Origin of the sequence: Kitasatospora sp. NPDC051170 (assembly GCF_044455705.1) — a bacterium.
In the GTDB taxonomy this organism is placed as follows: domain Bacteria; phylum Actinomycetota; class Actinomycetes; order Streptomycetales; family Streptomycetaceae; genus Kitasatospora.
Genome location: NZ_JBITFA010000001.1, coordinates 110374 through 224591, shown reverse-complemented (window position 1 = coordinate 224591; position 114218 = coordinate 110374). Strand labels below are relative to the sequence as shown.

Here is a 114218-nt window from a genome sequence, read left to right as displayed (position 1 = left end):
TCGACGGTGCCGTGGCTGGCGCGGTACCAGCAGTAGAGGGAGAGGCCGCTGCAGTCGAAGCCGACGGTGCTCTGGCCCATGCAGACGCCGTTGAGGTAGCCGTTCTCCTCGTCGCAGAAGCCGAGGCCCGCGCCCAGGCGGTCGCCGCCGCCCCAGGCGTACGGGACGCCGAGCTGGGAGGCGGCCACGGCGGCGACGCGGCGGCCGAGGGCGGCGGCGGGCGTGGTGTCCTCGGTGCGGGCGCCGGCCGGTCGGGCGGGTTGGGCCGGTTCGGCTTGGGCAGGGGCGGTGGCGGCGAGGGCCGGGGCGAGGGCCGGGGCGAGTCCGGCGCCGAGGGCGAGGCCCAGCATGCGGCGGCGGCCGACTCCTGAGGTCCGGTTGTCGTCGGACTGCGGGGATTCCATCGGTGACTCCATGGGCTCCATCGCTCGACTCCCCGAAGTGTGGTGCGGTGCGGTGCGGAAGGGACCAGGATTCCGGGTCGGCGGGTCCGGCCGCCATCACCCGTGCAGGTGAATCGCGAACGCACGGGCCCTACGGGGAACGGGAGTTCGTGCGAAAACCGATTGACCGTCGGCCCGGTCAGGCCAACCATGGGCGCGAACGTTCGGTCCTGTCGTCCCGCTGTCCTTCTGCCCTTCTGTCTTTCTGTCCCTCGAGTGTTGGAGGTCCCATGAGCTCGCACGTGAAGCTGATCCGCAATTCCCGGCTGACCCCTGCCGTCGACTACGCCTATGCGGCGCTGGTCGAGGCTCCGGTCCGCTCGCTCTGGATGGCCGGTGCCTGTCCGCTGGACGAGGAGGGGAAGACGGTGGGGGTCGGGGATTTCGAGGCCCAGGCCCACCAGGTGATGCGCAATCTGATAACCGCGCTGGAGGGTGCCGGTGCGGGGCTCACCGACATCGCCAGGACCACCGTGTACGTGGCCTCCTCGAACCAGGCCGACCTGGTGAAGGTGTGGAACGTGTATCGCGCGTACATGGGCGAGCACGACGCGCCGAGCACCCTGCTCGGGGTGGCCGTACTCGGTTACCACGACCAGTTGGTGGAGGTGGAGGCCATGGCGGTGCTGGGCTGAGAAGCAGGTGGGGCTGCCTGAATCCGAGAAATAAAACCGATCGTTCGGTTTTAGGGCTGGCTCCAGGTGGTCGATGAAGGGGCGCGCACGTCGCCGAACGGTGCGCGCCCCTCGATTTCCTCACAGGTGGGCGACTGTGAGGTTCCTGAGAACCCTCTGAGAAAGGGGCGGGTGGGGGCAGAGATACGGATGTGGCGATCGTGAGGGTTGATCGTGTCGCCTTCGGGTGACCCGTCGCTAAGATACGGGGTGTTTGGTTTGGTTTTGTTTGAGGGACGGCTCAGGGCGGGGTGGTTGCGGTGGTGCGGCAGGAGCGGGCGGTTCGTACGCGTCGGCTGATCCTGGAGGCCGCGGCGTCGGTCTTCGACGAGCACGGGTACGAGGGCGCCACCATCGGCGAGGTGGTCGCCCGGGCCGGGGTGACGCGGGGCGCGGTGTACTTCCACTTCGCCTCCAAGCGGGATCTCGCCCAGGGCGTGGTGGAGGAGCAGTTCACCCAGGACGGCGTCCCCGAACGAACCTGCAAGCTACAGGAGTTCGTGGACACCGGTATGGTGGTGGCCCATCTGATGCCGCGCGACCCGCTGCTCAGTGCGGGGGCCCGTCTCTCGCTCGGTCAGGACGTGCTGGACGACCTCGGCGGCGCGATCCCCGGCTGGATCGGGCGGATGGAGGACCTGCTGGTCGCGGCCGGCGAGCGCGGGGAACTGCTGCCGCACGTCGTCGCGGCGGACACGGCCTGGCTGCTGGTCGCGGCCTGGACGGGTGTGCAGATCCAGTCGCAGAAGCTGTCCGCCCGGGCGGACCTGGAGGAACGGGTGTCGGGGCTCTACCAGCACCTGATGCCCAGCATCGCGGTGCCGGGCGTGCTGGCCGCCCTGCGGATGGGGCCGGAGCGCGGCGCCCAGGTGGTGGCCGAGGTGGAGGCTTCCCGCGAGACGAGCCTGGGCAGCTGACCGCAGCTGACTGCTGCTGTCCGCGCCGGACTGCGCCTGACCCTCCCTCATAAACAAACAGTACGTTCGGTTTTCTGTTGACAAACCACATGACCTGTTTTTGACTGGTCGCAGTTGCCCCAGGGGTGTCGACCCGGGTGCCGGCCGCAGCGTACGCGCCTGCGGTGTTCCGTGTGATGTGGGGGATGGTCAACGTGGAAATTCGGGTGCTCGGGGAGCTGGACGTCCGGGTGGGCGGGATCTCGGTGGTGCCGTCGGCGCCGAAGCCCCGGCAGGTGCTGGCACTGCTGGCGCTGCGGGTGGGCGAGGTGGTCCCGGCCTGCCTGCTGGCGGAGGAGCTGTGGTCCGGCCGTCCGCCGCGCAGCGCCCGCACCACCGTGCAGACGTACGTCCTGCAACTGCGCGAACTGATCGACCGGGCACTCGCGTCGGGCGCGGCGGATGGAGCGGCGGAGCGGGCGAGCGCCAAGGACGTCCTGGCGACCTCGCCCGGCGGCTACCGGCTCAACGGGGGCGGGGGAGCGGCGGACGTCGCGGAGTTCGAGCGGCTCGCCGGACTCGGCTACTGCGCCATGGACGCCGAGGACCACGCGCTCGCCGCGAGCCGGCTGGCCGAAGCCCTGGCCGTGTGGCGCGGCCCGGCCTTCGCCGACGTGCCGACCGGCGGCCAACTCGCCGTCGAGGCCAAGCGGTTGGAGGAGTCCCGGCTCTACGTCCTGGACCAGCGGATCGAGGCCGACCTCAGGCTCGGCCGCCACCGCGCCCTGATCGCCGAACTCACCGTCCTCGTCGACCGCTACCGCACCCACGAGGGCCTGCACGGCCAGTACATGATCGCCCTGCACCGCTCCGGCCGACGCGGCGAGGCACTGGAGGCGTACCAGCGCCTGCGCACCACCCTGGTACGGGAGTTGGGCATGGAACCGGGCCCCGGGCTGCGCCGCCTTCAGCGCGCCATCCTGCTCGCCGGCCCCGAGCGGGAGCCCACCGAACCCACCGAACCCGCCGAGCCCGCCGCCCCCGGTGAGGCGGGTAGCCGGGCGGCGAGGCTGAGCCGCGTCGGCTGACGGCACCGGGGGCCTGCGAGGGCCGGGGCCGGGACACGCCCGGCGGCGAGGTCGAGCGGAGCCCGAGTCCGGATGTCAGTGCGACTCGCGATGATGTCCGTATGAACGACGACGCCTCCCTGGCCACCCCGCAGCAGTACGCCGACGCCGTCTCCACCGCCGTACGCGCGGCCGGGGCCTACTACGGCGACGGCTCCACGCCGCTCGGGGACGACGAGTACGACGCCCTGGTGAGGGCCATCGAGGCGTACGAGCAGGCGCACCCCGAGGAGGTGCTGCCCGAGTCGCCCACCGGCAAGGTGGCCGGCGGCGCGGCCGTCGGCGACGTGCCGCACAGCACCCCGATGCTCTCGCTCGACAACGTCTTCTCCGCCGAGGAGCTGGAGTCCTGGGCCGCCGGCCTGGAGCGCCGCCTCGGCCGGCCCGTCGCCGCCTGGTGCGTCGAGCCGAAGCTGGACGGCCTCGCCGTCGCCGCCCGCTACCGGGCCGGCCGCCTCACCCAGGTCCTCACCCGCGGCGACGGCCTGGCCGGCGAGGACATCACCGCCGCCGCCGAGGCGGTGCTCGGCCTGCCCGCCCAGCTCACCGAGCCGGTCGACGTCGAACTGCGCGGCGAGGTGCTGCTCACCCACGAGCAGTTCGAGGCGGCCAACGCCGCCCGCACCGCCCACGGCGCCACCCCCTTCGCCCACCCGCGCAGCGGCGCCGCCGGCACCCTGCGCGCCAAGGACCGCGCCTACCGCGTCGAGCTCACCTTCTTCGGCTACGACGCCCACGGCCTGCCCGGCCTCGACCACGCCGCCCTGCTCGCCCGGATCGCCGAACTCGGCGCCAACACCGCCGCCACCACCGAGGCCGCACCCCTGCGCTGCGCCACCCTCGAGGAGGTGCAGCGGCGCATCGACGAGATCGCCGCCCTGCGCGCCGCCCTGCCCTTCGGTATCGACGGCGTCGTCATCAAGGCGGACGCGGTCGCCGACCAGGAGGCCGCCGGCTCCGGCTCCCGGGCACCGCGCTGGGCCGTGGCCCGCAAGCTCCAGGCCCAGCACAAGGTCACCAGGCTGCTCGGCGTGGAGTGGAACGTCGGCCGCACCGGCATCATCGCGCCCCGCGCCGTCCTCGAACCGGTGGTCATCGACGGCGTCACCGTCACCTACGCGACGCTGCACAACCCCGCCGACATCGAGCGGCGCGGCCTGATGATCGGCGACCAGGTCTTCGTCTACCGCGCGGGCGACGTGATCCCGCGCGTGGAGGCGCCACTGGTCGAGGAGCGCACCGGCGCCGAGCAGCCCATCGTCTTCCCCGAGGTCTGCCCCCGCTGCGGAGACTCCATCGACACCTCCGAGCAGCGCTGGCGCTGCGTGCGCGGCCGCGCCTGCCAGGCCGTCGCCTCCGTGATCTACGCCGCCGGGCGCGACCAGCTCGACATCGAGGGCCTCGGCGGCACCCGCGCCGTCCAGCTGGTCGAGTCGGGCCTCGTCGCCGACCTCGCCGACCTGTTCACCCTCACCAGGGAGCAGCTGCTCACCCTCGACCGCATGGGCGAGACCAGCGCCGTCAAGCTCCTCGCCGCCATCGAGACCGCCCGCACCCGGCCGCTCAACCGCGTCTTCTGCGCCCTGGGCATCCGCGGCACCGGCCGCACCATGTCCCGCCGGATCGCCGCCCACTTCGGCAGCATGACCGCCATCCGCGCCGCCGACGCCGAGGCACTCGCCGGCGTCGACGGCATCGGCACCGAGAAGGCGGCCATGGTCCTGTCCGAACTCGCCGAGGTGGCCCCGCTGCTGGACCGCCTCGCAGCCCAGGGCGTCGGCACCCAGGTCACCGAGCCGACAGCAGCCGCAGCCACACCCGCCCAGGACCAGGCGGGCGAGACCACCACGACCGACGCGGGCCCGCTGGCCGGGCAGAGCGTCGTCGTCACCGGCAGCATGACCGGCGCCCTCGCCGAACTCTCCCGCAACGCGATGAACGAACTCATCGAACGCGCGGGCGGCAAGGCATCCTCCTCCGTCTCCAAGAAGACCAGCCTGCTCGTCGCAGGCGAGAAGGCCGGCTCCAAGCGCGCCAAGGCCGAGGAGCTCGGCGTGCCGATCATGCCCCCGGAGGAGTTCGCCGCCCTGGTCGCCGACCACCTGGCCTGAGGGGCAGGGCCCAGTTCGCCGTGCCGCGCAGCGCCGTCCTGGCAGGATGGGCGGTATGGAACGTGTGCTGGGGATCGGTGGGTACTTCCTGCGGGCGGCCGACCCGGAGGGTCTGAACGCCTGGTACCGCGACTGTCTGGGGCTTGACGCCGATGAGCACGGTTTGTGGCGTCAGGCGGACGGGCCGACGGTGTTCGCGACGTTCGAGTCCGGGACGGAGTACTTCGGCTCCGGCTCGCAGCAGACCATGCTCAACTTCCGGGTCCGCGACCTGGACGCGATGCTGGCCCAGCTGCGAGCCAGGGGAGCCGAGGTGGCCGAGGAGATCCAGGAGATGGAGGGCGTCGGTCGATTCGGCTGGGTCACCGATCCCGAGGGCAACCGGATCGAGCTGTGGCAGTCGGCCTGACGGCCTCCTCGTACGCGTAGTCGTTCAGCGGACCCAGGCGCGGGTGAGGGCCTGGACGGCGGAGCCGTCGAGGTCGGCGAGCTTGGTTCCGCTGAACTCCCGGGCCCACTGGGAGGTCTGGACCCGGAAGGCCGGCCGCTCGTCGGTCAGGGCCGTGACGATCGGGGCGGCGGCCTCGGCCGGGGTCTGGGCGTTGGCGAAGGAGGTCTGGGTGCGGGAGAGGTACGCCTGGAGGGCGGGGGCATAGGGCCCGGCCTCGCTGAGCAGGGCGGGGATGTCCAGACCGAGGTTGGCGACGAACTCGCTGGCCACCGCGCCCGGCTCCACCACGGTCACGGAGACGCCCACGGTGGCGGCGACGGGGGCGAGGGACTCCATGAAGCCTTCGACGGCGAACTTGGCCGCGCAGTACGCCTCGTTGAAGGGCTGGCCGACGACGCCGCCGACGCTGGTCACGGTGATGACCCGGCCTCCGGAGGCCCGCAGGTGGGGGAGGGCGGCCCGCGTGGTGGTCACCACGCCGAAGAAGTTGACCTCCATGACGGCGCGGACGTCGTCCAGGCTGCTCTGCTCGATGGTTCCGACCCCGGCGGCGCCGGCGTTGTTGACCAGTGCGTCGAGGTGGCCGTGCTCGGCGATGACCTCGTCCAGGCAGGCGGCGACGCTCTCGGGGTCGACCACGTCCAGGCGCTTGACCTGGACGCGATCGGCGACGCCGTCCTCGTCGGCGGCCTTGAGCAGGGCCTCGGCCTTGCCGGTGTCCCGCATGGTGGCGATGACGGTCCAGCCGGCGCGGGCGGCGCCGACCGCGGCGGCCAGGCCGATACCGGAGGACGTGCCGGTGATCAGGACGGTCTTCTCGCTGGTCATCAAGGGTTCTCCCTCAGACGTAGTCGTCGTAGCTGAGCCGTAGCTAACCGGAGAGCTCCCCGGTTAGCTACGACGGTAACCGGGGAGCTCCCCGTTTGTCCAAGTAGACTGGTGACCCGACGAAAGGAACAGCCAGTGACGAGCAGCCCGGGTCCGCTGCGAGCCGACGCCCGCCGCAATCGGGAGCGCATCCTCGAAACGGCCGTCCGCGCCTTCGCCGAGCAGGGACCGGACGTTCCCTTCGACGCGATAGCCAAGGCCGCGGGCGTCGGCTCGGCCACCCTCTACCGCCACTTCCCCACGCGTGGCGCACTGGTCGAGGCGGCCTACCGCAACGAACTGGCCCGCGTCTGCGACGGCGCCGCGGAACTCCTGGCCGAACTGCCTCCGGACCGCGCGCTGCGGCTGTGGATGGACCGGTTCATCGACTATCTGGCCGCCAAGCAGGGCATGGCGGACGCCCTGCGCGCCGCAGTCGCGTCCGGCGCGGACCCCTTCGCCGAGACCCTCGAGAAGCTCGGCACCGCGATCGACTCCCTGCTGTCCGCCGGTGCGGAAGCCGGCCTCCTGCGGTCGGACGTCGACGCCTTCGACGTCGGCCTCAGCCTCACGGGTATCGCCCAGGTCACCAGCGCCCCCGCCCAGCGGGACAGGGCTGGCCGGCTCCTCGACCTGCTCCTCGACGGACTCCGCTACGGGACGGGCCGGTAGCAGCTCGCCCGGAAGGTTTGATCATCGGTGCCGGGCATGCGGTAAGGTGTCCGGCGCCGAGTACGACCGCGACCGAGGGAGGTGAGCCCCATCAACGGAACGTCCGAGCGGGTGCTCCCGGAGCGCGGCCGCGTGGGCGACGTACACGCCTAGCGTGCACGTGCCGACGCGTCGACGGCCCTGACGGGAGCCCTGGCGGATTCCACATCGCCTCCTCCCGATCTCCTCAAGGGGTCCTCTGTGCCGGTCTTCTCCTCCTCCGCCCTCCGATCCTCCGTGGTGGCCCGCCTGCGCGCCGCCGGCTGCGTCTTCGCCGAGGACGAGGCGCGCATCCTGCTCTCCTCCGCCGCCACACCCGCCGAACTGGCCGCCATGGTCCGCGCCCGCGCCGAAGGGCAGCCGCTCGAACACGTCGTCGGCTGGGCCGAGTTCGCCGGGCTGCGGATCGCCGTCGACCCGGGTGTCTTCGTCCCGCGCCGTCGCAGCGAGTTCCTGGCCGCCACCGCCACGGCGCTCACCGCTCCGGGCGCCGTCGTCGTCGACCTTTGCTGTGGCAGTGGCGCCCTGGGTGCGGCCGTCGCGCACGGCGCCGCGCACCCCGTGCGGCTGTACGCGGCCGACGTGGACCCGGCCGCCGTCCGCTGCGCCCGCCGCAACCTCGGGCCCGCCGGAGCCCGGGCGTACGAGGGCGACCTGTTCGACGCCCTGCCCGCCGCCGAACTGCGCGGGCACGTGGATGTGCTGCTCGCCAACGTCCCGTACGTCCCGACCGGGGACATCGAGCTGCTGCCGCCCGAGGCCCGGCTGTACGAGGCCCGGCCGGCGCTGGACGGCGGGGCGGACGGGCTGGACGTGCTGCGCCGGGTGGCGGCCGCCGCGCCGCAGTGGCTCGCGCCGGGTGGGGCGCTGCTGTTCGAGACCAGCGAGCGGCAGCTGCCGGGCGCGCTGGTGGTGGCCCGGGAGGCCGGGCTGGTGGCGGAGGCCGTGCACGAGGAGGAGCTGGACGCCACGGTGGTCGTGGCCCGGAAGCCGTGAGTTCGGGGGCGGGCGGGGTGGATGTTTGACAGGCTCAACCTTTGAGCCCTAGCGTCGCGGTTGCTTCACGTGATGAACCTTCCATGCGTGCAAGCGCACACCCCGCCCGCCCAGGGAGCACCCTCACATGAACCAGAACGACCACGTCGCCGCCGTACAGGCCGAAACCGCCCGGCTCGTCACCGCCGTGCGGTCCGCCGACCCCGCCACCCCCATCCCCACCTGCCCCGACTGGACCCTCGCCGACCTCCTCCGGCACACGGGCAGCGTCCAGCGCTGGTTCACCGCCCTGCTGCTCCAGCGCATCCAGCAGCCGCCCACCGAACGCCGCGTCGACCTCAAGCTCCCCGACCGCACCGAGGACTACCCCGCCTGGCTCGCCGAGTCCGCGGCGGAAGCCGACACGGCGATCGCCTCGCTCGACCTCGACGCACCGATGTGGGCCTGGGGCATCGACCAGCACGCCCGCTTCTGGGTGCGCCGGATGCTCTTCGAGACCCTCGTCCACCGCGTCGACGCCGAACTCGCGCTCGGCCTGACCGCCGACATCGCTCCCGCCCTCGCGGCGGACGGCGTCGACGAGTTCCTGACCAACCTCCCCAACGCGGTCTTCTTCGCCCCGCGCACGGCCGAACTGCGCGCCGAACACCGCGCGATCCGCTTCACCCGCACGGATGGGGACGGCGACTGGCTGGTCCGCCTGCGCCCCGACGGCTTCGGTCTGGAGGCGGGCGAAGGGGCCGCCGACGCCACGGTCTCGGCCTCGGCCGCCGACCTGCTGCTCGTTCTCTACGGCCGCCTCGACCGCTCGGCGCCGGGGGTCACCGTGGCCGGTGACGGCGAACTGCTGGACCTCTGGTTCGCCAACTCCGCCTTCTAGGAGTTGCCCGAGTCGGCCTCCCCGGTGAGGCCGACTCGGCACGACCGTCAACGCCCGGGGACGGAGAGGACCATGGTGTCGGAATCCGGCCCCGAGGCGACGGTGACGAACCCTTCGCCCAGGTAGAGGAGCCGCGCCCGGTTCGCGCGCTCCACGCTCAGACAGATGCGGGCGAAGCCGCCGTCGGCGGCCCGCCGGACGGCCTCGCGCAGCAGCGCCCGCCCGACCCCCTTGCCCCGCCAGGCCAGGACGACGCCCAGCGAGAGCTCGGGGACATCCTCGGCCACGAACCCGTAGCCCGGGTCGTCGGCGCCGAACGACCGCAGCCAGGCCGCGCCGATCGGCCGCCCGCCCGGCGCGACGGCAGTCACCCCGAGATCGCCCCGCCGGGGCCAGCCCTCCACGTAGTGCGCCGTTCGGGGGTCCGCGAGGACCTGGTCACGGCTGACGGCCTCACGGGCCGGGTCCCAGTTCACGGCGGCCGTGAGCATGTCCGCGAGGAACTCCGCATCATCGGCCGTCGCCGGCCGCAGCGCGTAGTCTTCGGTGCTCGTTTCGGTGCCCATTTCGATGCTCATGGGGTTGGCCTACTCCGGCTGCCGGTGCGCTGCGCCCGCCGCGCGGAGGCGTTGGGTGAGGAAGAGGGCCGCGCGGTCCAGGGCCTCGTCCGCCTCGTCCAGGAGGCCGGCGAACGCCTGGTACACGTGCGGCACGTCGGCGGTGACGTCGAGGATGACGTCCACCCCGGCCGATCGGGCGCGTGCGGCGAGGCGGGTGGAGTCGTCCAGGAGGATCTCGTTGGTGCCCACCTGGATCAGCATCGGGGGAAAGCCGGTCAGGTCGGCGTGGACGGCCGGGCTGAGCAGGGGCTGGTGGGGGTCGGCGCCGGCGAGGTACATGGCCCCGGTGCGTTCGACGGCCTTGCGGGTGAAGATCGGGTCGGCGGCCTCCCTGGTGTCCATGCTCTCGCCGGTGCGGGTCGCGTCGAGGCCGGGGGAGAACGCCACGACGGCGGCGGGGAGCGGCAGACCCGCGTCCCGGGCGGCCAAGCAGGTGGTGACGGCGAGGCCCCCGCCGGCGGAGTCGCCGGCGAAGGCGATGGCCGAGGGGTCCTCTCCGCGGTCGAGGAGGGCGCGGTAGGCGCTGAGGGTGTCGTCGATCGCGGCCGGGAAGGGGTGCTCGGGGGCGAGCCGGTAGTCCACCGAGTGCGCTTCGAAGCCGGTCCGGGCCACCAGATGGCCCGTCAGCGACAGGGCGGTCTCGGGGGAGCCGAACACGAAGCCGCCGCCGTGGAAGTACAGGATCGTCCCGGCCCGGGGGGTGTCCGCCGGTGCGACGTGCAGGGCGGGTCGGTCGCCGAGTGTCGTGTGCGTGGTGCGGATGCCGTCGGGAACGATCATCCGGGCCATCAGCGCCCTGAAGTCGGCGCGGATCTCCTCGACCGACCGCAGTGCCTGGGGCTGCGGCCGGCGCAGCATCGCGTCGATCGCGGCGCGCTGTGCCTCGCTCATGGCTGTACTCCCATCGCTCGTGGCTGTACTTCCATCGAAGTCCATTCCCGTACACTATATGCCATGGCATATACATCGAATGGTGCGGTCGACCTGCCGGCCTTCTTCGCGGACCTCGTGCGGTGCGAGACGCGTCTGTACAACGCGCTGAACGACCGCCTCCGCGCGCGGCACGGGATCGTCACCTCGCAGTTCGAGTTCCTGCGCTTCCTGCGGGACCACCCCGGCGCGCGTGTGGCCGATCTCGCGGCCGAGTTCGCCGTCGGCATCGGCGCGACCAGCAAGGGCGTCGACCGCCTGGAGAAGCAGGGCTGGGCCGTCCGGCAGCCGAACCCGGCCGACCGCCGCTCCTCGCTGCTGGTCCTGACCGACGACGGCACCCGCCTGGCCGACGCGGCGGAGGAGACCTTCGCCGAGGCGCTGGCCGAGCTGTTCGGCGGCATCCTCGACAGCGCCTCCGTGTCGGCCGCGGCCCGGGCCTTCGCCGAACTGCGCGCCGCCCTCGAACACCTTCAGATCGGCACACCCACGGGGTGAAGGGGCACTGACCCGTGATCAGGGTGCCGCCCGGTTCACTCCGGCACGGGAAGGCACTCGGCGAGCAGGCCGACGATGTCGCGCCAGGCTCGCCGCGCGTGCTGCGGGTGGTGGCCGACTCCGGGGACCGTGGGGTGATCGACCGGCGGGTGGTGGAAGGCGTGCAGGGCGCCGCCGTAGACCGTGAGGCGCCAGTCGACACCGGCGGCCTGCATCTCGGCGGTGAACGCTTCGCGTTGCGCGGGCGGCATGATCGGGTCCTCCGACCCGACCCCGGCCCAGACCGGGCATCGGATGCGCGCGGCCTCGCCAGGCCGGCTCGTGGCCAGCCCGTTGACCGTCCCGATCGCGCGCAGGCCGACGCCGTCGCGCCCGAGTTCCAGCGCGATGATGCCCCCGGTGCCGTAGCCGACGGCGGCGATCCGATCGGGGTCGGTGCGCGGTTCGGTGCGCAGCACGTCGAGCGCCGCGTGGCCGATGCCCCGCATCCGGCCGGGGTCGGCGAGGAGCGGCAGGCAGCGGGCCAGCATCTCCTCGGGGGCACCCAGGTAGCGCCCGCCGTGAAGGTCGAAGGCCAGTGCCACGTATCCCAGCTCGGCGAGGGCATCGGCCCGGCGGCGCTCGACGTCGCTGAGCCCCATGCCCTCCGGCCCGATCAGCACCGCGGGCCGGCGGCCGGCCCCGGCCGGGAGGGCGAGGTGCCCGGTCATCGTCAGACCGTCGGCCGGGTACTCGACCGTGCGTGTGGTGATCGTCGTCATGCGGCTGGACTGTACCGACGGCCGAGCCCGGTCGGGCGGCTGATCTGCTGCCGGCAGAACAGCGCGCGTGCGCCTCTGCGCCTCTGCCGGCGGGGTTGGCGGGCTGCGGGGTGGGGGACGGGATTCCCTGGGCCCGCGGGTGGTGCGAGGAGGGGAACGGCCGTGCAGAATCCGGGACTTCGGCGACTACTGGGTGGGGACTACGACCGGGGGACGTTCGATGCCGCGCGCCGGGAGTCGGCGCGCGCCGCGGCCTCCTACCAGGAGGCGTACGCGCGGACCGTTCTCGAGGCCGTGGCGGCGCTTCCGAGCGTTCCGGGTGTGCCGGCGATCCGCCGGAGTGTGTTGGAGCGGAAGGGGATCTGGTTCGGGTACAACCGCCCGCTGGACGGGTGGAGTGCGCCGGGGGAGAGTGGCGTCGAGCCGATGCTCGGCGTCGTGATGGGTGGCAGGACCCTCGAACTCGACTACGACGTCCACCTGCCGGCGTCCTGGGTGGGGCGCAGTCCGCTGCTGCGGACCTCGCGGATCTTCTGGTTCGGCGACCACATCTTCATGGCCGCCACCCTCCCCGTCACCCTCCCGCACTGGAGGGACCTCACCTGGGTGATGGGTTCGGCGTACCAGCCCGGGGTGACGCTGGAGTACTGGGAGAAGCTGAGGTTCGGCCAGGACGTCATCGACCGGGCCTGGCGGGACGCGCAGGACAGCGTGGCCGTCGCCGGGCGGATCGGCCGGCTGGACGTGTTCTCGCACTGCCTGCTCGACGGCCTGCTGTCCTATCCCAACCACTGCGGTGACTTCGAGAGCGGCAGCATCCTCGAGCTGCGCACCTACGAGGTGGGCGGCTACCCGTTCGGCCGGGCGATCCGGGCGGAGCACGGGGCCGCCATGCTGCTGGGCCTGGTGATCGGTCTGGGCCATGACCTGCTGGAGTCGGGGACGGACATCGCCAACCGGGAGGAGCACAACCTCTGGGTGTCCCTGACGGACGGGTGCTGCTGCCCGGTCTGCCTGGGGGCCCTGGAGGAATGGCTCCTGACGTGGCTGGACGCCGCGCCGGACACCGCCGGGTACCTGACGGCCTGGAGCTTCCTGGGCTACTTCGCGGGAACGTGGCTGAACGAACGGCACGGGGTCTCCGAGGCGGCCCCTCCCACGGGACTGGTCGGCGGGCGTTGCCGGAACGCCTCCGTGCTGCGGCGGTTGCTCTCCGGGGCGGACGAGGTCGCCGCACAGCGCGTCGACATCGTCGAGCGGCCCGGCTGCGGCCTGCACGTGGAGGGGGCGCTGCCCGTCACGGCCGAGGAGCGGCGGGCCGTCCACGACCGGTTCACCCGCCACATGTTCGGACGGGACGGGATCTACTGCGGCTGCCTGCACCGCACGATCGAGCGGCAGCTCCGGACGGGTGGTCTCCGGTCGGTCCTCGGCCCCTGGATCCGCACGGTCGTCCCCTCGGCGGGGCGCAACCGGGATCGGTAGCGTCCGCCCGTCACTCGGCCGGGGCCGGCCGGCGGCGGGGGAGTTCGGCGCGGCGGAGGGTGGGGGAGCCGAGGAGGACGAGGAGGGCGAGGGTGGCGGAGGCGCCGCAGGCGGTGAAGACGGGGGTGACGCCCCAGATGGCGATGGCGGCGCCGACGAGGGGGTAGGCGAGGGGGGAGAGGCCGAGCATGGTCACCATGACGACGGAGGTGACGCGGCCGAGGTAGGCGGGGTCGGAGGCGGTCTGGATCAGGGTGTTGTCCAGGCTGCCGAAGACGCCTGCGGAGAGGCCCGCCAGGGCGGCGAGGGCGACGGCCGCCCAGAGGTCCGGGACCAGGCCGAGCCCGACGGCGGCCGCGCTGGTGACCAGGAGGGAGCCGGAGAGCATCAGCCCGGCGCGGGGGAGCCAGCCGACTATGGCGAGCAGGGCGGCGCTCGCGGCGGCGCCGGCGCCGAAGGCGGAGACGATCCAGCCGTACCCGGACGCGCCCCAGCCGCGTTCGGCGTTGAGCAGCACCATGCCGACGTTGAGGACGCTGTTGAGGCAGAGTTCGGCGACGGCCCCGGCCAGGACGAGCGGGCTGATGAGGCGGTGGCGGCGGAGGTAGCGGAGCCCGTCTAGGAGGTCCTCGCGGGGTGTGCGCCTGGCGGGTGCGTCCTCGGTGGGGGCGGGGAGCGGGCGGACCCGGACGGTCAGGAGGAGGGGCAGGGAGAGGGCGAAGAGGACGCCGGCGGTGGTGAAGGCGGCGGCCGGGCCGCCGAGGCCCATGGCGAGGCCGCCGAGGGGCGGGCCGGCGATCTGGCCGACGCGCATGGCGAGGGAGCGCAGGCCGGTGACGCGGGCGAGCTGGTCGGGGCCGGTGATGCGGGGCGGCAGGGCGCCGACGGCCGGGACGAACAGGGCGTCGACGGCGCCGAAGACCAGGGCGACGGCGACGAGCAGCCAGATCGTGGGCGTGGTGAGGGCGACGGCGGCGGCCACGGCGAGGATCAGCAGGCAGCGGAGGGTGTCGCTGCCGAGGATGACCCGGCGGGGGTCGAGGCGGTCGGCGAGGACGCCGCCGCCGAGCATGAGGACGGCCCGGGGGACGCCTCCGGCGGCCATGACCAGGCCGACCTCGGTGGGGCCGGCGGCGCGTTGGGCGGACCAGCCGAGGGCGAGGAAGTAGACGCTGTCGCCGACGAGGGAGGCGGTGTAGGCGCCGAGCCAGCGTAGGACGTTGCCGTCGCGGTGGGCGGGCGGGGTGAGGGGTGCTGCGATCGCTGTGGTCGTGGGCATGACAGGCTCCGGCGTGTGGTGGAGGGCGGGGTGGGCGTGCGGGGGCAGGCGGGAGTGCGACCCGGCGGGCCGTGCGGGGTCTTACGGTGCGGGTCTTACGGCGCGGGGTTTTAGAGTGCGGGGCTCTGCGCTGCGAGGTCGGTCAGGGGCGGAACGGGAAGCCGTAGAGGTAGGTGGAGACGTGCGCGCGGTCCTCGGTGTCGCCGGCTGCCTTGGCGGCTTCGCCGTGCTCGCGCCAGCGGCGCGCGACCGCGTTCAACTCATCGTTCAGTTCGGCCAGTTCGGCCGGAGTGAGGTCGAGGATCCACTCCGAGGCGAACGCCGCGTCCGTCCAGGCGGCGCCCCAGGTGGATGCCTGGGTGAGGTACTTGCGGTACTGGGCGACCCGGGCTTCGAGCAGGCCCCGGCCGACCGCCTCGATGGTGGCGGCGCCCTCGGGAGTGTCCGCGAAGTCCGACTCCCGGAAGCTCCAGCCGCCCTCGGAGGGCAGCTGCCACCAGCGCTCGCGGCCGTCGCCGCTGCGGCCCGGCGCCTCGACGACGAAGCCGAGTTCGGCGAGTTTGCGCAGGTGGTAGCTGACCAGGGAGGGCGCCAGCTCGGCCTGATCGGCGAGCTGGGAGGCGGTCGCGGAACCGGCGGCGAAGAGTAGCCGGTAGAGCTGGACGCGCAGCGGGTTGGTGAACGCCTTCAGCTGGGAGAGCTCAGTGATCCGGTCGGCGTGCGGCTGGGGCTGGGGCTGTGGCTGCTGCTGGGGCTTCGGCTCGGCGGGCATGGAACCACCGTAGGTCCGAAGGAAAAGTTGCGCAAGATAATTTTCAGAGTTTCGGGACGGGGTTCAGGTGAGCGTGGGCACCGACCCTCCGGGGGCGTGGGTGACCTCGACGCCCGGCATGCCCGCCGACCAGGCGGCCGCGACCGGCGCGAGCTGCGCCTCCGTCAGCGGCTCGGGCCCGAGGCCGATGGCGAAGCGAGTCCGCCCGTCGGAGTGGAAGGGGTGGGGCCAGGCGTGCAGGTGGCGCCCGCCCGCCTCCTCCAGCGCGGTGAGCAGAGCACGCAGTCGGCCCCGGGCGAGGCCCACCGACTCCGGCTCGGCGCTCACCACGGCCCAGGCGGCGTGGCGCCGGTGCAGTGGCGGGGGTGCCGGCAACTCCTCCCAAGGGGAGGGGAGTTCGGTGGCCAGCTGCCAGGCGCGGAAGAGTTCCTCGGCGAGCAGCTCCTGGGTGTCGGCGCCGACCTGGGTGGTGCAGCTGCGGACCGGCGCCGAAGGGGTGAGGACGGTCAGGCCGTGGGCGGTGCCTGGGGAGTCTCCCTCCAGGCTCACCGGGCGGCGCCAGTCGTACGCGGCCCAGGTCCCGGCGAAGCTTGCGAACAGGTCGCCCTCGGGGGAGTCCGCGTCGAGTACCGTCCGTGCGGCCAGCACCGACCAGGCCAGCGAGGGGAGTTGGCCGAACGGCGCCGAGTCCAGGCCGCGCGCCCGTGCCCACGCCTTCACCTGGCGGGCCAGTCGGACGAAGGCCGCGTGCCGCTCGCCGACCGCCGTCAGGATCGCCTCCGCGTCCGTGACGGCGCTCAGCGCGACGGCCGCCGCCTCGCCCAGCTCCGCCCGCCGCTCGACGGCGGTGGCGGGGTCGAGCGCGCCGGTGAAGACCACCGCGAGGTCCACCGTCAGGCCGTCCGCCTCCAGCCGCAGCCCCGGCACCCGCGCGCCGCGCACCTCGTGCAGCCCCTTGGCCTGCGGCAGCGCCGCCGCGACCCGGGCGCGCACATCGGCCAGGCGGGCCGCGCCGGGCAGAGCGGCGACCAGGTCGAGGTCGCCGCCGTCCAGCTGGCAGCCCATCCGGCGCGAGCCGACCGTACGGACCACGCCCTCCGGCAGCGCCGCCGTGATCAGCGAGGCCAACTCATGGGCAGCCAGGGATCGTTGGGGAGCCTCCCGGCGCAGCGAGACGCCGGACACCTCCGCCACGGACCGGACCTCGCCCGTGCCCAGGCTGATCACGGCGCGCGGACGCATCGGCTCCTCGCCCCGGCGCGAGAGCACCACCAGCTCACCCACCCGGGCGGTGACCGCCGTGAGCGCGGCCGCGCACTCGGCGGCCGCGCGCTGCGGGTCGGTGCTGCGCCCGAGGGTCAGGTGCGGGGTGAAGCCCTCGGCGCGGCCCCGGCAGCGGGGGAAGCGCCGCTCCAGCGCGTGCCGCAGCGCCGCCCAGGGTGCGGCCTCGAAGGCATCCTCGGTGACGTCCTCGGTGACATCCTCGGAGACGTCCTCGGTGGCGGCCGGGTCCAGCCAGAGGGTGGCGTCCTCGCGGTGGCCGAAGGTGTGCACCCCCTCCAGCCGGGCGGTGAACGGCGCGACCTCGGCGGCGGCCTTCGCGAGCAACGGCAGGGCGCGCTCGAACTCCGACTCGGGGACGAAGCCGAACAGCAGGTTCACGTGCGGCGGCCAGCGGCGCACCTGGGGGTCGTGGACCTCGCGCAGGCGCTGGATCGGCGGCCACAGCTCCTCCGGCGGCAGCCAGGCCACGGCCGTCCGCGCGGTCGGCGCGACATCGAGCACCCCGTCCGAGGAGTCCGAACCGCCGCCGATCTCGAGGTCCACGACGAGACCGTAGTGGTCGGAGGCGTACAGCCCGTCCGCCGCCGGGCGGTCGCCGAGCAGCCCGGCCGAGGTGACCAGGGCGTCGCGGTGCAGCACCCGGTCCAGGCGGCCCGGGCGCCCGCTGAGCGAGGAGACGGCGGCCAGCGGATTGCGCGTCGGGTCGAAGGTGGGGGTGTCGTCCGAGGGGCCGTGCGCCTGCGTCCAGGCGTCGCGCAGGCCGAGCGCGGCGGCGGGGCCCTGCGGGCCGGAGCGGCCGTCGTTGAAGTCCCCGAGCAGAAGGAGTTCGCCCTCCACGCCCGCGAACCCCTCGGCGAGGCGGGCGAGTTCGGCCTGCCGCCGGGCCGCACCGTCCGCCGAGTGGTCGCTGCTGAGGTGGACGGCGGCGACGGTCAGCGGCGCCAACCCGGCCCGGACGGTGACGGCGGACACCGCCTTGTACGGGCCCAGCGCGTGCTGCCCGGCGGCCAGGACGGGCAGGCGGCTGAGCAGCAGCAGCCCGTACCGGTCCAGGTCCGGCGCCAGCGGGTCGAGGTGGAGGGCGTAGCGCTCCCGCACCCAGGGCGCGGCCGACAGGGCGGCGGCCAGCGCCGGTTCGACCTCCTGGAGGGCGATCAGATCGGCGTCGGCCGCCTCCAGCGCGGCGATCAGCAGGGGACGGCGGCGGTCGGTGGCGATCAGTTCGGCGTCGTAGCGGTCCCACAGGGTGTTCCAGGTGACCACCCGCAGCCGCTGTGCGGGAGGGGCCTCCTCAGCCCACGCAGCCGGACACCACCCGGAACCGGCCCGCCAGCCGTACGGGACGGTCGCGGTGAAGAAGGGCGTGGGCAGCAGGCTCGGATCGGTGCGGCGCCCGGCCTCGGTGCGGTCGAGCACGTCCAGGCCCGTGTCGCGGTCCCACACCAGGACGCCGTCCGCCTCGACGAAGCGCACCCGGTGCCAGGGGACGTCCCCGGCGGCGGTGAACGCCTCCAGCGGGACGCGCTTGACGCGGTCGTCGCGCTGGCGCACGCCGAGGGTGAAGCGCGCGGGGTCGAAGCGGGCGTCCCAGCGGACGCGCTGGCAGATCTGCTCGATCGGACGCATCGGTCCTCAGTCCTCCTCGACGTCGAGAGAGCCCGCCCTGTCCTCCACGGTGCCACGCGCGCCGACGTACCAGGTGCGGTGGGCCTCCCCGGGGTACGGCGGCTGGTAGCGGTGCAGCTGCGCGGTGAGCACCTGCTCGGGCACCGGATGGGGGCGGACGGCGTTGCGGCGCTGGAGCTCGGCCTCGTCGACGATCATGACGGCCTGGGTGACCAGGGCGTCGCGGCGCTGCGCGACGCCCTGGACGAGGGAGCGCTGGTGACGGTTGAGCGAGGTGGCGTCCCAGACGACGGTGGCGCCGGGGACGAGGGCGGCGGAGAGGCGGTCCAGGCCCTCGCGCAGCACGTCGGCGTTGTCCCGCTGGTCGGCGCGTGAGCCCCGGGCGGTGCGCAGCCCGTCCAGGGAGACCACCGTGTCCACCCCGGGCAGGGTGGCGGTGAAGGTGCTCTTGCCGCTGCCGGCGGGGCCGGTGAGCTGGATCAGCCGGGGGAAGGCGCCGTCGCGCCAGCGCCAGGTGGCGGCCACGGCCTCGTCGGTGCGTTCGAGGCGGCCGAGCGCGTACGCCTCGCGGGCCTGGGCGAAGCAGCGGTCGGCGGCCTCAAGGGCGAGGCCGGCGAGGCTCTCGCGCAGGCCCCGGCGCAGCCCGTCCAGCGGGTCCGGGTCGAGCAGGGCTCCGGCCTCGGCGTGCAGCTCGGACCAGGCGACCTGCTGCTCCTCCTCGAGGCCGGGCGCGGTCAGCGCGGCGAGGGCGTGCAGGACCTCGAGGTCGGCGGCCACGGACATCCGCACCAGCCCGGCGTGCCGGTCCTCGTCGGGGTGGGGGCGGTGCAGCCGGGGGTGCAGGCCGACGAGGTCGGCGACCCTGCGGGCCAGCGGCAGGCCGAGGGTGCCGGCCAGCCGGGGCGCCAGCTCCTCCCGGCGGGTGCCGCGCAGCACGGTGGCGAGGACGCCGGTCAGCCGGCGGTCCCCGGTGCGGCCGAGGGCGTCGAGGCGGTCCGAGATCTCGGCCAACTCGTGCTCGGGGCCCGGGAGTTCCTCGAGACCGAGCGCGGCGGCCAGGGCGCCGGGGGTGGGCCGGGCGCCGCAGCGCACCGCCCACAGCGCGGCGGAGGGGCCGAGCCCGTTGGGCACCACGGCGGCGTGCATCCAGTGGGTGTCGGTCCGTACGTGACGAGGGCGCACCCACTTGGCGATCCGCTCGCCGAACTCGGCCCGGGGGAAGCCCTGGACGGTGCGGACGACGTAGCCCTCCTGCCGGTCCAGGTCGAGAGTCGTGGCGAGGGCCCGCAGCGCGCGCTCGTCGTACCGGCCGCGCCAGAGCACCCGGGGCGCCGGGAGGCCCGCGCGGCGCAGGAAGCGGACGGTGGTGTCCCAGTCCAGGCAGGTGTCCCGGTCGTTCCAGACCGAGAAACCGTAGAACCAGCTCTCCAGATCCTCGTACGGGATCGAGTGCCGGGCGTACATGTTCTCCCCGCTGACGCGCCAGCCGGGAGGGATCAGGCGGCCGATGCGGCCGTGCAGCTCCTTCACCCAGGCGCGGGAGGGGTGGTGCGCGGAGTCGAGGGAGCGGGCGTGCAGGCCGTCCCGGTAGAGGGTGGTGTTCTCGCCGTCGAGCTTCTCGGTGACGACGACCTCGGCCCCGGCGAGCCCGGAGAGGTCCCCGGTCCGTACGTCGTCCGCCGAGGCGCCCGGCGACCAGGGCAGGTGCGGTGTCCTCGGGTACTGCACGCGCATGTCCTGCCCCCCGGGTCGGTCCTTGATCCGCCGACACTGTAGGAGGCGTTCGACCCGCCCGACCAGCGAATTAACCGGGACGGGGCCCCGGGCGAGGCCCCGTCCCGGCGCGTCGGTCGGATCAGAGGATCGGTGGATCAGAGGATCAGTGGATCAGGTGGAGGGAGAAGCCGTGGTCGGTGGACACCTTCGCCGTCTTGACCTCGGTGAGGCCCGTGGCCTCGTCGTGGTACCAGCCGGAGTCGGCGGCATCGAGCTCGGCCGCCGAGTCGAGCTGCGGCAGCGGGCCGTCGTCGGTGGCGACGAAGCTGGGCGCGCCCTGGCCGTGGACCGTGAACCGGTAGCTGCGCGCCTGCGGTTTGCCGGTGTAACTCCCCTCGCTGGCCCCGACCTTGACGGTGGTGACGACCGGGTTCGCATGGACGTCGACGCGCTGGGTGGCCGAGGCTCCGCCCGCGTACTGCCGGCTCACGCCGTCGTCCTCGTACAGGGTGTAGGTGGAGGAGCCCCGCTCCGACGGGTAGAGGTCGTAGTCGAGTTCGCCCCGGTCCCGGCTCTCCCAGGACAGCGTGCCCTTGGGCCACATCGGCACGATCGCGCCGCCCCGGACGAACAGCGGCAGGGTGTCGAGCGGCGCAGCGTAGTCGTTGATCGTGGTCGGGCCCTGGTAGGTGCGCCCCGTCCAGTAGTCCGTCCAGGTGCCGGGCGGGAGGTGGATGCCGTTGCGCACCGAGGTGTCGGAGTAGACCGGCGCGACCAGGAAGTCCGGCCCGGCCAGGAACTCGTACTTCGCGTCCGGGCCGAGCGCCGCCGGGTCGTCCGGGTACTCCAGGGCGAGCGGGCGCACCGCGCCGATGCCCGTGCGGGTGGCCTCCGCCGAGAGGGTGTACATGTACGGCAGCAGCCGCTCCTTGAGCTGGAGGTACTTGCGGTTGATCGAGGTGTACGGCTCGCCGTCCAGCCAGGGCTGCTGGTCGCGCTGCTGCTTGCCGCTCATGTCCCGGGCCCAGCCGTCCATGGTCATGATGGCCGGCAGGAACGCCTTCCACTGGAGGTCGCGGGTGTACATCTTCGGGTCGCGGCGGAAGATCGAGCCCACGTCGCCGGTGTCGTACGCGATGCCCGACATCGTGGCGCCCGCGTAGGTGGGGATCTGCCAGCGGATGTAGTCCCAGGACAGGCTCTGGTCGCCGCTCCACAGCACGCCGCAGCGCTGGGCGCCGGCCCAGGAGACGGGCAGCCAGACGAAGCCGCGGGCGTCGCTGTTGTCCTCGATGCCGGCCTTCGCCTGGTCGCAGGCATTGAGCGCGAAGTCGTAGCCGTTGCCGACCCAGGCCACGTCGAGCTTGCGCACCCGCACGCCGGCCTTGACCTCCTCGGCCTGGTTGGGCAGGCCGTTCTGCGTCCACAGGCCCAGCTGGGCGTGGTCCTTTCGAAGGCCCGTGCCGGTCTGCGGGAGGTTCTCGTAGCCGCAGCCGTAGCCGTCGTTGACGAGCATCCAGCCGAGCGGCATCTGCTGCTGCACGTACCCGTCGGCGATCTTGACGGCGTCGAGGGTGTGGCGCTCGCCGCGGTTGGCGTTGTGGAGGTAGCAGTCGGAGTCGCCGGGCTCCAGGCCGTAGACGGGCGGCATGAACGGCTTGCCGACCAGGGCGGTGTACTGGCCGATGACCTTCTTGACGTCGCCGGTGAAGTAGTAGGCGTCCAGGCGGCGTTCCTGCTGGCCGGTGCGCACCGGCGAGCCGAAGTCGTAGGTGCCCGGGGCGAAGGTGTTGCGGAAGACGCCGTAGCCGGCGGTGGAGACGTAGAAGGGCTGGGAGTTGTTGTAGCCGCCCTCGTTCCAGTCGGTGCTGTTGGCGACGTGGACGGTCTGGTCGCGGTGCGAGAAGGAGCCGTTCTGCTCGCCGCCGCCGAAGAACTGCTCCTCGGCGCCGCGCCGGAGGCTCTGGCGCAGTCCGCCCGTGCTCCAGCGCAGCGGGGCGTCCTCCTGCCAGATCGCGGTGCGGTCGTCGGCGCGGTAGAGGCCGAAGCGCAGCGGGTGCTTGTAGACGCGCAGCACCAGGTCGTGGGCGTGGACGGCGTAGTACGCGCCGGTGTCCACCGACCAGGTGCGGGGCTGGAGTTCGGGCTGCTTGCGGATGATGGTGCTGCCGGCCGGGTCGGTGAGCACGCCGTCGGGGGCGGCGCGCAGGCGGAGCTGGTCGTCGGCGAGGAAGTCGACCTTGGCCTTGAGGGAGCCGGCGCCGATGTCGTAGCTGCCCTGGCCGCCGGAGAAGGAGGTGAGGTCCCCGGCGTCGGCGGTCTGCGGGAGGTAGGCGCGGCCGGTGAAGGAGCCGCCGTGCACGTCGTACGGGACGACGAGGACGTGGTAGGTGCCGGACGCCTTGGGGATGACGGTGGCCTCCGGGTCGGCGGTGCCCGCGCTGGAGGCGACCTGCTTCCCGGCGGCGTCGAAGACGTAGAGGTCGAAGTCGTCGGTGGGGTTCTGCCACTGGACGGAGAGCGGGACTCCGCCCTCCGGATTGTCGTTCCAGTAGCCGGCGGGGACGTTCACGGTCAGGTCGAAGCGGGCGCAGACCGCGCCGTCCGGGTCCTGGGCGGCGGGCGGGCAGGAGTTGGCGCCGCCGAGGGTGCCCTTGGCGTACTGCGGGCTCTGCCAGGTGACGTTCTGGTGGTCCCGGTCGAGGACGGCGGAGGGGGTGCCGGCGGCCCGGGCCGGGAGGACGGGCCCGGCGAGGGCGGTGATGCTGCTCAGGGCCGCTGCGAGAGCGGCCCGGCGCAGGCGAAGTGGTCGCACAGTGGTGTCTCCTGTTCTCCTGTCAACGCATGGCGGGTGGTGGCGAGGAGGCCAGCAGACGCAGCAGCCGGGTGACTTCGGCGGCCACGGCGTCCCGGGCGGGGGAGAGGTAGCGGCGGGTGTCCACCGTCTTCGGTTGCGCGCCGAGCTGCGCGCGGACGGTGTCGGTGAACACCCGGTTGAGGTGGGTGGAGATGTTGACCTTGGTCATGCCCGCCCGGACCGCGGCCGCCAGGCCCGCGTCGCCGACGCCGGAGGAGCCGTGCAGCACCAGCGGGACGGGCACGGCGGCGCGCAGCCGGCCGATCAGTTCGAGGTCGAGGACGGCGTCCCGGGTGAGCATCGCGTGGGTGCTGCCCACCGCCACGGCGAGGGCCTCGACCCCGGTGGCCGCGACGAACGCGCGGGCCTGGTCCGGGTCGGTGCGCACTCCGGGGGCGTGGGCGCCGTCCTTGCCGCCGATCTCGCCGAGCTCGGCCTCGACCTGGACGCCCCGGGCCCGGCAGTACGCGACGACCTCCCGGGTGGTGGCGAGGTTCTCCTCGTACGGCAGGGCGGAGCCGTCGAACATCACCGAGCCGAGGCCCAGCCGGACGGCCTCGCGCACCAGCCCGGCGGACTCGGCGTGGTCGAGGTGGACGGCCACCGGCACGCGGGCCGAGCGGGCGATCGCCAGGGTGGCGAGGGCGATCGGTTCGAGGGCGCCGTGGTAGCGGGCGGTGTTCTGGCTGATCTGCAGGATCACCGGCAGGCCGGCGGCCTCGGCACCGGCGGTGATCGCCTGGGCGTGCTCCAGCTGGACGACGTTGAACGCCCCGGCCCCGACGCCCCTGGCGGCGGCCTCCCGGACGATCTCAGCGGTCGGGGTGAGCACGGTCGGTCTCCTTCGGCTCGTCCCTCTTCAGCTCCTCCACGAGGACGGTCGCCCGGAACCGCGGGTGCGCGGCGAGGTCGACCTCGCCCGCCACCGGGCGCAGCACGGCCGCAGCGGACAGCGCCGTCGCCTCCCGCAGCAGTTCGGGCCAGCCGGCGCCGTCCGCGAGCCCGGCGGCCAGCGCCGCCACGCAGGCGTCCCCGGCGCCGGTGGGGTTGCCGGCCAGTCGGCGCGGGGGCGCCGACCGCCAGCGGCCCTCGGGCGTGACGGCGTGCAGGCCGTCGGGGCCCCGGGAGAGCACGACGGCCCGCGCGCCGAGCAGGCGCAGGGTGTCGACGCCGTCCTCGATCCCCGGCCGGCCGGTGGCCTCGGCGAGTTCGGCCGCATTGGGCTTGACCACGTCCGGTCCGGCCGCCAGCGCCGCCAGCAGCGCCGCACCGGAGGCGTCCACCACGGTGGTGGCCCCGGCCCGCGCCGCCGCCGTGACGAGCTGCGCGTACGCGTCCTGCGGCAGACCGGGCGGAAGGCTGCCGGCCAGCACCACGACCTCGGCCTCCTCGACCAGCCGGGCGTAGTGCGCGCGGAAGGCTGCCCACTCGGAGGGCTGCGACCGGGGCCCGGGCTGGTTGAAGACGGTCGCCTCGCCGTCCGCCCGGGAGACGACGGTGACGGTGCGCCGCGAGTCCCCGGCGACGGCGACGAGGTCGTCCCGCAGCCCGGCGGCGTGCAGCTCCTGACGCAGCAGGCTGCCGGTCGCCCCGCCCGCCAGGCCGGTGACGGCGGCCGGCCGGCCGAGGGCCGCCAGGACGCGCGCGACGTTGATGCCCTTGCCGCCGGCCCGCTCGTGCACCCGCTCCACCCGGTGCGAGGCGCCGGGGAGGAGGCGGTCGACCTCGTAGGTGACGTCCAGCGCGGCGTTGAGCGTGACGGTGAGGATCACCGGGCCACCGCCGTCGGTTGCGTCTGCCCGCCCGTCCGCCCGTCAGCTGGCCCGTCCGCCTGCCCGCCCGCCGGCCCGTCAACCGGCCCGTCCGCCTCGCCGCTCGCCCGCCAGGCGTAGAGCCCGGCGCCCAGGCAGCCCGCCAGGTCCCCGAGCCCGGCGCGCACCAGCCTCGGCCTGCGCAGGAGCGCGGTTCGCGCGGCGAGGTGTTCGCGGACCGGGTCGAGCAGCACGGCCCCGGCCCCGGCCAGGCCGCCGCCGAGCACGATCAGCTCGGGCGCGAGGAGCGCCGAGGCGGCGGCGAGCGCCACGGCGAGGCCCTCCACCGCGCGGGCCCAGACCGCCCGGGCCTCCGCGTCCCCCCGCCGCAGCAGGGCCGCGACCTCCTCGGCGCCGCCGACCGTACGGCCCGAGCGGGCGGTGTACGCGGCGGCCACGGCGCTCGCGGAGGCGACGGCCTCCAGGCAGCCGCGCCCGCCGCAGGCACAGGGCGCGCCGTCCGGCTCCACCTCGAGGTGGCCCAGCTCGCCCGCGTAGCCGCCGGCGAGGACGGGGCGGCCGTCGCAGAACACGGCGGCCGCGATGCCCGTCCCGATCGGCACGAACAGCATGTCCCCGGCCCCGCGCGCCGCGCCGAGGACGGACTCGGCCAGCCCTCCCGCCCGGACGTCGTGGCCGAGCGTCACCGGGAGGCCGGTGCGGTCGTGCAGCAGGTCGGCGAGGCGGAGGTCCCGCCAGCCGAGGTTGACGGAGCGGACGGCCCGGCCGGTGCTCTCCTCCACGATGCCGGGGACGACCACGCTGACCTGACGAACCGTCAACTCCCGTTCGGCGGCGAGTCGAGCGAGTGACAGGAGTGCCCCGGCGATTCCGTCCAGGACCGCTCGCCGGTCGGTCGGGAACCGCAGCACCGACAGTGGCCGACACGAGCGGTCCAGCACCGCGCCCTTCATGCCCGTGCCACCGACGTCCAGGGCGAGGACGCAGTCACTGCTAGGCATCCTGGCTCCGCAGGACGACGGAGCGGGTGAGGTGGCGCGGCCGGTCCGGGTCGCAGCCGCGCGCCTCGGCGACGGCGACGGCGAGACGCTGCGCCCGGACGAGGTCGGCCAGGGGGTCCACGTCGCCTTCGGCGTCGCCGGACCGGGCGACGAGCAGCCCGCCGGTCCGGTCGATGTCGGCGGCGAGTCCGTCCGGCAGCGCGCCGAACATCCAGGCGACCCGGCCCGGGCCGGTGACGCTGATCGGCCCGTGCCGGTACTCCATCGCCGGGTACGCCTCCGTCCAGGCCCGGGCGGCCTCGCGCAGCTTCAGGCCGGCCTCCAGCGCGAGCCCGTACGTCCAGCCGCGCCCGAGGAAGGTGAACTGCTCGGCCTCGACCACCCCGGCGGGCAGCGGCTCGGTCACGGCGCGCCCGACGTCGCGTACGGCCCGGGCGAGCGGGCGGACGCCGTCCGGCAGTGCGCCCTCGGCCTCCAGGTGGGCGCGCAGCAGGGCGAGGGCGGTGGTGGCGAAGCGGGTCTGCACCACCGAGCGCTCGTCGGCGAAGTCCAGCACCGCGACCTGGTCGGCCAGCGACATCACCGGGGTGACCGGGTCGGCGGTGAGGGCGGAGGTGGCCACCCCGGCGGCGCGGGCACGCGTCAGCAGGTCCAGCACCTCGGTGGTGGTGCCGGAGCGGGAGACGGCCAGGACGCGGTCGTAGCCGCGCCCGTCCGGGAACTCGGAGGCCGCGAAGGCGTCCGTCTCCCCGTGGCCGCCGCCCTCGCGCAGCGCCGCGTACGCCTGGGCCATGAACCAGGAGGTGCCGCAGCCGACCACGGCGACGCGCTCGCCCCGGCGCGGCAGCGCGGTCACGTGCAGGGGGAGTGACTCGGCGGCCCGGCTCCAGCAGGCGGGCTGCGAGGCGATCTCGGCGGCGGTGTGGGTGGCTGTGTGGGTGGCGGTGTGGGTGCGTGCGTGGCTGGGCGTGTCGGCGGACATCCGGGCTCCTTCGATGGGGGTGAACTGGCGTGACGGGGGCGCTACTTGACCGACCCGGCGGTGAGCCCGGAGACCACCTGCCGCTCGATCAGGGCGAACAGCACCACCACCGGCAGGATGGCGACGACCGATCCGGCGAACAGGTAGTTCCACTGCACGGTGTAGTCGCCGATGAAGCTGTTGAGGCCCACGGTGAGCGGCTGGCTCTGCGGCGCGGTCGACAGGGTCAGGCCCATCACGAACTCGTTCCAGGCGGCGATGAAGGTGAAGATCAGCGCGGTCACCACGCCCGGCATCGCCAGTGGCAGCACGACCCGGCGCAGCACGCCGATCCGGCCGAGGCCGTCGATCATGGCGGCCTCCTCCAGCTCCGCCGGGATCGAGCCGATGTAGGCGGTGAGGATCCAGACGGCGAAGGCCAGGTTGAAGGCCGCGTTGCAGAGGATCAGCGTCCAGACCGAGTTGAGCATGTCCAGCTGGTAGAACTCGCGGTAGAGGCCCACCAGCAGTGAGGTCGGCTGGAACATCTGGGTGACGAGGACGAGCAGCAGGAAGAGCCGCCGCCCCCGGTAGCGGATGCGGGCGGTGTGGTACGCGGCGGGCAGGGCGACCAGCAGCGCGAGCAGGGTGGAGCCGCCGGCGACCAGCAGGCTGACGCGCAGGTTGGCGCCGAGGGTCGAGTCGCGCCAGACCTTGACGAAGTTGGACCAGGCGAACTGCCGTGGCAGGTAGGTCGCGTCGCGCAGCTCGTCGGCCGGGCGCAGCGCGGTGACGACCATCTCCAGGTAGGGGAGCAGGAAGACGGCGGCCAGCAGCCAGGCGGTGGCGGCGAGCAGCAGGGTGCGCGGGCTGAGGCGTATTCGACGGTTCGTCAACTCTCCTCCCCGGTGTCCCTGTTCCAGCGGCTCACCCTCAGGAAGGCCAGCACCATCAGCACCACCAGCGCGAAGTTGACCACCGACATGGCGGCGGACTCCCCGAGGTCGGTGCTCTTCAGCTGGTACATGAACACCGTGGTGGTGGCCGTGTCGCTGCTCGGACCGCCCTGGGTCATGCCCCAGATGACGGGGAAGGAGTTGAAGACGTTGATCAGGTTGATCACCAGGCCGACCAGGAAGGCCGGGCGCAGCAGCGGCAGCGTGATCCGCCGGTACGACTGCCACGGAGAGGCGCCGTCCACCCGGGCCGCCTCATAGATCTCGGCGGGGATCGTCTGGAGGCCGGCCAGCAGGGTGTAGGTGGTGAACGGCAGTGAGACGAAGACGGCGACGGCCACCATCCACGGCCAGGCGGTGGAGGGATCGCCGAGCCAGTCGCGCGGCCCGTCGATGAGGCCGAGATCGGTCATCGCCGTGTTGAGCACGCCCGCGGTGCGGTCGAGCATCCAGCGGAAGCCGATGGAGGTCATCAGGACGGAGGCGGCCCAGGGGGCGATCAGCGCCCAGCGGGCGAACCTGCGGCCGGGGAAGCGCTGGTCGAACAGCTGGGCCAGGCCGAGGGAGAGCAGCATGGTGAGGCCGACCACGGCGAGGGTCCAGACCACCGTGGAGAGCAGCACGTGGCCGAGGTCGGTCTCGCCGAGGAGCTTGCGGTACTTGTCCAGTCCGGCGGAGCCGCGGACGAAGCCGCTGGTGCTGATGCGCAGGAAGGAGGTGCGCACCATCTCGTACACGGGCCACAGGACGACGAGGAGGATCAGCAGGACGGCCGGGCCGATCCACGGCAGCGGGCCCAGCGTGCGGTGAAGCGGCCTTCGGCGGGCGGCGGGGTCGACGGACAACGGGGTGCCTTTCGCGGGGCGCGGGCGGCTACGTGGTCGCTAGTTCGCTAGTGGTCGCTACGTGTGCGCTGGGTGGTCGCTACTGGTTCGCGACGGCGTCCTGGGCCTTCTTCTGGAGGTCGCCGAGCACTTTGGCCGGGTCGGAGGAGACGGCGCCGCCGACGGACTTCTTCATCTCGGCGGAGACCGCATCCCAACTGGTGTCGCCCAGCGGGTAGAAGGAGGCGTTCGGCAGGAGGGCGAAGAACGGTTCGAGGTCCTTGTGCTTGCCGCTGGAGGTCATCTCGCGCAGCGTGTCCTGGGTGACCGGCATCAGGTTGTAGGTCTCGTCGAAGGTGAGGGTGTTCTCCTTCGTGTAGACGAAGTCGAGGAACTTCCTGATCTGGTCGCGGTGGCCGTTCTTCTTGAAGGCCATCGTCCAGTCGGCCACGCCGAGGGTGGATTTGAGCGGGCCCGACTTGCCGGGGATCGGCGCGACGCCGTAGTCGACCTTGCCGTCCTTGGCCATCTGGATCAGCGAGGGGTGGCCGTTGAGCATGCCCGCCTTGCCGGCGGCGAAGTCGGCGAAGGCGGTCTTGCGGTCGGTGGTCGCCGGGTTGGCGTAGGTGAGGCCGGGGTCGACGAGGTTGGCCCTGAGCCAGGCGAAGGTGTCGATGTCGGCCTGGCTGTTGAGGGCGTACGTGCCGTCCTTGGCGGTGGGCCCGCCGCCGTTGCCCAGCTCCCAGATCATGCTCTCGCCCTGCGCCTCCTCCGGGCCGAGCGGCAGGGCGTACGGGGTGACGCCGGGCGCCTTGGCCTTGAGCAGCTCGGCGTCCTTGCGGACCTCCTCCCAGGTGGTGGGCGGCTGGGGGATGCCGGCCTGCTGGAAGAGCGCCTTGTTGTAGAAGAAGGCGCGGGCGGAGGAGACGAACGGGATGCCGTACTGGACGCCCTTGACCTTCCCCGCCTCGGTGAAGCTGTCGAGGAAGTCGGCCCTGGTGCCGCTGGAGAGCACGTCCTCGGCCTTGTAGAGCAGGTCGTCGGCGACCTTGTCGGCGTAGCCGCCGGTCTGGAGGACGTCCGGCACGTTGCCGCTCTGGATCATCGTGCGGACCTGCTTGTCGATGTCGTTCCAGTTCACCACCTGGACGTCGACCTTGATGCCGGGGTTGGCGGTGGTGAACGCCGTGGCCAGGGAGTTCCAGTACGCCTTGGAGCTGTTGGACTCCTTGTCGCCGTAGTCGGCGGCGACCAGCTTGAGCGTCACTTTGCCGTCGGCGTCTTTCCCGCCGCCTTCGCTGCTGCCGCTGCCGCAGGCGGTGAGGACGAGCGCGCCGAGGGCACAGGCCGCCGAGAAGGCAAGGACACGATTCTTCAACGCAGTTACCGCCTTCGCATGCCGCATGGTTCGATCTTGAGCTGAGGGTGATCCAAGTTGCTTGAAGAGTGCTTCTTTCGAGCAGGTTCGATCGAGCTTGCTGCGTCGGACAGTTCATGTCAATGGTGCGTGCAGCGAAAAGCCCGACCGGGTGGTCCCGGTCGGGCACGGTGGTGGGTGACGCGCGATCAGGCCCGCAGGACCCGCACCCCGCAGTCGGCGATCGCCTTCTCCTGCGCCGCGTCGGCCTCCTGGTCGGTGACCAGGTCGTCGACCTCGGACAGCGGGCAGATCTTCGCGAAGGTGACCCGGCCGATCTTCGTACTGTCGGCCAGCACCACCGAGCGCGTGCTGCTGCGGAGGAAGGCCAGATCGGTCTGGGCCTCCATCTCGTCGTGCGTGGTGCAGCCCTCCTGGGCGGTCAGGCCGTCCACGCCGATGAAGGCCAGGTCCAGGTGGTACTGCGCGAGCATCCGGTCGGCGGCCGGCCCCACCAGTTCGTAGCTCGTCGTACGGGCGATCCCGCCCACCACCACCAGGCGGATGTCCGGCCGCACGATGAGGTCGGCCGCGATGTTGACCGCGTTGGTGACGATGGTGATCCCGCCGCGCTCGGCCAGCACCCGGGCCAGCTCGCTCGTGGTCGTCCCACCCGTCAGGCCCACCACCGCGCCGTCCGGCACCAGCCGGTCGGCCGCCAGCGCGATCCGCCGCTTCTCCGCCTGGCGCTGGCCCCGCTTGTGCCGCAGCGGCAGCTCCAGGTTGACGGCACCGGTGACGGCCCCGCCCCGGGTGCGGTGCAACAGCCCCTGGTCGTGCAGTTCCTGAAGGTCGCGCCGGACGGTGGCCGGCGACACCCCCAGGAGATCGGCCAGCTCGTGCACATCGGCGCTGCCGGCCTCGGCCATGCGTGACAGGATGCGGGCGGTTCGATCAGCTTTGAGCATGCCGGAAGTGTAGTGGCGTCGACTGAGGTGTCGGTTGAGGTGCCGACTGAGGCGCCGGCTCCCCGGCGGCCGCCGACCGGCGGTCTCAGTCGGTGGTGGCCAGGCGGTCCATCAGGCCGGCCGCGAGGATCAGGACCTGGCGCTCGGTGTGGTTGAGACCGCCGAGGGCCGAGCCCAGCCAGACGTCCCGCTGGGCCATGTCCTCGGTGAAGGCGCGGCGGCCCTCCTCGGTGATCGCGAGAAGCACCTGGCGGCGGTCGGCCGCACTGCGGGTCCGGGACACCAGGCCCGCGCCCTCGAGGTCGGCGAAGACCCGGGTGAGCGACTGCGGCTGCTGGCGTTCGGCCGCCGCGAGATCGCCCGGAGTGGTCGGGCCGTGGTGCAGCAGATGGGCCAGCACGCTGGTCTTGTTGGTGCTCAGGGCCCCTTCCGGCCGCTCGGTCCGCAGTCGCCGGGCCAGTCGCAGGACCCCGCGCCGGATCGCTGCCGCTTCCTTCTCGTCCTCCATGGTTCTAAGGTACCACTTACAAATAACCGGGATTGGTCTCAAAAAAGTCGGGCGGAGACCGGACAAGTGATACGTAATGCTTAGGAATCAGCAGGTCCGCAGTGCGGTGGTCACCAGCGCCGCGATGATGGTCGCCTTCCTGCTGGCCTGGCTGCTGGAGACGCTGGCAGGGCTGAACCCGGACGTGGTCGTCCTCGCCGTCGTCCTCACACTGAGCCTGGGGCGGGCGCTGCGCCCGGGGCGCGGCCCCGTTCAGGGCGTCGTGCCGCTGGTGCTCGCCGTGGTCGCCGTCGGCGCGGGCGGCGTCGGCCGGCTGCTCCAGGAGCACCCGAACGCCGGGGGTACGGTCTTCACGCTCGCCCTGGGCCTGTCGGTGTGGGTCCGCCGCTTCGGTCCGCAGGCGGCGCGGCTCGGGACGCTGATCGCGCTCCCGTTCATCGGGCTCCTCGTGGCCCCGATGCCACTGCCGCCCGGCGCGGCCCAGCCGCTGTGGGGAGCCGTGGCCGCGGTCATCGCCTACGCATCGGTGGTGCTGGCGCGATCCGTCGCCGACCGCACCGGGTTCACCGCCCCGGCGCCGTCCGACGAACCGGTTCGGCCGGCGCCGCAGCCGCGCGGGCGGGTGGCGGTCAGCACGAGGATGGCACTCCAGATGACCGTCGCCGTGGGCGCGAGCTTCGCGCTCGGCCGCTGGGCCTACCCGGACCACTGGCCGTGGCTGGTCCTCACGGCCTTCATCGTGTGCAGCGGCAACCGCGGGCGGGGCGACGTGCTGCACAAGGCCGGCCTGCGCGTGGTCGGCGCCGGCCTGGGCACGCTCGCGGCGACCCCGCTGGCCGGCCTCTTCGGGCCCGGCGACCGGCGCTCGATCGTGGTCATCCTGGCCGTGCTGGCGGTCGCGACCTGCCTACGGGCCGTCAACTACGCCTACTGGGCCGGTGCGGTGACGGCCGCGCTCTCCCTGCTGTACGGCTACTTCGGGCAGACGGGACAGGCCCTGCTGGTGCAACGGCTGGCGGCCATCGTCCTGGGCGCGGCGCTGGCCGTCGCCGCCAGCTGGCTGCTGCTGCCGGTGCGCAGCAGGCAGGTGCTGCGCGGTCGTGCGGCCGCGCTCCTCACCGCACTGGGCGAGCTGGCCGACGCGGTGCGCCACCGGCCCGAAGGCGTCGGGCACCACCGGGCCCGCTGCCAGGAGGCGCTGCGACGCGTCGAAGAGGTCGCCCGCCCGCCGCAGCTGCACCGGCTGCTCACCCGCCGGCTGTCGGCCCGGCGGCGGCCCGCGGCGCACGCGGCCGACGCCCTGGAGGCGGCCCGGCGCTGCGCGTCCGCCGTCGCCCGCCTCGGGGACACGGCCGATAGCACCGTCCCCGCCGCCGCACTGGCGGAACTGGACGCGGCACGTGCCGAGTTGGGCCGCGTCCTGCGGGCGACCCGGCCGGCGGCCGCCACGTGAAAGCCCCTCCGGCGCCGCCGCGAACCGCCGTACGGCGTGATCCGAGAAGCACGTCCTACCGGCCGCCGTCCTCCGGCGGCAGCCAGCGGTCGGTGTCGGCCTTGCCCGGGGCGAGGCGGTTCACGACCTCGGCCAGTTCGACCGTCGCCTGCTCGATCCGCCGGTAGGTGTCCCGCTGCTCGGCCACGATCGCGGCCAGCAGCAGGCCGGTGAGCGCCGCGCACCCGTTGAGGGCCTGCAACGTCACCATGGCGGCGACCAGCCCGTGACCGGCGAACGGGCCGGCCTGGTGGGTGGCCGCCGTGACGGTGAGCACCGAGACCAGCAGGACGCAGGACGCCGCTCCGAGCTGCTGGAACCGGAGCGCCGCCCAGATCAGGAACGGGAAGACCAGGAAGAGCACGCTGAGCGTGGTGGAGGTGGCGACCACGGAGGCGCCGACGGTGCCGGCCAGCAGCAGGACGGGCTCCACCCAGTCGAACCGGCGCCGGTCGGTCGTCAGCCGGTCAGCCGTCAGCCGGTCCGTGCTCAGCCAGTCGGTGGTCAGCCGGTCATCGGTCGGCCGGTCATCGGTCGGCCGGTCCGCGCGCAGCCGGGCCGTGCGCAGCGCCAGCAGCACCGGGGTCACCACCAGCACCCCCATCGCGTCGCCCGTCCACCAGGCCGACCAGGTGGACCAGAACCCGTCGGCCGGCAGGTCGCCGTTCAGGATCAGGACGGCGGTGCCGATGAGGGAGCTGACCAGCATCCCGGCGAACGCCCCCAGGAACACCAGCGCCATCCCGTCCCGCAGCCGGTCCAGCTCGATCCGGAACCGGGCCCGGCGCAGCATCAGGTACGCGGCGACCGGGGCCAGGGTGTTCCCGGCCACGATGCCGGCAGCGCCCCAGGTCGGCGGCCCGGAGGAGGCGATCACCAGGAAGGCGCCCAGGGCCACCGCCGGCCAGACGCGCAGGCCGAACAGCAGCAGACAGGTGAGCGCGATCCCGGTCGGCGGCCAGAGCGGGGTGACCTTGGCCCCGCCGATCACCACCTGCTCCAGCAGGCCGATCCGCCCGGCCCCGAGGTAGACCGCGGTGACCGCGAGCTGGAACGCGGCGGCCCGGGCGAGGCGGCGGGCATCGTGGGCGCGGGGCGTGGTGGTGGGCGGCACAGGAGCCATCTGACTACGGACGGGCACGCGGTACCGGCGTGACACGCACGCGCCCGTGCGCAGCGGGAGTCCTCAGGGGTCGTGGCGGTCGTCGTGGCGCAGCACCAGCACGGCGGCGTCGTCGGTGTGCCCGGTCAGGTCGGCGACCTCCAGGAGTTCGGCGGCCAGCACCTCCGGCTCGTCCGCGACCCGCTCCCGGAGCACGGCCGCCACCCGCTCCAGCCCGGCCTCGATCGGGAACTCGGGCCCCTCGACCACCCCGTCCGTGACCAGGGCGACGACCCCGGTCCCGGTCAGCCGGTGGTGGCCGACCGGGTACCGCTGGCCGGGCAGCACCCCGAGCGGCGGGCCGCCCTCGTCGTCGGCGGTGCACTGGCCCCAGCGGCCCTCGCCGTCCGCCCAGATGGACGGGACGTGCCCGGCCCGGGCGTGCGACAGGTCCCCGGTGGCCGGGTCGTAGCGCAGGAAGGTGCAGGTGGCGAAGCGGCGGCTGTCCATGGAGATCAGCAGGTCGTTGGCCCGGCTCAGGACCTCGCCGGGGTCGGCGTCCGTGGTCGCCACCGCGCGCAGCCCGACCCGCACCTGGCCCATGATCGCCGCCGCCTCCACGTCGTGGCCCTGGACGTCCCCGAGGGAGAAGGCCACCGAGCCGTCCGCCAGCCGGAAGCCGTCGTACCAGTCCCCGCCGACGCTGAGACCGTGCCGGGCGGGCGCGTACCGGGCCGCCGCCCGCAGACCGGGCAGCTGCGGCAGCGCGGACGGCAGCAGCTCGCGCTGGAGGGCCTCGGCCAGCTCGACCCGGGCCCGCTGCGCCTCGGTCTGTTCCAGGGCGGACGCGGTCAGCCGGCCGAGTTCGGTCAGCAGGTCGTCGGCGCTGGGGCGGCCGGCGGGGCGGCGGCGGATCATCGGCCCTCCGGCGGGCTGTGGGGTGGGTGACCAGAGCCAGCGTATGTCGGCCGAACGGGCGACGGCCGCTCGAGCGGCCCGAGGGCGGGGTGATCGCCCCGAGGCGTACGAACCCAGGGTGATGTGGCGTGCGCGGAAGGTGATCGAGGCCGGCCGGGTTGCCGAGCAGGACGGCCCGGGCCTGGTGGCAGGCGAAGGCGCCGCCGGTCAGGCCCACTCGGCGGGCAGGCCGAAGCGCTGGACGTGCTCCGTCCCGAGGAACGAAGTGAGCGCCTCGATCAGCTCGCCGCGCAGCGTCAGCACCGTGACCGACCACGCGATGTGCGGGGCCGAAGGGCTCGCGCCCACGTAGAAGGCGACCGCCGGCTGGCCGTTCGCCGAGGTGAGGCGGTGGCGCCAGCTCGGGCAGCGGGTGAGCGGGACCTCGACGGCGAAGTCCATGACGGCCTCGCGTCCCTGGTACCACTGGGCGAGCGGCGGCATGGACCAGGTGACGTCCTCGGTGAGCAGGGCGACCAGGGCGTCGGCGTCCCCGCGCTCCAGGGCGGCGGCGAAGGCGGTGACCGTCTCGCGGACCCGGGCGTCGCCGAGCTTGCGCAGGGCCTGCTGCTGCGAGGGCGCCGGGACGCGTTCGGCGAGCCGGCGGCGGGCCCGGGCGAGGGCGGAGTTCACCGAGGTGGTCGAGGTGTCCATCATGGCGGCGATCTCGGCGGCGGAGAAGCCGAGCACGTCGAACAGCAGCAGCGCGGCCCGCTGGTTGCCCGGCAGGTGCTGCACGGCGGCGACGAAGGCGAGCTCGACGGCCTCGCGCTGCTCGTACCGCGCGGCGGGACCGGCCGGGCCGGCGGGCAGGCCCGCGTCGGGGTAGGGGCCCAGCCAGGCGACCTCGGTCAGCGCGGTGGCGTCGAGGACGGCGTGGTCGCTTGCCGGGCCGAGGTCCACCGGCAGAGCGCGCCTTCCGCGGCGGGTGATGGCGCTCAGGCAGGTGTGGGTGGCCACCGTGTACAGCCAGGCGCGCAGTGAGCTGCGGCCCTCGAAGCCGGCCAGACCCTGCCAGGCCCGCAGCAGCGTCTCCTGCAACGCGTCGTCCGCGTCGTGGGCCGAGCCGAGCATGCGGTAGCAGTGGACGTGCAGTTCCCCGCGCAGTGGTGCCACCAGCCGGGTGAACGCCGCGTCGTCCCCCTCGCGTGCCCCGGCCAGGTCGTCCGATGCGGAGGCCGCGGAAATTTCCTCGCTCACGGGCGACGATTCTGCCCCATCCCGTGGGTCATAACGTCGACCGCTCGTTCAGCCACCCCGAGGAGGACCCGTGTCCACCGCCGAATTCCCGCACACCACCGACCTGTCCACCACCGACCTGTCCACCGCCGACCTCAAGTCGGACCTGCGCCGCTACCTGCAGGACGCCCGCGAGACCGTGCTCTGGAAGCTGGACGGCCTCTCGGAGCGCGACGTCCGCCGTCCGCTCACCCCGACCGGCACCAACCTGCTCGGCCTGGTCAAGCACCTGGCCGGCGTCGAACTGCTCTACCTGGGCTGGGTGTTCGGCCGCCACTACACCGAGCCGGTGGCCTGGTTCCGCCCCGACCTGGGCCCGTTCGGCCTCGCCCCCGACACCGACAAGTGGGCCACCGCCAACGAGTCCCGCGCGTACATCACCGACACCTACCGCCGGGCCTGGCAGCACGCCGACGCCACCATCGACGCCCTCCCGCTGACCGCCACCGGCTTTGTCCCCTGGTTCCCCGAGCCCCGTCGTGCGGCCACTCTCCATCAGATCCTGATCCACCTGGTCGCCGAGACCGAGCGCCACACCGGCCATGCGGACGTCGTCCGCGAGCTGATCGACGGTACGGTCGGCTACCGGCCCGGCGCCGCAGGGCAGTTGCCGCCGATGGACGAGCAGGGGTGGGCGGAGTACCGCGCCAGGCTCGAGGAGGTGGCCGCCGCCGCCCGGGACTGAGGCCGGCCCACTCATGGACGGGCCGCACCGGCTCCCCGGGGCGGCCGGGCGGCCCGTCCGGCCGGTTCGGGGCCGTTGAGGGCGAGCCGCAGGGACGGTCCGACGTGGCGGACGATTTCATCAGCGGTCATCGAGGCCACGGGTTCCAGCCGGACCAGGTAGCGCGTGGTGATCACCCCGGCGACCACCACGCCGAACGCCGCCGCCCGTCGCTGCGCGCCGGGGCCGTCGAGCCGGGCCGCCACCCGCTCCACGATCTCGCGTTGCAGGACCTCCCGCACCAGAGCCCCGTGCCCCTCGTCCTGCACCGCGTTGCGCAGCATGGCCAGCAGCGGGGGGCCGGACGCGGGGTTGTCCCAGACGGCGATCAGAGTGCGCAGCAGGCGCTGCGGCAGGGTGGCCGGATCGCCCGCCAGCACCTGCTCGATCACCTCGGCCGGGTTGACCGCCAGTGCCATCGCGGCGCCGAACAGGCCCCGCTTGGAACCGAAGTAGTAGCTGATCAGCGCCATGTCGACGCCCGCCTCCGCCGCGATCGAGCGCAGCGTCACGGCCTGGTACCCCTCGGCCAGGAAACGGCGGCGGGCGACCTCCAGGACGGCGGCCTTGGTGTCCGGGCTGCCGGGGCGACGACCTCGTGGCACGCCTCGCTCCTTCCGTCGTGGCCGATTAATTCATCAGCGTTGAAATGGTAGCCCGCGCGGCGCCACCGTGGTGCTCGTCCCACTCACCCGAATCCAGGGGAGGCCGAGCACCGTGCACGCCGTCCAGTCACCGCTCGCCACCGCGTCACCCGCCGCCGGCGCCGCTGCGCCCGCCCGCCACACCGCCGTCCTGGCGATCACCTGCCTCGCGCTGGCCACCGTGGTCGCCGCGATGTCCTCACTGAACGTGGCCCTCCCGGCGATCGCCCGCGAGACCCACGCCGACCAGTCCCAGCTGTCCTGGATCATCGACGCCTACAGCCTGGTCTTCGCCGCCCTGCTGCTCCCCGCCGGTGCGCTCGGCGACCGGTTCGGCCGCCGTCGCGCGCTGCTCGCGGGGCTGACGGTCTTCGGCGCCGGGTCCGCGCTGGCGATGACCACCACCTCGCCGGACGCGCTGATCGCCGTCCGGGCCCTGCTCGGGGTCGGCGCGGCGCTGGTCATGCCCGCCACCCTCGCCACCATCACCAGCACCTTCCCGCGAGAGCGGCGGGCCGGCGCGGTCAGCGTCTGGGCGGCCGTGGCGGGGGCGTCCGCCGTGGTCGGGGTGCTGATCTCGGGTTCCCTTCTGCAGGAGTGGAGTTGGCGCTCGGTCTTCCTGCTGAACGTGGTGCTCGCGGGGCTGGCCGTGGCCGGGGTGGTGGCCCGGGTGCCGGAGTCGGCCGAGCCGCAGCAGCCGCCGCTGGACGTACTCGGTGCGCTGCTGGTCGCCACCGGTCTCGGGGTGCTCGTCTACAGCATCATCGAGGCGCCGCAGCACGGTTGGACCAGCCCGGCCACCCTGGGCGGCGCGGGCCTCGGGCTGCTGGTCCTGATCGGCTTCGTCGCCTGGGAGTTGAGGACCGGCCACCCGCTGCTCGACCCTCGGCTGTTCCGCAACCGCAGGTTCGCGGCCGGCACGGCGTCGATCGCGCTGCAGTTCTTCGCCTTCTTCGGCTTCCTCTTCGTCCTGATGCAGTACCTGCAACTGGTGCGCGGCGACAGCGCGTTGACGGCCGCGGTCAGCATGCTGCCGATGGCGGCGACCCTGGTGCCCGGCTCCCGGCTGAGCCCGCTGCTCGGCGCCCGGCTCGGCGTCCGGCGCCCGTGGGTGGCCGGTCTGGTGCTGGCGGCCACCGGTCTCGGCCTCTTCTCCCGGGTCGACGGCGACACCCCGTACTGGCAGCTCGCGGGAATCCTGGTGGTGCTCGGGGCCGGTCTCGGACTGGCGATGCCGCCCGCCACCACCGCCATCACCGACGCCCTGCCCGCCACCCAGCAGGCCGTGGGCTCGGCGATGAACGACCTGGCCCGGGAACTCGGCGGCGCCCTGGGCATCGCGGTCCTCGGCAGCATCCTGACCGCCGGCTACCGGAGCCACCTCACCCTCCCGGACCTGCCGGCGCAGGCCGCCGACGCCGCCCGCTCCTCCCTCGGCGCGGCGGCCGCGATGGGCGGCCCGGTGCTCGACCACGCCCGTACGGCCTTCGTCGCCGGACTCCAGGAGGCGCTGCTCGGCGGCGCGGCGACGCTCCTGCTGGCGGCGGTCGCGGTGGCCCTGCTCCTGCGGCGGCGCAGCTCGGAGCGGTGAGACCGTCCGTGAAACGGCGAGGGCGCGCACCACGCGGTGCGCGCCCTCGCCGTCATGGGGTTGCCGGTAAGGCGTCAGTCCGCTATGCCGTACCTGAGTCCGTCGAGGATGAGGTCGAGGAGGCGTTCGGCCTGTTCGCGCTGTTCGGGCTTTCCCGAGGCGAGGGCGACGCCGGTGAGGGCGGCGAACATGTCGGCCGGGCTGATGTCCGATCGGATGCCGCCGGTGGCGGTCGCGGCGTCCAGGAGCGAGGTGAGGGCGGTCATCATCAACTCCCGGCTGTGGGCGTAGGGGTTGACGCCGGAGTCGACGACGGCGCGGAGGGCATCGGCCATCCCCAGTTTCGCGGTGGCGTAGTCGATGAAGCGCCCCATCCAGGCGCGAAGCGCCTCGAGTGGCGGCACGGCCGCGAGGAGTTCGGGGGCCGCCTCGCACAGCCGGCTCAGTTCGTTGCGGTAGGCGGCCTCGATCAGGAGTTCCCGGGTCGGGAAGTTGCGGTAGAGCGTGCCGGTGCCGACGCCCGCCTCCTTGGCGATGTGCTCCAGGTGTGCGTCGAGTCCCTGCTCCGCGAAGACGCGCGCCGCGGTGGAGAGGATCTTCTCCCGGTTGCGCCGCGCATCGGCGCGCAGCGGCCGGCCGGTCTCTGGGGTCATCGGAGCGCTCTTTCCTCGAGTGTTGCTAAGTGGAGGCTCCTCCGCTTAGTGTCCTCGAAACGGCGGCGCCTCCACTTACGAGTGTAGGACACGCGCCGTCGTCGTCCGCACGGTGCGGGCCAGCACATCAGAGGAGAAGACGATGAGCCTCCCGCTCGAAGGCAAGGTCGCCGTGGTCACCGGTGGCGCGTCCGGTGTCGGCCTGGGGATCGCCCAGGAGTTCGTGGACCAAGGCGCCCGCGTGGTCATCACCGACTTGCAGCAGGAGCGGCTGGACGAGGCGGTCGCCAGGATCGGCCCGAACTCCTCGGGCATCGTGGCCGACGTCACGAAGCTCGCCGACATGGAGGCGGCGTACCGGGAGGTCATCGCACGCCACGGACACCTCGACGCGGTCGTGGCCAACGCCGGCATCGGCGCGCACGCCCCGCTCGGCGCGATCACCGAGGAGCAGTTCGACCGGACGTTCGACGTCAACGCCAAGGGCGTCCTGTTCACCGTCCAGCCGGCGATCGCGCTGCTGCCGCCCGGCGGCACGGTCGTCGTCATCGGGTCGACCGGGTCCATCCAGCCGCCGGCGGGCATGGGCCTGTACGGCGGTTCCAAGGCCGCGGTGCGCGCCTTCATCCGGTCCTGGATCCAGGACATCAAGGGCACCGGCATCCGCATGAACGTCCTCAGCCCCGGCGCCGTGGACACCGAGTCCCTGCGCAGCGCCCTGGGCATGGCGCAGGGCGCCGACGCCGTCGCCGCCGCGGTCCGGAGGATGGGCGAAGGCAACCCGACCGGGCGGATCGCCGACCCGCGCGAGATCGGCAAGGCCGTGGCGTTCCTCTCCAGCGACGCCTCCAGCTTCATCACCGGCGTCGAGCTCTTCGCCGACGGCGGCATGGCGCAGGTCTGAGCGGCCCCCGTCATCGTGGTCACCAGCTGAGCGCGGCCGTCACCGGCCGGTGGTCGCTGCCGTTGGCCGCGAGCACCCGGGAACTTTCCGGTCGTATGCCGCGGACCATGATCTGGTCGATCCGCACCATCGGGAACGCGGCCGGCCAGGTGAAGCCGAAGCCGTCCCCGGCCGCGTCCTGGGCCGAGTGCAGCTGGGTGGTCAGGCCGGCGAGCGCGCGGTCGTCCAGGGTGCCGTTCAGGTCGCCGAGCAGCAGCACCCGAGGGCTCGGATCGGCGGCGAGGGCCCTGCCGAGGGCCTGCGCGCCGAGGTTGCGCGACTCCGTCCAGAAGCCCTTCGCGGGGAGCACCCGGACAGAGCCGAGGTGGGCCACGTACACGGTCAGCGGGCCCCGGTCGGTGGTCACCGTGGTGCGCAGCGCCCGGTTGACGGCCAGCTTGGCGTCGGACGGTTTGGTGGCTCCCAGCGGCCCGTAGTCGACGACGTCGATCGGCCGGGTGTCGGAGAGCGGGAACCTGCTCCACAGCCCGACCGTGCCCTGCACCGTGTGGAACGGGTACCTGCTCGCCAGGGCCTGCACGTACAGCGGTGTGGCCTCGGGGGTCAGTGCCACCAGGGCCAGGACGTCCGCGCCGTGGGCGGCCAGGTCGCGCGCGGTACCGGCCGGGTCGGTGTTCTCGGCGTAGACGTTCTGCTCGGCCACGGTGAGGTCCCCGCCCGACTGCGACCGGTCACCGAGCAGCCCGCCGAAGAGGTACACCCAGGCCACGACGGGCAGCAGCAGCGCGGCCGTCGCGGAGGCGGAGCGGCGCCACAGCGCGGCGGCCAGCAGCAGCGGGACGAACACGCCGAACCAGGGCAGGAGGCTCTCCACCAGGCTGCCGAGGTTGCCGAGCCCCCGGTTCGGAATCCACGCGTGCAGCAGCATGGTCAGCCCGAGCAGCAGCGCCAGGGCGGCGAGGACGAGGCCGCGCTTCCAGGACTCCGGTCGGGAGGCGGCGTGTACGGCCCGGCGGATGCGCGCGTGCCAGGCCGCGACGCCGGTCTTCCGGTCGTCCGAGGTCTGCGCCGGGGACAGGGTCTGGGTCATGTGCGGCAGTCAAGGCGGCGCGGTGTCGCCGGCGCGTATGCGGATTTCGATACGCGGACGATATGCGGCCGCTCGTAGCATGGCGGGCATGCGTGTGCTGATCGTCGAGGACGAACGACTTCTGGCGGAAGCCATCCGCGACGGGCTACGACTGGAGGCCATCGCGGCCGACATCGCCGGTGACGGCCACACCGCACTGGAACTGCTGGGCGTCAACGCCTACGACATCGCCGTCCTGGACCGCGACGTCCCCGGGCCGTCCGGGGACGAGATCGCCAGGCGCATCGTGGCCTCCGGCAGCGGCATGCCGATCCTCATGCTCACCGCGGCCGACCGGCTCGACGACAAGGCGTCCGGGTTCGAACTCGGCGCCGACGACTACCTCACCAAGCCCTTCGAGCTCCGCGAGCTCGCGCTCCGGCTCCGGGCGCTCGACCGCCGGCGCGCCCGCAGCCGGCCGCCCGTACGGGAGATCGCGGGCCTGCGGCTGGACCCGTTCCGGCGCGAGGTCTACCGGGACGGGCGCTACGTCGCGCTCACCCGCAAGCAGTTCGCCGTGCTCGAGGTCCTCGTCGAGGCCGAGGGCGGCGTGGTCAGCGCCGAGGAACTCCTGGAACGCGCCTGGGACGCGAACGCCGACCCGTTCACCAACGCCGTGCGCATCACCGTGTCCGCGCTGCGCAAGCGCCTCGGCGAACCCTGGGTCATCGCCACCGTGCCGGGCGCCGGCTACCGCATCGACGCGCAACCGGGGGCCGGGCAGGAGGGCGGCGGCGAGCGTGGACAGAGCACCTGACCGGGCACCGGGGCTGAGCGTCCGCCTCAAACTCACCCTCAGCTACGCCGGCTTCCTCATGGTGGCCGGCACCCTGCTGCTCGCGGCGGTGTGGTGGTTCCTCCTGAAGTACGTCCCCGGCCGTGCGCTCATCATCCCCGGCTCCACCGACCTCACCGAGGGTGTCTTCCCCATCCGCGACAACCTCCTGCGCGTCTTCGCCCCGAGGGCGGCCGCGGTGATGGCGTTCCTGCTGCTGTTCGGCCTCGCGGGAGGGTGGTTCCTCGCCGGCCGGATGCTGGCCCCGCTGACCCGCATCTCCGACGCCACCCGGCTGGTCTCCGGCGGATCGCTCGCGCACCGGATCGAACTCCCGGGCCGCAAGGACGAGTTCCGTGAACTCGCCGACGCCTTCGACACCATGCTGGCCCGGCTCGAAGCGCAGGTCGGCGAGCAGCGGAGGTTCGCGGCCAACGCCTCGCACGAGCTGCGCACCCCGCTGGCGGTCTCCAAGGCGCTCCTCGACGTCGCCCGCAGCGATCCGGACCACGACGCCGATGCACTCGTCGACCGCCTCCACACCGTCAACACCCGGGCGATCGCCCTCACCGAGGCCCTGCTCCTGCTCAGCCGCGCCGAGCAGCGGGCCTTCACCCGGGAGCGCGTCGACCTGTCGTTCATCGCGGAGGAGGCCGCCGAGACGCTGCTGCCCCTCGCGGAGCAGCACGGCGTCACCGTCGAGACCCGCGGCGACGTCACCCCCGCGACCGGATCGCCCGCACTGCTGCTGCAACTGGCCGTGAACCTGGTGCAGAACGCGATCGTCCACAACCTGCCCGACCGGGGCACGGTGTGGGTGACCACCGGCCTCCGCCCCGACGGCGGCGCCGTGCTCACCGTCGAGAACACCGGCGAGCCGGTCACCCCGGGGCTGGCCGCCACCCTCACCGAACCCTTCCGGCGCGGCACCGAGCGCATCCGCACCGACCACGCGGGCGTCGGCCTCGGCCTGGCCATCGTCAGGACCATCACCCACGCGCACGACGGAACGCTCACCCTCACCCCGCGCCCCGGGGGCGGTCTGCGCATCACCGTGGAACTGCCCGCGACCGGCGGCTACTGAAAGCGAATCGGGAGAGGTGTGAGGGGGCGGCCCGGCTGTTCTAGCCGGTCGCGCGTCAGCGGCGGGCGTTGCGGAGGTGGGCGAGGCCCTCGGCGACGGCGGCCTTGATCTGCGGGTCCTTGTGGCGTTGCGCGATCCGCAGGTGGCGCTCGCCGTTCGCGAAGTCGCCGGCGTCGATCGCGAGCAGGCCGAGGTGGCAGTGGGCGCGGGCCGCGCCGGGTTCGTAGCGGGAGTTCGAGGCGAAGGTGAAGACCTCGAGGGCGTCGGCGCTCTCGCCCGCCTCCATGAGCAGGATGCCGAGGGCCAGGGCGCCCTTGGCGGAGAACTCGGGGTCGCTGGAGCGGGCGGCGACGGCGAGGTGGGTGCGGGCTTCCTGCGTGTCGCCGCGGCTCCGGAGGAGGTCGCCGAGGTGGAAGGAGGCCTGGGCGGCGGTGTGGGGGACGGTGGTGTGGGCCGCCTCGCGGTAGAGGGAGGCCGCGACGTCGTGGTCGCCGACGCGGTCGGCCATCAGGGCCTGCATCAGCCGGGCGGGGCCGACGACCTCCTCGAAGCCGGTGGCGACGGCGGTGGAGAGGGTGTCGAAGGCGTCCTGGTCCCAGTCCTGGGTCTCGCGGGCGAGCATGCCGCCCATGGCGAGCGCGGCGCGGGCGAAGGTGCGGGGGCGGCCGGAGTCGGCGACCAGCGCGTACTGGCGGCTCGCGTCCCGGTGGTTGCCCTTGCCCTCCAGGACGAGGCCCCGGACGTAGGCGACCTCGGCGGCCACGTCCGGGTCGGGGACCTTCACGGTCTTCGCGGCCTTTCCGGCGGCGGACCAGGCCCGGCGGAACCGGCCCCGGCTCATGTGCACCACGGCGGTCAGCAGGTGGCCCGCCGCCTGGAGCCTGGCCCCGGGCGAGGCCAGCGCGGTGGCGGCGACGGCCTCGGTCGCCGCGATCTCGTCGCGGTTGGCGTAGCCGAGGCCGAGTTCGAAGGCGAGGTCGAAGTCGAACCACGGGATGCCGGGCTTCAGGCCCAGCGGCACGGTGTGCGGCGCGGCCAGCATGCCTGCGAGGTCCTTGGCGAACTGCTCGTCCGAGGTGGTGCGGTCCGGCACGGTCTTCCCTCCCGAAGTGCGACGACAGCGCTCGCCGAACGCGCTGGGGCGCGAGGGTAGTTGGCGAAGCCACCCGTTCGGCGAGGTCGTAGCCTAACCCGCCCCGCCGACCGTGGGCCGGTGCTTGATTCGCGAAGGCGGTGCCGATAGGCACGTTCCCGACACTGTCGGTGAGATCCGGAGGTTTCGGCTGTGGGCGTGACGAATCGGTACAGGGATGCCTGGGAGGGCTTCTGGCGCGATGCGCCCGAGGAGCCGGGGTCGGTGATCTGGGACGCCGAGGCGGGGCTCAGCGCGCAGCGCCATCTCGCCCTGCTGGAACCGTATCTGATGGATGGTCGGCTGCCGATCGTCGACCTGGGATGCGGGAACGGCACCCAGACCCGCTTCCTCGCCGACCGGTTCCCGCGCGCCGTCGGCGTGGACCTGTCCGCCCGGGCCGTGGAGCTGGCCCGGCGCGGGGACGGCGCGCACCGGGCCGAGTTCGCGCAGCTGGACGCGACGGACGCCGAGGCCGTCCGGGCCCTGCACGAGGAACTGGGCGACGCCAACGTGTACGTGCGCGGGCTGATCCACCAGAGCGAGCCGGCCGACCGCCGTCCGGTGGCCGAGGCCGTCGCCACGCTGCTCGGCGCGCGCGGCCGGGCCTTCGTCTTCGAGCTGGCCGAGTCCGCCAAGGGCGTCCTGGCCGGGCTGGCGCAGGGCCCGTCCGGGCCGCCCCCGAAGCTGCGCCCGGTGCTCTCCCACGGCCTCGCCCCTGCGGAGGTCGCCGACGCGGCCTTCGCCGAGCTGTTCCGCGCGGCCGGCCTCGAGGTCCTCGCCGCCGGTGAACTCCCACTGGCCACGACCGAGTTCACCCCGGACGGCGGGCGGATCGAGCTGCCGGCCCACTGGGCGGTGCTCGGGCCCGCCGACACCGGGCAGAAGGGGTAGGCGGGGCCAGCGGATGCACCACGGGCCCGGGCGGGTGATCCTGGGGTTACCACCCGGCAACCGGACTCCGAGGAGTGTCACGATGTCGATGTTGGACAAGCTCAAGCAGATGCTGAAGGGCCACGAGGACCAGGCCGAGAAGGGCATCGACAAGGCCGGGGACTTCGCCGACGAGAAGACCCAGGGCAAGTACAGCAGCCAGGTCGACACCGCTCAGGACAAGCTCAAGGAGCAGTTCGGCCGCGACCAGGACCAGCCGCCCCAGTAGTGGCGGGCGGGCTCCGCGGTGGGCGTCAGGAGCTGACGCCCACCGCGTGGCCGTAGGTGGCCCGGTCGGGGAGCAGGTCGACCATGGCCCGGGCGACGTCGGCCCGGGGGATGGTGGCGCCGGCCGGGCCGGCCTCGACGGCGTGGCGGTAGCGGCCCAGCCCGGGGCGGTCGGTCAGGCGCGGGGGCCGGACGGCCGTCCAGTCCGTGTCGCTGGCCCGCAGGGCGCGCTCCATCGCCTCGAGGTCGGTGTAGAGCTCGTTGAGGATCGCCCACAGCAGCGGGCCGAACACCTTGGTCGAGACGAAGTTCTGGCCCGTCCCGGCCCGGTTGAGAGGGCCCGCGCTGACCGTGAGCAGACGGCGCACGCCGGTGGCCCGCATGGCCTCCAGGGCCGCGCGGGCGGAGGTGGAGGCGGGCTTGAGGGCGTCGTGGCGGCCGGCCTGGCCGATGCCGGAGAGGACGGCGTCCGCGCCCTCGAGCAGCGGCTTCAGCGAGGCCGCGTCGAGGGCGTCCGCCCGGGCGACGGTGAGGCGGTCGTGGCGGACGGCCAGCCGGGCCGGGTCGCGGACGGCGGCGGTGACCAGGTGGCCGTCGGCGAGCGCGTGGGTGACCAGGTGGCGGCCGACGCCGCCGGTGGCACCGAGGACGACGAGTTTCATGACCCCTCCCAGGGGCGGGCAGGTGCGTGGACGAGGGGGTGGGTGAGCACTCACCCACCTCTTCTTCGATGGTGAGTGAGTGCTCACCCACCTGTCAAGGTAGGCTGGCGCCCATGACGCACGAGCCGATGACGCACGAGCCCACGACGCACCAGGAGGCTGAGCCGCTGACCGGTGGGGCGCGCACCCGGGCGCGAGTGCTGGACGCCGCCGCCCGCTTGATCGGCACCGTGGGGATCGTCCGGGCCACGACCAAGGAGATCGCCCGGGAGGCCGGCTGCTCCGAGGCGGCGCTGTACAAGCACTTCCGCGACAAGGAGGAGATCTTCGTCCGCGTCCTGCGCGAGCGCGCGCCGCGCCTGGCCGCCGCCGTCGCGGAACTGCCCGGCCGCGCGGGGGAGGACACCGTCCGTGAGCAGCTGGAGGCGGTGGTCCGGATCGCCGTGCCGTTCTACCGGCGGTCCTTCCCGATGGCCGGCTCGCTGTTCGCCAGCCCCGACCTGCTCGCCGCCCACCGCAGGAAGCTCGGCGACGCCGGGCCGCACCACGTCTCCTCCCACCTCGCCGACTACCTGCGCGCCGAGCAGCGGCTCGGCCGGGTCTCCGGCGCGATCGACCCGGACGCCGCCGCGATGCTGCTGATCGGGGCCTGCTTCCACCGGGCGTTCCTGGAGCTCTTCTACGCGGACGAGGTGCCGGACGGCGCGCTGCGCCCGGCGGGGGCCGAGGAGTTCGCGGTCGAGACGGTCCGGGCGCTGCTCGACGGGGTCCTGGCGCCGGGGGCCTGAGGGCGCGCCGCCCCGGCGAAAAAGCGGGTGACCGGAGCGGGGTCGGGGAGGCAGACTCGGCGGCGATGCCTCAGTTGACTGCTGAGCGGCTGCTCGCCGCCGTCGAACCACTGTCCCACCCCCATCGGCTGCGCGAGGTGGCCCGGATTGCCGCCGGGCTCGCCCCCGCCGAACTCTCCGCCCTGATCGCCGAGTTGGACGGCCGGGGCCCGTACGAGCGCCGGCTGGCCGCGCTCGCGGCGTTCGCCGGACGGCAGACGGGCCATCTGGCCGAGCGGATCGAGGACCCCGATCCGGTGGTGCGCCGGTACGCCCACCGGGCGGTCCGGAAGCTGCCCGTGCCGGACGGCGCGCTCGAATCGGCGCTGCTGACCGCCGCCAAGGCGGTCCGCGACGAGGTGGCCCGGGCCGTCCTGCGGTCCGGGCGCACGCCGCTGGCCGACCGGCTGGTGCCGATGCTCCGCGAACGCCGGGGCGCCGCCGAGGCGGCGCGGCTGCTGCCGCTCTGCTCGGCCGGGGTCGTCGCCGCCGAACTGCCGCTGCTGGCCCACGCGATCACCTTCTCCACCTCACTCGGGCACCGCCACCCCGGCGCCGTCCTGGACCAGGCGGAACGCCGACTCGCCGACCTGCCCTACGGGTTGCGGCCGGCGTTCTGGGTTCGGCACGCGTACGGCCTGGCGGCCGCCGCCCACCACGAACCGGCCCGCGCCCTGGACCTGCTGGAGCGCCACCCCGTGCGGGAGGCCTTCCCCGGCCCGCTGCGGGACCGGCTGGCCGACTTCGCCGCCGTCTCCGTGGAGGCCGCCGAACGGACCGTGCGCCTGCTGCTCGCGAGGGACCGCAGCCGCCACGACCCGCCGCTGCGGGCCGACCTGGCACGACGGCTGGTCGCCGCGCGCCCGGACGGAGACGGCCTGGCCGCCCTCGCGCACCGCTACCACGGGGACCACCTGACGCTGATCCGGCAGCTGCCCCCGCAGCGGCGGGCCGCCTTCTACGACGAGGTGGCCGCCCGGCCAGGCCTCTACCCGCAGTGGTACTCCGTCGAGGTGCTCGCCGAACTGCCCGCCGAGGAGCGGTGGGCACGGGCGCGGGCCCGGCTGGCGGAGCACGAGGACCACCTCGACCCGCTGACCGTGCTGCCCGTCGCCGAGGCCCGGCCCAGGCTGCTCGCCGAGATCCGCACGGCCGACGCGCTCGACCGCGGCTGGGCCTGGGGCCAGCTGGTCGTCCAGGCCCGCCGCTCCCGGGAGCCGGGCGCCCTGCCCGAGGCGCTGGAGCTGCTCGGGCAGCTGCGCAACGAACAGGACCCGGTCCGCCGGGACGCCCTGGACGAGGTCGCGGCCGTCCCGCCGGGGCACTTCGACGAGTCGGCCGCCGCGCCGCTGGAACGGCTCACCGAGGACGCCCTGACGGCCCGGGACTGCTCCCCGGGCACCCGCGCCGCCCTGGTCCGCCTCGCCGGGGCCGTCCTCGGCGAACACGCGGGCGGACCGGCCCGCGCCCTGGTCGCCTGGGCCGTACGGACCGTCGAACGGGCCGTCGACCAGCCCGGCGGCACGGGCCTCGCCCTCCCCGGCGGCAGCGAGGCCGCGGCGGCGGAGGAGTTGCGGACCGCCCTCGAACGCTCGGCCCGGTCCGTGGACGCCGCGCTGCTGCTCACCGTCGCCGAGGCGTTCGGCGCCCGGGCACGGAGGGCTCCGCTCCTCGCCGACCTGCTGGAGCGCGTCGTCCGCACGGGGAACGAACGGGCCGTCGAACGGGCCTTCGCCCTGCTGGCCGCCGACCGGGTGGCCCCGCTGCTCGCGCTGCGGCCCTCGGCCGTCGCCCTGGCCCCCGTCCGGGCCGTCCTGACCCGGATCCGCACCGACCTGCTCGGCCCGCTGTTCGCCGCGCCCCTGACGGCGGCCGAGCTGGCCCAAGCCGACCGCTGGACCCACGCCGACCGCTGGACCCCCGCCCAGCAGCGGGCCGCCGCCGAGCAGCTCGCCCGTACCGCCGACGGCCCCGACCGGGCCCCGCAGGAGCGCGCCGCCGCTCTGTCGGCCGCCGCCCGGATCCCCGTCCACGGCGCGGAACTGCTGCGCCGGTACGCGGACTCGGCCGAGACCCTCCTCGCCGAGGCCGCGCTCGCCGCGCTGCCCTGGACCGAGCAGCCGGCCTCCACCCTGCCCGTGCTGCTCTCCCACGCGGGCGACGACCGGGCCAGGGTCGCCCTGTACGCGGCGGGCCGCGCCGCCCGGTACGCGCGCGACGGTGAACTCCGCCCGGAGCTGCGCCGGATCGCGCTCGCACCGGGGGTGAAGGTCACCAGCCGCAAGCAGGCCGTCCGGCTCGCCGCCGAACACCTCGGGCCGGCCGAGGCACGGGCCCTGCTGCGCGAGGCGTACACCGCGCCCGGGCAGCACCACGACGTCCGCGCCGCCGTGGTGGCGGCGGTCGGCGAGCGGATCGCCGACCTGCCGCTGTGGGACGTCCTCACCGACGCGGCCCAGGGACCGCCCGGGTTGCGGGAGACGCTCGTCCGGCACCTGCGCGTGCAGGAGGTGCCCGCCGGGCAGCGCCCCGAGCTCGCCGGGCTGATGGCCCGGCTGGCGACCGACGAGTCCCTCCTCGTCGCCTCCACGGCGCGGACGCAGCTCGTCGCATGGGCCCGGCACGTGCCGGAGGCCGTACGGGCGCTCGTCCCGCTGGCGACCGACCTGGCCGAACGGAGGACCGGGGACCGGGTGGTGCAGGTGATCAACGGGATCGCGCTCTCGGACGCCCCGCATCCGCTCGGCGGCTGGGCGCCGGGCAGTGTCCTGGCCGAGACCCTGACCACGCTGATCGGCATCCTCCGGGCCGGGGAGCCGGACCTGCCCGGCCGCGACCAGCCGGCCCGGCAGCGGATCGCCGCGGTCACCGGCTGGCTGTGGAGCTCGGACGTCCCGGAGGAGACCGTCCGGGCGGCCCAGCGCGGGGTGGCCGCGATCCTGCTCACCGAACCCCTGCTGCTCGCCGAGGCCACCCGCCGACTGGTCGCGGCGCTCGACTTCGACGCCCCCGAGCTGGGCGATCACCTCGCCGAACTGGCCGCGCTGGTCGCCCGCCGTCCGGCGCTGGCGGCGGCCACCGCCGACGCGCTGCGCAACTACGCCTGGCAGGAGCGCAAGGCCCCCGAACACGCCCTGGCCGCCGCGCGCCGTCTGGCCGCCACCGACGGGCTCGCCCCCGGCCTCTTCGCCGTCGCCCTCACCACCTGCGGCCCGCGCCTCGACTGGCCCCCCGCCTGGCGCGACCTCCTCCACACCCTGCGCCGCCACCCCGACCCCGACGTCCGCGACGCCGCCCTGGCCGTCTCCATCGAATCCGCCTGAGCCCGGCCGGGCGCCTCGACCTCCTTCCCCGACACACCTGATACCCCCAAGGGGTAGTCCGACGTGAGGCCATGTCAGCCATGGCCTTGTGTCAGATACCCCTTGGGGGTATGTTTTTGCCCGTCAAGCAGATACCCCTCCCAGGTATTGGAGCCGGCCGTGTCGGACCTCAGTGCACCCCCCTCGCCCCGCCGCTGGACGGCGCTCGGCCTGATCGCGCTCGCCCAGTTCATGGTGATCATGGACACCTCGATCATCGGCGTGGCGCTGCCGAAGATGCAGACCGCGCTCGGCTTCTCGCCGGAGAACCTGTCCTGGGTCTTCAACGCCTACGTCGTCGCCTTCGGCGGACTGCTGCTCCTGGGCGGCCGTCTCTCCGACCTCCTCGGGGCGAAGCGGCTGTTCGCGGCCGGCTGGACCGTCCTCGGGATCGGCTCGCTGGTGGCCGGGCTCGCCGGCGCGGCGTGGGTCGAACTCGCCGGGCGCGCCCTCCAGGGCGCCGGCTCCGCGCTGATCGCGCCCTCCGCGCTCACCCTGCTGATGACGCTCTTCGGCGGCAGGCCGCAGGAGCTGGGCAAGGCGCTCGCCCTGTACGGGGCCGCGGCCCCCGCGGGCGGCACGGCCGGGGTGTTCCTCGGCGGCGTCATCACCCAGTACCTCAGCTGGGAGTGGGTGTTCCTCGTCAACATCCCGGTCGCGCTGGCGGTGCTGGCCGTGGCGCCCGGCGTCATGCCCGCGGCCGCCGCCCGCCGGGGCTCGGTCGACTGGCTCGGCGCGATCACCGTCACCGCGGGCCTGGCCACCTCCGTCTACGCCATCGTCCGCGCTCCGGAGACCGGGTGGGGCTCGGCGAGCACCTGGCTCGTCCTCGCGGTGGGCGTCCTGCTGATCGCCGCGTTCGTCGCGATCCAGGCCGGGCGCCGCGAGCCGCTGATGCGCCTGGGCATCTGGCGCAGCCCCAACCTGGCCGGTGCCAACCTCGCGCAGTTCCTGATGGCCGCCGCGTGGATCCCGATGTGGTTCTTCCTCAACCTCTATCTCCAGCAGGTGCTCGGCCTCAAGGCGTTCGCCTCCGGGGCGGCGCTGCTGCCGATGACCGCCGCCATCATGGTGATGATGATCGTGCTGGCCCCGAGGCTCATCGCCCGCTTCGGCCCCAAGGCGCTCATCGTCGCCGGACTGGCCGCCCTCGCCGGCGGGATGCTCTGGCTCTCCTTCGCCCGCCCGGACGGCAGCTTCCTCGTCGACGTCCTGCCCGCCTCCCTGCTGGCGGCCGTGGGCATGTCGCTGGCCTTCATCCCCTCGCTCGGCACCGCGCTCTCCAGCGCCCGCCCCGAGGAGGGCGGCCTCGCCTCCGGCATCGTCAATACCGGCTACCAGGTCGGCTCCGCGCTCGGCCTCGCGGCGATGACCGCCGTCGCCGCCGCCCATGGCTCCCGCCGGACCGGCGACGCGACCGCCCTCACCCACGGCTTCTCCGCCGCCTTCGTCGGAGCCGCCGCCATCGCCCTCGTCGGAGCCCTCGCCGCCGTGGTCACCATCCGCTCGGCCGAGCCCACCGAGGCGGCATCCGAGCCCTCGGCCCAGCAGCCCGCCGGCGTCTGAGCGTCGGACGGCCGCCGGAACTACGGAAGTAGTGCCACTACGCGAGTAGTGGCACTACTTCCGTAGTGGCCGTCGGGCCCCTTCCACCCCCGAGATCCCGCCGGATTTCGGTTGACCTGGGCGATGAGGAGATCGGCGTGCTCCCGTCCCCGGGGCAGCTCCTTCGGCTCCCTGACGCATGAACGGCCCGGCGCCCATGGGGGTGGGCACCGGGCCGGGTGGTGCGGGTGGTGCGGGTGGTGCGGATGGTTCGGGTGGGGCTCAGCGGGCGGCGGTCTTGCGGGTGCGGCGGGAGACGGAGTCCAGGACGACGGCGGCGAGGAGGACGGCGCCGGTGATCATGTACTGGATGGCCTGGCTGACGTGGACCATGTCCAGGCCCGTGGTGATGCTCTGGATCACCAGGATGCCCAGCAGGGCGGACCAGGTCTTGCCGCGGCCGCCGAAGAGGCTGGTGCCGCCGATGACGGCCGCCGCAATGGAGTTCATCAGGACGTTGCCGCCGCCGAGGATCTTGTCGGCGGAGCCCTGCTGGGAGGCGTAGAAGAGGCCGCCGAGGGCCGCCATCCCGGCGGAGATCATGAAGACGGAGATGCGGACCCAGGCGACGTTGATGCCCGCGCGGCGGGCCGCCTCCACGCCGCCGCCGACCGCGAAGATCTGCCGGCCGTAGCTCGTGCGGCGCAGGACGAAGTCCGTGGCGACGACGACGGCCAGGAAGATGAGCAGGGGCAGCGGCAGGCCGCTGTCCTGGTTGAGCATGTAGGCGGCGGTCAGCGCGATGAGGGCGAGGACGCCGGTGCGCAGGGCGATCTCGCCCATGGGCCGCGCGGCGAGGCCGGCGGCGGCGCGGCGCCGGGCGTCGAGGATCTGCCCGGCGGCGTAGAGCGCGGTACCGAGGACGGCGAGGCCCCAGGTGTAGGCGATGTCCCCGTCGCCGAGGAAGTACGAGTCGAGGTTGGCCAGGACGCCGTCGTGCGGGACGTTGACGGTGCCCTTGTCGCCGAGGACGTACTGCTGCAGGCCGCTCCAGGCGAGCAGGCCCGCGAGGGTGACGACGAAGGCGGGGACGCCGATCTTGGCGAAGAAGAAGCCGTGCAGGGCGCCCATGGCGACGGCGGCGCCGATCGCGATGAGGCAGGAGACCCACTCGTTGTATCCCGAGCGCGCGGACAGGCTCGCGGCGATCGCGGCGGAGGCGCCGGCGACGGAGCCGAGGGAGAGGTCGATCTCCCCGAGGAGGAGCACGAAGACGATGCCGAGGGCGATGAGGCCGGGGCCGGCGATCCACTGGGTGATGTGGGTGATGTTGTCGGGGTTGAGGAAGTCGCCGGTGACGCCCTGGAAGATGGCGCCGATCAGGATCAGGCCGAGGACCACGGGCACGGAACCGAGGTCGCCGTTGCGCATCTTCCGCTTGAACTCGGCGATGTAGCCGGCCAGGCCGGACTCCCGGACGAGGAGGCGGGGGTCGACCGCGGCGGCGGTCGGGGCGGCGGGCGGGGTGCTCTGGTCGGTGGTCACTTCGCGTCCTCCGCGAGTCGGGCCTGGCGCCGGGTGACGGCGTTCTCGGTGGCGCCGGTGATGGCGGAGATGATCTCCTCGTGCGAGGTGGCGGCCACCTCGAAGACGCCGTTGTTGCGGCCCAGGCGCAGGACCGCGACGGTGTCGGCGACGGCCTTGACGTCGGCCATGTTGTGGCTGATCAGGATGACGCCGAGGCCCCGCTCGCGCAGGCGCTCGACGAGGTCGAGGACCTGGGCGGTCTGCTCGACGCCGAGGGCGGCCGTGGGCTCGTCCAGGATGACGATCTTCGGGTCGCCGACCAGGGCGCGGGCGATGGCCACCACCTGGCGCTGCCCGCCGGAGAGGGCGGCGATGGGGATGCGCACGCTCGGGATGCGGATGGAGAGGGTGTCCAGCAGTTCGCGGGCGCGCTTCTCCATGGCGACCTCGTCGAGCGTGCCGAACGTCTTCAGCTCGCGCCCGAGGAAGAGGTTGCCGACCACGTCGAGGTTGTCGCACAGGGCGAGGTCCTGGTAGACGGTCGCGACCCCGAGGGCCTGGGCGTCGTGCGGGCGGCCGATGGAGACCGCGCCGCCCTCCCACTCGATGGTGCCCTCGTCGATGGGGTGGACCCCGGCGATGGTCTTCACCAGCGTGGACTTGCCGGCGCCGTTGTCGCCCACCAGGGCCACCACCTCGCCTGCGTGTACCTCCAGGTGGACGTCCGTCAGCGCCTGGACGGCGCCGAAGCGCTTGGAGATCCCGCGCAACGCCAGTACGGGTGCGCCTGTCACGTGAACCAGCTCCTTCTTCCCGGGTGCGCCGTGATGGTGGGGTGGCGCCCGGGTCCGCCCGCGCGCCGTGCCGGGCAGGCGGGTGTGTGTCGAAAAGGGTGTGCGTTGAAAAGGTGCGAGGGCGGGGCGGTGCCTCCCCGGGGGGCCGGGGAGCGCCGCCCACGCGTGCTACTTGAGGCCGAGGGTGCCGCAGCCGGCGGCGTAGTCGGCGGTGCAGATGTCGGACGCCTTGTAGAGACCGTCGGCGACGACGGTGTCCTTGATGTTGTCCTTGGTGACGATCTTGGGGTCGAGCAGCTTGGCCGGGATGCCCTTGTCGGTGGCGCTGTCGGCGCTGGAGGTGGCCACGGACTTGATGTCCTTGCCCTGCAGCAGGTCGACGGCCAGCTCGGCGGCGCTGTCGGCCAGCGGGCGGTACGCCTTGTAGATGGTGTACGCCTGGTCGCCGTTGACGATGCGCTGGATCGCGTCGAGGCCCGCGTCCTGGCCGCCGACCGGGACCTTCACGCCCGCGCCCTTGAGCTGGGTGATGATCGCACCGGCCATGCCGTCGTTGGCGGAGTAGACGGCCTGGAAGCCGTCCTTGCCGAGCTGGGTGATCGCGGCGCCGATCTTCTGGCCGGCCACGGTGGGCTTCCACTCGCCGGACTGCTCGTAGACGACCTTCTTGACCTTGCCGTCGAGGACCTTGTGCGCACCGGCCTTGAACTGACCGGCGTTCGGGTCCGCGTCGTCGCCGTTGATCATGACGACGTTCGCGTCGGACGCCTTGGCGCCGAGGGCGTCGACCAGGGCCTGGCCCTGGAGTTCGCCGACCTTCTCGTTGTCGAACGAGACGTAGGCGGCGACCGGGCCGGTGGCCAGGCGGTCGTAGGCGACGACCTTGACGCCCTTGGCGGCGGCCTCCTTGACCCAGGACTCGGTGGAGGTGGCGTCGAAGGCGTCCAGGACGATCACCTTCACGCCCTGGGCGATCAGGGTGTCGAACTGCTGCTTCTGCTTGGCGGCGCTGCCCTCGGCGTTGTTGTAGAGCACCTTGCAGTCGGCGCACAGGCTCTTGACCTTGGCCTCGATGAACGGGCGGTCGAAGGACTCGTAGCGCGAGGAGGACGCGTTCTCGGGCAGCAGCAGACCGATGGACTTGGTGTCGCCGGAGGCGGCGGAGTCCTTCTTGTCGCCGCCGGCCTTGCCGCAGGCGGCCATGGACAGGGCCATCGAGACGGCCGCGGTGGCGATGACGGCGCGACGCATCGTTGCGTTCATGTGGGGGGTGCCTCCCTGACGTCGCCGCGACGGTGCGGCGGAGTGGAAGGGAGTCAACCTGCATCCGGCTGATGCAGTCAAGAAGTAAATTCAATGAGAGATCATCTCGGACTCATTCGTTATATTCCTGAAGCCAAGGGTGTGCTCCTGTGAACCTGTGGGGATGATGATGCAGGTCACAGGGTCGAAGGATTCAAGTCCTGTCGTGATCCACAAACGGAAGGCCGCCCTCCCCGGAGCACGCGGCTTCTGGGGAGGACGGCCTCGAGGGGCGCGCCCGGGCTAGTAGACGCTCACCCCGTACTTGGCGAGGGCCGCGGTGACGGGCTGGAAGAAGGTCGTGCCGCCGACCGTGCAGTCCCCGCTGCCGCCGGAGGTGAGGCCGATGGCCTTGGTGCCGTCGTAGAGGGGGCCGCCGGAGTCGCCGGACTCGGCGCAGACGTTGGTCTGGATCAGGCCGCGGACGGTGCTGCCGTCGGAGTAGCGGACGGTGGCGTTGAGGCCCGTGACGGTGCCGGAGTGGGTGCCCGAGGTCGAGCCGGTGCGGGTGACGTGCTCGCCGACGTAGGCGTTGGGGGCGGAGGTGAAGCCGCCCGGGTGCGAGAGGGCGGCGTTGTCGTAGCGGACCAGGGCGTAGTCGGTGCCCGGGAAGCTGGAGTTGACGGTGGCGCCGATCAGCGTGTTGTGGGCCTTGTCGGTGTACCAGGTGCTCGCGACGTTGCCGCAGTGCCCGGCGGTCAGGAAGTAGTGGGTGCTCCCGCTCACCACGTTGAAGCCCAGCGAACAGCGGTAGCCGCCGCCGTAGATGGCGTTGCCGGCGGCGAGCAGCGGGGTGAAGCGGCCGGGGGCGTGGCGGACGGTGATCCTGGGCGCGGCGGTGCCGGCGGCACGGACGATCCCGGCGACGGCGGACGGGCTGACGGTGCTGTCCACCGTCACCACGACGCGGCCGGCGGCCTGGTCGACGTACCACGCGGTGCCGTCCACCCGGGCGTCGAGGACGGCGTTGTCAGCCGCCGTCAACTGCTGGGCGGTGGACGGGCTTTCGGGCGCGGCCACGGCGCCCGGCGCGGCGACCGCGGTGGCGGACAGCAGGCCGAGCGTGAGGGCGAGCAGGCGGCGTCGGGTGTGGGGGGTGCGGGGGGTCGGGCGCTTGGTCCTCACCGGTCTCCTCCTGAGAGTGAGAAGGTCCCCTGGGGGTCAGGGGCCGTGAGGCGCGGTCAGGCGGTGCGTCGCGGGACACCCGTCGACGCCGTCGGGGAGGCGTGGCGGATGGCCTGCTCCTGACAGGCGCTGTCCGGAAGTATGAGGAGACCGGCCGTTCGGTACAAGCTTTCTGACGCCATCTCGGAAAACGGTTCAGTACGGACGATCGGTGGGCGAACGGCGCCACCGGGGTGAGGGCCAGGGTGCGAGGGGCAGGGTGCGAGGGCCGGGGTGCGAGGGCCGGGGTGCGAGGCTCAGTGCGTGCCGACGGAGGGGAGCCGCTCCAGGATGCGCTCCATGCCGCTGGTCCAGTTGGCCTCCAGCGCCGTGACGGCCTGCTCCACGTCCCCGTCCAGCAGGCACTGGGCGATCCGCTCGTGCTCCTCGGCGGCCCGCGCCAGGATCTCGTGGTCGCCCACGACGACCCGCTCGTAGCGGTGCAGGGTGAGCTTGAGCGAGTCGATCATGTCGCGCAGCCGGGCGTTGGCGCAGCCGGAGAGCAGCAGCGCGTGCCAGGCGTCGTCGGAGCGCTCTATCGTCTCGTGCGGCGCCTGCGGGGCGGAGAACGCGCGGGCCTCGGCGAGCAGCCGGGGTGCGATCGCGGACAGGTGTGTCGGGTCGGAGGTGCGCAGCGCCAGCGACTCCAGGGCGATCACGATCGCCGTCAGGTCGCGGAACTCCTGCTTGCCGGTGGGCGCGAACCGGAAGCCCTTGCCGCGCTCACTGGTGATGATGCCCTCGCGCTCCAGGCTGATCAGCGCCTCGCGCAGCGGAGTGCGGCTGACGCCCAGCTCCTCCGCGAGCTGCACCTCGTTGATCGACTCGCCGGGGGTGAACCGGCCACGGCCGAGCTGCTCCAGGAGCTCATCCTTCACCTGCTCGCGCAGCGGACGCCGCTCGATCGCCATCGGAACATCCCTCTTTCTTCCTCGGGCCGAAAGCCTACCGGCCGGGGCGCCACGTCCTGGCGACCGGGCGCCCCGGGTGGGTGTCAGGCGGTGCCGGCGCCGTCCACGGGGATCACCGCGCCGCTGAGGAAGGCGGCGGCGTCACTGGCGAGGAAGGCGACGGTCTGCGCGATGTCGCGCGGGAGGCCGATCCTGCCGAGCGGGCGGTCGGCGGCGTCGGCGTAGAAGGCGTCCGGGCTCTCGCCGAGTTGGCGGGCCTCCTCGGCGAGCATCCCGGTGTCGGTGTCGCCCGGGCAGACGCAGTTGACGCGGATGTTGTCGGGCCCGTGGTCGATGGCCATCGCCCTGGTCATGTTGACGACGGCGCCCTTGGAGGCGCAGTACGAGACGGCCCGTCCGCCGCCCCTGATGCCCCAGCCGGAGCCCGTGTTGACGATGCTGCCCCCGCCGGCGGCGGCCATCAGCGGCACCACCAGGCCGCTCAGCAGCATGATCGAGCGGACGTTGACGGCCATCACCAGGTCCCAGTCCTCGTCGGTGATCTCGGTGACGGTGGAGCGGCGGATGATCCCGGCGTTGTTGAACAGCACGTCCACGCCGCCGAAGTGGTCGACGGCGCTGCGCACCGCCTGCTCGCAGTCGGCGCGCCGGGAGACGTCGCAGCGGGCGAAGACGCCGCCGATCTCCTTGGCGGCCTGCTCGCCGCGCTCGGCGTCGAGGTCGGCGAGGAGGACGGACGCGCCGAGTTCGGCCAGCAGGCCCGCGGTGGCCCGGCCGATGCCGGAGGCGGCGCCGGTGACGATGGCGCGCTTGCCGGTGAGGTCGATCATGGGGGACTCCTCTGCGGAAGGGATCTCAGGGGGGGTGCAGCTCAGTCTGTGAGGCGGTAGACGGCGCTCGCGTGGCGGCCGGTGATGACCCGGACGTGCCCGGAGAGGCTGTGGTCCAGGGCGGGGTCGCCGGTGTCCAGGAGCAGCGGGCGGCCGGCGAGGGCGGCGAGCTTGGCCTCGGTGGCGAGGACGAGCAGGCGCTCGGGGCCCGCGGCGCGCAGCAGTTCGGGGGAGAGCTGCTGGTTGCCGCGGCCGAGGAGGAAGCCCTGGCCGCCGATGGGGGAGAGGGCGATCCACGGGGTGTGCGGCAGGGCGAGCAGCTGGTCGGCGCGGGCGTCGCGCAGGTGGAGGCGGGCGGTGCCGTCGCCGTCGAGGTGCAGGACGTCGACGCCGGTCAGGCTGGTGTCGGGCGCGCCGAGGGCGGCGGCGACGGCGTGGGTGGTGGTGCCGGGGCCGAGGGCGAGCAGGGCGCCGGGGCCGGCCCGGTCGGCGAGTTCGGCGGCGATCCCGGTGAATGCGGCGATCCCGGTGAGTGAAGAGGGGTCGGCCGTCGAGCTTCCGGTCTTGCGCTGCTGAACGCGGGAGGGCAGCACCGGGACGGTGAGGTGCCCGTACAGGCGGGCGCCGACCCGGCCGGCTCGCAGCGCCTCCTCGTCCCGGTCGACGACCTCGGCGGCGGTCAGCCGCACCCCCGTACCGTGCGCCCAGGCGGCGGCGACCTCGGCGGCGGCGCGGGGGTGCACGGCGAAGACGGCGGAGTGCATCTTCACACCGGCCGGGATGCCGAGGACGGGAACGGCGGACGCGGGGCCGAGCGCGTCCAGGACGTCGCGGGCGGTGCCGTCGCCGCCGCAGAACAGGAGCAGCTGTGCGCCGGCGGCGATCAGCGCCCGCACCGCCGCCCGGGTGTCGGCCGCGCTCGTGGGCTCCCCGTACGGCCCGTGCACCACCCGGCCGGCGCCCTCGACGCCCATCGGGCCGCCGACCGTGACGATCTCCACCTCCGGTGCGAGCGCACACAGATGACCGACCGTCAGATCGGCGCGGTGCGAGGCCGAGGGCCGGGCGCCGAGTGCGCGCGCCCGTCGCTGGGCCTCGGCGCCGTCGCTGCCCTTGAGTCCGACCCGGCCGCCGAGCCCGGCGACCGGGTTGACCACCAGCCCGACGCGGGGGCGCGGTGTCACGGCCGCTCGCCGAGGACCTTGCGGCGGTAGGCGCGCCAGCTGACCGCCCACACCTCGGGGTCGTCCAGCGGCTCGTGGCGGATGCGGTGCACCGTCGAGTTGTGCGGAGCGGTGCGGACGGTCTGCGGCTCCTCGTACGCCTCGCGGGCGACCTCGGCGAGGATCGCGGCGTACTCGTCGAGGTCGGCGCGGGAGTAGGACTCGGTGGGCTCCAGCGTCATCGGCTCGGGCACCACGTACGGGTGGTGGCTGGTCCAGTAGTGGGTGCCGAAGTCGGCGGCCCGGTACCCGAGGTCCTCGCTGTGCAGCCCGGTGTCCTCGTTGAGCCGCTCCCAGCTGTAGCGCACCTGCTCCACACGCGGGCGGCCCTCGGCGTAGGGGACGGAGACGCCGCGGATCTGACGCACCTTGTGCAGCAGGTAGTTGTTGTTGAGGACGGCCGTCTCGGCGACCTCGCGCAGGCCCTCGGCGCCCAGCGACATGATCCAGGCGTAGGCGCGCACCAGGTTCGGCACCACGCCGAGGTAGGGGCGGATCTTGCCCACGGACTGCGGCCCGCCCTCGTCCAGGCGGTAGCGCTCGCCGTCGAACTCCACGGTGGGGCGCGGTAGGTAGGGCGCCAGCTCCGCCGTGACCCCGCAGGCGCCGGCGGCCGGGCCGCCGCAGGCGTGCGGGGTGGAGAAGGTCTTGTGCAGGTTGAAGTGGCACAGGTCGAAGCCGGCCTCGCGGGCCCGGGTGATGCCCAGGATGCCGTTGGCGTTCGCCTGGTCGTAGGCGCACAACCCGCCCGCGCGGTGGACGAGTTCGACGAACTCGCCGATGCGCGGGTTGTAGATGCCGGTGTCCTCCGGGTTGGTGATGAGCAGCGCGGCGGTGCGCGGGCCGACGGCGGCGCGCAGCGCCTCGATGTCGGGGTAGCCGTCCGCGTCGGGGTGCAGAGTGATGACCTTGAACCCGGCGGTCTTGGCGCAGGCGGCGTTGGAGGGGTGGGAGAAGGCGGTGGTGATGATCTCGTCGCGCTGCTCGAGCTCTCCGCGCGCCGCGTGGTAGGCGCGGATGACGGAGACGTTCGTCCAGATGGCGGCGGAGCCGGCCCCGGGCTGGAGGCTCACCCGGTCCATGCCCGAGATCTCCTTGAGCATCTGCTCGAGGCGGTGGGCGAGTTCGAGCACCCCCTGCACGGTGGACGCGTCCTGCGCCGGGTGCAGGGAGGCGATCCGGCGGTCGCGGACGAAGGTGTCGTTGACCTTGGGGCTGTACTTCATGGTGCAGGTGCCCTGGCCGACGTCGATGTTGAGGTCGGCGCCCAGGTTCTCCTGGGACAGGCGCAGGTAGTGGCGTAGCACCTGCTGCTGGCCGAGTTCGGGCAGGCCGGGCGCGGTGGTGCGGCGCAGGGCGGCCGGGAGCCGGTCGGCGGGGGAGCCGACGGCGGCGGTGACGGCCGGGTCGGGCAGCGGCGGCAGGATGCCGCGCTCGCCGGGGGCGCCCAGTTCGAAGATCAGCTTCTCGTCCCAGCGGGCCTGGTGGAAGCGGCGCAGCGGCGGCTTGGCGGCGATCCTCGGGTCGACGGGCTCTCCGCCCGGGCTCTGACGGTTCGTCACTTCACGATCTCCTCAAGGGCGGTGGCGAGGTGCTCGATGTCGGCCCGGGTGTGCAGCTCGGTGACGCAGTAGCGGCCCTCGCGCTCGCCGGTTCGCCCCTCGCCGGCCGGGGTGCCGGCGTGCAGGCCGCGCTCCAGCAGGGCGGCGCTGATCTCGGCGGCGGTGAGGGCGCCGGTGTAGCGCAGGGTGAAGTCCGCGAAGTGGACGGCCCCGGGGTCGGCGAGCTCCACCCCGGGCACCTGGGCGAGGCGGGCGCGGGCGTAGGCGGTGTTCGCGAGGATCGTCTCGCCGATCTCGCGCATGCCGTGCGGGCCCATCAGCGCCAGGTAGACCCCGGCGGCGATGCCGTGCAGGGCGGCGGCGGTGCCCACCCACTCCTTGCCCTCCTCGCGCAGGGCGAAGGAGGTGCGCTCGTACGCGACGTCGCCGAAGCCGTACTCGCCGGGCACCTCCGTGGGCGCCAGGCCGAAGAGGCGGCTCGGGTACTCGGCGACCAGGCGCGGGTCGTCGTGGCTCGCGATGAAGCCCGCGTTGCCGCCGCCGAAGCTGGGGTGGATGCCGAGCGGCTGGAGGTCCCCGCAGGTCAGGTCGGCGCCGAAGGAGGCGGGCGGGGCGAGCACGCCGAGGCTGATCGGGTTGGCGTGGACAACCGCCAACGCGCCCGCCTCGTGGGCGAGTTCGACGTAGGTGGGCAGCTGTGGGTCCACCCGGCCGCTGTGGTCGGTCAGCTGCGCGTACACGGCGGCCACGTCGCCGCCCGCCAGCGCGGCCCGGACGGCCTGCGGTTCGGCGGGCAGCCGCTCCGGGTCGTGGACGCCGCGCACGTAGTCGCCGATGCGGGAGACCCGGTCCGGGTCGATGTCCCCGACCAGCAGCAGCCGTCGCCGTCCCGTCGCCCGCCCGGCCATCCGCAGCGCGGTGGCCGCCGCCTGGAAGCCGTCGTAGGTGGGCACGTTGACCACCTCGACGTCCAGCAGCTCGGCCATCAGCGACTGGTACTCCCACAGCGCCTGGAACCGCCCGTGGTCCTCGTACGGCTCGCCCGCGTAGGCGGTCAGGAACTCGCTGCGGTTGACGACCTCGTCCACCACGGCGGGCACGTGGTGGCGGTAGCAGCCCGCGCCGAGGAAGCTGCGCCCGGGCGGCACCGCCGTGTTGCGGGAGAGCAACTCCTCAAGGTGGGCGGCCAGTTCGACTTCCGAGCGCATCGGGTCCGGCAGCTCCAGCGGCCGGTCCAGCCGCAAGGCGGCGGGGATGTCGGCGTAGAACTCCTCGACGCCGCCCGCGCCGACCTCGGCGAGCATCGCCTTCCTCACCTCGGGCGCGGAGTTGGGGACGTACGGATGGGTTCGGGGGACGCGTGCGCTCATGGGGGCACCTTCCGCGATTTCGGTCAGAGACCTTGACGGGGCTGTGCATGCTGAGTTCTGTATACAGCATTCGGCATTCACTCGTCGGGAGGCAAGATGTCAGCGAAAACCCGGCTCGGAAATCTCCCCCGCACCCCCGGTCCGACCCCCACCCGGCGCAGCCTGCTCACCGCCGGACTCGCAGGCGGAGCAGTGCTGTTGGCCGGCTGCGCCACCGGCGGTGGCAGCGGCGCCGACGCCAAGAAACTGGGCGGGAGCGCGAGCGCCACCCTCAGCGGGAAGATCGGCATCTGGTCCTGGGACGTCGCCGCCAAGGCCATGAAGCGCCTGGGCAAGACCTTCGAGCAGGCCCACCCCGGCACCACGATCGAGGTCGTGGACATCGGCTACGAGAACGCCTACGACAAGATCACCGTCGGCCTCGGCGCCGGCAGCGGCCTGCCCGACGTCCTCACCCTCGAAGCGCACAAGGTGCCCGGCTACATCGGCAACTTCCCCGGCGCCCTCGTCGACCTCACCGGCCGTGCCGACGGGCTCAAGGACAAGTACCCCCAGTCCATCTGGCGCACCGTCAGCGACGCCAAGGGCCGCGTCTTCGCCCTGCCCTGGGACAGCGGCCCCTGCGCGCTCTTCTACCGCCGCGACCACTTCCAGCAGGCAGGCGTCGACCCCGCCACCCTCGCCACCTGGGACGACTACGTCAGCGCCGGCGCCAAGCTCAAGGCCGCCACCGGAAAGAAACTGCTCATCCTGGACTCCAAGAAGGACAGCACCTTCTCCCTCCTGCTCCAACAGCTCGGCCAGGGCTGGTTCGTCGACGGCAAGGTCGCCGTCGCCACCCCCGCCGCCGAACGCGCCCTGACCCTCCTCAAACAGCTCGTCGACCACGATCTCGTCGACTTCGAGGACGGCTGGGACGGCCTCGTCTCCGCCACCCACGACGGCAAGGCGTCCACCACCCCCACCGCCGCCTGGTGGGATGGCACCCTCACCGGAGACCTCGCCGACCTCAGCGGCAAGTACGGCGTCGTCCCCCTGCCCGCCTTCACCCCCGGCGGCAGCCGCACCTCCAACAGCGGCGGCTCCACCCTCTGCGTGCCCTCCCAGAGCAAGAACCCCGAACTGGCCTGGGCCTTCCTCGAGTTCCTCCTCGCCGACAAGGCCAACCAGGTGTCGATGATGAAGAACGAAGGACTCTTCCCCGCCTACTTCCCCGCCCTCGACGACCCCTACTTCCAGCAGCCCGCGCCCTACTATGCCGACCAGCCCACCATGAAGCTCTTCGCCGAACTCGCCCGCTCCATCCCCGTCGTCGAACGCACCACCGACGACACCAAGGCCGGCGACATCGTCACCACCGCCGTCAACACCGTCCTGCACAACGGCGCCGACCCCGGCGCCGCACTGCGCTCCGCCGCCCGCCAGATCGCCACCGCGACCGGCCGCCAGACGGCGGCCTAGGCCGGCGACGTGACCAGCCCACCCGCCTCCCTGCGCAAGCCCGCCGCCACCCGCACCCGCGCCACCGCACCCGCCCGGCGACGACGCACCCCCAACACCGCCGCCTGGATCTTCGCCGGCCCAGCCGCCGCCCTGTTCACCGCCTTCTTCGCCTACCCCCTGGTCGCCAGCCTCTACCAGAGCTTCACCGCCCGCCGCGACGGCGTCGACGTCTTCGTCGGCCTCGACCAGTACCGGCGCCTCCTCGAGGACCCGGCCTTCCTGCACTCCCTCGTCAACACCGGGCTCATCCTCGCCGTCCAGGTGCCGGTGATGATCGGCCTCGCCCTCGTCCTCGCCGTCCTGCTCAACCAGTCCTGGCTGCGCTTCCGCGCCACCTGGCGGGCCGTCTTCTTCCTGCCCGCCGTCACCACCCTCGTCGCCTACGCCGTCGTCTTCCAGGTCCTGCTGCGCACCGACGGCGGCCTCGCCAACCAACTGCTCCACGCCCTCGGCCTCGGCGGCGTCGACTGGCTCAACTCGCCCACCTGGGCCCGGATCTCCGTGGTCGGCTCGGTCACCTGGCGCTGGACCGGCTACAACGCCGTCATCCTGCTCGCCGGCCTCCAGGCCATCGGCCGCGACCAGTACGAGGCCGCCGCCCTCGACGGCGCCGGGCCGCTGCGCACCTACACCGGCGTCATCCTGCCGCAGCTGCGCCCGGTGGTGCTGTTCTGCGTCATCACCTCCACCATCGGCACCCTGCAACTCTTCGACGAGAACTACGTGCTGACCAAGGGCGGCCCCGGCGACGCCACCCTCACCCCGGTCGTCTACCTCTACAAGGTCGGCTTCCAGCAGTTCGACTTCGGGTACGCCGCCGCGATCGCCTGGGTGGTCGTGCTGATCATCGCGGCCGTCTCGCTGCTGCAGTTCCGGCTCTACGGAAGGGAACGCCGATGACGCCCCGGACACGCCGCCCGCTGCCCGCCCGGCTCGGCCGCGCCGCCGTCACCGCCCTCCTCGCCGCCGGCGCCGTCGTCAGCCTGGTGCCCTTCGCCTGGATGCTGATCGCCAGCACCCACAGCAGCTCCGAACTCTTCCACTCCCCACCGCCGTTCCTGCCCGGCGGCGAACTCCTGCGCAACCTCGCGCACCTCCAGGAGACCATCGGCTTCGGCCGGGTCATGCTCAACAGCCTCGGCATCGCCGTCGTCTACACCGCGCTCAGCGCCCTGCTCTCCGCCATGTGCGGCTACGGGCTCGCCAAGTACCGCTTCCGCGGCCGAGGGCTGCTCCTCGGGCTCGTCCTCGCCACCATGATGATCCCGCTTCAGGTGCTGCTCGTCCCGCTGTTCCAGATGATGGCCAACCTCGGCTGGATCAACACCTACCAGGCCGTCATCCTGCCCTTCCTCGCCAACTCCTTCGGCATCCTGCTGATGCGCCAGAGCTTCCTCGACTTCCCCGACGAACTCCTCGAGTCCGCCCGCATCGACGGCTCCGGCGAGCTGCGCACCTTCTACCAGGTCGTCCTGCCCTGCGTACGGCCGCAGCTGGGCGCACTGGTGATCTTCACCTTCATGGGGCAGTGGAACAGCTTCATCTGGCCGCTGCTGATGCTCAACAAGCAGGAGACGTACACCGTCCCCGTCGCCCTCAACACCCTCACCGGCCTGACCCGCGTCGACTACTCCGGCCTCATGCTCGGCTCGCTGCTCGCCACCCTGCCGCTGGTGCTGCTGTTCCTGCTCTTCCAGCGGCAGTTCGTCTCCGGGCTGCTGGGCGGGGCGCTGAAGGGATGAAGATGAACCTCACCCGGGTGCCCGGGCTGCTGTACGGCGGGGACTGGAACCCCGAGCAGTGGAGCGAGGAGGTGTGGGCCGAGGACGTGAAGCTGATGGCCGAGGCGGGCGTCAACCTCGTCACCGTCGGCGTGTTCTCCTGGGCGCGGCTCCAACCCGACGCCCACAGCTGGGACTTCGGCTGGCTCGACCGCCTCCTCGACCTCGTCCACGCCCACGGGATCGCCGTCGACCTCGCCACCGCGACCGCCTCGCCGCCCGCCTGGCTGGTGCGGGCCCACCCCGAGCTGCTGCCCGTCACCGCGGACGGCGTGCGGCTGGAGTTCGGCTCCCGCCAGCACTACTGCCCCTCCTCGACCGCCTACCGCGCCGCCGCCGTGCGCCTCACCCGGGCGCTGGCCACTCGCTACCGCGACCACCCGGCGCTCGTGCTGTGGCACGTCCACAACGAGTACGGCGACCACGTGGAGGAGTGCTTCTGCCCGGCCTCCGCCGAGGACTTCCGGCGATGGCTGCGCGAACGGCACGGCACCGTCGAGGAGTTGAACCGCTCCTGGGGCACCGCCTTCTGGTCCCAGCGGTACAACTCCTTCGACCAGGTCGAACCGCCGCGCGCCGCGCCCGGGCCCGTCAACCCCACCCAGGTGCTCGACTGGCGGCGCTTCTGCTCCGACGCGCTGCTCGCCCTGCACCGCGCGGAGAAGGCCGTGCTCGACGAGATCTCGCCCGGGGTGCCCGTCACCACCAACTTCATGTCGATGTTCAAGGCGCTGGACTACTGGGAGTGGAGCCGGCACGAGGACTTCGTCTCCGACGACGCCTACCCCGACCCGGCCGACCCGCGCGCCCACGTCAACGCCGCCATGAACTACGACCTCATGCGCTCCCTCAAGGCCGGCCGGCCCTGGCTGCTCATGGAACAGGCGCCCTCCGCCGTCAGCTGGCGGCCGGTCAACGTGCCCAAGCGGCCGGGCCTCTACCGGCTCTGGTCGCTCCAGGCGCTCGCGCGCGGCGCGGACGGGGTGCTCCACTTCCAGTGGCGGGCCTCCGTCGCCGGGGCGGAGAAGTTCCACAGCGCGATGCTGCCGCACCGGGGCACCGCCGGGCGGGGCTGGCGCGAGACCGTCACCCTGGGCGCCGAGCTGCGGCGCCTCGGCGAGGTCGCGGGCAGCCGGATGCGCGGGCGCGCCGCCGTGCTGCTCGACTGGGACAGCTGGTGGGCCCTCGAACTCGAGGACCACCCCTCCGCCCGGATGCGCTGGCTCGACCTGCTCCGGCCCTGGTACGCGGCGCTGTACGAGCGGGGCGTCACCGTCGACTTCCTCCCGCCGGGGGGTGACCTCGCGGACTACCCGGTGGTGCTGGCGCCCAACCTCTACCTGCTGGACACCGCCACCGCCGACCGGCTCGACGCCTACGTCCGGGGCGGCGGGCACCTGGTCTGCGGACCGTTCAGCGGCGTCACCGACCGGCACGACCACATCCACCCCGGCGGCCAGCCCGGGCCGCTGCGCGAGCTGCTCGGCGTCGTCGTCGACGAGCCCTGGCCGATCCCGGACGGGGAGACCACGGCTCTGGACCTCGACGGCGTCGGGCTGAGGGCAGTGCGCTGGAGCGAGTGGATCGAAGCGGACAGCGCTGCCGAAACGATCGTCCGCTACACGAGCGGTCCCCTCGGGAACCGGCCCGCCGTCACCCGCCGCCGCCACGGCGACGGCACCGCCTGGTACCTCAGCTGCCACCTCGACGCCGCCGACACCGGCCGGATCCTCGACCTGCCCCTCGTCGAAGCCGGGGTCGAAGCCGAACTGCCGGGCCTGCCCGAAGGCGTCGAGGCGACGCGTCGGCGCGCGGCGGACGGCACCGCGTACCTGTTCCTGCTCAACCACGGGACGCTCGAGCGCCACGTCGCCCTCGACCGGCCCGGCACCGACCTGCTCACCGGCACCGACCTGCTCACCGGCACCGCCGCCGGAACGGGCCTCACCCTCGCCCCGCTCGGCGTGGCCGTCTTCCGCATCCCGCCCACCGAGGAGCGCGCATGACACCGCTGACCCGCCGCCACTTCCTCGCCACCTCCGCGGCGCTCTCCGCCTCCCTGGCCACCACCGCCACCCTGGCCGCCAGACCCGCCTTCGCGGACGCACCACCCGTGGACGCACCACCCGCCGACGTACAGGCCGCCGACGCACCACCCACCGACGACCGCTACGCCGACATCCTCGACCAGCACGGAACCCCCGCCCTCGCCTACCCCGGCGACGCCGACGGCCACAACCCCATCACCGTCTTCGCCGACCTCGGCGCCTGGCACGCCTACGCCCTGCCCCGCCCCGGCGACCGCCTCGGCGGCTTCACCGGCCCCCTCCACCTCGCCCAGGAATACCCCTGGTGGCTCAGCGACGGCCTCACGCGCGTTCACATCACCGAAGACGCCAAGCCCCTCGACCTCACCGCCGGCGGCGCCCCCCGCCTCACCGCCCTGCCCGGAGTGCTGCGCCAGCGCTACGACCTCGGCACGGGCCTCACGCTCACCCTGGACCTGCGCTTCGCCGGCAACCGCACCGCCCTCCTCCACGCCCGCCTCGCCAACACGGGCCCCTCCGTCCGCACCCTGCGCCTCGCCTGGACGGGCACCCTGCTGCGCCCCGCCACCGGCCCCCAGCACGACGCCCCGCAGCTGACCGCCGCCGAGCGCGGAATCGAGGTCCGCTTCGCCCGCGTCCGCAAGACCTGGGACTACCTCACCGACGGCACCGAGCGCTTCGCCGTCCGCCACGCCCAGCCCGTCCGCGTTGCCCTGGACGCCACCGGAGACGGCCACCGCACCGAGCTCGCCGACCCCGTTCAGCTGGCGCCCGGCGCCGCCCGCAGCCTCCACTGGACGGAGAGCTACACCTTCACCGAGGCCGACTACGCCCGCGCCGCCGCCGAGTCCGAGGCCGCCCTGCGCGACCCCGCCCGGGTGGCCGCCGCCGGCGCCGCCCGCTGGGCCGGGTACGTGGCCCGCGCCACCGAGGGCGTCCCCGCCGAGCGCCGCCGCACCGCCGTGAAGTGCGTCCAGACCCTGGTCACCAACTGGCGCAGCCCCGCCGGCCGCATCCTCCACGACGCCGTCACCCCGGCGCTCGCCTACAAGTGGTTCAGCGGCGTCTGGGCCTGGGACACCTGGAAGCAGGCCGTCGGCACGGCCGTCTTCGCCCCGGCCCTGGCCGCCGACCAGATCCGCGCCGTCTTCGACCACCAGGTCCAGCCCGGCTCGGCCGAGCGCCCCCAGGACGCGGGCATGGTCCCCGACTGCGTCTTCTACAACGACCCGAGCACCGGCGGCGGCAACTGGAACGAGCGCAACTCCAAGCCCCCGCTGGCCTCCTGGGCCGTCTGGGAGGTCTACCGCCGCAGCGGCGACCGCGCCTTCCTGCGCGAGATGCTGCCCAAGCTGACCGCCTACCAGGCGTGGTGGTACCGCACCCGCGACCACCACGGCGAGGGCCTGTGCCAGTACGGCGCCACCGTCGACCCGGCCAACGTCACCCCCGAGGACTGCCGCCAGGCCGCCGCCTGGGAGTCCGGCATGGACAACGCGCCGCGCTTCGACGCCGCCCTCGGCTGCGGCGTCGTCGCCAACACCGACCCGGCCGGGCGCACCGTCGGCTGGTCCCTCACCCAGCGCTCCGTCGACCTCAACGCCCACCTCGCCGCCGACCACCGCCACCTCGCCCTGATCGCCGCCGAACTCGGCGACCGCGCCACCGCCCAACGCCTGCGCGCCACCGCCGAGCGCATCGACACGGCCGTGCGCGACACCATGTACGACCCGGCCACCGGCTGGTTCCACGACACCGACCTCACCACCGGCGCCCGGCTCACCGCCCGGGGCCGGGGTATCGAGGGCGCGATCCCGCTCTGGTCCGGCACCGCCACCCCCGCCCAGGCCCGTACCGTGCGCCGGCTGCTGCTCGACCCGGCCGAGTTCGGCACCCCGATGCCGTTCCCGACCGTCGCCCGCAGCTCGCCGTACTTCGACGCCGCCGGGTACTGGCGCGGCCTGGTCTGGCTCGACCAGAGCCACTTCGCGATCGAGGGGCTGCGCCGCTACGGCTGGAACCAGGACGCCCGCCGCGCGGTGGAGCGCCTGCTGGCCACCGCCGGCGGCCTGACGGGCGACGCCCCGATCCGGGAGAACTACGACCCGCTGACGGGCGAGGGCCGCAACTCCCGGGGTTTCAGCTGGTCGGCGGCCCTGCTGCTGCCGCTGCTGCGCGAGTAGTGGACGAACGGCCGGTTTTTGTCTCCGGGCGCCCCGGCCAGGCATGATCGGGGGCATGGTCGAACGAGTCATTGCAGCGTGTGACGGAGCAGCCAAGGGCAACCCCGGTCCGGCGGGCTGGGCCTACGTGGTCGCGGACGCCGCCGGGGTGCCCCGGCGCTGGCAGTCCGGGGCGCTCGGGCACAGCACCAACAACGTGGGCGAGCTGACGGCGCTGCGGGAGCTGCTCGCGGCCACCGACCCGGCGGCGCCGCTGGAGGTGCGCCTGGACAGCACCTACACCCGCGACTCGGTCACCAAGTGGCTCAAGGGCTGGAAGCGCAACGGCTGGAAGACGGCGGCGGGCAAGCCCGTCGCCAACCAGGAGCTGATCCAGGCGATCGACGCCCTGCTGGAGGGGCGGGACGTCACCTTCGTGTACGTGCCCGCCCACCAGGTGGACGGCGACCCGCTGAACGCCATCGCCGACAAGGCCGCCAGCGACGCCGCCCGCACCCAGGAGGGCGCGGGCGGCACCGACGCGGACCTGCCGGTGCCCGACCCGGCCGCGGCCGCCCCCGCCCGGCGCGCCCGCCCGTCCGGCGGTGCCTCCTCGACCGGCGGTGCCTCCTCGACCGGTACGGCGACGAAGTCGGCCGGAAAGGGCGGAGGCTCCCGTACGCTCTCCGCCCGCTTCCCGGGCACCTGCCCCTGCGCCCGCCCGTACGCCAAGGGCGACAAGATCACCAAGGTCGGCGCCAGCTGGGGCCACCCGGAGTGCGCCGCCGCCCACGCCTGAGCCGCAGCGCACCCGTCCGGGAGCTCACAGCGCCGCGAACAGCGGCTCCAGCAGCTCCCGGACGCCCCGCTCGTCGGCGAGGGGCGACACCTCCAGCACCGTCTCCGGGTCGGAGGACAGCAGCGTGACCACCCGCGCGCCCGCCGGCAGCAGCCGCAGGAACCCGGCGAGGGTGGCGGCCCACACCTCCGGGTCCCCGTCCTCCAGGAGCAGGTGGCCGTCCCCGAAGTAGCAGCCCTGCCGGCACATCCCGTCGAGGTCGACGGAGAAGCTCAGGTACGTCTGCTCGCTGACGGCCGAACACGGCCGGCTGACGCGTAGCCCGGGGAGCCGTTCGCGCAGGTACGCCTCGACCTCGTCGAGTCCGAGGTACCAACGGGTGCCGGGCGCGGCGGCGAGGTGGATGTCGTCCACCGGTGGTCCTTCCGTACGGACCCGTCCCGGACGCAGCACGGCCGGCCGCGGGGGAGCGGCCGGCCGTGACCCGGGGGGCGGGGGAGGGGAGGGGCTGAGCAGCCCCGATGGGTCGGCCCCGAAGGTCGGCCGGGGCCGGATCAGGCGGCGGAGGCGCCGCCCTTCTGCGCGATCTCCTTGATCTCGGCGAAGGTCAGGCCGAACTTGTTGTACATGATGGCCTGGTCCTGCGGCATCCCGGCCGCGCCGAGCTCCTTGAGCTGGGCGTCGGTCAGCGGCGCGGGCTGGCCCGCTCCGCTGCCGAACGCGGGGCCCGAGCCGGGGAACTCCCCGCCGCGGGGCGTGCGGAAGCCGTCCATCGCGAGGGACATGACGGTGTTCTGGAGCTCCGCCACGCTCACCTCGGTCGCGTCGCCGGGGGCGTCGACGGCCGGCGAGGTCCGGTCGAAGGCGAGCCGCACCGGGAAGGTGACGCCCGGGCCGGCCTTGGGCTCCAGCTGAGCCGCGTCGAAGTCGACGGCGGACAGCGTGCCGTCCTTGAGGTACACGTCGACCCCGACCTTGCCCTCGGGGACGTCGGCCGGCTTGGCGGCCAGGAGCCGGTCGAGCTGCCCGGGGAACTTGGCGGTCAGCGGCTTGACGGCCTTGGTGATCTCCTCGACGACCTGGCGGCCGGGGGCGCTCACCCAGAGGTGGTCCTTGCCGTCCTTCTTGCCCTTGTCCTCGACGGTGACGGTGCGCTGGAAGACGTCCTTGAGCGTGTTGAACAGCTCCTTGGACGCCTCCGGGTCGACGGTGGGCGCCTCGCCCGAGCCCGAGCCCGAGCCGGCGCCGCCCTTGGCCGCGTCCGACTTCTTGGCCTCGGCCGCGAACTCCTGCAGGTCGAAGGAGACCCACTTGCCGGCCAGCACGTCGCGGGCGGCCTTGAGCTCGGGGTTCAGGGTCCGGCTGAACTCGTCGACGGTGGAGGCGTCCCCGCCGATCAGCTTGACCAGGCCCTTGGCGTCCACGTGCAGGTACGCCCTGGCGTCGACCTGGCGGTACTCGAGGAGCTGGGTGCCGGTGCGGTCGGCCAGCGCGTAGGAGACGCGCAGCGACTTGTCGGGCGTGAACTCCTTGCCCTTGGCACGGGCGTTGCGGAAGGCGTCGATGTCCTTGAGCGGCTTGTCGGCCGACATGGCGACGGTGAGTTTGAGCCCCGACAGCTGCTGGGCGGCCTCCGGCTCGGTGGGCGCGTCCGTGGCCCGGCCGAAGGCCAGGATCTGCTCGGGCGTCGCCTCGACGGAGAACGTCACGCCGAGGGACTTGGCCTCGGCGATCCGGTCGAAGGCGCCGGACGCCTTCTCGGCGGCGCTGAGTTCCTTGGCGGTGCCGCAGGCGGTGAGCCCTGCGACGAGTGTCGCGGCGACGGCCACGACGGGCGTCGCGCCGCGAACGGTCTTGCGGATGGCGGTGTTGATGGTGACTCCTGTGTTGCCGGGCCCGGCCCGATGGACCGGACCACCCCTCCCCTTGATGTGCAGCGCGTGAGCGCCGTACACATGTGATCACACTACCAACAAGATGGCGTGCGAATATTTGGCCCGGATTTTAACGATCGTGTACCGGAGCCGAGTTGGCCGCCCCCTCCGGCAGCTCTACCGGACCGCGATGACGACGAATATCCCCAGGACGAGCACGAGTCCGACGATCACGCCGATGACCTGAGGCGACACCTTGTCCCGGATCTTCTGCGGCGGCTGGACCCGGCTGCCCGGGTGGGTGCTGTACTCCCACCACTGGACGACCTGCTGGTACTGCTGCCCGAAGTTCGGGTTCGGGTACATGCCGCTGCTGGCCACCCCCGGCAGCGTGCGGCGCTTTCCGGTCGGAAGGTGGATGCGGGCGGCGTACGAGGAACTGCTGCGGGACTTGGTCTCCCGGACGTCGATCCACTGGACCTCGTGCCACGGGTAGGTGCGGCCCTGCCCGAAGCCCCAGTACAGGGTGATCCCGGCCCGCCCGACCGAGGTCCAGCTGCGGTAGCTGAGGTACATGGCGGGGACGGCGAGAAGCACCGTCAGGCCGACGACGAAGACCAGACCGGGGACGCCGAGCTTGATAGCGGCGAAGACGCCTTCGAGGGTGATGAGGACGGCGGCCATGGCGAAGACGGAGGGACGGAACAGATCCTTCCCGCGGTAGATCAGTTCGTTCACGCCACGCACACTACGCCCGAACTCTCCGCCCCTGGAAGGGGGGTGGACGTTGGGCCGTGTCTGTCGGCTCACGTCGGGCGGTCGCCGCCGGGGCACGCACCTCGCCGGCTTCTCGTCGGTCGCCGATGCTCCGCATGGACTCCCTCCTCGGCACCGCCGATGCACGCACCCCAACGCCGCCCGCTCACCCGACGTGAGCCGACAGACACGGCCTAAGAAGGCGCAGGCCGGCCGGGGTGCGGTGAGCACCCCGGCCGGCCCTGTCGTGCGCGTGCGCACCGTCCTCAGTGGACGGGCGCGGCCGCCTCCGGAGAGGTCTCCCGGGTGGCGGCGGGCTTCGGGTTCAGCAGCCGCTCGGCGAGGTGGCCGAACAGCAGGCCGAAGGAGGCCCAGAGGGTCAGCTGGATGGCGAGCGCCGCGAGGCGGAACTGCCAGAGCAGCGTGGCGGGGAAGTCCGCGGGGACTTCGTTGACGGCGGGCAGGAACGCGTACGCGATCCCGACCAGGACGGCGAAGCCGAGCACGGCGACGACCGTCGCGTACCAGGTGCCCAGGCGCGGCGCGAGCCACCGGCCGGCGATCACCGCGGCGACCGCCAGCAGCACGCTGAGCACCATCATCAGGAAGTACAGCGTGGTGCGCTGACCGATCGTGTCCGGGTCGCCCACCGACGGCGGGTTGGCCGGGTACTTGAGGAACGGCACCACGTACACGGCGACCAGCGCCACCCCGGAGAGCAGGGCCGCGGTGGCCCGGGGGGAGAAGCGGCCGACGCGGCCCAGGGCGAAGCAGTACGCCAGCGCGGCGATGCCGCCGAGCGCGAGCCCGTAGAAGAGCACACCGGTCGCGAGGCCGGCGGTCGACTGGAGGGTGCGGCTGAACACCTCGACGGACGGCCCGTCGCCGTGGTCGTGCGCGGCGTGCCCGTCCTCGTAGGCGATGGCGGAGTCCACCCTGGGTTCGCCCAGCAGGTAGGCGACGACCAGGGCGACCAGCCCGGAGCCCAGGCCCGCGAGCATGCCGCGCACGAGCAGGGATCTGACGATTGCGGAGTTCACGTGAGCGTCCCCCGGTCAGTGGCAGGGGAAGCCGAGCAGGTGCCGGCCGTCGTGCACCCACTCGTGCACGTCCTCGCCGGAGATGAGGGAGGTGGCGCCCTGCTCGGCGCCGATGAAGTAGAGGACGGCCATCAGCAGGATGCCGAAGAACACGGCCCAGGGCAGGATCGCCTTGACCGAGATGGGGGCGATCGCCGGGGCGGCGGGCGCAATGGGGTGAGCCATGGTGGATCTCCTTTCGGGAACACGCGTCCCGTTCGGTGGAGCACGGACGACGGAGGCGGGTCTGACTCGCCGGACCGTGAACGGGCCGGACTCACAGTGGCGCGACCGTGCCGGTTTCCCACCGGACTTCCACGCACCGTCGTCTTGAGTTGTCGCCCGGAAGGTACCGTGTCGCGGGCATACCGCCAAGGGGCCCCGCACCGGCGCTGAGCGGGCCCGAAGGGCTCACCGGGGGCGCGGAATCCCATGCGCACACGGACGAGGGCCGCATCCCGGGCCCGGGAGGACGGCTGATGACCGCACACGTGATCTTGATCGCACCGGCGATCGGCGCCGACCTTCGCGAGGCCCGCTTCGGCGGCGACGGCCCGCCCGAACCCGCCGCGCTCGCCGCCGCCCGTACGGCCGCGGGCGCGGTGCCGCCCGTCGCCCGGGCCTGGACGGGGCCCGCCGAGCGCTGCCGCCGCACCGCCGAGGCGCTCGGGCTGGACGCCGAACCGGCGGGCGCGCTCGCCGACCTGGACACCGGGCGCTGGAACGGGCTGCGCCTGGACGAGGTCGCCGCGAGCGACCCCGCCGCACTCGCGGCCTGGCTCGCCGACCCCGACGCCGCGCCGCACGGGGGCGAGTCCGTCACCGCGCTGTGCGCGCGGGTCGGCGCCTGGCTGGAGGAACGGGCGGCGGAGGGCGGCCGGTCGGCTGCGGTCGCGGAACCGGCGGTGGTGCGCGCCGCCGTGGTGCACGCCCTCGCCCTGCCGGCGGCGGCCTTCTGGCGGCTCGACGTCCGGCCGCTGTCGGTGACGGAGCTCACCGGCCGCTCGGGGCGCTGGAACCTGCGCTGCGGGCGGGAGCTGCTCGCCTAGGCCCTCTCTTTCGGATCTTGCCGGGCGGTCGCCGCCGGGGCACGCACCTCGACGGCTTCTCGTCAGTCGCCAATGTCCCCCAGCCTTCGGCCGGGAGGTGCCCCCACCGCAGTGGCTCCCTCCTCGGCACCGCCGATGCACGCACCCCAACACCGCCCGCTGACCCGACAACATCCGAAAGAGAGGGCCTAGCGCCCCCTGAGCGTCCTCCGGGCGGCGCCGAGGACGAGCGCCGCCCACAGCACGGCGAGCCCGGGGACGGCCCAGATCATCGCGCCGTTGAAGGAGGTGTCCGCGGCGGTGTCCACCGGCGGCACCCAGCCGGCGGGGTCGGCCAGCACCTCGGTGCGCTGCCCCACCGAGCGCTGCGAGGAGCAGCCGCCGCCGCTGAAACTCGCGTGCGGCAGCGGCAGCCCGTCCTCGCGGCGGATGTCGCAGGACCAGCTGACCCGCCCGCTGCGGTCCGTCTCGCGGTGGGCGGCCGTGACCACCACCGCCGTCCGCTCGCCCCGGTGCTCGATCAGCTGGGCGCGCAGGGCGGTGGTGGGCAGCGCCAGCATCAGCACGCCCAGCGCCACCGCAGGCCAGAGCACCCAGCCCTTGGCCCGGACGAGCATGGTCGCGACCAGCGAGGACATCAGCACCAGGACGGCGGTGATCGCGCAGATCGGCAGGTAGTCCGGGTTGGTGCCGATCGCCATCAGTCCGACGATCAGCACGGGCGCGCCGAGCGCCGTCGCCAGCGCGGTGCGCAGCACGGTGCGCGGCGCGGGCTCCCAGCCCTTCCCGGGCCGCCGGGGCCGCTTGGGCGGTCGGACGACGCCCTCGGCGAGGGGGCGTTTGCGTTTGCGGTTCGGTCGGCTCGCCATGGCTGTTCCCCGTCGGACGGTGCGTGAGCTGGGACAGCACAGTGTGCCGCCGCACCCGGGCTGTCGGAAGACCGGGTGCGGCTGTCCTCGCCGACGTCAGGTGCGTCCGGGTCGGCCCTCGGACGGGGGCAGGGTTACTGCCGGGTAGGGCAGAGTCCGTGGCCCACGAGGGCAGCGGCGGGTGGCCCCGGAGGGCAGGTGGGCGGGTTGGGGCGGTTTGGAGGGATGCGTGGAGGTGGTGTGCGGATGATCGCGTGTTGACATGGTCACGGGATGTAGGGGGAGATAAGGGCGGAACGTTTCAGTTGCCCCGGGGGAGGTCGCTCAGCGTTCCGCTGATGTTGACGAGTTCGTGGCAGGTCGCCGCCTGGGCTCCCGAAGCGGGAGTGCCGGGGGACTCGCAGGTTACGTTCGCCGTCACGGCCTGGTCCTCGGAGACCCGGATGGGAGTCACCCAGTGGTAGTCCTGGTTGCGGAAGGTCTCCAGAGCGATCGTGGTGATCGTCAGATCGCCCGCCTTGATGGTCAACAGCCCTTGGTCGCCTTGGAAGTTGGCCACGACGATATCCGTGATGTCCAGGACCTTGCCGTGCGGGATCGGGTAACTCCCCACGGCCGTACCGGCGTTGGCGGTCTGCACGTCGATCGTCCCGTTGATCTGCGCCGCGCCGCCGCCCCCGGGCGCGCCCGGGCCCGCGCCTCGGCCGCCCGGAGTCGGTTGTCCGGCCGCCGGCTTGCCCGCGCCGCCCGGCGTGGCGCCGGCGGAGGGGACGGCCGGTGTGCCCTCGACGGCAGGGGCGGGCGCCGGAGCGGCGGACTTCTGGGCCACGGCCTGCTCGGCGGCCTGCTTCGCGGAGCTGCGCACCGCCGGGCGCACCAGGGCGAACCAGGCCAGCAGCAGGGCGATCAGCGCCGCCAGCAGAGCGAGCAGCCACTTGGGGAACACCGGGAGTTGGACGAACTCGCCGTCCAGGACGGACGGCGGGGTCTCGGCGGGGGTGTCCCCGTCCTTCGGGGCCTCCGGGCCGGCCTTGACCTCGAAGGGCCAGGTGTGCGGCTTCCCGAACCAGATCAGCTTGCGGGCCCGCGCCTGCACCCGCACCTCACCGGCGGCGCCCGGTTCCAGGCGCAGCTTGTCGGGGGTGACGCGGAAGCGCAGGTCCTCACCGGCCTGCGCGGGGGTGAACACGACGGTGATCGGCGCGTTGCCGAGGTTGCGCACCGTGGCCCGGAAGCGGGCGCGCCGCCAGCCGCGGCGGCGGCGCGGCGCCAGGGCGGCCCGCAGCTCCCGGAAGGGCAGCACGGTGACGGTGGCCTCCGGCACGGTGGCCAGCTCCGGGTGCTCCACGGGCAGCACCCGCACGCCGAGCGGGAAGTCCCCGGCCCGCGCCTCGGGCGAGCGCGGGGGCGCCAGACGCACCGTCACCGTCTCGGACGTGCCCGGGTAGAGCGACACCCGGGCGGGCTCGACCGTCGTCCACGCGGCGCAGTCGCCGACGACCTCCAGCGTGTACGCCTCCACGATGTCGAGGTCGTTGCGCACCGTCAGGGTCGTGGTGGCGGTGCCACCGGGCGCCACTGTCAGTGCGGCCAGGGCCAGTTCGGCGGATGCGGATGCGGTCATAGCGCGACGGTAGGGCCGCCGCCCGCCCCGGCGAGAGGCCCGCGCGGGCAAGCCGCGGGCACACCCCCTTGCCCGCGCGAGCCGCGAAGACGTCCTTGGCCGCGCGAGCCGCGCAGACGTCGCAGACCCGACGGCCCCCCGCCCCAGCAGGCGGCCCACGCCACCGTCCGGCAGCCGGCCGCCACCCCACACGTCCCCTGGAGAATGGAGTAGACGAATGACGCAGACCGACACCTCCCGCGAGGAAGCCGCCATCCGGACCGCGAGCCCGCGCGTACCCGCCCAACTGCGCGGCCGGCCGGCCCAGATACGGGTGGCCGTGTACGCCGAGGACCTCATCCTGCAGACCGGTGTGGTCCAGCAGCTGCGCCAGCGCCCCGAAGTGGAACTGCTCAGCGAGGCCGAGGCGCAGGCGGGCCGGGCGGAGGTCTCCCTGCTGGTGGTCGACGCCCTCACCGAGGCCGTGACCGAGCACCTGCGGCGGCTGCGGCTCGCCACCAGCGGCCGGATCGGCCTGGTGGTGGGCCAGTTCGAGGCGGGCGGGCTGCAGACGATCGTCGAGTGCGGGGTGGCCGCGGTGCTGCGCCGCGCGGAGGCCGACCAGGACCGGCTGGTGCACCTCATCACGGCGCTCGCCGCCGGGGAGGGCGTGATGCCCGGGGACCTGCTCGGCGAACTGCTCGACCGGATCGGCACCCTCCAGCGCACCATGCTCGACGGGCGGGGTCTGACCCTGTCCACCCTGACGGCCCGGGAGGCGGACATGCTGCGGCTGGTCGCGGAGGGCTTCGACACCAGCGAGATCGCCGCCAAGACCTCCTACTCCGAACGGACCGTCAAGAACGTGCTGCACGAGATCATCACCCGCCTCGGGCTGCGCAACCGGGCGCATGCCGTGGGGTACGCGCTGCGGCGCGGCCTCATCTGAGACCAGGCCGCCCGGCCACCCGGCCACCTGGTCCGCCCGGCCCGGCCCGCCCTGCCCGATTGCCCCGGCGGGCCAGTGATCGCTTCCCCCGGCTCGGGCGCCCCGGCCCTGCCGCCGGGCGTCCGGGCCGGGGAGACTGCGGGGAGACCGCCCCTGACACCCTGTGAGGTCGAGCGTGATCCGCGCCACCGATGCCCCCCGCCCCGCCCGCTCCCTCCGGCGGCGCCCGGCCAGGGTCGTCGGCGCGGTCCTGCTCGCCCTGGCGGCGGCCCTGCCGGTCCTGGGCATCGCCGCCCCGGCGGGCCCGGCCGGGCCCGCCGTCCAGGCGGGCGCCGACCAGGACGCCGGGCGGATCGTCTTCGCCGGCACCGACCACCGGGGCCTGGCCCGCGTCACCGGGGCCGCCGACAGCGCCCCGCTGTTCGGGCCCGGCCCGGTCCACTTCGACCGGGACCCGTCCGCCCGCGGCGACGACCTGGTCTTCACCAGCCTGCGCGACAGCCCCCTCCCGCAGGTCTACCTGCGCGACGCCACCGGCTCCGTCCGCCGGCTCACCACCGGCATGGACACCGCCCACCCCGCCCTCGCCCCGGACGGCAAGGGCGTCGTCTTCGAGGCCCTCGAGCCCACCGGCCCCGGCGGCAGGCCCCAGCACGTCCTGTGGGCCGTCGAACGCGACGGCACGGGCCTGCGCCGCATCACCGACGGCACGGCCGACGAGACGCACCCGACGGTCTCCCCGGACGGCCGATGGATCGCGTACTCCTGCACGGGGGATCCGGAGCACCGCCAGATCTTCCGGCGCCCCTTCGGCGGCGGCGCGCCCGTCAAGATCACCGACGTGACCCCCGGTGACGCCGTCGACCCGGCCTGGAACCCCGTCGGCGACGAGGCGCACCGCAACGAGATCGTCTACACCTGGGACCAGGGCCCCGGCCAGGCCCGCACCCTGATGGTCACCTCGCCCACCGGCGACGGCAAGCCCTTCTTCCGCGCCACCGGCTCCACCTGGAAGACCGGCTCCGCCGCCTGGCTCGCGGACGGCACCGGCGTCCTGTTCCTGAGCGCCGACCAGCTCACCCCCGGGCCGCCGTCCACCGTGGTGAACCTCTACCGCGCGCCGACCTGCTCCTGCGAGGCGCCGCAAGTCCTCTACAGCGCCGACCGGTTGATCGCCACCCCCGCCTGGCTCGGCCCGCAGAACGGCGGCGGACCCGTCGTCGAGCAGACGAGCGCCTCCGCCGCGAACGTCGCGAACGTGGAGGACATCCGCCCCGACGGCAGCGACCCGCGCGACCTCGGCATCACCGTCCTCAAGGAGGACCCGGCCGCCGCCACCAACACCGATCCCGCCCCCGCCGCCGACCCCCTCTTCCACCCCCGCCCCGGCTTCGACCCCTGGTTCGAGCGCCAGTCCTACACCCCGGACGGCCGCCGCCTCGTCGCCACCCGCTACGAGGACGCGCCCGGCGGCGGCCGCACCGAACGGATCTGGCGCGCCGACGCCGACGGCGCCGCCCCCGAGCCGATGGCCCTCGCCGGCCGGGGCCCGCTCGACCGGGACACCGACCCCGCCCTCTCCCCGGACGGCCGTCGCGTCGTCTTCAGCCGCAGCACCCCCGGAGGCCCCGGACGCCTGCTGATCGCCGACACCTCCAACGGCGCGATCCTCACCACCGTCACCCCGCCCGCCGGGCAGGAGAACGCCTCCGACGCCGAACCCCACTGGTCCCCGGACGGGAAGCTGATCGCCTTCGCCCGTACGGCCGTCGTCGACGGAAACGCCGGCAACCTGCACATCTGGACGGTGCCCACCGACGACCCCGCCCACCAGAACGACCTCAGCCGGGCGATCTGCCCCGGCAGCTGCGCCGTCATCGACGACAGCCCCGTCTTCTCCCCGGACGGCCACCGCCTCGCCTTCAACCGCCGGGCCGGCAACGGCGGCGACAACCGCCAGGACGGCCTGGTCGTCACCTCGCCGACCGGCGGCGACTGCACCGTCGTCCTGCCCACGGGCCTCGGCCCCGGCGCCTGCACCCGGCCGCTGCCCGAGACCCCCGACACCGGGCCCTTCCAGCCCCGCGACGCCGCCTGGACGGCCGACGGCGCCCGCCTGGTGCTCACCACCCGCCGGGCCATGGCGCCCAACTCGCCCGAGCAGCTGGCCGTCTACGACCTCGGCGCCCGCACCCTCACCCCGCTGACGCAGCGGCTGCCCGGACGCCAGAAGGAGCCGTCCGTCCAGCAGTCCGTCCACCTGGCGCTCACCGCGCCCGCCCGTACGCCCGAGGTGCGCGTCGACGACGGCACCGAGGTGACCGTCACCGTCGTCAACAAGGGCCCCGCGCCCTCGCCCGGCACCGTCCTCACCGTCTCGGTGCCCACCGGCGCCCGGCTCGGGAAGCTCACCACCCCGGTGGGGCGCTGCGACGCCGGGACGCTGCGCTGCGAACTGGGCCTGCTGGGGCCGGGCCAGGAGGTCCGGATCGGCGCCACCCTGATCGGGACCGTGGCCGGGCCCCGGGAGTTCGGATGGGGCGTCACCGGGGCGGTCGTCGACCCGGACCCGGGGGAGGGCTCCGCGCGGACGGTGCTGCCCGTGATCGCCGATCCGCCGACCACGCCGCCCGCCACGACACCCCCGCCGACGACGCCCGCGCCCACGACGCCCGCGCCGCAGCCCACGACCCCCGCGACCACGCCCGCGCCCCCGCCGCCGCCCGCGCCCCTGGCGGGCCCGGGTGTGACGGTCGAGGCCCAGCCCAACCCCGGCTACGTCGGCGGCCACGTCACCGTCACCTACACCGTGCGCAACGACGGTCAGGCCCTCGCCACGGGCCTGCGCCTCACCCTCGGCCTGCCACGCGGCGTCCCCACCGAGGCCCTGCCGCCCGACTGCCGCACCGACGGCAGCTGCCGGCTCGCCGACCTGGCCCCCGGCCGCAGCCAGAGCGTCCAGGTCGTCCTCTCGCCCAAGGCCGCCCTCGACACCACCATCACCGCCGTACTCACCACCACCGGCACCGACGCCACCCCCGGCCCCCACCGCGCGAGCACCCCGCTGCGCATCCTCCAGCCCCGCATCGTCGCCGTGCCGCCCATCGGCAAGCCCGGCTTCGTGACCTCCGTACGCGGCGTCGACTTCCCGCCCGGCGTTCCCGTCACCCTCACCTGGCAGCCCGGCATCACCGCCACCGCCGCGCCCACCCGTCCCAAGGGCGACGGCACCTTCGCCGGCCAGCTCCTCATCCTCCCCAAGGACGAGACCGGCCCGCGCACCATCACGGCGAGCGGCCCCGGGTTCTCCCCGGTCACCTGCCCCTTCCTCGTCGTCGAGGGCAGCATCGGCCCGCCCGGAGAGGTGGAGCGCCGGTGATCCACGAGGTCGACGAGGCCCTGCGCCTCCTGCTCACCGAGACCGGACTGCCCGAGCGCGGCGTCGAGATCGTCTTCGACGCGCCCACCCGGGACTTCGCCGCCCGGCGCAACGCACCCACCGTCAGCGCCTTCCTCTACGGGCTGCGCGAGGACACGGGCCGCCGCCAGTCCGGCACCGTCGCCGAGCACGACGCGGACGGCCTGGTCCTCGCCCACCACGGCGCACCCCGCTGGTTCGAACTGGCCTACCTGGTCACCGTCTGGACCAACCGCGCCCAGGACGAACACCGGCTGCTGTCCGAGGTGCTGCAGTGCCTCACCGCCGTCGACGCCCTGCCCGCCCGGCTGCTCACCGGCACCCTCGCCCGGCTCGGCCTCACCGTCACCCTCGACATCGCGGGCCGGGACACGGGCCTGCCCTCGGTGCCCGACGTGTGGTCCGCGCTCGGCGGCGAACTGCGGCCCTCGATCGACCTGCGGGTCCTCGCCCCGCTGCCCGGCGCCCGCACCCCGGCGGGCCCGCCGGTCACCGAGGGGCTCGTCGCCAGGGTCTCCGACATCGCCGATACGGCCGATACGGCCGAGGCGGCCGATGGGGACGCTCCGGGGCGCCGGCTGCGCTACGACGGCGCCACCGACCCCGGCGCGGACGGCTTCGCCGCGCCCCGCGAACGCCAGCTGCCACCCGGCCGCCGCCCGCGCGGGAAGGCCCAGCGATGAGCCCCGACACGAGGCCCGACACGGGCCCCGACGCCGCGCTGTGGGAGCGGCTGCGCGAGGTCGAACGGCGGGTTCGCGAGGCCGTGCGCGAACGCCGCGCCGAGGACCCCGACCCGGACGACCCGTACCGGGGCCAGTACCTCGCCCCGGAGGCCGTCGAGCGCATCCTCGCCTCCGACGCCGCCGTCCGTACGGCCGGAGCGGCGGCCGGTGCGACGTCGGCCGCGCCGCCCCCGCCGGGCACGCGCCTCGCCCGGCTGGCCGACGCCTTCGGGCTGCTCCCCGTCGACCTCGACCTCCTGACCGTAGCCCTCGCCCCCGACCTCGACCGCCGCTTCGAGCAGCTCTACGGCTACCTCAACGACGACCTCACCAGACGCCGGCCCACCATCGGCCTGGCCCTCGCCCTCTGCGCCCTGCCGAGCGCCGGAGCCGGCCGCTTCCGCCTCTCGGCCCGGTCACCGCTCGTCGCCGGGGGCCTGCTGGAGGTGGCCGACCCCGAACGCCCGCTGCTCTCCCGCGAGTTGCGGGTACCCGACCGGGTCGCGGCGCACCTGCTCGGCGACGACGAACCGGACGCCGCGCTCGCCGGGATCGCCCACCGGGCCACCCCGGCAGGCGCCGAGAACGGGCTACCGGCGCTCAGCGGCTTCACCTACCTCCTCGACCGCTCCGGGCACGCCGCCCCGCGCGCCCTCGCCGCCCTCGCGGCGGACGGCCCGCCGCCCCTGGCCGTCGACGCCGCCGCCCTCGGCGCCCTCACCGCTCACGGCCACCGCGACCTCGTCCGGGCGCTCGCCCGCGAAGCGCGCCTCACCGGCGCCGGCGTGGTCCTCGGCCCGCTCGACCGGCTGGACCCCCAACGCCCCGAGCGCGCCGCCCTGGTGCGCGACCTCTGCGACCGACTCGACGGCCACCCGCTGATCCTGCACGGCCCCCAGACCTGGGACCCGGCCTGGGCCCACCACAGCCCCGTCACCCTCACCCTCCCGCCGCCCGACACCCGCGAACGCGCCCGGCAGTGGGCCCTCGCCCTCGCCCACGCCCTCGCCGCCGCTGGAGCCGCCGCCGGAACCGCGCCCGACGAGGAACGCACGAACGAACTGACCGAGGCCGTCGCCGCCCACCGCCTCGACCGCGAGCAGCTCGAACGCGCCGCCTCCCTCGCCGTCCGCACCGCCGCCGCCGAAGGCCGCGCGCTGCGCCCCGACGACCTGCGCGCCGCCGTCCGCGCCCAGAACGCCGCGGGCCTGGCCCGCCTCGCCCGCCGCATCGAACCCGGCGTCGGCTGGGACGACCTGGTCCTCCCCGCCCCCACCGCCGGCCGCCTGCGCGAACTCGTCCTGCGCGCCCGCCACCGCGACCAGGTGCTCGGCAGCTGGCGGATGCGCCCCGGCGGCGGGCGCGGACACGGCGTCATCGCCCTGTTCGCGGGGGAGTCCGGCACCGGCAAGACCATGTCGGCCGAGGTCGTCGCCGCCGAACTCGGCATGGAGCTCTACGTGGTGGACCTCTCCACCGTCGTCGACAAGTACGTCGGCGAGACCGAGAAGAACCTCGAACGCGTCTTCACCGAGGCCGCCCAGGTCAACGCCGTCCTCCTCTTCGACGAGGCCGACGCCCTCTTCGGCAAGCGCTCCCAGGTCAAGGACGCCCACGACCGCCACGCCAACGTCGAGACCGCCTACCTGCTCCAGCGCCTGGAGTCCTTCGACGGCATCGCCGTCCTCACCACCAACCTGCGCGCCAACCTCGACGAGGCGTTCACCCGCCGGATCGACGTCATCGCCGAGTTCCCGCTGCCCGACGAGACCCAGCGGCGCCTGCTGTGGGACCGGTGCCTCGGCCCCCACCTGCCCAGGAAGGACGACCTCGACCTGGACTTCTGCGCCCGCGCCTTCGAGCTCAGCGGCGGCTCCATCCGCGCCTGCGCCGTCTCCGCCGCCTACCTGGCCGCCGGAACGGGCGCCCCGCTGGGCATGGCGCAGCTGGTCGCCGCGATCGTCGGCGAGTACCGCAAGCTCGGGCGGCTGGTGCTGGAGAGCGAGTTCGGCCCGTGGCTCGGCGTCCTGGAGGAGGGCTGACGGGTGGTGCGCCGGACGTTGCCCTGACGGTGCCCGGTCGGGCAGTTGACCTTGCCCCCGGTCGGGGACTTCGGGACATGTCCCCGGGCCGCGCGCGGCAGCAGACTCGGGGACGAACGACCGGCCACCTGAAGGAGCGCGTATGCCGTCGTACCTCACCCCGGGCGTGTACGTGGAGGAGGTCCAGTCCGGTGCCCGGCCGATCGAGGGCGTCGGCACGGCCGTCGCCGCGTTCGTCGGCTTCGCCGAGGCGGGCCCCTTCCACGAGCCCACGCTCGTCACCAACTGGGACCAGTACGTCCAGCGGTTCGGCGGCTTCACCGAGGGCACCTACCTCGCCCACGCCGTCTACGGCTACTTCGCCAACGGCGGCGGCTCCGCGTACATCGTCCGGGTCGGCGACCCGGCCGCGCGGCAGGCGGGCACCGCCCAGGTCACCGCCCCGCCGCAGCCCGTCGCCGTCGCGGGCTTCCTGTTCGCGGCCCTGCCGGGCGCGGGCGGCGAGGTCAGCGTCGAGATCGCCGATGTCGAGGGCGAGAACGTCCCCGAGGACCGCTTCCGCGTCCTGGTACGCCGGGGCGCCGAGGTCGCCGAGACCTACGACGTGTCGACCCGGAAGAACACCAAGGGCTACGTGGTCACCCAGCTGCGGGAGTCCAAGCTCGTCGCCGTCACCGAGCAGCCCGGCACCGCGCCGAGCCGCCCCGAGCGCCAGACCCACGCGCTGCCCGCCGCGCCCGCGCCCGTCGCGACCCCCGCCGGCCGCCTGGACGCCGCCGAGTACGTCGGCGACGCCGCCGCCCGCACCGGGTTCTCCGGCCTGGAGGCGATCGACGAGATCACCATGGTCGCCGTCCCCGACCTGATGAGCGCCTACCAGCGCGGCGACCTCGACGACGAGGGCCTGCGCACCGTGCAGCTCGCCGTCATCTCGCACTGCGAGCAGATGGGCGACCGCATCGCCGTCCTCGACCCGCCGCCCGGCCTCAACGCCCAGCGGATGCGCACCTGGCGCAACGACGAGGCGGGCTACGACTCCCGCTACGCCACCGTCTACTACCCGTGGATCAAGGTCTTCGACCCGGCCGGCGGCCGCAACGTCCTCGTCCCGCCCAGCGGCCACGCCGCCGGGGTCTGGGCGCGCAACGACGCCGAGCGCGGAGTGCACAAGGCCCCCGCCAACGAGGTCATCCGGGGCGCCGTCGACCTCGAACTGCGGCTCAGCAAGGGCGAACAGGACCTGCTGAACCCCATCGGCGTCAACTGCATCCGGGCCTTCCCCGGGCGCGGCATCCGCATCTGGGGCGCGCGCACCCTCTCCTCCGACCCCGCGTGGCGCTACCTCAACGTGCGCCGGCTGTTCAACTACCTGGAGGAGTCGATCCTCCTGGGCACCCAGTGGGTCGTCTTCGAGCCCAACGACGACCGGCTCTGGTCCAGCATCCGCCGCAACATCACCGCCTTCCTCACCGAGGAGTGGCGCCGCGGGGCCCTGTTCGGCCAGACCGCCGCCGAGGCGTTCTACGTCAAGTGCGATCGCGACAACAACCCGCCGGAGTCCGTGGACCTCGGCCAGGTCGTCTGCGAGATCGGGGTCTCGCCGGTCAAGCCGGCCGAGTTCGTGGTCTTCCGGTTGTCGCAGTTCTCCGACAGCACGAGCCTCGTCGACGAGTGACCCGCAACCACCCCCTCATCCCCTCGTGAACCGGAAGGTGACACCGCGCCATGGCTGAAGGCGATCCGCTCTCCACACATATCTTCGGCGTCCAACTCGGCGGCTACAACGTCGAGTCCGTCAAGGAGATCAGCAACCTGACGGTCGAACAGGACGTCGTCGAGTACAAGCAGGTGACCCAAGAGGGCAAGCTGATCGTCCGCAAGCAGCCCGGCGCACGACTGCCCGGAGAGGTCACGATCACCCGCGGCCTCGACAAGAGCGGCGCGTTCACGGACTGGATCAAGGAGACCCTCAACAACGGGGCCATCAACACCGCGCGCCAGAACCTCACCATCGAGGTCAAGGACACCACCGGCGCCACCCTGCGGCGCATCCAGCTCACCAACGCCTGGGCCAGCCGCTGGGAGGGCCCCACCCTGAGCGCGGGCGAGTCCAGCGCGGCGACGGAGACGGTCACCATCGTCTTCGAAGAGATAAGTGTCGAATGACATCCTCCCCGCGCTGATGCGCGGGGATTCCGGCCGCGCCTGCGGCACGGGGCCTGCGCCCTGTACCGCCGGCGTTCCGGTGGGTTCCTGTTTCAACGGGCCGTGCCCGGCGTGGGATTGCCACGCCGGGTCTCACTGGCCCTCCGCAGGCGTTTAGCCTGTCCGCCTGCCCGGCGGCCAGGATGTTGCGAGCAGCGTTGAGGTCACGGTCATGAAATACACCGCACGCCCCGCAGGCCCACGCGCGGACGGCGAGGGGCTTGGGGCCGTCGCGGTGCCCGCACCGGGAGCAGAGCTGGGAGGACGGGAACGCGCGGTGCACGATGCCGATGGTCCGCCCGTAGCGGGCGGCCTTTTCTTCGAGGAGGCGCCGGAAGGTGGACCATCCGGCGTCGTGGACGGACTTGGCCAGGCGGCCGCGGCCGAGGCCGCGCACGTTCAGGTCTTCCAGGTACACCGTTTGGTTCTCGCGGATGATCCTGGTCGTCTGCTTGTGCAGCCAGTCCCTGCGGGTGTCGGCCACCTTGGCGTGCGCTCTGGCGAGCTTGATCCGGGCCTTGGCCCGGTTCTTCGACCCCTTGGCCCTGCGGGACAGTTCCCGCTGTGCGGCCTTGAGTTTCTTCTCCGCCTTGCGGAGGAAGCGTGGGTTGTCGATCACCTGGCCGTCGGAGAGGACGGCGTAGGTGGTCAGTCCGAGGTCGATGCCGATCTCGGTGTCCAGCTCGGGCAGGTGCTCGGGTTCGACGTCCACGACGAAGCTCGCGTGGTACCGGCCCGACGGGTCGAGCAGGATCGTCACCGAGGACGGATCGGCGGGCAGCGCACGCGACCACTTCACCCGCACGTCGCCGATCTTCGCCAGGTTCAGCTTCCCGTTGCCCCGGATGCGGAACCCGTTGCGGGTGAACCGAAGGCTCTGCCGGCTGTCCCGCTTCGACTTGAACCGGGGAAGCCCCACCGCAGGCCCGGCGCGCCTGCCGGACACCGAGTCGAAGAAGTTCCGGTACGCGGTGTCCAGGTCCCGCAGGGACTGGATCAGCGGATCGACACCGACCGAGGCGAGCCACGCCCGCTCGGCGGTGCGCTTCGCCGCTGTGATCACCAGCTTCTGCAAGTCGGTGATCTTCGGGTAGGGCCGTCCGTCCCTACGGGCCTGCTTCCGAACCGCCAGCGCATCGTTGTACACCACCCGCGCGCACCCGAACGTACGGGCCAGCAACTGCTGCTGACCCTCCGTCGGATAGAGCCGATAGGAGTATCTGAGGTGCACGAAATCAACGTACCGGCAGGTACTGACAATCATGCGAGGCCACCTGTACGGCGGTCTGGCGTGACGGTGAAACGCCGCCACCTGACCTGCTCCGCACGCAGTCCGTTTCAACCCCCGGCCAAAACCGGGGGTATCCACGGAGGTCCCCGATGAGGCGACGCATCGGCCTCGACGAACTGCTGGAGCGGGCACCGGCGGCGGCAGCGCCGCCGGCTGCCGCGCCCTCGCAGCCGTCGCAGGCTCAGGGGCGCTCGCCGCACACCGAGTTCGAGTTCGAGCTGCCGATCGGCTACGTCGACGACGAGGGCACCGTCCACCGCTACGGCGCGATGCGCCTGGCCACCGCGCGCGACGAGCTGATGCCGCAGATCGACCTGCGGGTGAAGGAGAACCCGGCGTACCTGAGCGTGGTGCTCCTCAGTCACGTCATCACCCGCCTCGGCGACGTCCCCGACGTCCACGCGGGCATCGTCGAGCGGATGTACGCCACGGATGTGGCGTTCCTCCAGGACCTGTACCAGCGCATCAACAGCGAAGGCCACACACGCGCCGCCGTGACCTGCCCGCACTGCGACGGCGCCTTCGAGGTCGACCTCGCCGGTGGGCGCCTGGGGGAATCGTGACGTACGCGCCTGCTCGGCTGTACGAGGAGGTCGCGTACATCGCGTACTACTTCCACTGGCAGCGCGAGGACGTCCTCGACCTGACCCACCAGGAACGCGGCCAGTGGGTGCGCGAGATCGCACGTCTCAACACGCGCGTGGCGGAGGGCGGATGAGCGGGCTCACCCGGCCCCGATGCGTCATCCACCCTAACGGCGAAGGCCGGTGAGGGAGATGGGGTTGCGGGAGTGGATGTCCCGTCGGCGGCCGGGGGCGGTCGCCGAGGGAGTCGACGGCAGTGTGCCCGGGCGCGAACGGCCGCGCCCGGCACCGGCCGCCGACGGCTGGCGCGAGGTGCGGCCGCTGACGCCGACCCTGGCCGGGGCGGCGCCGGGCGTCAGCGACGGTCTGCGGTTCCGGTCGCGGCTCGCGTCCTGGCAGGACCCGTCGCTGTCCGGGCCGCTGGGGCACGCCGTCCTGCCGTCCGCCCCGGCGGGGATCCTGCGGGCGGTGGCGCTGCCGCTGGCATCGCCCGTGTTCGCGGGCGGTGACGGACACGACCTGCCGGTGGCGACGCGGACGTTCGGCGCGGAGGAAGCGGCGGAGCCGGCGGGGCCGGGGCGGCCCGTTCAGCGATCGGTCCCGAGGCGACGCCTTCCGGTGCGGTCGGCGTCCACGCTGGCTGCGCGCCGGGCTCACCAGGCTGCCGATGCGGTGACTTCTCGCCCTGAACGGGGGAGGGAGGAACGGGCTTCGACCGAGAGTGACGTTCCTCCGGTCGCTGAACCGAACGTCCAGGCTCCGGTGAGTTCCCCGAGTGCGCCATCCCAGCGCACGAACCAGAACAGTCCCTCGCGGCCGCGATCGGTCGGCCAACCGCTGACCGTGGCCCGCCGTCCCCGAACGCTGCCCGTCCGCCCGGTGCCCGTGGTCCGGGAGCCCGGCGAAACGCCGAGCCGGGCCACCGAGGCGGCGCCGCCGGGGTCGGTGGTCGAACCCGTGCACGCTACCGGGGACGCCGTGGTGCAGCGCGCTGCTGCGCAGCCGGAGCCGGTGGTCGAACCCGCGCAGGCGATTGGCGACGCCGTGGTGCAGCGCGCCGCTGCACCGACGACCCGCCCGGTCCTCGGTGCGCCGCTGACGGCGATGCCTGCCAGCGCCTCCCCTGCGGCCGGCGGAAGCCGGAAGGCCCCTGAGGCCCCGTCGGGGGCACCGGCCCTGCCGGTCGTCCAAACGGTGCCTCAGCCCGGCCCTGCCAACACCACCGTTGATGCGGCCGACGGGCGCCACACCCGTACGGCTGCCGAGCCGAGTGGTCGTGGGCCGACGCCATTGTCGCCACGGCCCGGCACCTCTCCTGCTCCCCGGCGCATGGGTCTCGGCGCGCCGCTCGACGCGCTGCCGCCCACTGCCGGTGGCAGCGCCCCGGTGTCGAGCGGCCGTCGGCCGGTTCAGCGGCGCGTTGCGGGTCCGTCCGTCCCGCCTGCATCTCCGCTCGGGCGGCCTGACAGCGGGACCGGGACGCCGGCTGAGGCGCCCGATACCGCCAGTTCTCCTCCAGGGGAGCCGACCGACCCGCGCCCGTCGAGCGCACCGCCGTCGACCGGTGAGCGTCCGGTGGTTCCCGCGCGCTCTGTTCCCGGCAGTCGGGGCGTGCAGCGAGCCGTCGCTCTGCCAGGCCGGAGGCGTGGGCTGATCGGTGAGCGCCCGATGAAGGTCGCCCTCGCTGCGCCCCGGTCTCAGGCCGGTACGGACACCCGGGCCGCCGCCGCGCCGCCCCCCGTCCCCGTCGTCCGCCGCAGGGCGGTCGCGCCGGATGCGGTCAGCAACTCCGACCCGGAAGGCGGCGCGCAGCGCCGAGCGGCTGCTGCGCAGCGCTCGCGTGCTGCGGAAGACACCCGGTCCAGGAAGGGACGGGTGCCTTCGGCCCCGAGTCGCATCGCTTCGGTGCTCCAACGCTCGGTCCGGAAACCTTCGTCGGAGGAACGATCGGCCGGTCGGACGGCCCCTCAGGTATCCGGCCGCTCGTCAGCCGAAGCAGCCGACATCGGAGTGGCACTTCAGCGTTCGACCGAGAACCGTTCGTCCCGAGGACGATCGGTCGGTGAGCCGCCGACGTCCGGTGGGCGCTCCGGTGCCGATAGGCCGATTGCGGTCGTACAGGGGGTACGAGCCTCCGCAGCGGCGACTCAGCGCCCGACCGGGAAACGACCGTCGCAGGGACGATCGGTCGGCGGGCCGGACTCGTCCGATGGGCAGCGCGGCGGCACCGGGCGGGCTACGGCTGAGCAGGGCGCCGGGGGCCTCAGGGCGGTGTTTCGGCGTTCGGCCGGGAAACGTTCGTCAGCGGAAGGATCGGGTGGAGAGCGGGCGGCGGCTGAGCCGGGCGGAGGCGTCGTCCAGCGCGCCGCCGCCCCGGTTCCCGAGCGGCAGGCGAGTGCCTCGCCTCCGCAGGCGGCAGCCTCTGACGGCGCGCCGGTCGCCCGGCGTGCCGCCACCCCTGCGGCGGTCCGGCCGGCACGCTCAGGGGCCCTGCCGCCTCAGCAGCTCTCGGCAGCACCCCGGCACCAACCGATTTCTCCAGCAACTCAGTTCGGAGCTCCGGTCACCAACGGTGTGGTGCAACGTGCCGCCGAGGAGGCAGGGCGGGTCGGGGCGCCATTGACGGCCGTCCCGGTGCGCGTCTCGCCCCCGACCACTGGCGCTCACATGGTGCAGCGGGTGGCTGGAGAGGCGGGTTCGCCGGGGGGCGCGGCGTGGACGTCGCCCCTGCCTTCCGCCGGTCACGTGGTGCAGCGGGTGGCCGGACAGGTGGGCCTGCCCGGGCCAACAGCCGGTTCCGCGTCTCTGCCCGCCGCTGGTCAGGTGGTGCAGCGGGTCGTTGAATCGGCGGGCCTGCCCGGGGTTGCGGCGGGTACGTCGTCCCTGCCCACCGCTGGCCCCACAGCGCTGTGGGCTGCCGGCGAGACGGGCTCACCCGAAGTGACGGCGCGTACCTCACCCCTGCCGATCGTCGGCCGCACAGTGCAGCGGGTCGGTGACACCCCGGCCGCGCCCGCCGCCGCCCCGGCGCGTACCCAGAGCCCGTCGCCCGCCACCACCCGCGTGCTGCAACGTGTCGCCGAGGAGGCGGGGCTGGTCGGGGTGCCGCTGACCGCCGTCCAGACGCGCAGTTCGACCGCGACCTCGGCCTCGGCCTCGGCCTCGACCAGCGCGGCGAAGCCCGCCCCGCCGCCCCACCCCACCGAGCCCGCCGACCTCGACGAGCTCGCCCGGCGCCTGGTCGAGCCCCTCGCGCGTCTCCTCCGCACCGAGCTGCGCCGGGGCCGGGAGCGGACCGGGCGCCCGTACGACGGCCGCCGCTGAAACGCACGCCTGGGAAACGCACGCCTGGGAACCGAAGGCCCGGGAACCGAACGCCCGGGAACCGAACGCAACGGAAACGAACGGAACCGATGACCGACAACATCTTCGCCACCAGCGTGTTCTTCAGCCTCACCATCGGCGGCAACGACCTCGGCGAGTTCACCACCTGCTCCGGCCTCGGCGCCCAGGTCGAGATCGAGCAGTACGCCGAGGGCGGCAACAACGGCTTCTCCTGGCAGCTCCCCGGCCGGATCACCTGGTCGAACATCACGCTCACCCGCGCCGTCACCGCCGACACCACGAAGATCACCCGCTGGCTGAGCGAGATCGTCCGCAAGGTGGAGCCGAAGGACGGCGAGATCGTCGCCCTGCGGCCGGACCTGAGCCGGATCGTCGGCTGGCAGGTGCTCGGCATCGTCCCCGTGCGCTGGGACGGGCCGTCCTTCGACCCGTCCAACTCCCAGGCGGCCACCGAGACCCTCGAGATCGCCCACGCGGGCCTGCGCCCGTTCTAGAAGACCCCCACCGCCGGAGCGCCCAGAGAGGAGCAAGCACCACGATGTCCGCCACCGTCCCCGCGAGCGTCACCCGGGCCCAACTGACCATCATGGAACCCCCGTCCACGGTCGGCGCCCAGCCCGGCGGCGCGCTGGCGCGGCTGCGGCTGCAGTTCAACCCGGCCTCCCTGGTGCTGCGCAAGAGCACCGAGTGGCGCCGGACCCCGTCCCGGATGGCGGGCCAGTCGGCCCTGCCCGAGTTCGTCGGCAGCGGCCCGCGTTCCCTCTCCCTGGACGTGTTCCTGGACGCGACGGCGACGCACGACAACTCCGTGGAGCGCGCCGTCGAGCAGCTGATGACGGCCTGTGTGCCCACGCCCACCAGCCTGGCGCGCAAGACCCCCGCCAGCCCGTGGATCCGCCTCGACTGGGGCACCTCGACCACGACCTCCTTCAACGGCGTGCTGTCGAGCCTGTCCGTCACCTACTCGCTCTTCGACGTGGACGGCAACCCGCTGCGCGCGACCTGCTCGCTCAGCATCGACGAGGCCAGCGTCGACCCGGCCGGCCAGAACCCGACCTCCGGTTCGCCGGAGGCCCGCAGCACCCACCGGGTGATCGCGGGCGACAGCCTGCCGCTGCTCGCCTGGCGCGCGTACGGGGACGCGACGGCCTGGCGGACCATCGCGGAGGCCAACGACATCGACGACCCGATGGTGCTCGCCCCCGGCGCGGAGCTGATCGTGCCGGGCATCGACGAACTGACCCGGGGAGGGCGACGGTGACGACCCCCGAGGCCCGGGGCGGCCGGGCGTTCGCCGCCGACCCGGTGGTCGAGGCGCCGGGCCCGCTGCCGCCGGTCTGGGCGACCCAGCTGGTGTCCTGCGACATCGAGGAGAGCGTGGGGCTGCCCGACACGGCGGTGCTGTCCTTCCGCGACGCCGACCACACCTTCCTGACCGCGACCGGGATCACCATCGGCACCCGGCTGAGCGTCTCCGTGGTGACCGTCCAGGGCAACACCCGGGTGCGGCTGTTCACCGGCGAGGTGACGGCGCTGGAGCTGGAGGTCGACGGGACCGGCTCGTACACCGTGGTGCGGGCCTCGGCGGTGTCGCACCGCCTGATGCGCGGGCGCCGGGTGAAGGCGTTCCGCAACATGACGACCGCCGACATCGTCCGCGAGGTCGCGGCGGGCGCGGGCCTGGCGTGCGGGAAGGTGGACTCGTTCCCGGTCGTCCACCAGCAGCTCTCCCAGGCGAACGTCCCGGACTGGGAGTTCCTGTCCTTCCTGGCGCAGGAGAGCGGCGCGCAGGTGCGGGTGGACGACGACGGGCGGCTGGAGTTCGTCCGTCCCGATCCCGCCTCGGGCGCGCCCGCGCCGTCCACGCCCTCGCCGCAGAGCCCGCTGGTGCTGGAGTACGGCCGCAACCTGGTGGAGCTGCGCGGGGTGCTGACGGGCACCGCCGGGGCGGACACCGTCGAGGCGCGGGGCTGGAACGTCACCACCAAGAGCGCCCTCGTCGCCACCGAGCCGTCGGTGACCTCCCGGACGGTGCAGCCGGGCATGAGCCCCTCCGTCGCGGCCTCCGCCTTTCCCGGCCAGGCGCGGCTGACGGTCGCCGACACCCCGTACCGCACCCAGGCGGAGACCGCCGCCGTCGCCCGCTCGCTGGCCGCCTCCGTGGCCGCCGGGTTCGGCGAGCTGGAGGCGGTCGTCGAGGGCAACCCGAGGCTGCGCGCGGGCACCGCCGTCGCCCTGGGCAACGTCGGCGCCGCCTTCTCCGGCCGCTACACCGCCACCGGGGTGCGCCACCTCCTCGAACCGTACCGGGGCTACCGCACCACCGTGGTGGTCAGCGCCGCGCCCGACCGCTCGCTGACCGGGCTGGTCACCGGCGGCAATGCGCCGCCGCGCGGGCCCCGGATGCCGGGGCTGGCCGTCGCCGTGGTCACCGACGTCCGGGAGCCGGGGGACGGGCAGCGCGGCTGGGTGCGGCTCAGGTTCCCGTGGCTGGACGACGCGTACGTCTCCGACTGGGTGCGCACCGTCCAGTGGGGCGGCACCGGGGGCGGCGGGGTGATCACCCCGGAGGTCAACGACGAGGTGCTGGTCGGCTTCGAGCAGGGCGACCTGGACAGCCCGTACGTCCTGGGCGGCCTCTACAACGGCGTGGACCGGCCCTCCCCGCACGAGGTTCCACTGGTCGACGCCGCCTCCGGAACCGTCAACCGCCGTTCCGTGGTGTCCCGTTCGGGCCACCGGCTGGAGCTGCTCGACGTCCCGGCCGGGGCGTCCGGGGTCCGGCTGGCGAGCGGCGACGGGAAGCTGGAGGTCAAGCTGGACCAGCGCGCCGGGGAGATCGTCCTGACCGTCCACGGCCTCGGCGCCGCCGGTGGCAGCACCGTGCGCCTGTCCTCCTCCGGCATCACCCTCGACGCGGGCACCGGCGAGGTGAACGTGCGCGGCGGCTCCGTCACCGTGCGCGGCACGGAGGCCGTCACCCTCGAAGGCGGAGCCGAAGCCGTCCTCAAGGCCGCCATCGTCCGCATCAACTGACATCACGTCGACGCCTACCTCACCTCTGGAACGGAGAACCGCACATGCCCCCCGCAGCCCGGACCGGCGACCCCACCGACCACGGCGGCGCCCTCACCACCCCGCCGCCGGGCGCCGCCCTCAAGGTGGCGACGGTGCTGATCGGCGGCCGCCCCGCCGCCGTGGTCGGCACCCTGCACGCCTGCGTCCCGCACGTCGAACTCGGGCCCACCAACCTCGTCGAACCCCAACTCGGCGGAATGACCGGCGGGTTGGTGCTCATCGGCGGCCTGCCGGCGGCCAGGGTGGGCGACAAGACCGTCTGCGGCGCCACCATCATCACGGGCGCGTTCAACGTGCTGATCGGAGGAGCGATATGACGACCGGCGGATTCATCGGCCGGGGCTGGGCGTTCCCCCTGCGGGTCAACGCCACCGGCGGCATCGGCATGGTGGAGCGTGACCGGGAGATCGCCGAGGCCATCCGGCTGATCCTCGGCACCGCCCCCGGCGAGCGGCCCATGAGGCCGGAGTTCGGCTGCGGCATCCACGAGTACGTCTTCGCCCCCGGCGACGGCACCACCGCCGGGCGGATCGCGCGCGAGGTGCGCCTCGCCCTGGAGCGCTGGGAGCCCCGGATCGAGCTGGACGACGTGGTGATCGCCTTCGACGGCGTCGACGAGGGCACGCTCTACATCGATCTCCACTACACCGTTCGTTCCACGAACGACCGTCGCAACCTCGTCTTCCCCTTCTACACGATCCCCGAGCACCCCTCCGGAGCCGAGCCGGTCCCGGCGACGGCGGAAGGCGGCACGCACTGATGGCCCTGCCCTCCCCGAACCTGGACGACCGCCGCTTCCAGCAGCTCGTCGACGAGGCCAAGCGCTACGTCCAGCAGCGCGCCCCCGAGTGGACCGACCACAACGTCTCCGACCCCGGCGTCACCCTCATCGAGACCTTCGCCTACCTGGTCGACCAGCTCCTCTACCGCCTCAACCGCGTCCCGGAGAAGAACTACGCGGCCTTCCTCGACCTCCTCGGCGTGCGCCTCTTCCCGCCCGCCGCCGCCCGCGCCGAGGTCGACTTCTGGCTCTCCGCGCCCCAGTCCGAAACCGTCCTGCTGCGCGCCGGCACCGAGGTCTCCACCCTGCGCACCGAGACCGACGAGGCCGTGGTCTTCGCCACCGCCGAGGACCTGCCCGTCGTCCCCAGCACGCTGGAGCGGCTGATCACCGTCTCCGCCACCGGCGAGCAGAGCGACCGCACCGCCCGACTGGCCGACGGCGCCGACGTGCCCTGCTTCCAGCCGCGCCCGCAGGCCGGGGACGCCATGCTCCTCGCCCTTCCGGCGGCCGTCCCGCGCTGCATCCTGACCGTCCGCCTGGACAGCCGCGTCGAGGGCGTCGGCGTCGACCCCCGCCAGCCCCCGCTGGCCTGGGAGGCGTGGGACGGCGCCCGCTGGCTGCCCTGCGAGACCGGCACCGACACCACCGGCGGCCTCAACCGGCCCGGCGAGGTCGTGGTGTTCGTCCCCGCCGGGCACACCGCCTCCGTGGTCTCCGGCCGCCGCGCCGGCTGGCTGCGCTGCCGCGTCACCGAACCGCGCCAAGGCCAGCCGTTCTACTCCGAGTCCCCGACCATCCGCAGCGCCGAGGTCTTCACCGTCGGCGGCACCGCGACCGCCGCCCACGCCCAGACCGTCACCGACGCGCAGCTCGGCGCCTCCGAGGGCGTCGCCGGCCAGCGCTACCGCCTCGCCCGCCCGCCCGTCCTCCTCGACGCCGGGCCGCCGGTCCTCGAGGTCGCGGCCGGCGACGGCTGGGAACGCTGGACGGTCGTCGAGCACTTCGGCGACTCCTCGCCCACCGACCGGCACGTGGTCCTCGACGCCACCACCGGCGAGTTCCACCTCCCGCCCGCCGTCCGCGAACCGGACGGCACCCTGCGCGCCTTCGGCGCCGTCCCGCCCAAGGGCGCCCGGCTGCGCGTGCCGCAGTACCGCACCGGCGGCGGAACGGCGGGCAACGTCGCGCGCGGCACGATCACCGTGCTGCGCAGCTCCGTCCCGTACATCGCCCGGGTCGACAACCGCGAGGCGGCCAGGGGAGGGGTGGACGGCGAGAGCGTCGACAACGCCAAGCAGCGCGCCCCGCACCAACTGCGCCTCCAGGAGCGCGCCGTGACCGCCGGGGACTACGAGCTGATCGCCCGCCAGGCCGCACCCTCCGCCGCCCGGATCAGCTGCGTGCCCGCCGCCCCCGGCGAGCCGGGCGCCGTGCGCGTGCTGGTCGTGCCCGAGGCCGTCGCGGACGACGGCGACCGGCTGCGCTTCGAGCAGCTGATCCCCGACGAGCAGGTGCTCGCCGCTGTGGCCACCGCCCTCGACGAACGGCGGCTGATCGGCACCCGCCTGCTCGTCCAGCCGCCCGCCTACCAGGGCGTGACGGTCGTCGCCCGGCTCACCACCCGCTCCCCGGACCCGGACCGCGTCCGGGAGGCGGCCCTGGCCGCGCTCTACCGCCACCTCAACCCGCTGCGCGGCGGCGCGGACGGCACGGGCTGGCCGTTCGGACGGGCGGTGCGGTACGGCGAGGTGTTCGCCGTCCTCCAGCGGGTGGCCGCCGTCGCGGGCGTCGAGGAGCTGCGGCTCTTCCCCGCCGACCCGATCACCGGCCGCCGGGGCGCCCCCGCCGAACGCATCGACGTCCCCCCGGACGCCCTCGCCTTCTCCCACCAGCACCAGGTGATCGTCACCACGGCCGAGGACGGTGGAGCATGACGCGTGCGGCCGTACCGGGGCTGCCCAGCCCGCACCCGATCGGCGACCTGCTGCCCGCCCTCTTCGCCGAGGACGACTTCGCCCAGCGCTTCACCGCGGGCCTGGACACCGTCCTCGCCCCCGTCTTCTCCACCCTCGACAACCTGCCCGCCTACCTCCAACCCCGCCTCGCGCCACCGGACTTCCTCGACTGGCTGGCCTCCTGGGTCGCTGTCGAGACCGATCCGGCCTGGCCCCTGGAGGTGCGCCGCGCCGTCGTCGGCCGCGCCGTCGAACTGCACCGCTGGCGCGGCACCCGCCGCGGGCTGGCCGAACGGCTGCGACTGGTGCTGGGCGCCGGTGCCGAGATCGTGGACGGGGGAGGGGCCGGCTGGTCCACCACGGCCGGAGCCGCCCTGCCGCCCGCGCCGAACGGCGAACTGCTCGTCCGGGCCTGGCCCCTGCGCGGCGCGGCCCTGGACGAGGACCAGGTGCTCGCCGTCGTCAGGGCCGGCTGCCCGGTCCACCTGACCTGCCGGGTGGAGATCCTGCCCGGCCCGCCCGGCCCGCCCGGCCTGCCCGGCCCGCCCGGCCCGCCCGGCCCGCCCGGTCTGCCCGGCCTGCCCGGACTGCCCGGCCTGCCCGGCCGAACGGAGGGATGACGGATGCCGGTGTGCCCGGAGTGCGGAACGACCAACGCGCAGGGGGACGACTTCTGCGGCAACTGCGGCGCCTACCTCGCCTGGTCGAGCGCCGACAGCCCGGCGGCGCCCAGGGCGACGCCCGCCGAGCCCGTACGGGAGGAGCCCGTACGCGAGGAGCCGGCCCGGGAGACGGTCGCGCCGCCGAAGCCCGCAGAGCCTGCGACGCGACCCGAGCTCGTGCAGCCCGTCCGACCGCCCGAGGCTCTCGAACCCACGGCCCCGGAACCCAAGGCCCCCGCCCCCCGGACGCCCGCCCCCGCCGAGCCCGAACCCGAACCCGACCCCGTCGCCGTCCAGCCCGCCAAGCCCCTCCCGCCTCGCCCCGTCGTCCGCGCCACCGGCCCCGACGACACCCAGGACGGCCCGCCCTGCCCCAGGTGCGGCACCCCCAACCTGCCCGAGCGCCGCTTCTGCCGCCGCTGCGCCGCCCCACTGACCGTCACCGCCCCGCCGCCGGCCCTGCCCTGGTGGCGCACCCGCTGGCCGTTCCGCCGCCGGGTGCGCATCGGCGGCTCGGGCACCGCGCTGCGCCGTACGATCGCGCTGCTGGTGCTGGCGGCCCTGGTGGTCGCGGGCGTGCTGCTCTACCCGGCCGGGGAGCGCGCGTTCCAGGACGTGCTGGACAAGATGGGCGGCACCGCGCCCGTCGCCCCCTCCGCCACCACGGCGAGCGCCGCCGCCGAGGGCCACCCCGCCACGGCCGCCGACGACGGCGTGAGCAACACCTTCTGGGGAGCCCCCGCGGTCGGGGACTCCCTCACCTTCTCCTTCCGCACCCCGTTCCGCCTGGTGGACCTGATCGTCCACACCGGCCCCTCCCCGGTTCCGGAGCAGTTCCGTCAGCAGGCCCGCCCGATCGTCCTGACCCTGGAGGTCACGGACAAGGACGGCGGGACGGACCGCCGGCAGGTCACGCTGGAGGACCGCCCGGGCCCGCAGACGGTGGCCACCGGGATCAGCGACGTGGTCCAGGTGAAACTCACCGTCCGCGAGGCGGCCGGTACGGGCCCCGGCCGCAGCATCGCCCTGGCCGAGGTGGAGTTCTTCAAACGGACGTAGGCGGATTCACCCGGTCAGCGAGTCCATGAACGAGCTGACCGAGAAGACCGCGTTGCCCGGCCCGGCCGGCCCGTACCCGGGCGGGGAGGAGAGCCCGAACTCCTCCAGCGTCCCCCGGTAGGTCTGGAGCAGCCGGATGTGGTACTCCAGCGGCGCGCCGTCGGGGTTCGCCTTGCCGAGCGGGGTGGTCGGCTCGGGGCACCAGGTGGTGAAGCGCGGCACCACGCCGTGCGACATGAAGTAGCGCAGGCCCTCCTCGGTGGAGGAGATGGCCTCGTCCACGGTGGTGAAGCCGTGCGGCGCGGCCATCTCCACGCCCGCGACGAAGTTGGGGATGACGTTCTCCGGCCCGAACACCTCGGTGGAGTCGAGGATGCGGCGGTGCCACTCGTCCCGGCCGACGTAGCGCTCCTTGCCCGGGCAGTACAGCTCGAACAGCCGCTTGTCCCAGACCTCGAAGTTGGGGTGGTAGATCCGCACGCCGTAGTCGTGGAAGCGCTGGACGTCCTCGCGCGGCAGGGCCTGGGCGACGACCTTGCCGATCCACCGGCCAGGGAAGCGCTCCTCGATGGCCCTGGCGTACTGGCCGTAGAAGTCGGCCTCGTCCTTCCCGCCGACCTGCGAGGTGATCGCCCCGCCGGTGAGGGTGTACGCCTTGGAGGCACGGGCGGTGTCGTGCTCGTCGATCAGCGCCAGTGCCTCCAGCACCTCCTCGACGGGCTTGACGCCCGTGTACGGGCGGCCGGCGGCCTTGTGCTGGCGCCAGTTGTGGTTGATGTCGCAGTACTGGCACTCCTCCTTGGCGCCGAAGTACTGGCAGACGCGGAAGACCGTGAGGTAGATCAGGTAACCCCATTGGATGGTCGGGGCGACCTCCATCACCGACTTCCCGTTGGCCAGGGTGTGCCGGTAGTAGTCCGGCATCGGCGGCAGGCCCACGTCGGCGATCCGCGCGCCGTCCAGGTAGAGCCCGAGCGTGCCGTCGTCCCCCGCGCCGACCCGGTACGGGGAGTCCGGGTTGACCCGCACCGACACCACCGTGCGGCGCAGCCCGTACGGCCCGCCGGTCAGGACGATCTCCTCCGGCGGCCGGTTGAGCGCGGCCGCGCCCAGCTCGGGAAGGGTGCGGTGGTCGAAGGAGAAGATGAAGTACGACTTCGGCTTGACCTCGCCGCCCCCGGCCCCGGAGCTGCCGCTGAGCGCGGACTCGTCGAAGGCCATGCCGCCGCGCAGCAGGTCCTCCTTGATCACCGCCTCCCTGGGCACGTCGGGGAAGCGCCCCATCAGGTCCTCGACGAGTGCGGTACGGCTGCCGGTCTGGCTCTGCATGCGCTGGTCCTCCTTCTCGGCCCCGCCACCTGCGGCGGCGCCGCCCGCCATTCTTCTCCTTCTTACACGGACGGGGATCGAAGGCCCGGGTCGGGGCGCGTCCGGATCCGCACACGCGCTGTTCTACGCGCTCACCCCGACCCGAGGGGAGAGGAGGTGCGCATTCGAACCGCCCTCGCCGCGACGGGCCCGCCGCGCCCGCGCGGGTCGGGACACGGGTGTGTGCGCCCGGTTGACGCCGCGGGGGCGTGTGGTGATGCATGACAAGGGCGTGTCCACACCTGACAGCACGAACGTTCACCTGATCGGGTGTAGAAGATCGTCCGTTGCGATGCGGAACGGCCTTTCGCGCATACGGTTGGGGACCGAGCGAGACGGGGTCCGCAGCGTGGAGTTTCCCCTCGCGGCGGGCGAGATGAGGTCCCGTCATATCTTGCGATCCTTCTCGGAGGAGGCTCCATGCCCCTGAGCACCACACCGGACTCCCCATCCGTGAGCACCACCGCTATGGAAAGGATCCTGCGCGGTCCCAGTGGACTGGGCACCTCAGGACTCCAGTTGACGGCGCCGCCCGCAGCGCCGGAGGTCGAGACCCCCGAGCCACCCGAGGCCCAGGTCGCGGAGGTTGACGTTCCCGAGGTCGAAACACCGGAAGCCGACGTACCCGAGATCGAGGCCCCGCCCGTACCGGGCCTGTACGTTCCCGGCCTCTCCGCCCCCGGTCTGCCCTTCCCCGGCCTGACCCCGCCCTCGGCCGCCGCGGCGCCCTCCGGCGGCAAGCCGAAGTCCGGTGACCCCATCCCGGGCCTCTACCACCACCCCGTCGCCGAGCCCGACCCCGTCCGCGTGGAGGCGCTCAGCCTGCGCATCAAGGCGTGGGCGATGGACGAGGTCGAGCTCTACCCGCCGGAGTGGGAGAAGGACTTCGACGGGTTCTCCACCGGGCGCTACATGGTGGCCTGCCACCCGGACGCGCCGAGCATCGACCACCTGATGCTGGCCGCCCGCCTGATGGTCGCCGAGAACGCCGTGGACGACTGCTACTGCGAGGACCTCGGCGGCTCGCCGGTCGGCCTGGGCGGCCGGCTGCTGCTCGCGCACACCGCGCTGGACCCGTTGCACACCACGCCGGAGTACCACCCGGCCTGGGAGGCCTCGCTCTCCGAGGACGCGCCCCGGCGCTCGTACCGCTCGGCGATGGACTACTTCGTCCGCGCCTCCACGCCCTCCCAGGCGGACCGCTTCCGCCACGACATGGCGCGGCTGCACATGGGGTACCTGGCCGAGGCGGCCTGGACGGAGACGGACTACGTCCCGGAGGTGTGGGAGTACCTGGCGATGCGCCAGTTCAACAACTTCCGCCCCTGCCCGACGATCACCGACACGGTCGGCGGCTACGAGCTGCCCGCCGAGCTGCACGCGCTGCCCGCCATGCAACGGGTGATCGCGCTGGCCGGCAACGCCACCACGATCGTCAACGACCTGTACTCGTACACCAAGGAGCTGTCCAGCCCCGGACTGCACCTGAACCTGCCCGTGGTGATCTCCGAGCGCGAGAACGTCTCGCGCCAGGAGGGCTATCTGAAGGCGGTCGAGGTCCACAACGACCTGATGCTCGCCTTCGAGGCCGAGTCGGCCGCGCTGGCCGTCGCCTGCCCGGTGCCGGCGCTCGTGCGCTTCCTCCAGGGCGTGGCCGCGTGGCTCGACGGCAACCACTACTGGCACCAGACCAACACGCACCGCTACAGCCTGCCCGACTTCTGGTGACCAGCCGTCGGCGGCCGTACCACCTTGTCCCGTAACCATCGCTGAGAATCCTGGAGTTGACCCGCATGTCCCTGACCGACGACCTCACCGCCAACGAGGCCGCGATCCCCGGCCCGGCGACCCCCTACCAGGGCGACATCGCGCGCTACTGGAACAACGAGGCTCGCCCCGTCAACCTGCGTCTTGGAGACGTCGACGGCCTGTACCACCACCACTACGGCATCGGTGCGATCGACGAGGCCGCGATCGGCGACCCGGCCGACAGCGAGCGCGAGAAGAAGGTCATCGCCGAGCTGCACCGCCTGGAGTCCGCCCAGGCCGACGTGCTGCTCGACCACCTCGGCGAGATCCGCGCCGACCACACCCTCCTCGACGCGGGCTGCGGCCGCGGCGGCTCGATGGTGATGGCCCACCAGCGCTTCGGCGCCAAGGTCGAGGGCCTGACCCTCTCCGTGCAGCAGGCCGACTTCGGCAACAACCGCGCCCGGGAGCTGGGCATCGGCGAGTCGGTGCGCTCGCGGGTCGCCAACATGCTCGACATGCCGATCGAGAACGGCAGCATCGCCGGCTCCTGGAACAACGAGTCCAGCATGTACGTGGACCTGCACGACCTCTTCGCCGAGCACTCCCGGGTGCTCGCGGTCGGCGGCCGCTACGTCACCATCACCGGCTGCTGGAACCCGCGCTACGGCCAGCCGTCGAAGTGGGTCTCGCAGATCAACGCGCACTTCGAGTGCAACATCCACTCCCGCCGCGAGTACCTGCGGGCCATGGCCGACAACCGCCTGGTGCCCCAGGCTGTCATCGACCTGACCCCGGACACGCTGCCCTACTGGGAGCTGCGCAACACCACCTCGCTGGTCACCGGCATCGAGGAGGCGTTCATCGAGTCCTACAAGGACGGCTCCTTCCAGTACGTGCTGATCGCGGCCGACCGCGTCTGATCCTCCGGATGCGTCCTCACGGGCGGCCTCCCCTCGCGAACTGCGGAGAGGGGAGGCCGCCCGCGCGCGTGCGCCGTGCTGTCGCCTCCGTCAGGGCATCTGCCTCCGTCAGGGCTTGCGCGGCCGGGTGAAGGTGAGGTGGGTGACCCCGCTCGGGCTGCTCACCGCCTCGACGTCGAAGCGCTCCTGGAGGTCCTCCAGGCCCGACCAGAGCCGGACGCCCCGGCCGAGCACGATCGGCACGACGGCCACGTGCAGGTGGTCGATCAGATCGGCCTCCAGGAACTCCCGGACGGTGGTCGGGCCGCCGCCGATCCGCACGTCCAGCCCGCCGGCCGCCTCCCGCGCCTGACGGAGGGCCTCCTCGGGCGTGGCGTCGAGGAAGTGGAAGACGGTGCCGCCCTCCATCTCCACGGAGGGGCGCGGATGGTGGGTGAGGATGAACGTCGGCGTGTGGAAGGGCGGCTCCTCGCCCCACCAGCCGCGCCAGGACTCGTCCTCCCAGGGCCCGCGCTGGGGGCCGAACTTGTTGCGGCCCATGATCTCGGCGCCGATGCCGGGGCCCCAGGCCGCCGCCATCGCGTCGTCGACCCCGGTGGCGCCGCCCTCCCGGCCGGTCATCCGGTGGAAGGTTCTGGTGCCGGTGAACCAGTCCACCAGCCGGCCGCCGGCGTGGCCGAAGGGCGACTCGAGGCGCTGATCCTCGCCGGTGCCGTAGCCGTCGAGGGAGATCGAGAAGTTGTGGACCCGGACCAGGGACATCGGTATTCCTCCTCTGCTCGGAAAAGCTCGGTGCTCACGCTAGCCGGAGGGTGTGACAACTCGTGACGGTCGGTCACGGCCGGGCGTGGCGGGGGCGCCCGGCGCTTCCGTGGGGCGGGATCAAGTCCTCGCCGGGTACGTCGAGTTGACCGGAGATGAAGAGTCGGTTCAGGGGCTTCCGGAGACCGGTCACGGTCGCCATCCTGTTTGACATGACCCGCACTCTACGCGCGAAGACCCGCGCCGCCGCCGTCATCGCCACCCTCGCCCTGGCCACCCTCGCACCGGTCGCCGTCGCCACCGAGGCGCAGGCGTCCGTCCAGGGCTCGGTGTGCCTGACCGCCCTCCCGGCCGAGGCCCACACCACCCTGAACCTGATCGCCTCCAACGGGCCGTTCCCGTACCCGCACGACGGCATCGTGTTCCAGAACAGGGGCACCGTGCTCCCGGCCCAGGCGACCGGCTACTACCACGAGTACACGGTGGTCACCCCGGGCGCCCCGACCCGTGGCACCCGCCGCATCATCACCGGCAAGCGGTACCACGAGGACTACTACACCAGCGACCACTACGTGACGTTCCGCACGATCAACTTCGGCTGCTGACACCCCCGGTGGGGCCCCGCGCCCGAGCCACGGCGGGGCCCCACCGCTCAGCCCAGCCGCCGCAGAGCCCCGGCCAGCCGCCGGGCCTCGCGCAGCCGTCGCTCGTACGTGGCGCCCAGCGCCAGCAGCAGCGCCCCGGCCACGGCCAGCGGCACCCAGCGGGGGAGCAGGCCCAGCACCTGTACCACCGTGGGGGCGAGTTCGTGCCCCGCCACCAGCACCAGCACCCCGCCGCCCAGCAGCAGCGGGCACTGCAACCGAAGCCGCACCCCCAGCACCGCAACCGCCAGCGCCGCCAGGCCCAGCAGCAGCGGCCGCAGCCAGTGCCCGTCCAGGAACAGCGCCCAGAGGCTCGGCAGCAGCCCGACGGCCAGCCCGGGCCCGTACACCGCCCAGGAACCTGGGGCCCGCCTTGCCGATCCCCCCGGGGCCGCGACGCCGGGGCACGCGCCTCGCCGCGTTGTCGTCGGTCGCCAATGCTCCGCAGTGGCTCCCTCCTCCGCCTTGCGATGCACGCACCCCAACGCCGCGGCCTGATCCGGGCTGATCGGCAAGGCGGGCCCGAGCCCCTCCTCGGCGAAGCGCCGCCGCCGCAGGTGGCCGAAGACCAGGGCGGCCACGGCCAGGCTCAGGCTGTACGCCTCGGGCGTGCCCACCTCCTGCCGCGCCAGCCAGATCCAGGAGGCGACGATCAGCAGCGCGACCCCGGCCGCCGGGGCGCTGCGCCGCCGGTCCGCCCGCAGGCCCACGCCGAGGGCCGCGACACCGGTCACCGCCAGCTCGAAGGAGAGCCGCCCGGGCACGTCGACGCTCAGCAGCAGGGCGAGCGCGGCCAGGCCGTAACCGGCGAACTCCACCGCCGCCGCGACGGCCGGGTCCGTACGTCCGGTGAGCCGGGCGCGGTCGGCCCGCTGCTGCCCGACTGCGGCACCACTTCCGACGGCCGCGTCCGCACGCCCCGTCAGCCAGGCCGCCACCGGCGCGGTGGCGAGGGCGACGGCGAGCACCGCCAGCAGGTGGTCCGGCCGCTCCAGCCCCGCCGTGACGGCCACCGCCGCCGCCTCCCCGCCCAGCGCGGCCACCGCCAGCGCGGCCGTGACCGCCGGCGCCGGGCGGCCCCGGCCGGTCAGCACGGCGGCGAGCGCCGCCGCCAGGGCGAGCACGACGATCGTGGACGGCCGGTCGGCCAGTGCCCACAGCAGCGCCAGCACGCCCGCGACGATCACCCCGGGGGCCAACGCAGGGCGCCGGTCGAGGAACCAGCCGCCCGCCAGCGCCAGCGCGGTGACGAACCCGACCGCCACTGCGGGCGACAGCCCGAACGCCACCGGCAGCAGCGCCAGCGCCACCGCAGCGACCCCGGAGGCCACGGCCTCCGCCGCAGCCGTCGTGGCCGCCTTCAGCCCGGACACCCGCACCGCAGCCCCGGCGGCCAGCAGCAGCCACAGCGCCGTCAGCGCCGCGCCCGGGGCCGCCTGGCTCCCGTGCGGCGGCCGGCTCCCCTCCCAGGCCACTCGCCAGTGCGCCACGGGCTCGACCAGCCCGGGCAGCAGCTGCTCCAGCGAGACCGCCGAGGTGGCGGTCAGCACCGCCCCCGCCACCGTCAGCAGCCCGACCGGGACCACCCGGCCCTCCACAGCGCCCCGCCCCAGCCGGGCGGCGCCCGCCACCACGAGCAGCACCGCCGGCGCCCCGAAGCCCACCGCGCCCCAGCCGCCCGGCAGCAGCGCCGCGCACGTCCCGCCCCCGGCGGCCACGGCCGCCAGCCCCGCCGCCCCCGCGGCGATCCGGCGGCCGTCGACGCTCAGCCCGGGGTAGCCCCGGGGCAGCGAGACGGCCAGGGCGACCAGCGCCAGCAGCCCCAGCGGCAGCCAGACACCGAGCGAAGCCTCCACCCGGCTGCCGCCACCCCGGATCGGCGCCAGGGCGAGCCCGGCGTTCAGCGAGACCTGCAGCGCGAACGCGGCGGCCGTCGCCGCCCACACCAGGCTCATCACCGCGAAGACGTTCACGACCCGCGGCGCGAGCGAGCGGACCGGGCCCCGCCGCAGGAACGCGTAGTCCAGCGCCGCCGTCGCCGCCATCGCCGTCACCGACCCGGTGACGTCACCGAACCCCGCCGCGTGCGCCGCCAGCAGCAGTGGCAGCCGCCCGAGCAGGAAGCCCGCGAACAGCGGCACCCGCATCCGCAGCAGCCACCCGTACGCCGCCGACCCGGCCGACACCACGGCCGTCACGCCCGCCCAGTACCCGGGCGCGCCCGAGCTCCCCGGCCCGAGGTGCTCCAGGCTGAACCCGTCCAGCAGGAGCAGCGCGACACCGATCCCGGCGAAGGTCTCGGCCGTCGCGAACAGCTTCCGCCACCGCAGCACCAGCGGCGCGGCCAGCGCGGCGGCGGTGAGGCAGAACAGCACCGCGGCCCGCCCGGCGACACCCAGCCGGCCCCAGCTGACCACCGTGAACACCAGCGCCGCGATGCTCACCAGCACACCGCCGAGCACCAGCAGCGCCGTCTGCGCCGAGCGCCCGGACACCTCGCCCGCGCGGGCGGCGACCGGGGGAGCGGGCCACACCGGAGCGAGCGGCGGCGCGTCCGGCAGATCCCGCAACGCCCGCAGCTGGACGAGCAGTTCCTCCCGCAGCCCCAGCAGCGTCACCCGCCGCCTCTCGGCTTCGTCGAGCCCCTTCTCCACCTGCCACAGCCGCGCCGCCACCGGCCCGCCCAACGGCAACCGGCAGGCCGGGCACCGCGCGGGCGTGCCCGGAGGCAGCGCGGCGGCGCAGTCGGGACACCCGAGCGGGGCGGGCGGCTGTCGGTCGGACGACGGGGGAACACTGCTGACCATGCCCCGGAGTCTGACGGGCGGCGCCGGGCCCGCACATGAGTAGTCGTACTCAATTCGAACACCGAGCGCCCGTGCGCCCGCGCCGATTCCACCCCGGCCCACCCGGTGCCATGCTGAGGTCATGACAGACGGAATCGCCGCGATATCCTCGCCCGACCTGCGCCAGAGCGGCGGCCGGCGGCGGGAGTTGGCCGCCGCGACGGTCGGCTCGGTGGTCGAGTCCTTCGACTGGAACATCTACGCCGTCCTCGCCACCTACTTCGCAGCCGACCTCTTCGGCCACGGAAAGAGCGGCCTCAGCGGCGTCCTCGCCGCCTACGCGACCTTCGCCGTGGGGTTCGTCGCCCGACCGATCGGTTCGTATCTGATCGGCCGGCTCAGCGACACCCGGGGACGGCGCTTCGCGCTCAGCCTCGGCATGACCGTCATCGCGGCCGCGAGCCTGGGCCTCGCCGCGTTGCCCGGCCGCGCCACCATCGGCGTCTGGGCGGCCGTCCTGGCCGTCGTCGCCCGCCTGGTGCAGGGGCTGGCCTTCGGCGGGGAGGCGCCCAGCGTCGCCGCGTACGTCACGGAGACCGCGCCGCCCCGGCACCGCTTCGCGTTCAGCGCGCTCTCCTACGGCGGGGTGATCATCGGCTCGCTGCTCTCCTTCGGCGTGCTCACCCTGCTGATCCACACCTTGGGCAAGTCCGGCCTGGAGAACGGCGGCTGGCGCTGGGGCTTCGTCGTCGCCGCCCTGCTGGGCCTCGCCGCCGTCTGGGTGCGCCGCACGGCCCCGGAGAGCGAGGAGTTCCACCGCGCCCGGGCCGAGCACGGCGACGAGCGCCCGCCCTTCCTGCGGATGCTGCGCACCCACCGCTGGGCGGCCCTCACCGTCTTCCTCAACACCCTGGGCGGCACGGTCGGTTACTACTTCGCCCTGGTCTACCTGCCCCAGTACGCCGCCGCCTACGGCGTCATCGGCAAGGAGGAGGCGGCCTCCTTCATGACGGTCGTCCTCGCGGTGGTGCTGGTCACCATGCTGCTCACCGGCGCCGCCGCCGACCGCTTCGGCCTGCTGCCCGTCGCCCGGATCGGCTTCGCCCTGCCGATCCCGCTGGTCTCCGTCCTCCTCTACGGGCTGCGCGGCGGCTGGCTGCCCTTCCAGCTCGTCGCCGTGGTGCTCGGCATGCTCGTCGCCACGGTGCTTGGCACCCTCAACGTGTTCACCGGCCTGCTCTTCCCGACCGAGGTCCGGGCCGTGGGCCTGGGCGTGGTCAACGCCGCCACCATCGCGGCCTTCGGCGGTACCTTCCCGCTGCTGGCCGAGTGGCTGGGCCACCACCACGGCCTCGGGCTGATCCCCGGGTACGTCACGCTGTGCACGGCGGGCCCGCTGGTGGGACTGTTCACGGCGATGCGGGTACCCTCCTTCGTGACCGCGATCAGGGAGGCGGGCGAGCGCGACCGTCAGCGGACACCGTGAACCGCCTGACGGACGATCACCCCCTGTGATTCAGTGGTCTGGACAAGCCGACGGGGAGGGCTTCCATGACCGACCGGACACCGCACGACCAGACACCGCACGACCAGACACCGGATACCTGGCTCACCGATGCCGGATTCGAGCTGCCGCCGCAGACCGACCTGCGCACCGACCGGGCGCACCCCGCCCGGATATACGACTACCTGCTCGGCGGGAAGACCAACTTCCCGGCGGACCGCGAGGTCGGCGACCGCGTGCTCGCCGACTGGCCCGGCGCCCGCGCCGCCGCCACCTCCGCCCGCGCGGTGATGCACCGCATGGTCCACCGCCTCGCCGAGACGCACGGCGTGCGCCAGTTCCTGGACGTCGGCACCGGCATCCCGACCACGCCCAACCTGCACGAGGTCGTCCAGCGCGTCGACCCCGCCGGCCGGGTGGTGTACGTCGACAACGACCCGATCGTCCTCGCCCACTCCCGCGCCCTGCTCACCAGCACCCCCGAGGGCCGCACGGCCTACGTCGAGGGCGACCTGCGCGACCCGGGCAAGTTCCTCAACGACCCCGCCGTCGCGGGCACCCTGGACCTTCGCCAGCCCGTCGCGCTCACCCTGATCAACATCGTGCACTTCCTCTCCGACGAGTCCGCGCACCCGCCCGTCCGCGAGATCCTCGAGGCCCTGCCCTCCGGCAGCTTCCTCGCCCTCACCGCCGGGACCTCCGACGTGACCTCCGAACGCATCCGCCAGGGCTCGCGCCGCTACGCCGAGGCCGGCGTCGAGGTCCACGCCCGCACGCGCGCCGAGTTCACCCGGTTCTTCGAGGGCCTCGAACTCGACGACCCCGGCGTGGTGCTGATCGACCACTGGCACCCGGAGCTCGGCGACGGGCCCCTCCCCGGCGAGGAGACCCCGGCCTACGGCGCCGTCGGCCGCAAGCCGTAGCCCCTTGGCAGCTTGCTGACAACAGGTCACCTGCGCGGAGTTCTCGCATGCGCACGTCATCTACAGTGCTCCGGGTCGAAACCCCCACTCGGCAGGCGGAGTTCCCATGACGATCGCACGCAGGTCCATCCTCAAGAGCACCTCGGCGGCCGGGGCCGCGCTGGTGGCGGGCACCGCGGCCGCCCAGCCGGCCTCGGCCGACAACCAGGACGAGGGCGGAGGCGGGGCCGGGGGCGACACCCCGGCGAGCCCGATGCTCAGGACCACCCCGCACCGCACCGGCACCCCCAGCGTGACGGGCCTGCACCTCCAGTTCGGCACCGACGCCTCGACCGAGATGACCGTCTCCTGGATCACCCCGGTCTCCGTCCGCCGCCCCCACGTCCGCCTCGGCGCGCCCGACGGCGGCCTCGGCCGGATCGTCGAGGCGGAGACCCGCACCTACCGCGACGACCTCGACAAGGTGGAGGTGTACGTCCACCACGCCCGGCTCACCGGCCTGCGCCCCGGCGCCACCTACCTCTACAGCGCCGGCCACGACGGCGCCAACCACGAGACCGGCAGCTTCACCACCGCCCCGCGCGGACGCATGCCCTTCACCTTCACCAGCTTCGGCGACCAGGGCGCCCCCAACCTCCGACGCCTGGTCGTCTTCCCGGACGGCATGCCCTCACCCCTCGGCAAGTACCCCGTCTACATGAGCAGCCAGGTCGGCACCCCGCACGCCGCCGACATCGTCGCCGCCGTCGAACGCGTCGGCCCGCTGTTCAACCTCGTCAACGGCGACCTCTGCTACGCCTCCTACAGCGGCCGCCACGGCCAGAGCCGCACCGCCACCTGGGCCGACTGGTTCATCAACAACAGCCGCTCCACCCGGCTGCGCCCCTGGATGCCCTGCGCCGGCAACCACGAGAACGAGCTCGGCAACGGCCCGATCGGCGCCCTCGGCTACCAGACCTACTTCACCCTCCCCGGCTCGACCGCCGACCGCGACGAGGAGACCCGGGGCATGTGGTACGCCTTCACGGTCGGCTCGGTGCGGTTCATCAGCCTCGCCAACGACGACGAGACGATCCAGATGTCCAGCGAGCGGTACATCCGCGGCTACTCCGGCGGCGCCCAACGCCGCTGGCTGGAGCGGGAGTTGCGGGCGGCGCGCGGTGACCGGGGGATCGACTGGATCGTGGTGTGCATGCACCACCCGATGATCTCCACCTCGATGCACGGCGCGGGCAGCGACCTCGGCCTGCGCGAGGCGTGGGGCCCGCTGTTCGACTCCTACGGGGTCGACCTGGTGGTCTGCGGCCACGAGCACTACTACGAGCGCTCCCACCCCGTGCGCGGCACCCTGCCCAACGACACCCGTACCCCGGTGCCCACCGGCACCGACCCGAACCTGGCCGACACCGGGCGCGGCACCGTCCACATGGTCATCGGCGCCGGCGGCAACGCCGCGACCACCCAGGACGACCTGTTCCAGACGCCCAAGAGCCGGGTGGTCGTCGGCCTGGAGGACAAGCCGGCCCCGGGCGTGCCCTACCGCGAGTCGATCTGGGTCACCGAGGACGCGCCCTGGGCCGCCGTCCAGGACCGGAAGAACACCCACGGCTTCGCCGCCTTCGACGTGGACCCCGGCGACCGGCGGGGCGGCACCACCACGATGCGGGTCACCTACTACACCTTCGACGGCCCGCACGGGGACCTCACCCCGGTGGACACCTTCACCCTCCAGCGGCGGCGGACCGACGGCTGACGGACGGCCGGGGCCGGTGTTCCGGCCCCGGCTACGCGCCCCTGCCGGGGATCAGCGCCCGCGCAGGAACCCGGTGAGCACGTCCCACCAGCTGCGCCGCGGCGCCGGGACGAAGGCGACCGGCTCGGCGACGGGCGCCGCCTCCGGTACCGGCACCGGTTCGGCGGGCGCCTCCTCCGCGGCGGGCACCTCACGGGTCCGTACGGTCCGCTCCGCCACCGTGTCCGGGTCGTCCTCGACCTCGCACGGGGTGAACTCCACCGGCAATGCCGTCAGATGGCGCGAGATCCAGGCCGAGGTCCAGACGAGGTCCTCCTCCGGCACGGCCAGGCGTACGTCCGGCAGCAGGGTGAGCAGGATGTCGATCCCCGCCTCGGCGACGTGCCGCCCCACGTCCTGCCCCGGGCACTCGTGCGGGCCCGCGCCGAAGGACAGGTGCGAGCGGTTGCCGTAGAGCGGCGCCGCGAGGTCGGGCCGGACGACCGGGTCGACGTTCCCGGCGGCCAGGCCGAGCAGCAGCAGGTCGCCCTGGCGGATCTGCTGCCCGCCCAGCTCGGTGTCGGCCGTCGCCCAGCGGCCCGCGACCAGGGACATCGGCGGGGAGTCCCACAGCACCTGGTCCAGCGCCTCGCCGAGGGTCATCTGACCGCCCGACAGGTGGGCGCGGAAGCGCGGGTCGGTGAGCACCATCTTGAGCGAGTCGGCGACCAGGTTGATGGTGGTCTCGTTGGCGGCGAGCAGCACCACCCGCAGGTGCTCCATCACCTCGTCCTCGGTCAGCCCGGCCGGGTGGGCCAGCAGGCGGCTGGTGAGGTCGTCGCCCGGGTCGGTGCGCTTGAGGGCGATGGTGCGGCGCAGACTGGCGACCACGTACTCGTTGCTGGCCACCGCCGTCTCGGTGCCCTTCATCAAGTCGCGTGCCGCGTTGACGAGTTGGGGGCCGTCGTCGACGGGCATGCCGATCAGCCTGGTCATCACCAGCATCGGCAGGTGCTCGGCGAACTGGGTGATCAGCTCGGCGCGGCCCGTCCTGCAGACCACCTGGACGAGCTCGGTGGTGTAACGCCGCACGTGCCGGCGGATACCGCGCCGGTCGAAACCGTTCAGGCCGTCCAGCAGGGCGTCGCGCAGCCGGCGGTGCTCCTCGCCGTCCGCGAACACGCAGATCGGCTGCCAGGCGACGACCGGC

99 protein-coding genes (2 of these 99 only partly in view) are annotated in these 114218 nt (G+C 73.7%); 51 read left to right on the top strand and 48 right to left on the bottom strand.

The annotated features are described in order from the left end of the window. On the bottom strand, positions 1–404 hold the 5' portion of the coding sequence (locus tag ACIBCA_RS01040; protein WP_396280635.1) for a C40 family peptidase. The gene continues 265 nt to the left of window position 1, outside the view; the window shows 404 of its 669 coding nt (coding positions 1–404); the start codon lies at positions 402–404; its stop codon lies beyond the left edge, outside the window. Between the two features lie 269 nt (positions 405–673). Here ACIBCA_RS01040 and ACIBCA_RS01035 point away from each other — a divergent pair, with 269 nt between their 5' ends. From ACIBCA_RS01035 to ACIBCA_RS01015, 5 genes are all read left to right on the top strand, one after another. Further along, on the top strand, positions 674–1078 hold the full coding sequence (locus ACIBCA_RS01035) for a RidA family protein (RefSeq protein WP_396280634.1): 405 nt from the start codon (positions 674–676) through the stop codon (positions 1076–1078). A 299-nt stretch (positions 1079–1377) separates the two neighbouring features. Then, positions 1378–2034, top strand: a complete 657-nt coding sequence (locus tag ACIBCA_RS01030; protein WP_396280633.1) for a ScbR family autoregulator-binding transcription factor — start codon at positions 1378–1380, stop codon at positions 2032–2034. 194 nt (positions 2035–2228) lie between these two features. Further along, positions 2229–3101, top strand: a complete 873-nt coding sequence (locus ACIBCA_RS01025; RefSeq protein WP_396280632.1) for a BTAD domain-containing putative transcriptional regulator — start codon at positions 2229–2231, stop codon at positions 3099–3101. A gap of 101 nt (positions 3102–3202) precedes the next feature. Continuing rightward, a complete protein-coding gene (gene ligA, locus ACIBCA_RS01020; RefSeq protein WP_396280631.1) occupies positions 3203–5251 on the top strand; it encodes an NAD-dependent DNA ligase LigA in 2049 nt (682 codons plus the stop codon). Positions 5252–5306: 55 nt separating this feature from the next. Beyond that, entirely contained in the window at positions 5307–5660 is a 354-nt protein-coding gene (locus ACIBCA_RS01015) for a VOC family protein (protein WP_396280630.1), read from the top strand. Positions 5661–5684: 24 nt separating this feature from the next. Here the strand turns inward: ACIBCA_RS01015 and ACIBCA_RS01010 are convergent, their stop codons facing one another. After that, the gene (locus tag ACIBCA_RS01010) at positions 5685–6530 is read right to left on the bottom strand and encodes an SDR family NAD(P)-dependent oxidoreductase (RefSeq protein ID WP_396280629.1); all 846 of its coding nucleotides are present in this window, start codon (positions 6528–6530) and stop codon (positions 5685–5687) included. A 135-nt stretch (positions 6531–6665) separates the two neighbouring features. Between ACIBCA_RS01010 and ACIBCA_RS01005 the strand changes: the two genes are divergently transcribed. From ACIBCA_RS01005 to ACIBCA_RS00995, 3 genes are all read left to right on the top strand, one after another. Then, a complete protein-coding gene (locus ACIBCA_RS01005; protein ID WP_396280628.1) occupies positions 6666–7241 on the top strand; it encodes a TetR/AcrR family transcriptional regulator in 576 nt (191 codons plus the stop codon). A 240-nt stretch (positions 7242–7481) separates the two neighbouring features. Next, complete coding sequence (locus ACIBCA_RS01000; RefSeq protein ID WP_396280627.1) at positions 7482–8276, top strand: putative protein N(5)-glutamine methyltransferase; 795 nt, start codon at positions 7482–7484, stop codon at positions 8274–8276. 127 nt (positions 8277–8403) lie between these two features. After that, positions 8404–9156, top strand: a complete 753-nt coding sequence (locus ACIBCA_RS00995; protein WP_396280626.1) for a maleylpyruvate isomerase family mycothiol-dependent enzyme — start codon at positions 8404–8406, stop codon at positions 9154–9156. Positions 9157–9203: 47 nt separating this feature from the next. Here the strand turns inward: ACIBCA_RS00995 and ACIBCA_RS00990 are convergent, their stop codons facing one another. Beyond that, positions 9204–9734 carry a GNAT family N-acetyltransferase gene (locus ACIBCA_RS00990; protein ID WP_396280625.1) on the bottom strand — a complete coding sequence of 177 codons (531 nt, stop codon included), beginning with the start codon at positions 9732–9734 and terminating at the stop codon, positions 9204–9206. Positions 9735–9743: 9 nt separating this feature from the next. Continuing rightward, positions 9744–10667 carry an alpha/beta hydrolase gene (locus ACIBCA_RS00985; protein ID WP_396280624.1) on the bottom strand — a complete coding sequence of 308 codons (924 nt, stop codon included), beginning with the start codon at positions 10665–10667 and terminating at the stop codon, positions 9744–9746. 63 nt (positions 10668–10730) lie between these two features. Between ACIBCA_RS00985 and ACIBCA_RS00980 the strand changes: the two genes are divergently transcribed. Next, the gene (locus tag ACIBCA_RS00980; protein ID WP_396280623.1) at positions 10731–11204 is read left to right on the top strand and encodes a MarR family winged helix-turn-helix transcriptional regulator; all 474 of its coding nucleotides are present in this window, start codon (positions 10731–10733) and stop codon (positions 11202–11204) included. Between the two features lie 35 nt (positions 11205–11239). On the opposite strand, the gene ACIBCA_RS00975 is transcribed toward ACIBCA_RS00980, so the two are convergent. Then, positions 11240–11965, bottom strand: coding sequence for a dienelactone hydrolase family protein (locus ACIBCA_RS00975; RefSeq protein ID WP_396280622.1), 726 nt, complete (start codon positions 11963–11965; stop codon positions 11240–11242). Between the two features lie 162 nt (positions 11966–12127). Between ACIBCA_RS00975 and ACIBCA_RS00970 the strand changes: the two genes are divergently transcribed. Next, positions 12128–13450, top strand: a complete 1323-nt coding sequence (locus tag ACIBCA_RS00970; protein ID WP_396280621.1) for a hypothetical protein — start codon at positions 12128–12130, stop codon at positions 13448–13450. Between the two features lie 10 nt (positions 13451–13460). Here ACIBCA_RS00970 and ACIBCA_RS00965 read toward each other — a convergent pair whose 3' ends face one another. The 14 genes from ACIBCA_RS00965 to ACIBCA_RS00900 all read right to left on the bottom strand — a co-directional run bounded on the left by ACIBCA_RS00965 (position 13461) and on the right by ACIBCA_RS00900 (position 31331). Then, entirely contained in the window at positions 13461–14729 is a 1269-nt protein-coding gene (locus ACIBCA_RS00965; RefSeq protein WP_396280620.1) for an MFS transporter, read from the bottom strand. A 142-nt stretch (positions 14730–14871) separates the two neighbouring features. Further along, positions 14872–15501, bottom strand: coding sequence for an ArsR/SmtB family transcription factor (locus ACIBCA_RS00960; RefSeq protein WP_396280619.1), 630 nt, complete (start codon positions 15499–15501; stop codon positions 14872–14874). Positions 15502–15564: 63 nt separating this feature from the next. Next, on the bottom strand, positions 15565–18411 hold the full coding sequence (locus ACIBCA_RS00955; RefSeq protein WP_396280618.1) for an RNA repair domain-containing protein: 2847 nt from the start codon (positions 18409–18411) through the stop codon (positions 15565–15567). Between the two features lie 6 nt (positions 18412–18417). Beyond that, entirely contained in the window at positions 18418–20145 is a 1728-nt protein-coding gene (locus ACIBCA_RS00950) for an RNA ligase family protein (RefSeq protein WP_396280617.1), read from the bottom strand. Positions 20146–20290: 145 nt separating this feature from the next. Then, positions 20291–22942 (bottom strand): TIM-barrel domain-containing protein, encoded by a 2652-nt coding sequence (locus ACIBCA_RS00945; RefSeq protein WP_396280616.1) that lies wholly within the window; start codon positions 22940–22942, stop codon positions 20291–20293. 22 nt (positions 22943–22964) lie between these two features. Next, entirely contained in the window at positions 22965–23816 is an 852-nt protein-coding gene (locus tag ACIBCA_RS00940) for a ketose-bisphosphate aldolase (RefSeq protein WP_396280615.1), read from the bottom strand. After that, positions 23797–24756, bottom strand: a complete 960-nt coding sequence (locus tag ACIBCA_RS00935; protein ID WP_396280614.1) for a 1-phosphofructokinase family hexose kinase — start codon at positions 24754–24756, stop codon at positions 23797–23799. The genes ACIBCA_RS00940 and ACIBCA_RS00935 overlap by 20 nt, the downstream gene beginning before the upstream one ends. After that, a complete protein-coding gene (locus ACIBCA_RS00930; RefSeq protein WP_396280613.1) occupies positions 24753–25757 on the bottom strand; it encodes an ROK family protein in 1005 nt (334 codons plus the stop codon). The genes ACIBCA_RS00935 and ACIBCA_RS00930 overlap by 4 nt, the downstream gene beginning before the upstream one ends. Next, complete coding sequence (locus ACIBCA_RS00925) at positions 25750–26739, bottom strand: SIS domain-containing protein (protein ID WP_396280612.1); 990 nt, start codon at positions 26737–26739, stop codon at positions 25750–25752. Before ACIBCA_RS00925 ends, ACIBCA_RS00930 begins: the two co-directional genes overlap by 8 nt. A gap of 41 nt (positions 26740–26780) precedes the next feature. Further along, complete coding sequence (locus tag ACIBCA_RS00920; protein WP_396280611.1) at positions 26781–27614, bottom strand: carbohydrate ABC transporter permease; 834 nt, start codon at positions 27612–27614, stop codon at positions 26781–26783. Then, positions 27611–28519, bottom strand: a complete 909-nt coding sequence (locus ACIBCA_RS00915) for a carbohydrate ABC transporter permease (RefSeq protein WP_396280610.1) — start codon at positions 28517–28519, stop codon at positions 27611–27613. The genes ACIBCA_RS00920 and ACIBCA_RS00915 overlap by 4 nt, the downstream gene beginning before the upstream one ends. A gap of 79 nt (positions 28520–28598) precedes the next feature. Then, positions 28599–29876, bottom strand: coding sequence for an extracellular solute-binding protein (locus ACIBCA_RS00910; RefSeq protein ID WP_396280609.1), 1278 nt, complete (start codon positions 29874–29876; stop codon positions 28599–28601). 188 nt (positions 29877–30064) lie between these two features. Continuing rightward, positions 30065–30823 (bottom strand): DeoR/GlpR family DNA-binding transcription regulator, encoded by a 759-nt coding sequence (locus ACIBCA_RS00905; protein ID WP_396280608.1) that lies wholly within the window; start codon positions 30821–30823, stop codon positions 30065–30067. A gap of 85 nt (positions 30824–30908) precedes the next feature. Then, positions 30909–31331 (bottom strand): MarR family winged helix-turn-helix transcriptional regulator, encoded by a 423-nt coding sequence (locus tag ACIBCA_RS00900; RefSeq protein WP_396280607.1) that lies wholly within the window; start codon positions 31329–31331, stop codon positions 30909–30911. A 76-nt stretch (positions 31332–31407) separates the two neighbouring features. Between ACIBCA_RS00900 and ACIBCA_RS00895 the strand changes: the two genes are divergently transcribed. Further along, positions 31408–32784 carry an FUSC family protein gene (locus ACIBCA_RS00895; protein WP_396280606.1) on the top strand — a complete coding sequence of 459 codons (1377 nt, stop codon included), beginning with the start codon at positions 31408–31410 and terminating at the stop codon, positions 32782–32784. A 55-nt stretch (positions 32785–32839) separates the two neighbouring features. Here the strand turns inward: ACIBCA_RS00895 and ACIBCA_RS00890 are convergent, their stop codons facing one another. The 3 genes from ACIBCA_RS00890 to ACIBCA_RS00880 form a co-directional block, all read right to left on the bottom strand. Further along, a complete protein-coding gene (locus ACIBCA_RS00890) occupies positions 32840–33946 on the bottom strand; it encodes an MASE1 domain-containing protein (RefSeq protein ID WP_396280605.1) in 1107 nt (368 codons plus the stop codon). 63 nt (positions 33947–34009) lie between these two features. Next, positions 34010–34843, bottom strand: a complete 834-nt coding sequence (locus ACIBCA_RS00885; RefSeq protein ID WP_396280604.1) for a PP2C family protein-serine/threonine phosphatase — start codon at positions 34841–34843, stop codon at positions 34010–34012. A 207-nt stretch (positions 34844–35050) separates the two neighbouring features. After that, positions 35051–36082, bottom strand: a complete 1032-nt coding sequence (locus ACIBCA_RS00880) for a sigma-70 family RNA polymerase sigma factor (protein WP_396280603.1) — start codon at positions 36080–36082, stop codon at positions 35051–35053. A 118-nt stretch (positions 36083–36200) separates the two neighbouring features. On the opposite strand from ACIBCA_RS00880, the gene ACIBCA_RS00875 reads away from it, so the two are divergent. After that, the gene (locus ACIBCA_RS00875; RefSeq protein ID WP_396281216.1) at positions 36201–36806 is read left to right on the top strand and encodes a DinB family protein; all 606 of its coding nucleotides are present in this window, start codon (positions 36201–36203) and stop codon (positions 36804–36806) included. Between the two features lie 11 nt (positions 36807–36817). On the opposite strand, the gene ACIBCA_RS00870 is transcribed toward ACIBCA_RS00875, so the two are convergent. After that, positions 36818–37450 carry a TetR family transcriptional regulator gene (locus ACIBCA_RS00870; protein ID WP_396280602.1) on the bottom strand — a complete coding sequence of 211 codons (633 nt, stop codon included), beginning with the start codon at positions 37448–37450 and terminating at the stop codon, positions 36818–36820. A gap of 112 nt (positions 37451–37562) precedes the next feature. Between ACIBCA_RS00870 and ACIBCA_RS00865 the strand changes: the two genes are divergently transcribed. After that, on the top strand, positions 37563–39080 hold the full coding sequence (locus ACIBCA_RS00865; protein ID WP_396280601.1) for an MFS transporter: 1518 nt from the start codon (positions 37563–37565) through the stop codon (positions 39078–39080). A gap of 74 nt (positions 39081–39154) precedes the next feature. On the opposite strand, the gene ACIBCA_RS00860 is transcribed toward ACIBCA_RS00865, so the two are convergent. Further along, entirely contained in the window at positions 39155–39733 is a 579-nt protein-coding gene (locus tag ACIBCA_RS00860; protein ID WP_396280600.1) for a TetR/AcrR family transcriptional regulator, read from the bottom strand. Positions 39734–39875: 142 nt separating this feature from the next. On the opposite strand from ACIBCA_RS00860, the gene ACIBCA_RS00855 reads away from it, so the two are divergent. Then, positions 39876–40637 (top strand): SDR family NAD(P)-dependent oxidoreductase, encoded by a 762-nt coding sequence (locus tag ACIBCA_RS00855; RefSeq protein WP_396280599.1) that lies wholly within the window; start codon positions 39876–39878, stop codon positions 40635–40637. Positions 40638–40656: 19 nt separating this feature from the next. Here the strand turns inward: ACIBCA_RS00855 and ACIBCA_RS00850 are convergent, their stop codons facing one another. Further along, positions 40657–41727: an endonuclease/exonuclease/phosphatase family protein gene (locus tag ACIBCA_RS00850; RefSeq protein ID WP_396280598.1), complete on the bottom strand. Its 1071-nt coding sequence runs from the start codon at positions 41725–41727 to the stop codon at positions 40657–40659. A gap of 88 nt (positions 41728–41815) precedes the next feature. Between ACIBCA_RS00850 and ACIBCA_RS00845 the strand changes: the two genes are divergently transcribed. After that, positions 41816–42523 (top strand): response regulator transcription factor, encoded by a 708-nt coding sequence (locus ACIBCA_RS00845; protein WP_396280597.1) that lies wholly within the window; start codon positions 41816–41818, stop codon positions 42521–42523. 13 nt (positions 42524–42536) lie between these two features. Next, complete coding sequence (locus ACIBCA_RS00840) at positions 42537–43625, top strand: sensor histidine kinase (protein WP_396281215.1); 1089 nt, start codon at positions 42537–42539, stop codon at positions 43623–43625. 55 nt (positions 43626–43680) lie between these two features. On the opposite strand, the gene ACIBCA_RS00835 is transcribed toward ACIBCA_RS00840, so the two are convergent. Beyond that, positions 43681–44718, bottom strand: a complete 1038-nt coding sequence (locus ACIBCA_RS00835) for a tetratricopeptide repeat protein (RefSeq protein ID WP_396280596.1) — start codon at positions 44716–44718, stop codon at positions 43681–43683. Between the two features lie 192 nt (positions 44719–44910). On the opposite strand from ACIBCA_RS00835, the gene ACIBCA_RS00830 reads away from it, so the two are divergent. Both ACIBCA_RS00830 and ACIBCA_RS00825 read left to right on the top strand, forming a co-directional pair. Then, on the top strand, positions 44911–45651 hold the full coding sequence (locus ACIBCA_RS00830) for a class I SAM-dependent methyltransferase (RefSeq protein ID WP_396280595.1): 741 nt from the start codon (positions 44911–44913) through the stop codon (positions 45649–45651). 82 nt (positions 45652–45733) lie between these two features. After that, the gene (locus ACIBCA_RS00825) at positions 45734–45919 is read left to right on the top strand and encodes an antitoxin (RefSeq protein WP_396280594.1); all 186 of its coding nucleotides are present in this window, start codon (positions 45734–45736) and stop codon (positions 45917–45919) included. A gap of 25 nt (positions 45920–45944) precedes the next feature. Here the strand turns inward: ACIBCA_RS00825 and ACIBCA_RS00820 are convergent, their stop codons facing one another. Further along, positions 45945–46580 (bottom strand): NAD(P)-dependent oxidoreductase, encoded by a 636-nt coding sequence (locus ACIBCA_RS00820; protein WP_396280593.1) that lies wholly within the window; start codon positions 46578–46580, stop codon positions 45945–45947. A 113-nt stretch (positions 46581–46693) separates the two neighbouring features. Here ACIBCA_RS00820 and ACIBCA_RS00815 point away from each other — a divergent pair, with 113 nt between their 5' ends. From ACIBCA_RS00815 to ACIBCA_RS00805, 3 genes are all read left to right on the top strand, one after another. Further along, entirely contained in the window at positions 46694–47368 is a 675-nt protein-coding gene (locus ACIBCA_RS00815) for a TetR/AcrR family transcriptional regulator (RefSeq protein WP_396280592.1), read from the top strand. Positions 47369–47433: 65 nt separating this feature from the next. Then, positions 47434–50730 (top strand): hypothetical protein, encoded by a 3297-nt coding sequence (locus ACIBCA_RS00810; protein WP_396280591.1) that lies wholly within the window; start codon positions 47434–47436, stop codon positions 50728–50730. Between the two features lie 159 nt (positions 50731–50889). After that, a complete protein-coding gene (locus tag ACIBCA_RS00805; RefSeq protein ID WP_396280590.1) occupies positions 50890–52335 on the top strand; it encodes an MFS transporter in 1446 nt (481 codons plus the stop codon). 261 nt (positions 52336–52596) lie between these two features. On the opposite strand, the gene ACIBCA_RS00800 is transcribed toward ACIBCA_RS00805, so the two are convergent. The 9 genes from ACIBCA_RS00800 to gcvPA form a co-directional block, all read right to left on the bottom strand. After that, positions 52597–53859, bottom strand: a complete 1263-nt coding sequence (locus ACIBCA_RS00800) for a sugar ABC transporter permease (protein ID WP_396280589.1) — start codon at positions 53857–53859, stop codon at positions 52597–52599. Then, positions 53856–54644, bottom strand: coding sequence for an ATP-binding cassette domain-containing protein (locus tag ACIBCA_RS00795; RefSeq protein ID WP_396281214.1), 789 nt, complete (start codon positions 54642–54644; stop codon positions 53856–53858). Before ACIBCA_RS00795 ends, ACIBCA_RS00800 begins: the two co-directional genes overlap by 4 nt. A 159-nt stretch (positions 54645–54803) precedes the next feature. Next, positions 54804–55898, bottom strand: coding sequence for a sugar ABC transporter substrate-binding protein (locus tag ACIBCA_RS00790; RefSeq protein ID WP_396280588.1), 1095 nt, complete (start codon positions 55896–55898; stop codon positions 54804–54806). 282 nt (positions 55899–56180) lie between these two features. Next, positions 56181–57062: a S1 family peptidase gene (locus tag ACIBCA_RS00785; RefSeq protein WP_396280587.1), complete on the bottom strand. Its 882-nt coding sequence runs from the start codon at positions 57060–57062 to the stop codon at positions 56181–56183. Between the two features lie 296 nt (positions 57063–57358). Further along, positions 57359–58012: a GntR family transcriptional regulator gene (locus ACIBCA_RS00780; RefSeq protein WP_396280586.1), complete on the bottom strand. Its 654-nt coding sequence runs from the start codon at positions 58010–58012 to the stop codon at positions 57359–57361. Between the two features lie 83 nt (positions 58013–58095). Then, positions 58096–58842 (bottom strand): SDR family NAD(P)-dependent oxidoreductase, encoded by a 747-nt coding sequence (locus ACIBCA_RS00775; RefSeq protein ID WP_396280585.1) that lies wholly within the window; start codon positions 58840–58842, stop codon positions 58096–58098. Positions 58843–58883: 41 nt separating this feature from the next. After that, positions 58884–60026: an ATP-NAD kinase family protein gene (locus ACIBCA_RS00770; protein ID WP_396280584.1), complete on the bottom strand. Its 1143-nt coding sequence runs from the start codon at positions 60024–60026 to the stop codon at positions 58884–58886. Then, entirely contained in the window at positions 60023–61627 is a 1605-nt protein-coding gene (gene gcvPB / locus ACIBCA_RS00765; protein ID WP_396280583.1) for an aminomethyl-transferring glycine dehydrogenase subunit GcvPB, read from the bottom strand. The genes ACIBCA_RS00770 and gcvPB overlap by 4 nt, the downstream gene beginning before the upstream one ends. Further along, positions 61624–62997 carry an aminomethyl-transferring glycine dehydrogenase subunit GcvPA gene (gene gcvPA, locus ACIBCA_RS00760; protein WP_396280582.1) on the bottom strand — a complete coding sequence of 458 codons (1374 nt, stop codon included), beginning with the start codon at positions 62995–62997 and terminating at the stop codon, positions 61624–61626. The genes gcvPB and gcvPA overlap by 4 nt, the downstream gene beginning before the upstream one ends. A 96-nt stretch (positions 62998–63093) precedes the next feature. Between gcvPA and ACIBCA_RS00755 the strand changes: the two genes are divergently transcribed. The 6 genes from ACIBCA_RS00755 to ACIBCA_RS00730 are packed head-to-tail and all read left to right on the top strand — an operon-like array spanning position 63094 to position 71290. Next, a complete protein-coding gene (locus ACIBCA_RS00755; protein WP_396280581.1) occupies positions 63094–64458 on the top strand; it encodes an ABC transporter substrate-binding protein in 1365 nt (454 codons plus the stop codon). A 9-nt stretch (positions 64459–64467) separates the two neighbouring features. Next, on the top strand, positions 64468–65400 hold the full coding sequence (locus ACIBCA_RS00750; protein ID WP_396280580.1) for a carbohydrate ABC transporter permease: 933 nt from the start codon (positions 64468–64470) through the stop codon (positions 65398–65400). Then, on the top strand, positions 65397–66242 hold the full coding sequence (locus tag ACIBCA_RS00745; protein WP_396280579.1) for a carbohydrate ABC transporter permease: 846 nt from the start codon (positions 65397–65399) through the stop codon (positions 66240–66242). The genes ACIBCA_RS00750 and ACIBCA_RS00745 overlap by 4 nt, the downstream gene beginning before the upstream one ends. A 2-nt stretch (positions 66243–66244) precedes the next feature. Continuing rightward, entirely contained in the window at positions 66245–68287 is a 2043-nt protein-coding gene (locus ACIBCA_RS00740) for a beta-galactosidase (RefSeq protein ID WP_396280578.1), read from the top strand. Continuing rightward, the gene (locus ACIBCA_RS00735) at positions 68284–70512 is read left to right on the top strand and encodes an MGH1-like glycoside hydrolase domain-containing protein (RefSeq protein WP_396280577.1); all 2229 of its coding nucleotides are present in this window, start codon (positions 68284–68286) and stop codon (positions 70510–70512) included. Before ACIBCA_RS00740 ends, ACIBCA_RS00735 begins: the two co-directional genes overlap by 4 nt. A 43-nt stretch (positions 70513–70555) precedes the next feature. Further along, positions 70556–71290: a ribonuclease H gene (locus ACIBCA_RS00730; RefSeq protein WP_396280576.1), complete on the top strand. Its 735-nt coding sequence runs from the start codon at positions 70556–70558 to the stop codon at positions 71288–71290. 24 nt (positions 71291–71314) lie between these two features. Here ACIBCA_RS00730 and ACIBCA_RS00725 read toward each other — a convergent pair whose 3' ends face one another. From ACIBCA_RS00725 to ACIBCA_RS00705, 5 genes are all read right to left on the bottom strand, one after another. Further along, a complete protein-coding gene (locus ACIBCA_RS00725; protein ID WP_031066657.1) occupies positions 71315–71704 on the bottom strand; it encodes a hypothetical protein in 390 nt (129 codons plus the stop codon). 140 nt (positions 71705–71844) lie between these two features. Next, entirely contained in the window at positions 71845–73245 is a 1401-nt protein-coding gene (locus ACIBCA_RS00720; RefSeq protein WP_396280575.1) for a hypothetical protein, read from the bottom strand. 96 nt (positions 73246–73341) lie between these two features. Next, entirely contained in the window at positions 73342–73902 is a 561-nt protein-coding gene (locus tag ACIBCA_RS00715) for a hypothetical protein (RefSeq protein WP_396280574.1), read from the bottom strand. A 284-nt stretch (positions 73903–74186) separates the two neighbouring features. Beyond that, positions 74187–74960 carry a CbtA family protein gene (locus ACIBCA_RS00710; RefSeq protein ID WP_396280573.1) on the bottom strand — a complete coding sequence of 258 codons (774 nt, stop codon included), beginning with the start codon at positions 74958–74960 and terminating at the stop codon, positions 74187–74189. Positions 74961–74975: 15 nt separating this feature from the next. After that, positions 74976–75185, bottom strand: coding sequence for a CbtB-domain containing protein (locus ACIBCA_RS00705; RefSeq protein ID WP_031066652.1), 210 nt, complete (start codon positions 75183–75185; stop codon positions 74976–74978). A gap of 293 nt (positions 75186–75478) precedes the next feature. On the opposite strand from ACIBCA_RS00705, the gene ACIBCA_RS00700 reads away from it, so the two are divergent. Next, positions 75479–76048, top strand: coding sequence for a histidine phosphatase family protein (locus ACIBCA_RS00700; RefSeq protein WP_396280572.1), 570 nt, complete (start codon positions 75479–75481; stop codon positions 76046–76048). A 188-nt stretch (positions 76049–76236) separates the two neighbouring features. Here ACIBCA_RS00700 and ACIBCA_RS00695 read toward each other — a convergent pair whose 3' ends face one another. Both ACIBCA_RS00695 and ACIBCA_RS00690 read right to left on the bottom strand, forming a co-directional pair. Beyond that, the gene (locus ACIBCA_RS00695; RefSeq protein ID WP_396280571.1) at positions 76237–76917 is read right to left on the bottom strand and encodes a hypothetical protein; all 681 of its coding nucleotides are present in this window, start codon (positions 76915–76917) and stop codon (positions 76237–76239) included. Between the two features lie 301 nt (positions 76918–77218). Continuing rightward, positions 77219–78541, bottom strand: a complete 1323-nt coding sequence (locus ACIBCA_RS00690; RefSeq protein WP_396280570.1) for a hydrolytic protein — start codon at positions 78539–78541, stop codon at positions 77219–77221. Positions 78542–78758: 217 nt separating this feature from the next. On the opposite strand from ACIBCA_RS00690, the gene ACIBCA_RS00685 reads away from it, so the two are divergent. From ACIBCA_RS00685 to ACIBCA_RS00660, 6 genes are all read left to right on the top strand, one after another. Beyond that, positions 78759–79469, top strand: a complete 711-nt coding sequence (locus tag ACIBCA_RS00685; RefSeq protein WP_396280569.1) for a LuxR C-terminal-related transcriptional regulator — start codon at positions 78759–78761, stop codon at positions 79467–79469. A gap of 175 nt (positions 79470–79644) precedes the next feature. After that, the gene (locus ACIBCA_RS00680; protein WP_396280568.1) at positions 79645–82848 is read left to right on the top strand and encodes a hypothetical protein; all 3204 of its coding nucleotides are present in this window, start codon (positions 79645–79647) and stop codon (positions 82846–82848) included. After that, entirely contained in the window at positions 82845–83570 is a 726-nt protein-coding gene (locus tag ACIBCA_RS00675) for a DUF4255 domain-containing protein (protein WP_396280567.1), read from the top strand. The genes ACIBCA_RS00680 and ACIBCA_RS00675 overlap by 4 nt, the downstream gene beginning before the upstream one ends. Continuing rightward, positions 83567–85654 (top strand): AAA family ATPase, encoded by a 2088-nt coding sequence (locus ACIBCA_RS00670; protein ID WP_396280566.1) that lies wholly within the window; start codon positions 83567–83569, stop codon positions 85652–85654. The genes ACIBCA_RS00675 and ACIBCA_RS00670 overlap by 4 nt, the downstream gene beginning before the upstream one ends. Before the next feature lie 142 nt (positions 85655–85796). Next, positions 85797–87329, top strand: a complete 1533-nt coding sequence (locus ACIBCA_RS00665) for a phage tail sheath family protein (protein WP_396280565.1) — start codon at positions 85797–85799, stop codon at positions 87327–87329. A gap of 50 nt (positions 87330–87379) precedes the next feature. Then, positions 87380–87820, top strand: coding sequence for a phage tail protein (locus ACIBCA_RS00660; RefSeq protein WP_030290301.1), 441 nt, complete (start codon positions 87380–87382; stop codon positions 87818–87820). On the opposite strand, the gene ACIBCA_RS00655 is transcribed toward ACIBCA_RS00660, so the two are convergent. Beyond that, complete coding sequence (locus tag ACIBCA_RS00655) at positions 87786–89090, bottom strand: RNA-guided endonuclease InsQ/TnpB family protein (RefSeq protein WP_396281213.1); 1305 nt, start codon at positions 89088–89090, stop codon at positions 87786–87788. The two genes, ACIBCA_RS00660 and ACIBCA_RS00655, sit on opposite strands and share 35 nt — an antisense overlap. 149 nt (positions 89091–89239) lie before the next feature. Between ACIBCA_RS00655 and ACIBCA_RS00650 the strand changes: the two genes are divergently transcribed. The 11 genes from ACIBCA_RS00650 to ACIBCA_RS00600 all read left to right on the top strand — a co-directional run bounded on the left by ACIBCA_RS00650 (position 89240) and on the right by ACIBCA_RS00600 (position 100617). Continuing rightward, complete coding sequence (locus tag ACIBCA_RS00650; protein WP_396280564.1) at positions 89240–89713, top strand: hypothetical protein; 474 nt, start codon at positions 89240–89242, stop codon at positions 89711–89713. Then, entirely contained in the window at positions 89710–89868 is a 159-nt protein-coding gene (locus tag ACIBCA_RS00645) for a DUF6760 family protein (RefSeq protein WP_396280563.1), read from the top strand. The genes ACIBCA_RS00650 and ACIBCA_RS00645 overlap by 4 nt, the downstream gene beginning before the upstream one ends. Before the next feature lie 2806 nt (positions 89869–92674). Further along, positions 92675–93058, top strand: coding sequence for a hypothetical protein (locus ACIBCA_RS00640; RefSeq protein ID WP_396280562.1), 384 nt, complete (start codon positions 92675–92677; stop codon positions 93056–93058). An 89-nt stretch (positions 93059–93147) separates the two neighbouring features. After that, a complete protein-coding gene (locus ACIBCA_RS00635; RefSeq protein ID WP_396280561.1) occupies positions 93148–93573 on the top strand; it encodes a phage tail protein in 426 nt (141 codons plus the stop codon). Positions 93574–93617: 44 nt separating this feature from the next. Further along, positions 93618–94340: a LysM peptidoglycan-binding domain-containing protein gene (locus ACIBCA_RS00630; protein ID WP_396280560.1), complete on the top strand. Its 723-nt coding sequence runs from the start codon at positions 93618–93620 to the stop codon at positions 94338–94340. After that, positions 94337–96115: a VgrG-related protein gene (locus ACIBCA_RS00625; protein WP_396280559.1), complete on the top strand. Its 1779-nt coding sequence runs from the start codon at positions 94337–94339 to the stop codon at positions 96113–96115. Before ACIBCA_RS00630 ends, ACIBCA_RS00625 begins: the two co-directional genes overlap by 4 nt. Positions 96116–96159: 44 nt before the next feature. Continuing rightward, complete coding sequence (locus ACIBCA_RS00620; protein ID WP_396280558.1) at positions 96160–96474, top strand: PAAR domain-containing protein; 315 nt, start codon at positions 96160–96162, stop codon at positions 96472–96474. After that, positions 96471–96917, top strand: a complete 447-nt coding sequence (locus ACIBCA_RS00615; protein WP_396280557.1) for a GPW/gp25 family protein — start codon at positions 96471–96473, stop codon at positions 96915–96917. Before ACIBCA_RS00620 ends, ACIBCA_RS00615 begins: the two co-directional genes overlap by 4 nt. Further along, entirely contained in the window at positions 96917–98875 is a 1959-nt protein-coding gene (locus ACIBCA_RS00610) for a putative baseplate assembly protein (protein WP_396280556.1), read from the top strand. Before ACIBCA_RS00615 ends, ACIBCA_RS00610 begins: the two co-directional genes overlap by 1 nt. Further along, the gene (locus tag ACIBCA_RS00605) at positions 98872–99516 is read left to right on the top strand and encodes a phage tail protein (RefSeq protein WP_396280555.1); all 645 of its coding nucleotides are present in this window, start codon (positions 98872–98874) and stop codon (positions 99514–99516) included. Before ACIBCA_RS00610 ends, ACIBCA_RS00605 begins: the two co-directional genes overlap by 4 nt. 3 nt (positions 99517–99519) lie before the next feature. Further along, positions 99520–100617, top strand: coding sequence for an NADase-type glycan-binding domain-containing protein (locus tag ACIBCA_RS00600; RefSeq protein WP_396280554.1), 1098 nt, complete (start codon positions 99520–99522; stop codon positions 100615–100617). A 6-nt stretch (positions 100618–100623) separates the two neighbouring features. On the opposite strand, the gene ACIBCA_RS00595 is transcribed toward ACIBCA_RS00600, so the two are convergent. Further along, positions 100624–101946, bottom strand: a complete 1323-nt coding sequence (locus tag ACIBCA_RS00595) for a radical SAM protein (RefSeq protein ID WP_396280553.1) — start codon at positions 101944–101946, stop codon at positions 100624–100626. 459 nt (positions 101947–102405) lie between these two features. Between ACIBCA_RS00595 and ACIBCA_RS00590 the strand changes: the two genes are divergently transcribed. Together ACIBCA_RS00590 and ACIBCA_RS00585 are read left to right on the top strand one after the other, a co-directional pair. After that, positions 102406–103713: a family 2 encapsulin nanocompartment cargo protein terpene cyclase gene (locus ACIBCA_RS00590; RefSeq protein ID WP_396280552.1), complete on the top strand. Its 1308-nt coding sequence runs from the start codon at positions 102406–102408 to the stop codon at positions 103711–103713. Between the two features lie 65 nt (positions 103714–103778). After that, positions 103779–104657: a geranyl diphosphate 2-C-methyltransferase gene (locus tag ACIBCA_RS00585; RefSeq protein ID WP_396281212.1), complete on the top strand. Its 879-nt coding sequence runs from the start codon at positions 103779–103781 to the stop codon at positions 104655–104657. A 108-nt stretch (positions 104658–104765) separates the two neighbouring features. Here the strand turns inward: ACIBCA_RS00585 and ACIBCA_RS00580 are convergent, their stop codons facing one another. Continuing rightward, on the bottom strand, positions 104766–105419 hold the full coding sequence (locus tag ACIBCA_RS00580) for a dihydrofolate reductase family protein (RefSeq protein ID WP_396280551.1): 654 nt from the start codon (positions 105417–105419) through the stop codon (positions 104766–104768). A gap of 212 nt (positions 105420–105631) precedes the next feature. Between ACIBCA_RS00580 and ACIBCA_RS00575 the strand changes: the two genes are divergently transcribed. Next, positions 105632–106024 (top strand): ribonuclease domain-containing protein, encoded by a 393-nt coding sequence (locus ACIBCA_RS00575; RefSeq protein WP_396280550.1) that lies wholly within the window; start codon positions 105632–105634, stop codon positions 106022–106024. A 47-nt stretch (positions 106025–106071) separates the two neighbouring features. Here ACIBCA_RS00575 and ACIBCA_RS00570 read toward each other — a convergent pair whose 3' ends face one another. Beyond that, the gene (locus tag ACIBCA_RS00570) at positions 106072–108870 is read right to left on the bottom strand and encodes an SCO7613 C-terminal domain-containing membrane protein (protein WP_396280549.1); all 2799 of its coding nucleotides are present in this window, start codon (positions 108868–108870) and stop codon (positions 106072–106074) included. A gap of 121 nt (positions 108871–108991) precedes the next feature. Here ACIBCA_RS00570 and ACIBCA_RS00565 point away from each other — a divergent pair, with 121 nt between their 5' ends. The 3 genes from ACIBCA_RS00565 (at position 108992) to ACIBCA_RS00555 (ending at position 113029) form a co-directional block, all read left to right on the top strand. Next, positions 108992–110335, top strand: coding sequence for an MFS transporter (locus ACIBCA_RS00565; RefSeq protein WP_396280548.1), 1344 nt, complete (start codon positions 108992–108994; stop codon positions 110333–110335). A gap of 65 nt (positions 110336–110400) precedes the next feature. Continuing rightward, positions 110401–111276, top strand: a complete 876-nt coding sequence (locus tag ACIBCA_RS00560; RefSeq protein WP_396280547.1) for an SAM-dependent methyltransferase — start codon at positions 110401–110403, stop codon at positions 111274–111276. Between the two features lie 106 nt (positions 111277–111382). Further along, positions 111383–113029: a purple acid phosphatase family protein gene (locus ACIBCA_RS00555; protein WP_396280546.1), complete on the top strand. Its 1647-nt coding sequence runs from the start codon at positions 111383–111385 to the stop codon at positions 113027–113029. Between the two features lie 51 nt (positions 113030–113080). Here ACIBCA_RS00555 and ACIBCA_RS00550 read toward each other — a convergent pair whose 3' ends face one another. Beyond that, positions 113081–114218: the 3' portion of a cytochrome P450 gene (locus ACIBCA_RS00550; RefSeq protein WP_396280545.1), read on the bottom strand. Its footprint extends 332 nt past the window's final position; 1138 of the gene's 1470 nt are visible here — the last part of the coding sequence; its start codon lies beyond the right edge, outside the window — the gene reads right to left on this strand; it ends in the stop codon at positions 113081–113083.

Bases quoted from the DNA above. Each gene is read 5' to 3' on its own strand.
- ACIBCA_RS00570 (WP_396280549.1), bottom strand. From the start codon at position 108,870: ATGGTCAGCAGTGTTCCCCCGTCGTCCGACCGACAGCCGCCCGCCCCG.
- ACIBCA_RS00810 (WP_396280591.1), top strand. From the start codon at position 47,434: ATGCCTCAGTTGACTGCTGAGCGGCTGCTCGCCGCCGTCGAACCACTG.
- ACIBCA_RS00950 (WP_396280617.1), bottom strand. From the start codon at position 20,145: ATGCGCGTGCAGTACCCGAGGACACCGCACCTGCCCTGGTCGCCGGGC.
- ACIBCA_RS00775 (WP_396280585.1), bottom strand. From the start codon at position 58,842: ATGATCGACCTCACCGGCAAGCGCGCCATCGTCACCGGCGCCGCCTCC.
- ACIBCA_RS00650 (WP_396280564.1), top strand. From the start codon at position 89,240: ATGAGGCGACGCATCGGCCTCGACGAACTGCTGGAGCGGGCACCGGCG.
- ACIBCA_RS00740 (WP_396280578.1), top strand. From the start codon at position 66,245: ATGAACCTCACCCGGGTGCCCGGGCTGCTGTACGGCGGGGACTGGAAC.
- ACIBCA_RS00635 (WP_396280561.1), top strand. From the start codon at position 93,148: ATGACCGACAACATCTTCGCCACCAGCGTGTTCTTCAGCCTCACCATC.
- ACIBCA_RS00585 (WP_396281212.1), top strand. From the start codon at position 103,779: ATGTCCCTGACCGACGACCTCACCGCCAACGAGGCCGCGATCCCCGGC.
- ACIBCA_RS00895 (WP_396280606.1), top strand. From the start codon at position 31,408: ATGCTTAGGAATCAGCAGGTCCGCAGTGCGGTGGTCACCAGCGCCGCG.
- gcvPA (WP_396280582.1), bottom strand. From the start codon at position 62,997: ATGAGCGCACGCGTCCCCCGAACCCATCCGTACGTCCCCAACTCCGCG.
- ACIBCA_RS00860 (WP_396280600.1), bottom strand. From the start codon at position 39,733: ATGACCCCAGAGACCGGCCGGCCGCTGCGCGCCGATGCGCGGCGCAAC.
- ACIBCA_RS00660 (WP_030290301.1), top strand. From the start codon at position 87,380: ATGGCTGAAGGCGATCCGCTCTCCACACATATCTTCGGCGTCCAACTC.
- ACIBCA_RS00595 (WP_396280553.1), bottom strand. From the start codon at position 101,946: ATGCAGAGCCAGACCGGCAGCCGTACCGCACTCGTCGAGGACCTGATG.
- ACIBCA_RS01035 (WP_396280634.1), top strand. From the start codon at position 674: ATGAGCTCGCACGTGAAGCTGATCCGCAATTCCCGGCTGACCCCTGCC.
- ACIBCA_RS00815 (WP_396280592.1), top strand. From the start codon at position 46,694: ATGACGCACGAGCCGATGACGCACGAGCCCACGACGCACCAGGAGGCT.
- ACIBCA_RS00620 (WP_396280558.1), top strand. From the start codon at position 96,160: ATGCCCCCCGCAGCCCGGACCGGCGACCCCACCGACCACGGCGGCGCC.
- ACIBCA_RS00735 (WP_396280577.1), top strand. From the start codon at position 68,284: ATGACACCGCTGACCCGCCGCCACTTCCTCGCCACCTCCGCGGCGCTC.
- ACIBCA_RS00745 (WP_396280579.1), top strand. From the start codon at position 65,397: ATGACGCCCCGGACACGCCGCCCGCTGCCCGCCCGGCTCGGCCGCGCC.
- ACIBCA_RS00730 (WP_396280576.1), top strand. From the start codon at position 70,556: ATGATCGGGGGCATGGTCGAACGAGTCATTGCAGCGTGTGACGGAGCA.
- ACIBCA_RS00925 (WP_396280612.1), bottom strand. From the start codon at position 26,739: ATGTCCGCCGACACGCCCAGCCACGCACGCACCCACACCGCCACCCAC.
- ligA (WP_396280631.1), top strand. From the start codon at position 3,203: ATGAACGACGACGCCTCCCTGGCCACCCCGCAGCAGTACGCCGACGCC.
- ACIBCA_RS00575 (WP_396280550.1), top strand. From the start codon at position 105,632: ATGACCCGCACTCTACGCGCGAAGACCCGCGCCGCCGCCGTCATCGCC.
- ACIBCA_RS00960 (WP_396280619.1), bottom strand. From the start codon at position 15,501: ATGCCCGCCGAGCCGAAGCCCCAGCAGCAGCCACAGCCCCAGCCCCAG.
- ACIBCA_RS00600 (WP_396280554.1), top strand. From the start codon at position 99,520: ATGCCGGTGTGCCCGGAGTGCGGAACGACCAACGCGCAGGGGGACGAC.
- ACIBCA_RS00565 (WP_396280548.1), top strand. From the start codon at position 108,992: ATGACAGACGGAATCGCCGCGATATCCTCGCCCGACCTGCGCCAGAGC.
- ACIBCA_RS00995 (WP_396280626.1), top strand. From the start codon at position 8,404: ATGAACCAGAACGACCACGTCGCCGCCGTACAGGCCGAAACCGCCCGG.
- ACIBCA_RS00560 (WP_396280547.1), top strand. From the start codon at position 110,401: ATGACCGACCGGACACCGCACGACCAGACACCGCACGACCAGACACCG.
- ACIBCA_RS00850 (WP_396280598.1), bottom strand. From the start codon at position 41,727: ATGACCCAGACCCTGTCCCCGGCGCAGACCTCGGACGACCGGAAGACC.
- ACIBCA_RS00605 (WP_396280555.1), top strand. From the start codon at position 98,872: ATGACGCGTGCGGCCGTACCGGGGCTGCCCAGCCCGCACCCGATCGGC.
- ACIBCA_RS00685 (WP_396280569.1), top strand. From the start codon at position 78,759: ATGACGCAGACCGACACCTCCCGCGAGGAAGCCGCCATCCGGACCGCG.
- ACIBCA_RS00965 (WP_396280620.1), bottom strand. From the start codon at position 14,729: ATGCCCACGACCACAGCGATCGCAGCACCCCTCACCCCGCCCGCCCAC.
- ACIBCA_RS00610 (WP_396280556.1), top strand. From the start codon at position 96,917: ATGGCCCTGCCCTCCCCGAACCTGGACGACCGCCGCTTCCAGCAGCTC.
- ACIBCA_RS00990 (WP_396280625.1), bottom strand. From the start codon at position 9,734: ATGAGCATCGAAATGGGCACCGAAACGAGCACCGAAGACTACGCGCTG.
- ACIBCA_RS00555 (WP_396280546.1), top strand. From the start codon at position 111,383: ATGACGATCGCACGCAGGTCCATCCTCAAGAGCACCTCGGCGGCCGGG.
- ACIBCA_RS00890 (WP_396280605.1), bottom strand. From the start codon at position 33,946: ATGGCTCCTGTGCCGCCCACCACCACGCCCCGCGCCCACGATGCCCGC.
- ACIBCA_RS00705 (WP_031066652.1), bottom strand. From the start codon at position 75,185: ATGGCTCACCCCATTGCGCCCGCCGCCCCGGCGATCGCCCCCATCTCG.
- ACIBCA_RS00790 (WP_396280588.1), bottom strand. From the start codon at position 55,898: ATGAACGCAACGATGCGTCGCGCCGTCATCGCCACCGCGGCCGTCTCG.
- ACIBCA_RS00955 (WP_396280618.1), bottom strand. From the start codon at position 18,411: ATGCGTCCGATCGAGCAGATCTGCCAGCGCGTCCGCTGGGACGCCCGC.
- ACIBCA_RS00695 (WP_396280571.1), bottom strand. From the start codon at position 76,917: ATGGCGAGCCGACCGAACCGCAAACGCAAACGCCCCCTCGCCGAGGGC.
- ACIBCA_RS00580 (WP_396280551.1), bottom strand. From the start codon at position 105,419: ATGTCCCTGGTCCGGGTCCACAACTTCTCGATCTCCCTCGACGGCTAC.
- ACIBCA_RS00985 (WP_396280624.1), bottom strand. From the start codon at position 10,667: ATGAGCGAGGCACAGCGCGCCGCGATCGACGCGATGCTGCGCCGGCCG.
- ACIBCA_RS00590 (WP_396280552.1), top strand. From the start codon at position 102,406: ATGCCCCTGAGCACCACACCGGACTCCCCATCCGTGAGCACCACCGCT.
- ACIBCA_RS00665 (WP_396280565.1), top strand. From the start codon at position 85,797: ATGCCGTCGTACCTCACCCCGGGCGTGTACGTGGAGGAGGTCCAGTCC.
- ACIBCA_RS00780 (WP_396280586.1), bottom strand. From the start codon at position 58,012: ATGGCGATCGAGCGGCGTCCGCTGCGCGAGCAGGTGAAGGATGAGCTC.
- ACIBCA_RS01015 (WP_396280630.1), top strand. From the start codon at position 5,307: ATGGAACGTGTGCTGGGGATCGGTGGGTACTTCCTGCGGGCGGCCGAC.
- ACIBCA_RS00630 (WP_396280560.1), top strand. From the start codon at position 93,618: ATGTCCGCCACCGTCCCCGCGAGCGTCACCCGGGCCCAACTGACCATC.
- ACIBCA_RS00900 (WP_396280607.1), bottom strand. From the start codon at position 31,331: ATGGAGGACGAGAAGGAAGCGGCAGCGATCCGGCGCGGGGTCCTGCGA.
- ACIBCA_RS00755 (WP_396280581.1), top strand. From the start codon at position 63,094: ATGTCAGCGAAAACCCGGCTCGGAAATCTCCCCCGCACCCCCGGTCCG.
- ACIBCA_RS00820 (WP_396280593.1), bottom strand. From the start codon at position 46,580: ATGAAACTCGTCGTCCTCGGTGCCACCGGCGGCGTCGGCCGCCACCTG.
- ACIBCA_RS00855 (WP_396280599.1), top strand. From the start codon at position 39,876: ATGAGCCTCCCGCTCGAAGGCAAGGTCGCCGTGGTCACCGGTGGCGCG.
- ACIBCA_RS00670 (WP_396280566.1), top strand. From the start codon at position 83,567: ATGAGCCCCGACACGAGGCCCGACACGGGCCCCGACGCCGCGCTGTGG.
- ACIBCA_RS00700 (WP_396280572.1), top strand. From the start codon at position 75,479: ATGACCGCACACGTGATCTTGATCGCACCGGCGATCGGCGCCGACCTT.
- ACIBCA_RS00930 (WP_396280613.1), bottom strand. From the start codon at position 25,757: ATGCCTAGCAGTGACTGCGTCCTCGCCCTGGACGTCGGTGGCACGGGC.
- ACIBCA_RS00975 (WP_396280622.1), bottom strand. From the start codon at position 11,965: ATGACGACGATCACCACACGCACGGTCGAGTACCCGGCCGACGGTCTG.
- ACIBCA_RS01010 (WP_396280629.1), bottom strand. From the start codon at position 6,530: ATGACCAGCGAGAAGACCGTCCTGATCACCGGCACGTCCTCCGGTATC.
- ACIBCA_RS00615 (WP_396280557.1), top strand. From the start codon at position 96,471: ATGACGACCGGCGGATTCATCGGCCGGGGCTGGGCGTTCCCCCTGCGG.
- ACIBCA_RS00905 (WP_396280608.1), bottom strand. From the start codon at position 30,823: ATGCTCAAAGCTGATCGAACCGCCCGCATCCTGTCACGCATGGCCGAG.
- ACIBCA_RS00690 (WP_396280570.1), bottom strand. From the start codon at position 78,541: ATGACCGCATCCGCATCCGCCGAACTGGCCCTGGCCGCACTGACAGTG.
- ACIBCA_RS00980 (WP_396280623.1), top strand. From the start codon at position 10,731: ATGGCATATACATCGAATGGTGCGGTCGACCTGCCGGCCTTCTTCGCG.
- ACIBCA_RS00885 (WP_396280604.1), bottom strand. From the start codon at position 34,843: ATGATCCGCCGCCGCCCCGCCGGCCGCCCCAGCGCCGACGACCTGCTG.
- ACIBCA_RS00845 (WP_396280597.1), top strand. From the start codon at position 41,816: ATGCGTGTGCTGATCGTCGAGGACGAACGACTTCTGGCGGAAGCCATC.
- ACIBCA_RS00825 (WP_396280594.1), top strand. From the start codon at position 45,734: ATGTCGATGTTGGACAAGCTCAAGCAGATGCTGAAGGGCCACGAGGAC.